This window comes from Pantoea sp. CCBC3-3-1, assembly GCF_007981265.1.
In the GTDB taxonomy this organism is placed as follows: domain Bacteria; phylum Pseudomonadota; class Gammaproteobacteria; order Enterobacterales; family Enterobacteriaceae; genus Erwinia.
Genome location: NZ_CP034363.1, coordinates 2,749,774 through 2,865,116, shown reverse-complemented (window position 1 = coordinate 2,865,116; position 115,343 = coordinate 2,749,774). Strand labels below are relative to the sequence as shown.

104 protein-coding genes, 2 tRNA genes and 3 pseudogenes (2 of these 109 only partly in view) are annotated in these 115,343 nt (G+C 52.6%); 74 read left to right on the top strand and 35 right to left on the bottom strand.

The annotated features are described in order from the left end of the window. From EHV07_RS25185 to EHV07_RS13380, 9 genes and pseudogenes are all read left to right on the top strand, one after another. On the top strand, nt 1-240 hold the 3' portion of the coding sequence (locus EHV07_RS25185; protein WP_371419640.1) for a helix-turn-helix domain-containing protein. 36 nt of this gene lie to the left of the window's left edge; only the last 240 of its 276 coding nucleotides appear in the window; the start codon falls outside the window, past its left edge; it ends in the stop codon at nt 238-240. Between the two features lie 55 nt (nt 241-295). Beyond that, nucleotides 296-676, top strand: a complete 381-nt coding sequence (locus EHV07_RS13415) for an HNH endonuclease (RefSeq protein ID WP_147198539.1) — start codon at nt 296-298, stop codon at nt 674-676. 174 nt (nt 677-850) lie between these two features. Continuing rightward, a complete protein-coding gene (locus EHV07_RS13410; RefSeq protein ID WP_147198538.1) occupies nt 851-1,324 on the top strand; it encodes a phage terminase small subunit P27 family in 474 nt (157 codons plus the stop codon). After that, nucleotides 1,324-3,054 (top strand): terminase large subunit, encoded by a 1,731-nt coding sequence (locus tag EHV07_RS13405; RefSeq protein WP_147198537.1) that lies wholly within the window; start codon nt 1,324-1,326, stop codon nt 3,052-3,054. The genes EHV07_RS13410 and EHV07_RS13405 overlap by 1 nt, the downstream gene beginning before the upstream one ends. After that, nucleotides 3,054-4,358 (top strand): phage portal protein, encoded by a 1,305-nt coding sequence (locus tag EHV07_RS13400; RefSeq protein ID WP_147198536.1) that lies wholly within the window; start codon nt 3,054-3,056, stop codon nt 4,356-4,358. Before EHV07_RS13405 ends, EHV07_RS13400 begins: the two co-directional genes overlap by 1 nt. A gap of 11 nt (nt 4,359-4,369) precedes the next feature. Continuing rightward, on the top strand, nt 4,370-5,218 hold the full coding sequence (locus tag EHV07_RS13395; protein WP_147198535.1) for a head maturation protease, ClpP-related: 849 nt from the start codon (nt 4,370-4,372) through the stop codon (nt 5,216-5,218). Nucleotides 5,219-5,227: 9 nt separating this feature from the next. Beyond that, nucleotides 5,228-5,821, top strand: a pseudogene (locus EHV07_RS13390) (phage major capsid protein); the annotation flags it as partial. Between the two features lie 32 nt (nt 5,822-5,853). Beyond that, nucleotides 5,854-6,633: a tail fiber domain-containing protein gene (locus tag EHV07_RS13385; protein WP_147198534.1), complete on the top strand. Its 780-nt coding sequence runs from the start codon at nt 5,854-5,856 to the stop codon at nt 6,631-6,633. A gap of 68 nt (nt 6,634-6,701) precedes the next feature. Continuing rightward, nucleotides 6,702-6,944, top strand: coding sequence for a DNA polymerase V (locus tag EHV07_RS13380; protein ID WP_147198533.1), 243 nt, complete (start codon nt 6,702-6,704; stop codon nt 6,942-6,944). A 2,706-nt stretch (nt 6,945-9,650) separates the two neighbouring features. Here the strand turns inward: EHV07_RS13380 and EHV07_RS13375 are convergent. Next, nucleotides 9,651-10,208 carry a LexA family transcriptional regulator gene (locus tag EHV07_RS13375; RefSeq protein WP_254446243.1) on the bottom strand — a complete coding sequence of 186 codons (558 nt, stop codon included), beginning with the start codon at nt 10,206-10,208 and terminating at the stop codon, nt 9,651-9,653. Between the two features lie 370 nt (nt 10,209-10,578). On the opposite strand from EHV07_RS13375, the gene EHV07_RS13370 reads away from it, so the two are divergent. The 6 genes and pseudogenes from EHV07_RS13370 (at nt 10,579) to EHV07_RS13345 (ending at nt 14,879) form a co-directional block, all read left to right on the top strand. Then, nucleotides 10,579-10,947 carry an antiterminator Q family protein gene (locus EHV07_RS13370; RefSeq protein ID WP_147198532.1) on the top strand — a complete coding sequence of 123 codons (369 nt, stop codon included), beginning with the start codon at nt 10,579-10,581 and terminating at the stop codon, nt 10,945-10,947. 237 nt (nt 10,948-11,184) lie between these two features. Beyond that, nucleotides 11,185-11,652 (top strand): glycoside hydrolase family protein, encoded by a 468-nt coding sequence (locus EHV07_RS13365; RefSeq protein ID WP_147198531.1) that lies wholly within the window; start codon nt 11,185-11,187, stop codon nt 11,650-11,652. Further along, nucleotides 11,649-11,960, top strand: a pseudogene (locus tag EHV07_RS13360) (hypothetical protein); the annotation flags it as partial. The gene EHV07_RS13365 and the pseudogene EHV07_RS13360, both read left to right, overlap by 4 nt. 191 nt (nt 11,961-12,151) lie before the next feature. Next, the gene (locus EHV07_RS13355; protein WP_147198530.1) at nt 12,152-12,448 is read left to right on the top strand and encodes a hypothetical protein; all 297 of its coding nucleotides are present in this window, start codon (nt 12,152-12,154) and stop codon (nt 12,446-12,448) included. A gap of 277 nt (nt 12,449-12,725) precedes the next feature. Next, nucleotides 12,726-14,477: a glycosyl hydrolase family 28-related protein gene (locus tag EHV07_RS13350; protein WP_147198529.1), complete on the top strand. Its 1,752-nt coding sequence runs from the start codon at nt 12,726-12,728 to the stop codon at nt 14,475-14,477. A gap of 135 nt (nt 14,478-14,612) precedes the next feature. Beyond that, the gene (locus EHV07_RS13345; RefSeq protein WP_147198528.1) at nt 14,613-14,879 is read left to right on the top strand and encodes a hypothetical protein; all 267 of its coding nucleotides are present in this window, start codon (nt 14,613-14,615) and stop codon (nt 14,877-14,879) included. A gap of 74 nt (nt 14,880-14,953) precedes the next feature. Here EHV07_RS13345 and EHV07_RS13340 read toward each other — a convergent pair whose 3' ends face one another. Both EHV07_RS13340 and EHV07_RS13335 read right to left on the bottom strand, forming a co-directional pair. Next, nucleotides 14,954-16,336 carry a GGDEF domain-containing protein gene (locus EHV07_RS13340; protein ID WP_147198527.1) on the bottom strand — a complete coding sequence of 461 codons (1,383 nt, stop codon included), beginning with the start codon at nt 16,334-16,336 and terminating at the stop codon, nt 14,954-14,956. A 461-nt stretch (nt 16,337-16,797) separates the two neighbouring features. Then, nucleotides 16,798-17,121, bottom strand: a complete 324-nt coding sequence (locus tag EHV07_RS13335) for a DUF6388 family protein (RefSeq protein ID WP_147198526.1) — start codon at nt 17,119-17,121, stop codon at nt 16,798-16,800. Nucleotides 17,122-17,268: 147 nt separating this feature from the next. On the opposite strand from EHV07_RS13335, the gene yedD reads away from it, so the two are divergent. Beyond that, the gene (yedD, locus tag EHV07_RS13330; RefSeq protein ID WP_147198525.1) at nt 17,269-17,742 is read left to right on the top strand and encodes a lipoprotein YedD; all 474 of its coding nucleotides are present in this window, start codon (nt 17,269-17,271) and stop codon (nt 17,740-17,742) included. Between the two features lie 114 nt (nt 17,743-17,856). Here the strand turns inward: yedD and EHV07_RS13325 are convergent, their stop codons facing one another. From EHV07_RS13325 to fliD, 7 genes are all read right to left on the bottom strand, one after another. Continuing rightward, nucleotides 17,857-18,291: a Shiga toxin A subunit gene (locus EHV07_RS13325; protein WP_147198524.1), complete on the bottom strand. Its 435-nt coding sequence runs from the start codon at nt 18,289-18,291 to the stop codon at nt 17,857-17,859. Between the two features lie 4 nt (nt 18,292-18,295). Beyond that, entirely contained in the window at nt 18,296-18,661 is a 366-nt protein-coding gene (locus EHV07_RS13320) for a tlde1 domain-containing protein (protein ID WP_147198523.1), read from the bottom strand. Continuing rightward, the gene (locus EHV07_RS13315; protein WP_147198522.1) at nt 18,661-19,152 is read right to left on the bottom strand and encodes a type VI secretion system tube protein TssD; all 492 of its coding nucleotides are present in this window, start codon (nt 19,150-19,152) and stop codon (nt 18,661-18,663) included. Before EHV07_RS13315 ends, EHV07_RS13320 begins: the two co-directional genes overlap by 1 nt. 280 nt (nt 19,153-19,432) lie before the next feature. Continuing rightward, complete coding sequence (amyA, locus tag EHV07_RS13310; protein WP_147198521.1) at nt 19,433-20,914, bottom strand: alpha-amylase; 1,482 nt, start codon at nt 20,912-20,914, stop codon at nt 19,433-19,435. A 148-nt stretch (nt 20,915-21,062) separates the two neighbouring features. Then, nucleotides 21,063-21,419 carry a flagella biosynthesis regulatory protein FliT gene (fliT, locus tag EHV07_RS13305; protein ID WP_147198520.1) on the bottom strand — a complete coding sequence of 119 codons (357 nt, stop codon included), beginning with the start codon at nt 21,417-21,419 and terminating at the stop codon, nt 21,063-21,065. Beyond that, nucleotides 21,419-21,826, bottom strand: coding sequence for a flagellar export chaperone FliS (gene fliS / locus EHV07_RS13300; RefSeq protein WP_147198519.1), 408 nt, complete (start codon nt 21,824-21,826; stop codon nt 21,419-21,421). The genes fliT and fliS overlap by 1 nt, the downstream gene beginning before the upstream one ends. Before the next feature lie 15 nt (nt 21,827-21,841). Then, complete coding sequence (gene fliD, locus EHV07_RS13295; protein WP_147198518.1) at nt 21,842-23,284, bottom strand: flagellar filament capping protein FliD; 1,443 nt, start codon at nt 23,282-23,284, stop codon at nt 21,842-21,844. A gap of 370 nt (nt 23,285-23,654) precedes the next feature. On the opposite strand from fliD, the gene EHV07_RS13290 reads away from it, so the two are divergent. The 11 genes from EHV07_RS13290 to EHV07_RS13240 all read left to right on the top strand — a co-directional run bounded on the left by EHV07_RS13290 (nt 23,655) and on the right by EHV07_RS13240 (nt 36,555). Further along, on the top strand, nt 23,655-24,464 hold the full coding sequence (locus tag EHV07_RS13290; RefSeq protein ID WP_147198517.1) for a flagellin: 810 nt from the start codon (nt 23,655-23,657) through the stop codon (nt 24,462-24,464). A gap of 83 nt (nt 24,465-24,547) precedes the next feature. Next, a complete protein-coding gene (locus EHV07_RS13285) occupies nt 24,548-28,192 on the top strand; it encodes a glycosyltransferase (protein WP_168199627.1) in 3,645 nt (1,214 codons plus the stop codon). Nucleotides 28,193-28,320: 128 nt separating this feature from the next. Then, nucleotides 28,321-29,139, top strand: coding sequence for a glycosyltransferase family 2 protein (locus tag EHV07_RS13280; RefSeq protein ID WP_147198515.1), 819 nt, complete (start codon nt 28,321-28,323; stop codon nt 29,137-29,139). Between the two features lie 167 nt (nt 29,140-29,306). Further along, nucleotides 29,307-30,275 carry an HNH endonuclease signature motif containing protein gene (locus EHV07_RS13275; protein ID WP_147198514.1) on the top strand — a complete coding sequence of 323 codons (969 nt, stop codon included), beginning with the start codon at nt 29,307-29,309 and terminating at the stop codon, nt 30,273-30,275. A 154-nt stretch (nt 30,276-30,429) separates the two neighbouring features. Then, nucleotides 30,430-31,152, top strand: coding sequence for an RNA polymerase sigma factor FliA (locus tag EHV07_RS13270; protein WP_147198513.1), 723 nt, complete (start codon nt 30,430-30,432; stop codon nt 31,150-31,152). A gap of 43 nt (nt 31,153-31,195) precedes the next feature. Further along, nucleotides 31,196-31,699, top strand: a complete 504-nt coding sequence (gene fliZ, locus EHV07_RS13265; protein WP_147198512.1) for a flagella biosynthesis regulatory protein FliZ — start codon at nt 31,196-31,198, stop codon at nt 31,697-31,699. Nucleotides 31,700-31,787: 88 nt separating this feature from the next. After that, a complete protein-coding gene (locus EHV07_RS13260) occupies nt 31,788-32,774 on the top strand; it encodes a D-cysteine desulfhydrase (RefSeq protein WP_147198511.1) in 987 nt (328 codons plus the stop codon). 66 nt (nt 32,775-32,840) lie between these two features. Next, entirely contained in the window at nt 32,841-33,644 is an 804-nt protein-coding gene (gene tcyJ, locus EHV07_RS13255) for a cystine ABC transporter substrate-binding protein (RefSeq protein WP_147198510.1), read from the top strand. Further along, nucleotides 33,644-34,312 carry a cystine ABC transporter permease gene (tcyL, locus tag EHV07_RS13250; RefSeq protein ID WP_147198509.1) on the top strand — a complete coding sequence of 223 codons (669 nt, stop codon included), beginning with the start codon at nt 33,644-33,646 and terminating at the stop codon, nt 34,310-34,312. The genes tcyJ and tcyL overlap by 1 nt, the downstream gene beginning before the upstream one ends. After that, complete coding sequence (gene tcyN, locus EHV07_RS13245) at nt 34,309-35,061, top strand: L-cystine ABC transporter ATP-binding protein TcyN (protein WP_147198508.1); 753 nt, start codon at nt 34,309-34,311, stop codon at nt 35,059-35,061. The genes tcyL and tcyN overlap by 4 nt, the downstream gene beginning before the upstream one ends. Before the next feature lie 426 nt (nt 35,062-35,487). Beyond that, nucleotides 35,488-36,555, top strand: coding sequence for an acyltransferase family protein (locus EHV07_RS13240; RefSeq protein ID WP_147198507.1), 1,068 nt, complete (start codon nt 35,488-35,490; stop codon nt 36,553-36,555). A 151-nt stretch (nt 36,556-36,706) separates the two neighbouring features. Here the strand turns inward: EHV07_RS13240 and putA are convergent, their stop codons facing one another. Beyond that, on the bottom strand, nt 36,707-40,657 hold the full coding sequence (gene putA, locus EHV07_RS13235) for a trifunctional transcriptional regulator/proline dehydrogenase/L-glutamate gamma-semialdehyde dehydrogenase (protein ID WP_147198506.1): 3,951 nt from the start codon (nt 40,655-40,657) through the stop codon (nt 36,707-36,709). Nucleotides 40,658-41,082: 425 nt separating this feature from the next. Here putA and putP point away from each other — a divergent pair, with 425 nt between their 5' ends. The 5 genes from putP (at nt 41,083) to phoH (ending at nt 47,554) form a co-directional block, all read left to right on the top strand. After that, nucleotides 41,083-42,567, top strand: a complete 1,485-nt coding sequence (putP, locus tag EHV07_RS13230; RefSeq protein WP_147198505.1) for a sodium/proline symporter PutP — start codon at nt 41,083-41,085, stop codon at nt 42,565-42,567. A gap of 352 nt (nt 42,568-42,919) precedes the next feature. After that, nucleotides 42,920-43,753, top strand: coding sequence for an iron uptake transporter permease EfeU (efeU, locus tag EHV07_RS13225; RefSeq protein WP_147198504.1), 834 nt, complete (start codon nt 42,920-42,922; stop codon nt 43,751-43,753). A 51-nt stretch (nt 43,754-43,804) separates the two neighbouring features. Then, nucleotides 43,805-44,923 carry an iron uptake system protein EfeO gene (efeO, locus tag EHV07_RS13220; protein WP_147198503.1) on the top strand — a complete coding sequence of 373 codons (1,119 nt, stop codon included), beginning with the start codon at nt 43,805-43,807 and terminating at the stop codon, nt 44,921-44,923. Between the two features lie 6 nt (nt 44,924-44,929). Further along, a complete protein-coding gene (gene efeB / locus EHV07_RS13215) occupies nt 44,930-46,210 on the top strand; it encodes an iron uptake transporter deferrochelatase/peroxidase subunit (protein WP_147198502.1) in 1,281 nt (426 codons plus the stop codon). A gap of 555 nt (nt 46,211-46,765) precedes the next feature. Then, complete coding sequence (gene phoH / locus EHV07_RS13210) at nt 46,766-47,554, top strand: phosphate starvation-inducible protein PhoH (RefSeq protein WP_147198501.1); 789 nt, start codon at nt 46,766-46,768, stop codon at nt 47,552-47,554. 169 nt (nt 47,555-47,723) lie between these two features. Here the strand turns inward: phoH and EHV07_RS13205 are convergent. Beyond that, nucleotides 47,724-47,811: transfer RNA gene (locus EHV07_RS13205), tRNA-Ser, on the bottom strand. A 248-nt stretch (nt 47,812-48,059) separates the two neighbouring features. Between EHV07_RS13205 and phoA the strand changes: the two genes are divergently transcribed. Next, nucleotides 48,060-49,460, top strand: a complete 1,401-nt coding sequence (gene phoA / locus EHV07_RS13200; protein WP_147198500.1) for an alkaline phosphatase — start codon at nt 48,060-48,062, stop codon at nt 49,458-49,460. 103 nt (nt 49,461-49,563) lie between these two features. Here the strand turns inward: phoA and EHV07_RS13195 are convergent. Next, nucleotides 49,564-49,651 (bottom strand) — tRNA-Ser (locus EHV07_RS13195). Nucleotides 49,652-49,943: 292 nt separating this feature from the next. Between EHV07_RS13195 and EHV07_RS13190 the strand changes: the two genes are divergently transcribed. The 5 genes and pseudogenes from EHV07_RS13190 to EHV07_RS13170 all read left to right on the top strand — a co-directional run bounded on the left by EHV07_RS13190 (nt 49,944) and on the right by EHV07_RS13170 (nt 54,777). After that, the gene (locus EHV07_RS13190; protein ID WP_147200620.1) at nt 49,944-51,341 is read left to right on the top strand and encodes a peptide MFS transporter; all 1,398 of its coding nucleotides are present in this window, start codon (nt 49,944-49,946) and stop codon (nt 51,339-51,341) included. Nucleotides 51,342-51,431: 90 nt separating this feature from the next. Continuing rightward, the gene (gene ghrA, locus EHV07_RS13185) at nt 51,432-52,370 is read left to right on the top strand and encodes a glyoxylate/hydroxypyruvate reductase GhrA (protein WP_147198499.1); all 939 of its coding nucleotides are present in this window, start codon (nt 51,432-51,434) and stop codon (nt 52,368-52,370) included. Nucleotides 52,371-52,430: 60 nt separating this feature from the next. After that, a pseudogene (locus EHV07_RS13180) lies at nt 52,431-52,580 on the top strand (phosphatase); the annotation flags it as partial. 133 nt (nt 52,581-52,713) lie between these two features. Next, the gene (locus EHV07_RS13175) at nt 52,714-54,060 is read left to right on the top strand and encodes a hypothetical protein (protein WP_147198498.1); all 1,347 of its coding nucleotides are present in this window, start codon (nt 52,714-52,716) and stop codon (nt 54,058-54,060) included. A 429-nt stretch (nt 54,061-54,489) separates the two neighbouring features. Then, nucleotides 54,490-54,777 (top strand): hypothetical protein, encoded by a 288-nt coding sequence (locus tag EHV07_RS13170; protein ID WP_254446242.1) that lies wholly within the window; start codon nt 54,490-54,492, stop codon nt 54,775-54,777. Between the two features lie 36 nt (nt 54,778-54,813). On the opposite strand, the gene EHV07_RS13165 is transcribed toward EHV07_RS13170, so the two are convergent. The 3 genes from EHV07_RS13165 to EHV07_RS13155 all read right to left on the bottom strand — a co-directional run bounded on the left by EHV07_RS13165 (nt 54,814) and on the right by EHV07_RS13155 (nt 56,236). Beyond that, entirely contained in the window at nt 54,814-55,284 is a 471-nt protein-coding gene (locus EHV07_RS13165; RefSeq protein ID WP_147198496.1) for a DUF943 family protein, read from the bottom strand. Between the two features lie 257 nt (nt 55,285-55,541). Continuing rightward, complete coding sequence (locus EHV07_RS13160) at nt 55,542-55,907, bottom strand: helix-turn-helix domain-containing protein (protein ID WP_147198495.1); 366 nt, start codon at nt 55,905-55,907, stop codon at nt 55,542-55,544. A 68-nt stretch (nt 55,908-55,975) separates the two neighbouring features. Then, nucleotides 55,976-56,236 (bottom strand): type II toxin-antitoxin system RelE/ParE family toxin, encoded by a 261-nt coding sequence (locus EHV07_RS13155; RefSeq protein ID WP_147200619.1) that lies wholly within the window; start codon nt 56,234-56,236, stop codon nt 55,976-55,978. Nucleotides 56,237-56,554: 318 nt separating this feature from the next. Here EHV07_RS13155 and EHV07_RS13150 point away from each other — a divergent pair, with 318 nt between their 5' ends. The 3 genes from EHV07_RS13150 to EHV07_RS13140 all read left to right on the top strand — a co-directional run bounded on the left by EHV07_RS13150 (nt 56,555) and on the right by EHV07_RS13140 (nt 57,741). After that, the gene (locus tag EHV07_RS13150) at nt 56,555-57,109 is read left to right on the top strand and encodes a molecular chaperone (protein ID WP_147198494.1); all 555 of its coding nucleotides are present in this window, start codon (nt 56,555-56,557) and stop codon (nt 57,107-57,109) included. 112 nt (nt 57,110-57,221) lie between these two features. Then, entirely contained in the window at nt 57,222-57,497 is a 276-nt protein-coding gene (locus EHV07_RS13145; protein WP_371419639.1) for a DUF4160 domain-containing protein, read from the top strand. Continuing rightward, a complete protein-coding gene (locus tag EHV07_RS13140) occupies nt 57,472-57,741 on the top strand; it encodes a DUF2442 domain-containing protein (RefSeq protein WP_147198492.1) in 270 nt (89 codons plus the stop codon). Before EHV07_RS13145 ends, EHV07_RS13140 begins: the two co-directional genes overlap by 26 nt. A 282-nt stretch (nt 57,742-58,023) precedes the next feature. Here EHV07_RS13140 and EHV07_RS13135 read toward each other — a convergent pair whose 3' ends face one another. Further along, nucleotides 58,024-58,911: a DMT family transporter gene (locus tag EHV07_RS13135; RefSeq protein ID WP_147198491.1), complete on the bottom strand. Its 888-nt coding sequence runs from the start codon at nt 58,909-58,911 to the stop codon at nt 58,024-58,026. Between the two features lie 210 nt (nt 58,912-59,121). On the opposite strand from EHV07_RS13135, the gene EHV07_RS13130 reads away from it, so the two are divergent. Continuing rightward, complete coding sequence (locus EHV07_RS13130; protein WP_147198490.1) at nt 59,122-59,862, top strand: glutamine amidotransferase; 741 nt, start codon at nt 59,122-59,124, stop codon at nt 59,860-59,862. Nucleotides 59,863-60,074: 212 nt separating this feature from the next. Then, a complete protein-coding gene (locus EHV07_RS13125) occupies nt 60,075-61,595 on the top strand; it encodes an aldehyde dehydrogenase family protein (RefSeq protein WP_147200618.1) in 1,521 nt (506 codons plus the stop codon). 184 nt (nt 61,596-61,779) lie between these two features. Here the strand turns inward: EHV07_RS13125 and EHV07_RS13120 are convergent, their stop codons facing one another. Then, nucleotides 61,780-63,957, bottom strand: coding sequence for an EAL domain-containing protein (locus EHV07_RS13120; RefSeq protein ID WP_147198489.1), 2,178 nt, complete (start codon nt 63,955-63,957; stop codon nt 61,780-61,782). Between the two features lie 119 nt (nt 63,958-64,076). After that, nucleotides 64,077-65,426: a sodium:proton antiporter gene (locus tag EHV07_RS13115; protein ID WP_147198488.1), complete on the bottom strand. Its 1,350-nt coding sequence runs from the start codon at nt 65,424-65,426 to the stop codon at nt 64,077-64,079. A 256-nt stretch (nt 65,427-65,682) separates the two neighbouring features. Between EHV07_RS13115 and hemB the strand changes: the two genes are divergently transcribed. Further along, a complete protein-coding gene (gene hemB, locus EHV07_RS13110; protein WP_147198487.1) occupies nt 65,683-66,660 on the top strand; it encodes a porphobilinogen synthase in 978 nt (325 codons plus the stop codon). A 38-nt stretch (nt 66,661-66,698) separates the two neighbouring features. On the opposite strand, the gene EHV07_RS13105 is transcribed toward hemB, so the two are convergent. After that, nucleotides 66,699-67,007: an EthD family reductase gene (locus EHV07_RS13105; protein WP_147198486.1), complete on the bottom strand. Its 309-nt coding sequence runs from the start codon at nt 67,005-67,007 to the stop codon at nt 66,699-66,701. A 252-nt stretch (nt 67,008-67,259) separates the two neighbouring features. On the opposite strand from EHV07_RS13105, the gene EHV07_RS24915 reads away from it, so the two are divergent. Then, nucleotides 67,260-67,631, top strand: coding sequence for a hypothetical protein (locus EHV07_RS24915; protein ID WP_168199626.1), 372 nt, complete (start codon nt 67,260-67,262; stop codon nt 67,629-67,631). Beyond that, nucleotides 67,573-67,803 (top strand): hypothetical protein, encoded by a 231-nt coding sequence (locus EHV07_RS24775; RefSeq protein ID WP_371419691.1) that lies wholly within the window; start codon nt 67,573-67,575, stop codon nt 67,801-67,803. Before EHV07_RS24915 ends, EHV07_RS24775 begins: the two co-directional genes overlap by 59 nt. 1 nt (nt 67,804) lies before the next feature. On the opposite strand, the gene umuC is transcribed toward EHV07_RS24775, so the two are convergent. Both umuC and umuD read right to left on the bottom strand, forming a co-directional pair. Next, nucleotides 67,805-69,067, bottom strand: coding sequence for a translesion error-prone DNA polymerase V subunit UmuC (gene umuC, locus EHV07_RS13090; protein WP_147198483.1), 1,263 nt, complete (start codon nt 69,065-69,067; stop codon nt 67,805-67,807). Continuing rightward, complete coding sequence (gene umuD, locus EHV07_RS13085; RefSeq protein WP_147198482.1) at nt 69,051-69,485, bottom strand: translesion error-prone DNA polymerase V autoproteolytic subunit; 435 nt, start codon at nt 69,483-69,485, stop codon at nt 69,051-69,053. The genes umuC and umuD overlap by 17 nt, the downstream gene beginning before the upstream one ends. Before the next feature lie 404 nt (nt 69,486-69,889). Between umuD and EHV07_RS13080 the strand changes: the two genes are divergently transcribed. Further along, complete coding sequence (locus EHV07_RS13080) at nt 69,890-70,582, top strand: DUF421 domain-containing protein (protein ID WP_147198481.1); 693 nt, start codon at nt 69,890-69,892, stop codon at nt 70,580-70,582. A gap of 33 nt (nt 70,583-70,615) precedes the next feature. Here EHV07_RS13080 and EHV07_RS13075 read toward each other — a convergent pair whose 3' ends face one another. Continuing rightward, on the bottom strand, nt 70,616-71,782 hold the full coding sequence (locus EHV07_RS13075) for a YbfB/YjiJ family MFS transporter (protein ID WP_147198480.1): 1,167 nt from the start codon (nt 71,780-71,782) through the stop codon (nt 70,616-70,618). Between the two features lie 222 nt (nt 71,783-72,004). Between EHV07_RS13075 and EHV07_RS13070 the strand changes: the two genes are divergently transcribed. Then, a complete protein-coding gene (locus tag EHV07_RS13070; RefSeq protein WP_147198479.1) occupies nt 72,005-72,775 on the top strand; it encodes a helix-turn-helix transcriptional regulator in 771 nt (256 codons plus the stop codon). 20 nt (nt 72,776-72,795) lie between these two features. On the opposite strand, the gene EHV07_RS13065 is transcribed toward EHV07_RS13070, so the two are convergent. Beyond that, nucleotides 72,796-72,993, bottom strand: coding sequence for a hypothetical protein (locus tag EHV07_RS13065; protein ID WP_147198478.1), 198 nt, complete (start codon nt 72,991-72,993; stop codon nt 72,796-72,798). 322 nt (nt 72,994-73,315) lie between these two features. On the opposite strand from EHV07_RS13065, the gene EHV07_RS13060 reads away from it, so the two are divergent. The 22 genes from EHV07_RS13060 to EHV07_RS12950 all read left to right on the top strand — a co-directional run bounded on the left by EHV07_RS13060 (nt 73,316) and on the right by EHV07_RS12950 (nt 97,633). Continuing rightward, nucleotides 73,316-74,212, top strand: coding sequence for a manganese catalase family protein (locus tag EHV07_RS13060; RefSeq protein ID WP_147198477.1), 897 nt, complete (start codon nt 73,316-73,318; stop codon nt 74,210-74,212). 294 nt (nt 74,213-74,506) lie between these two features. Then, a complete protein-coding gene (gene ycgZ / locus EHV07_RS13055; protein ID WP_147198476.1) occupies nt 74,507-74,758 on the top strand; it encodes a regulatory protein YcgZ in 252 nt (83 codons plus the stop codon). 148 nt (nt 74,759-74,906) lie between these two features. Beyond that, nucleotides 74,907-75,158, top strand: a complete 252-nt coding sequence (locus EHV07_RS13050) for a hypothetical protein (protein WP_147198475.1) — start codon at nt 74,907-74,909, stop codon at nt 75,156-75,158. A gap of 414 nt (nt 75,159-75,572) precedes the next feature. Beyond that, on the top strand, nt 75,573-76,004 hold the full coding sequence (locus EHV07_RS13045; protein ID WP_147198474.1) for a hypothetical protein: 432 nt from the start codon (nt 75,573-75,575) through the stop codon (nt 76,002-76,004). Nucleotides 76,005-76,330: 326 nt separating this feature from the next. Beyond that, the gene (locus tag EHV07_RS13035; RefSeq protein ID WP_147198472.1) at nt 76,331-77,515 is read left to right on the top strand and encodes an HD-GYP domain-containing protein; all 1,185 of its coding nucleotides are present in this window, start codon (nt 76,331-76,333) and stop codon (nt 77,513-77,515) included. A 483-nt stretch (nt 77,516-77,998) separates the two neighbouring features. Further along, entirely contained in the window at nt 77,999-78,808 is an 810-nt protein-coding gene (gene otsB / locus EHV07_RS13030; RefSeq protein ID WP_147198471.1) for a trehalose-phosphatase, read from the top strand. After that, nucleotides 78,783-80,213, top strand: a complete 1,431-nt coding sequence (gene otsA / locus EHV07_RS13025) for an alpha,alpha-trehalose-phosphate synthase (protein WP_147198470.1) — start codon at nt 78,783-78,785, stop codon at nt 80,211-80,213. The genes otsB and otsA overlap by 26 nt, the downstream gene beginning before the upstream one ends. Before the next feature lie 926 nt (nt 80,214-81,139). Further along, on the top strand, nt 81,140-81,493 hold the full coding sequence (flhD, locus tag EHV07_RS13020; protein WP_147198469.1) for a flagellar transcriptional regulator FlhD: 354 nt from the start codon (nt 81,140-81,142) through the stop codon (nt 81,491-81,493). Then, complete coding sequence (gene flhC / locus EHV07_RS13015) at nt 81,493-82,071, top strand: flagellar transcriptional regulator FlhC (protein WP_147198468.1); 579 nt, start codon at nt 81,493-81,495, stop codon at nt 82,069-82,071. Before flhD ends, flhC begins: the two co-directional genes overlap by 1 nt. A gap of 128 nt (nt 82,072-82,199) precedes the next feature. Beyond that, nucleotides 82,200-83,078, top strand: coding sequence for a flagellar motor stator protein MotA (motA, locus tag EHV07_RS13010; RefSeq protein WP_147198467.1), 879 nt, complete (start codon nt 82,200-82,202; stop codon nt 83,076-83,078). Beyond that, nucleotides 83,075-84,115, top strand: coding sequence for a flagellar motor protein MotB (gene motB, locus EHV07_RS13005; RefSeq protein ID WP_147198466.1), 1,041 nt, complete (start codon nt 83,075-83,077; stop codon nt 84,113-84,115). The genes motA and motB overlap by 4 nt, the downstream gene beginning before the upstream one ends. Before the next feature lie 10 nt (nt 84,116-84,125). Then, nucleotides 84,126-86,123 (top strand): chemotaxis protein CheA, encoded by a 1,998-nt coding sequence (gene cheA / locus EHV07_RS13000; protein ID WP_174822387.1) that lies wholly within the window; start codon nt 84,126-84,128, stop codon nt 86,121-86,123. Between the two features lie 24 nt (nt 86,124-86,147). Beyond that, nucleotides 86,148-86,639: a chemotaxis protein CheW gene (gene cheW / locus EHV07_RS12995; protein WP_147198464.1), complete on the top strand. Its 492-nt coding sequence runs from the start codon at nt 86,148-86,150 to the stop codon at nt 86,637-86,639. Between the two features lie 196 nt (nt 86,640-86,835). After that, nucleotides 86,836-88,497 carry a methyl-accepting chemotaxis protein gene (locus tag EHV07_RS12990; protein WP_147198463.1) on the top strand — a complete coding sequence of 554 codons (1,662 nt, stop codon included), beginning with the start codon at nt 86,836-86,838 and terminating at the stop codon, nt 88,495-88,497. Nucleotides 88,498-88,917: 420 nt separating this feature from the next. Continuing rightward, nucleotides 88,918-90,573, top strand: coding sequence for a methyl-accepting chemotaxis protein (locus EHV07_RS12985; RefSeq protein WP_147198462.1), 1,656 nt, complete (start codon nt 88,918-88,920; stop codon nt 90,571-90,573). Nucleotides 90,574-90,862: 289 nt separating this feature from the next. Further along, on the top strand, nt 90,863-91,735 hold the full coding sequence (cheR, locus tag EHV07_RS12980; protein WP_147198461.1) for a protein-glutamate O-methyltransferase CheR: 873 nt from the start codon (nt 90,863-90,865) through the stop codon (nt 91,733-91,735). After that, a complete protein-coding gene (locus EHV07_RS12975) occupies nt 91,735-92,784 on the top strand; it encodes a chemotaxis response regulator protein-glutamate methylesterase (RefSeq protein ID WP_147198460.1) in 1,050 nt (349 codons plus the stop codon). Before cheR ends, EHV07_RS12975 begins: the two co-directional genes overlap by 1 nt. A 41-nt stretch (nt 92,785-92,825) precedes the next feature. Beyond that, nucleotides 92,826-93,215 carry a chemotaxis response regulator CheY gene (gene cheY, locus EHV07_RS12970; RefSeq protein ID WP_147198459.1) on the top strand — a complete coding sequence of 130 codons (390 nt, stop codon included), beginning with the start codon at nt 92,826-92,828 and terminating at the stop codon, nt 93,213-93,215. A gap of 9 nt (nt 93,216-93,224) precedes the next feature. Then, entirely contained in the window at nt 93,225-93,869 is a 645-nt protein-coding gene (cheZ, locus tag EHV07_RS12965) for a protein phosphatase CheZ (protein WP_147198458.1), read from the top strand. A 148-nt stretch (nt 93,870-94,017) separates the two neighbouring features. Further along, entirely contained in the window at nt 94,018-95,163 is a 1,146-nt protein-coding gene (flhB, locus tag EHV07_RS12960; RefSeq protein WP_147198457.1) for a flagellar biosynthesis protein FlhB, read from the top strand. Next, nucleotides 95,163-97,244 carry a flagellar biosynthesis protein FlhA gene (gene flhA, locus EHV07_RS12955; RefSeq protein WP_147198456.1) on the top strand — a complete coding sequence of 694 codons (2,082 nt, stop codon included), beginning with the start codon at nt 95,163-95,165 and terminating at the stop codon, nt 97,242-97,244. Before flhB ends, flhA begins: the two co-directional genes overlap by 1 nt. Then, nucleotides 97,244-97,633: a flagellar protein FlhE gene (locus tag EHV07_RS12950; RefSeq protein WP_147198455.1), complete on the top strand. Its 390-nt coding sequence runs from the start codon at nt 97,244-97,246 to the stop codon at nt 97,631-97,633. The genes flhA and EHV07_RS12950 overlap by 1 nt, the downstream gene beginning before the upstream one ends. On the opposite strand, the gene treY is transcribed toward EHV07_RS12950, so the two are convergent. From treY to EHV07_RS25060, 4 genes are all read right to left on the bottom strand, one after another. Then, complete coding sequence (gene treY / locus EHV07_RS12945) at nt 97,630-100,116, bottom strand: malto-oligosyltrehalose synthase (protein WP_254446357.1); 2,487 nt, start codon at nt 100,114-100,116, stop codon at nt 97,630-97,632. The genes EHV07_RS12950 and treY overlap by 4 nt on opposite strands. Before the next feature lie 41 nt (nt 100,117-100,157). Next, nucleotides 100,158-101,936, bottom strand: a complete 1,779-nt coding sequence (treZ, locus tag EHV07_RS12940) for a malto-oligosyltrehalose trehalohydrolase (RefSeq protein WP_147198453.1) — start codon at nt 101,934-101,936, stop codon at nt 100,158-100,160. Between the two features lie 343 nt (nt 101,937-102,279). Further along, nucleotides 102,280-104,010 carry an arginine--tRNA ligase gene (gene argS, locus EHV07_RS12935; protein WP_147198452.1) on the bottom strand — a complete coding sequence of 577 codons (1,731 nt, stop codon included), beginning with the start codon at nt 104,008-104,010 and terminating at the stop codon, nt 102,280-102,282. A gap of 204 nt (nt 104,011-104,214) precedes the next feature. After that, the gene (locus EHV07_RS25060) at nt 104,215-104,340 is read right to left on the bottom strand and encodes a hypothetical protein (protein WP_256377168.1); all 126 of its coding nucleotides are present in this window, start codon (nt 104,338-104,340) and stop codon (nt 104,215-104,217) included. A gap of 309 nt (nt 104,341-104,649) precedes the next feature. Between EHV07_RS25060 and EHV07_RS12930 the strand changes: the two genes are divergently transcribed. After that, complete coding sequence (locus EHV07_RS12930) at nt 104,650-105,210, top strand: VOC family protein (RefSeq protein WP_147198451.1); 561 nt, start codon at nt 104,650-104,652, stop codon at nt 105,208-105,210. Here the strand turns inward: EHV07_RS12930 and EHV07_RS12925 are convergent. Then, entirely contained in the window at nt 105,205-106,365 is a 1,161-nt protein-coding gene (locus tag EHV07_RS12925) for a MalY/PatB family protein (RefSeq protein ID WP_147198450.1), read from the bottom strand. The genes EHV07_RS12930 and EHV07_RS12925 overlap by 6 nt on opposite strands. 102 nt (nt 106,366-106,467) lie before the next feature. Between EHV07_RS12925 and cutC the strand changes: the two genes are divergently transcribed. Both cutC and EHV07_RS12915 read left to right on the top strand, forming a co-directional pair. Beyond that, nucleotides 106,468-107,223: a copper homeostasis protein CutC gene (gene cutC, locus EHV07_RS12920; protein ID WP_147198449.1), complete on the top strand. Its 756-nt coding sequence runs from the start codon at nt 106,468-106,470 to the stop codon at nt 107,221-107,223. Between the two features lie 177 nt (nt 107,224-107,400). Next, entirely contained in the window at nt 107,401-108,258 is an 858-nt protein-coding gene (locus tag EHV07_RS12915; protein WP_254446241.1) for a hypothetical protein, read from the top strand. 62 nt (nt 108,259-108,320) lie between these two features. Here the strand turns inward: EHV07_RS12915 and EHV07_RS12910 are convergent, their stop codons facing one another. The 6 genes from EHV07_RS12910 to EHV07_RS12885 all read right to left on the bottom strand — a co-directional run bounded on the left by EHV07_RS12910 (nt 108,321) and on the right by EHV07_RS12885 (nt 113,577). After that, entirely contained in the window at nt 108,321-109,418 is a 1,098-nt protein-coding gene (locus tag EHV07_RS12910; protein ID WP_147198448.1) for a glycerol dehydrogenase, read from the bottom strand. A 391-nt stretch (nt 109,419-109,809) separates the two neighbouring features. Next, complete coding sequence (gene cmoB, locus EHV07_RS12905; RefSeq protein ID WP_147198447.1) at nt 109,810-110,778, bottom strand: tRNA 5-methoxyuridine(34)/uridine 5-oxyacetic acid(34) synthase CmoB; 969 nt, start codon at nt 110,776-110,778, stop codon at nt 109,810-109,812. Then, nucleotides 110,775-111,515 (bottom strand): carboxy-S-adenosyl-L-methionine synthase CmoA, encoded by a 741-nt coding sequence (gene cmoA, locus EHV07_RS12900; RefSeq protein WP_147198446.1) that lies wholly within the window; start codon nt 111,513-111,515, stop codon nt 110,775-110,777. The genes cmoB and cmoA overlap by 4 nt, the downstream gene beginning before the upstream one ends. Nucleotides 111,516-111,608: 93 nt before the next feature. Further along, entirely contained in the window at nt 111,609-112,004 is a 396-nt protein-coding gene (locus EHV07_RS12895; protein ID WP_147198445.1) for an MAPEG family protein, read from the bottom strand. Between the two features lie 90 nt (nt 112,005-112,094). After that, nucleotides 112,095-112,919, bottom strand: coding sequence for a DUF72 domain-containing protein (locus EHV07_RS12890; RefSeq protein WP_147198444.1), 825 nt, complete (start codon nt 112,917-112,919; stop codon nt 112,095-112,097). A 94-nt stretch (nt 112,920-113,013) separates the two neighbouring features. Then, on the bottom strand, nt 113,014-113,577 hold the full coding sequence (locus EHV07_RS12885) for a hydrolase (protein ID WP_147198443.1): 564 nt from the start codon (nt 113,575-113,577) through the stop codon (nt 113,014-113,016). 277 nt (nt 113,578-113,854) lie between these two features. On the opposite strand from EHV07_RS12885, the gene aspS reads away from it, so the two are divergent. After that, nucleotides 113,855-115,343, top strand: the 5' portion of a protein-coding gene (gene aspS, locus EHV07_RS12880; RefSeq protein WP_147198442.1) for an aspartate--tRNA ligase. It continues 308 nt past the right edge of the window; 1,489 of the gene's 1,797 nt are visible here — the first part of the coding sequence; its start codon is at nt 113,855-113,857; its stop codon lies off the right edge, out of view.

The following is a 115,343-nucleotide window of genomic DNA, read 5'->3' as shown; positions in this document are numbered from 1 at the left end:
CCCGAGGCCGAGATAAGAGCGAACACGTCTCTTTTCACCTGTTTTGGGAAAAAGGTTAAATATTACAGGGAAGTCAGGCATATCAGCCAGGAAACTCTGGGTGGAAATGCTCATCTGGACAGAAGCTACATAAGCAATATTGAATGCGGTAAATGTAATCCTTCACTTTTGACAATGAGCAAGATTGCAGGGGCACTAAACGTAACTATAAGTGAGCTGATCTGCATGTCTGTGAACTGAATTAAAAGCCTTTGTTACGTTGACCGCCTTCGGGCGGCTTTTTATTGGAGCCAGCATGCCATCAGCAATCCCCCGTTCATGTCGAAAACTTGGTTGTCCTAAGACAACAACGGATCGCGCCGGCTATTGTGATGATCATCGCAATGAAGGCTGGCAACAGCATCAGCGCGGGCAGAGCAGGCACCAGAGAGGATACGGTAGTAAGTGGGACATCATCCGTGCCCGCATCCTGAAGCGTGACCGGCACATCTGCCAGCAATGCATTAAGGGTGGAAAGCCTGTACCGGCATCTACAGTAGACCACATCAAACCCAAAGCTCACGGTGGCACTGACGATGACTGCAACCTGCAATCGTTGTGCTGGCCGTGTCACAAGGCTAAGACGGCGACAGAGAGAAGTCGTCAGGGCCCCCATCAGCAACCTAGTGAAATGTAAAGAAATGGCATCAAATGAGAGTCATTCTCATCAAGTCAACCGAGGGGGAGGGCGGGTCAGGAGTTCAGAGCCTGCGCCCCAAAGGACCGCCGCCTAAGTTTTTCTCGCATCGCCGCAGGTTAGAAACCTTTTTTATGGGTACCCCCAAGGTACCACTCTCAGTGGAGTTTCCCCATGCCCGGACCACCGAAAACCCCGTCACACCTGGTTTTGGTGAGGGGGAACCCATCTAAGCGACCGGTAAACCAGAATGAACCTAAGCCAGAGAAAGGGGTACCCAATACTCCGAAGCATCTCGACAAAATGGGCAAGTACTGGTTCCAGCAGATTGCTCAGGAGCTTGACGGTATCGGCGTGCTTACTCAGCTCGACGGAAAAGCGCTTGAGCTGCTGATAGAAGCCTATACCGAATATCGCCGCCATTGCGAAACGCTCGATACGGAAGGTTATACGTACCGGGTGGAGACACAAACCGGCGACGTAATGATAAAAGCGCATCCGGCAGCTGCGATGAAATCAGATGCCTGGAAGCGCATTCGCGCCATGCTGTCAGAGTTCGGTATGACCCCTGCCTCGCGCAGCAAAGTTAATGCTGGTGGTCCTGATAAGGTCGATCCGCTGGAAGAATTCCTGAAAGCGAGGGACTGATGGCAAAGGTTGCAGACGGCATCCGCTACGCAGAGCGCGTGATAAGCGGCGAAATCGTTGCGTGCAAATATGTGAAGCAGGCCTGCGCCCGGTTCCTGGACGATCTACAGGTCGGCGAACAGCGCAACGTTTTCTTCAGCGAAAGCCGCGCGCAGCACATCCTCAATTTTTATAAATTTGTGCCGCATGTCAAAGGCGATCTGGCCGGTAAGCCGATTGACCTGATGGACTGGCACATCTTTATCCTGATTAACATTTTTGGCTTCGTCGTGCCGCAGATAAACGAGCTGACGGGCGAGCAGGTGCTGAACAGTAAGGGCAAGCCGGTAATGGTGCGCCGTTTCCGCACGGCCTATAACGAGGTGGCGCGTAAAAATGCCAAATCAACGCTCTCCTCCGGCATCGGCCTGTATATGGCGGGTGCAGACGGGGAAGGCGGGGCCGAGGTATATTCCGCCGCCACCACGCGGGACCAGGCGCGCATCGTTTTTAACGATGCAGTGAACATGATTAAGCAGTCCCGCGCCGCGCTGGGCAGACTGTTCGATTACAACAAGCTGGCAATTTTTCAGGAGCGCACCGCCTCAAAGTTTGAGCCGCTCTCCAGTGATGCCAATAACCTCGATGGCCTGAATATCCACTGCGCGATCGTTGATGAGCTGCACGCGCACCGCACCCGCGACGTGTGGGACGTACTGGAAACCGCAACCGGCGCCCGCTCGCAGTCCCTGCTGTTTGCCATTACCACCGCAGGCTTTAACCGTGAGGGCATCTGTTACGAGCTGCGCGATTACGCGGTGAAGGTGCTGAGCGGCGTGGTGGATGACGACACCTTTTTCGGGATCATCTTTACCCTGGACGAGGGCGACGAGCCTTTCGACGAAAAAGTGTGGCAGAAGGCCAATCCGGGCCTGGGCATCTGTAAGCGCTGGGACGACCTGCGCCGCCTGGCGAAAAAGGCACAGGAGCAGGTTTCCGCCCGCAACAACTTTTTCACCAAGCATCTCAATATCTGGGTCAGCGCCGAGTCGGCGTGGATGGATATGGTGAAGTGGGAGGAATGCTCACCGCTGGCGCCGGTGCACGAGCTGAAAACGTACCCGATGTGGGTCGGCGTGGATCTGGCAAACAAGATTGATATCTGCGCGGCAGTGAAAGTCTGGCGGGCGCCAGCGGGGCACGTGCATGCAGACTTTATGTTCTGGCTCCCTGAGGGGCGTCTGGATCGCTGCTCCCGACAGATGGGCGAGCTGTACCAGAAATGGCGCGACAGCGGCCACCTGACGCTGACGGACGGTGACGTTGTGGATCACGCCGTTATCAAAGAAGACCTGCTGAAGTGGATCGCCGGTGAAAACCTGCGGGAAATCGGTTTTGACCCGTGGGGGGCAACTCAATTCAGCCTCTCACTGGCGGAAGAGGGCGTGCCGATGGTGGAGGTGGCGCAGACTGTGCGCAATCTGTCCGAAGCCATGAAGGAAACGGAGGCGCTGGCCTACGCCGGGCGCCTGCACCACAACAATCATCCGGTCATGACCTGGATGATGAGCAACGTTACCGCAAAGACCGACAAAAACGACAACGTGTTTCCCAATAAATCGACGCCAGAGGCAAAAATAGACGGCCCGGTCGCCATGTTTACCGGGCTCAGTCGTCTGATCCTCAACGGCGGAGAAGAGCCGCAGGACTTAAGCGGCTTCTTTGATAATCCGATAATGGTAGGTTTCTGATGAAAGAGAACAAACAGCCCGGCAAGGTGAAAAGCGCGCTGCTGAACTGGCTGGGCGTACCGATCGGACTGACTACCGGTACGTTCTGGCAGGAATGGATGGGCCTCAGCAGCAGCGGAAAGGTGGTATCGACTGACAAAGCGATGCACCTGTCCGCCGTCTGGGCCTGCGTCCGGCTGCTGAGCGAGTCCGTTTCCACGCTGCCGCTGAAGATTTACGAGCGCCAGCCGGACGGATCACGCAAGCCAGCCACGTCGCATCCGGCCTATCAGGTGCTGTGCCGCCGCCCGAATATCGAAATGACGCCGTCGCGTTTCATGCTGATGGTGGTTGCCAGCATCTGCCTGCGCGGCAATGCGTTTGTCGAAAAAAAGATGATCGGCAATCGTATGGTGTCGCTGGTGCCGCTGCTGCCACAAAACATGGTTGTAAAGCGGCTGGATAACGGCAATCTGGAATACACCTATACCGAGGTGCAGACGCAGCGCGTCATTCCGGTAAAGAACCTGATGCACATTCGCGGCTTTGGCCTGGATGGCGTCTGCGGCATGATGCCGATGATGGCCGGGCGTGACGTGATCGGCTCCGCAATGGCTGTTGAGGAGTCGGCGGCCAAGATATTTGAGAACGGGCTGCAAAGCTCCGGATTTCTGTCAGCAGAGCAGGCGCTGGATAAAGATCAGCGCGAGCGGTTACGCGGCTACATGCAGGCATTCACCGGATCCAAAAACGCCGGAAAGATTATGGTACTGGAAGGCGGGCTGAAATATCAGAACGTCACCATGAATCCCGAAGCCGCCCAGATGCTGGAATCGCGCGCATTCAGCATTGAGGAAATCTGCCGCTGGTTCCGCGTGCCGCCGTTTATGGTCGGTCATGCCGATAAGCAGAGTAGCTGGGCTTCAAGCGTTGAGGGCATGAACCTCCAGTTTCTGACTAACACGCTGCGCCCGCTGCTGGTGAATATTGAGCAGGAGATTTCGCGCTGCCTGCTGGACGGTGACGAAGACCTTTTCGCGGAATTCTCTGTTGAAGGCCTGCTGCGTGCCGACAGCGCCGGGCGCGCCGCGTACTACACTACCGCGCTGCAAAATGGCTGGATGTCGCGTAATGACGTGCGCCGCCTTGAGAACATGCCGCCGATTGAAGGTGGTGAGCTTTATACCGTCCAGTTGAACCTTACCCCGCTGGAAGACCTGAAAGCCAACGGCCAGGCCGCTCAGGCCGCGCAGCTGCGGAAGCTACATAACCATATTTTCCCCGACATACCTTTTGAGCAATCCCCGCTGAAACAGGCGGCCTAGGAGCTAATCCCATGACACTGAAAAGCCTTCCGGAAGCACCGGCGGGGCGGCCTTCTGCACTCTCAAAACGGGATTTGCCGTCCGCCGCAATGGAACGCTGGAACGGCGGCATCAGGGCCGCGAACGCTGACGACAACAGCATTTCTGTTTTCGACGTGATCGGCGCCGACTACTGGGGCGACGGCATAACGGCCAGCCGCATTGCCGGTGCGCTTCGCTCGATGAACGGCGCGGACGTCACCGTCAATATCAACTCGCCGGGCGGCGATATGTTTGAAGGCCTGGCGATTTATAACCTGCTGCGCGAGTACAAGGGCAAAGTCACCGTCAAGGTGATGGGGCTGGCAGCATCTGCGGCTTCCATCATCGCGATGGCCGGTGACGATGTACAAATCGGGCGCGGTGCCTTCCTGATGATCCACAACTGCTGGGTTTATGCGATGGGCAACCGTCACGACCTGGCGCAAGTCGCAGCGGATATGGAGCCTTTCGATAAGGCGATGGGCGATATCTATTCAGCGCGCACGGGCCTCAGCATAGAGGACGTGGCCGCAATGATGGACGGCGAAACCTATATCGGCGGCAGCGATGCGGTGGATAAAGGGTTTGCCGATCGCCTGCTTTCCGCTGATGAAATCGCGGACGACGACGACAGTCCGGCCGCCGCGCTGCGCAAGCTTGACGCGCTGTTAGCAAAGACCGACACGCCGCGATCCGAGCGTAGAAAACTGCTTAAAGCTTTATCCGGCAGCAAGCCAGGCGCTGCTGCCGTTCCTGAAGGTATGCCGGGCGCTACCGACGAAATCAATCCTGAAAATATTACACAACTTCAAAACGCGCTGGCCGCGTTCGGCAAATAAGGAATCACCATGTCAGATGTAAATGAGTTACTGAAAAAAGTCTCCGCGAAGCTGGTAGAAGTATCCGGTACCTTCAGTCAGAAGGCGGAAGACGCGCTGAAAGAAGCTAAAAACTCCGGCCAGCTCTCTGCCCAGACCAAGGACGCCGTGGACAAGATTGCCACCGAGTTCAACGCACTGAACGAGGCGAATAAAACGCTGAAGGCTTCCCTGGGCGAGCTTGAGCAGCACGTCGCCAACATGCCGCTGGCAAACGCGAAAAAGGTCGTCGAGTCCGTGGGCCATACCGTGATCAGTTCTGAAGCACTGAAGGCATTTGCCGCCAGTGTGGAGGGCGGCAAGCGCGTCAGCGTGCCGGTTAATGCCGCGCTACTGTCAACCGGCGTTGCCGACGGCGTGGTTGAGCCTCAGCGCCAGCCGGGTATCGACACCGCGCCAAAACAGCGCCTGTTTATCCGCGACCTGATTGCACCGGGCCGTACCAGCGCGCCGGCCATTTTCTGGGTACAGCAGACCGGCTTTACCAATAAGGCCGCCGTAGTGCCGGAAGGCACGACCAAGCCGTACAGCGATATCGAATTCGCCACGCAGATCACGCCGGTACGGTATCAAATGGCTTGCGCATTGGCACAAGCTTGCAAGTAGATGATGGAGTAAATATTGATGGTGTACAGACTGTCGCAGCGCAGACAGTAAGGGGCTACACGTACTATCCAGCATCTACTACCTACCTGGGCGGAAGCAACGGGGCCAGTCAAGGTTTGCATTTCAGATGGAATGAAGATTCGACTTTTTCAGGAGCAGGTTCCTTGATCGTCAACCCGGGGCTGGGAAATGGCGGCTTCAGGATGCGCTTTATTAACAAGGAGAATACTGCAAATACGGGAGTTGTCAGTTTTACACGAACAGGCGGAATACAAGCCTCTGACTATATTATGTCGCCAAATCAGCTGTGGTCCTTGAACGGCAGGGTTAAAATGTTTACGGCAGTAGCTACAGGATATCTTGAGCTAAATATAGACGGCGGTTCTTACGGGATTAATATTTTCGCATCTGACGAAAGATTAAAAAGTAATATCGAAGATGCAGATAAGCAGGTCGCATATGAAGCAGTGAAAAATGTAAGGCTGCGTTCTTTCAACCTTAAAACGTTTGCAGAAACGGAGGGGGATGGCGATAAATGGGAGTTTGGATTCATTGCACAAGAAGCACGTGAGCATTTAAAAGGCTCAGTGATCACAGACAAATTATCTTATCTTCAGGTCGACCCATTAGCGCTTTGTGGATATTTAATCGGCACTGTGCAAGTTTTACAGGATAAAGTAGAAGCCCTGGAGTCAAAAGTTGAAGCTACTGAAGTGAATATTTCTGAATTACTGAGGCGCATGAAAGCCATTGACGGGCTCGACGCCTGACCCTTCCGGCAGTTGCCACCGCGCCGCCACCTCAATCACTGTATATAAAGACAGTAAATGGAGAATGTATGGCACGCAGAGATGATATCGGTACAGCTTACCGCGAAAGCATTATTATCAGCCCGCTGGGAAGGCGGACGGTTACAACAGTGGACTTTGTCAGGACTCTGGCGAAGTACAATCACATCTGTACGCTTAAAGAAGCCAACATCTGGATTGAGCACTACCAGGAAAGCTTCAAAGACGTTTCTACGGAAGAAGGCGAGCGCCGGACGTTTCAGTTATTCAACCCCAATAACGGGGAGTTATGACGGGGTTCTCTTCACCAGCCACACATTACGTCGGGTCGCGCCTCGACTCGAATGGCTGTTCATCCATCACCCTTCCGCAACGTTCCACGTCAACCACGATGGCCTGAACTATATAGTTGACTCATCTCTAAAGCGTGGTTAAGGAGATGAATTTGATATGAGCCTTTCGGGCAGGTGGCGATCGGAAAAATTTTAGGTGATGCGATAATTAATCCTATCGGGGAAGCACTGGAAGATTCTTTGTTGGATGAGGTGATTGTCCGCGGAGTGGTCATAGTGACGGTGATATCAGTAGTGAATGACAGGCGACCGTTTTAACAATGGTTAGCGCATTTTAAAAAAGCCCGCACAAGGCGGGCTGTGTTTGCTGTCTGACAGTCTTTTTTTTGCCCGAGGGCTGGTTTCCCTGATGTTATATTATGTTATCGGCATCATTCGTTTAGCCTTGAGGGCCCGCCAAAAAAAGCCCGCAGGGGGCCGCGGGCCAAAAAGTAAGAGGTTATCACTCATTGGTTCTTCTTCGTACACTTTAAATTTATGCATAAATCTGTTTGAATTTTGTGCTATAGATCATTTTTCCCTGTACTTAAGAATAGTCTCAAGCTTTTGTAGTGAAGAAAAATATGTCCAGAGGGCGGGCGCTCATTACGCCAGATGATAAAGCAATAGAGGGCGGTATGATGGATGAGATTACCGTACTGGGTGTGGTGATAATGACGGTTATGTCAGTATGGGATGATAGGCGATCGTTTTAACATTAGCGCGTATGTCAAAAAAAGCCCGCAACAGGCGGGCGGATCTATGGCTGGTATAGAACTAAGTCTAACAAATTTATAAACAGAACATTCTCAGAACCACACTACGTATGTGTGTAGCCAGGAGAATATAGCCTATAACAGGCTCAGTAATTGTAAGGATTTAGCAAGTATTCAAGAAACAAGACAAAACGCCAATGATTTGGTTTAGATTGAAAAAAATCCGGCGTAGGGCCGGAAAATTTAGCAGATGAACAAAGAAATTCGTGGTGGATAATACGCCAGGCGACAGTAACTTAGCTAAAAAAATAAAGCAATTAAAATGCTTGAGTTAGAGAGGCCAACTTCGCTGTCGATCGGGATGCCGTACCTGTTGAGCCTGAATAGCATCAGAAGGCGGCCAGAAGACTTTGAGGACGATTTTAAGCTTATATGATGTGGATAGCATGGTTACATGCGCCCCAACCCACAGAGCATCTCACAAGCTTAATTTTGAAGTAGCACACCTGTAGCACAAAAAAATACCGCAAAGCAGCTTAAACCAACTTAACGGCTGGCTCCTGCCTTGCGGTATATCTCTGTTAAAACCTGAACCAGCCTGAATCAGCCTAACTATATGAAACCATAGTCCATTATGATGAATATGCAGGTGTAGTAAACGCAACGCGCTATCTGAGTGACCCATTTGGCTGGCGAGGCGTTTATCCAGCGCCAGCAGATGGGGGACCAACAGGTGGGATCGGTCCGATCTCTGCTTTTCATTACGCCATGACATTCCTCCCTCTTATAGGTTTTAGCAGGGAAGTGCATATCTGCATGCCAGTGCTTGCCAGTGGCAGGGGAGAAAAGTTTACAGCAGGTGAGGTAACTCATTGTTGAAATAGGCGAGAAAAACCAGACAAGCAGCTCTCAGAGTGTTAGGTTGGTCGCTCGAAACATTTTTTTGAAGGTAAAAACTATAAATATTAAATTCAAATGTCCGGCATGCCACGGATGTCAGTACCGCTTCTCAATCTATAACATCACGCCTAAAAACCCCCATGGAGCCAACTGCATTTTTTGCAGATCTTCTATGACGGTAAGCTACAAAGTCATCGCAGGCTGATATCCAGCCAGTTTTGGCCCGGGTTTGTTCCTGACAGCGATCGCCTCTACCCTACAAACAGACCGATCGCTTCCCCATTCTGACATCCTCTCCTGACTCCCCATTCCGCAGCCTCTCGCTGTGGGCATTCCTGCATCTCAAAACTGCCCAACCCTCGCAGATTCGTACGAAAGGCTGGGCTATCGTGACTTTCCGCTGGAAAAAACTTGATCGACCCTGGAAAAAAATAATACTGTATATGCATCCAGTATTAATTAAAGGAAATGGTGGTTATGGTTATTTATGCAGCGCTTTTAAAACTCCTGGACTGCACCCTGACAACACCCGGGCAACCCGGCGGGCCAGCTGCTTTTCTTGTTCAAGCAGAGCAAGGGCTTGCGCGCGGCGCGCTTTATAACGGCTCTTACAGGTACCGTTAGGCTGATGTTTTTTCCAGATGATAGTGGTCATAAAACCCCCGGGCAGGAGCAATTTAGTAGGATTTCCAGCCGCTTGAATTGCCGCAGACTGATACGTTAGCGTCAGAAATTTGTCCGACATTAAAAACAATAGCCATAGTTATTATTAATATCAATAGGTATTGGCGCTATAACTTTTGTTATTAACGTAATCTATTGTTTTAAAAGGATTAATTATTTTCTTAACGCTTTTTTTACGCTTTATTCTGGCGATGTTATTAAAAGCTTTACTAATCTATTCAGTTGAATCAATGCGCCAAAGCCTCTGCGCAGATTAACTGTTACAGAGGGCGGGTTTTCGCGAGGATAAGCTGATGATATCTGTGCTGCACAGAGTGTCTGGAGGGCGTTACAAGGAAACCATTCTGCCAGGGCAGGATGTCAGTACTTATCGCCTTAAATCACGAATCAAAAAGATTGCAACGCCAATCAGTTCTGACTCTTCCGACAACTCCACGGCGGGGAGTCGGGGGTCGTCGACGGTTAAAAAACCATTGGAGGGACCTTCAAGATAGCGGTAGACAGAGATGCGTGAATTTACCCTGGCCATCACCAAATCTCCAGATTCAGGTGGTACGTCAGTATCAATGATAATAATGCTGCCTGCGGTAGCCTCTGAACAGCCGCTATTCCTGTCCAGAATGTAGGCGCGCCAGGTTCTCTTCGCCTTTACACCATTGGGTGCAGAGACTATCTCTCCTGTTTTGCCTTCCGGCCCCCAAACAGGGATAGTAGTACCACTCTTTACTTTTTCCACAGCGCTGAGGGAGGATGCTCCACGCATCTCTCCTTCGCCGCTGGCCAGCCATTGCACGTTGACATCCAAAGCCCTGGCGATATCAACAAGTTTGCGAGACCCCTCAGCCTCGCCTTTAGTCAGACGCCAGATCGTAGGTTGTGATACGCCCGATGCTTTAGCTAAAGCACCCTGGGTGATTCCCATCATGGACATAGCCATGTTCAGTCGGTAGGCGAGTGTATTCGGTTTCATATACCAGAATTTATAGCGACGCGTATTTTTCGTCAAACACGCTTTGCTATTGCCATGTTTAATAACCTTTGCTATTAATTAAGGTGTGCTGATACTCAAGCGGATAAAAAATCATTCTCTCAGGCTATCAGCAACCCGCTCTTTATCAATCTGGCCGCCCAGTCTAATCGCTGGCAACCCTTTACCAGGAGAAAGCGTAACGGTGCTGACTTTTTCAGCACGTTGCGCGAAATCAGTACCGTTTTGAAATTAGCAGGTGTTAAAGAAAAGTGCCGTAAAGTTCTTGCATCCTGTGCTTCAATTACTGTGTAAGGGGGAACATACAATGCGCAACATTAAACGTTTACTGGAAATGTGGGGCGGCTGGGCGGCGACAGAACAGAGCGGTGTCAGTTATTCTCACATCGCGGCTGGCTTTCGGGGTTTAATCACTTCAGCGCCTTCCAATCGACCCATCTGTAGTGATAACGACGGCATGATCCTCGACAGCTGCATCAGCAGATTGAAGATTGATCATCCGGAAGAACATGCGTTACTGGTTGCCCATTATCATTATCGAATTTCACTCCGTTCGATTGCCCGCCGACGACATTGTGCTGACGGCACCATTCGAAAAGATCTGCAAACAGCGGAAGGATTTGTCGAAGGGGTGCTGAGCGCGCTGGATATTGAGCTTGAATGTGAAAATAATTAATTCTCCCAGCTAATCAGTAAATCTTTTTAAATTCAATAAGAAAAAAATCAGGCAATTGCTTATTTTAACTATCGATTGATAATTTTTCTAAAAAAAGTGGCTGCGTACGCAAATTCAGTTCTAGTGTGTTAGAAAGGAAATTTAGACCGCCAGGATTAAGGCGCTATTCATTTTCACCGGGGAACCTTTCAAATTTAAATTCCGCAGTTGCGGTTATTACGATGACAGGGGTGAGAAATGAGTAAGATAATTGATATATTAGCTTTTGAAGAAGGTTATAAAGAAAAACCATATATTGACACAGAAGGTTATCCAACAATAGGTTGCGGGATCTTAATAGGACCAAAAGATACGCCGTTGTCTCATTATCAATTCAGCCTGCCCAGAAGCGTAGGAAACGTCTGGATGCAGCAGTTACTGGATGAAAAAGTTAAACAAATTAATAACCGACCTGTGCTGGTGGCAGCATTGAAACAGTGCAATTCCGTCCGGACCGATGTGCTTTACAGCATGGCTTATCAACTTGGCGTTGACGGTCTGGCCGCTTTTAAAAATACGCTTTTAATGATCGCCAACGGTAATTTCGAAGGGGCAGCAGAAGGTATGCTGAGTAGTCTTTGGGCGAAGCAAACCCCGGCACGAGCTAAACGTCACGCTCAGGCGATGCGTAGCGGAACTTATGATGCATGGCAGGGGGTTATATGAGATTCATTATTTTTATTCTGTTTGTGCTCGCAGTGATATTTATCGTCTGGCGGATAAGCCGGGGCGGAAAAATTGAGATTGTTGCTCATGCCAGACTGCTGTTTAAAACCTGGTCTGTCTGGTTAGCTTCTGCGGGGTCGGCAGTAGGTGCGTGGGTGCAGTCATTTCCTGATTCGGCATCAAATGCCTGGGAAGGGCTTCCTGAAGATGTTAAGTCTTTTATTCCACAGCATTTTCTCGGATTAGGCGCGGCATTTATGGTGGCAATGGCAGTTATTGCGCAATTTATCCGGCAGAAAAAATTAGTGAAGGAGCTGCCAGCGGTAATCGCGGCGGCACCCATAGCGGCACCAAAAGCAGTAACCACGGCGGCACCCATAACGGCGCCAGCGGCGGCACCAAAGGCAGTCCCAACAGGGAGCTCCACTCCGCCGCCAGAAGGCTCCACTCCACCGCCTGCGGCGGAGCCGCCTCAGCCGCCAACCACGGGAGATAAATCATGAATACGCTTTTAAATTTATTTGGTGGCAGCTGGCATATCGTTGCCGGTATCGGCGTCGCGGTGGCAGCAGTGGCTGCCAGCTGGTTCGGCGGAAAAAAAACCGGCAAGGTGCAGGAAAGAGCACGCTCAGATGTCAAAGCCGCAAAACTTGAATCCGCACAGATTTCTGCCGTAGCCGAGAAGCAGGCAAAAAATATCGAGGAGGCGAAAAATGTTCAGACCACTAATAATGCTCTTACTGACGACGACGCTCGCAATAAGCTGCGCCAGTCGGGATTCAACAACGAACAATAGTCCGAAATTAATCGCCGATTCATCTTGTACGCTTTTTTTTCCAATCCGAACCTACGGTCAGGATTGGAAGTTAATGGACATCAGGACGGTAAAGGAAATCAATGTGCATAATGACATGTGGAATAAAGTCTGCGCATCCAATAAGGATAAAGTGAAATAACCACATCTATGGAAGGGGTGGTGTATAAAAATAAAGGATGATCCAAATAAGATAAATTCCCTTAATAATTTAATTAATGATGGCAATTTGCATGTGCTTATTGTCGCGGAGGTTATTATGATTGAAGTTAACTCTTTTGCTGAACTGAAAACGACTGCGCCAACGAAAACAGGCGATCTTGCCAAGCTGCGTCGTTATTATAATAACGATAACTATTATCGTGGAGGCGGTGATTTCGTAGGGTATGTTACCACTACGCCCCCTGCTGATAATGGCGGTACTATTGCCGTGGGTAGCGGCTTTTACTGGCGGCGTGTGGTCGACGATCCGGCGGAAGTTCATCTGTTCCACTTCGGCGCAAGAGGGGATGGCGTAACGGACGACACCACCGCGGTGAAGAACTGTCTGACCTGGGCGCAGAACTATAACACCAGTATGCGCGATATCGCCGTGCGTTTCCCAGCGGGTAACTTCCTGGTGAAACCGATTGATATTTCAGCAACTGAAATCCCGTTCTTCTACATTTATGGGGATCACAACCCCCATGGCGGCATTCCCCGCACCACGATTGTTTCCGATAAATCAACATCGCCGGTGTTCAAGGTTAAGGCTCGCCGAACCACCATTGAAGGGATTGCCTGGAACGGTCAGACCTCGGCAGATATCAACACCAACAAAGGGGCTATCACCGCGTCGATGTGTTCCAACGTGCAGCCGTTCTTTGAAAATACCATCGTTGCGGGACAATCCGTGCTGATTGACGGTTTCCGCGCTAACAACTGTGGTGGTACGGTAATCAAGCTGCTGGATACGCTGGATACTAAATTTAACCAGATTTATACCACGACGACCTACGGCAGGGTATTTGATGTGGGCTGGTCAGGTACAGCGAAAGGCGTTTGGGATCACTCCACTGCCGTTGAGTTAACCAATGCTAACTTCCAGTACAGCTACGGTGATGCCTGCTTGTATATGCCGCGTGTGACTCAGGGCGTGATCCACAACGTATGGATCGAGCATTCACGTTTCCCCGGTAACTTAAGTGAGGGGCAGTGGATTGTCGATGCGCTGAGCGTGGAAGACTGTCCTAACCCGCTGGATATGACCAACAGTCGCGTGCAGCTGCGCCAGATTAACCTGCAGTCCGGCAGTAACCTGAACCTGAATTATGATGACGCAAATAAATGGCTGTCCATTTATGAGTATGGCTGGCGTCGTGAGGAGAACTACGGTATCTCGCTGAACGGTTCGATTCGCCCAGGCTGGTACTCAGGCTATCGCGTAACGAACAACACCAGCAGTGATAAGTGGTTCAAGCTGGGTAAAATCAACTTCCCGAAAGATAACCTGCAGTGGATCTTTGAAATTGTTGGCAAGCGCAGCACGGAAGCGCTGAACGTTACGGCCGGGAACCCGACCACTTCGACCGGTTCCTGCATGACCTGGCTGAACGTCTCCCGCTGTTGGGATGGCATTTACGGCGATATCCAACACAAGGGGCTGCCATCCGTACTGGACGTTAAACTGAACCGCCTGGGTATCACCTATGCTGAAGTCTTTATTCAGGTGAAAGCCAACAGCGGTGATACCTCATTCAGCCTGAAGGCAACCGGTCCAAGTCGCTTTGATTCAGGTGAGTGCTGCTTCTTCCTGCCAAGCCTGACAGAAGTAACGGATACCAGTACGTTAGGAACCACGGCGGTGAACGCCCGCATGAGCCTGCATAACGGACTTGCAGGTGTAGGAGCTAACGAGAAAGGCGTGCTGACGGTGGCCACCACCACTGCAACAGCACCTTCGACCACGACGCCGGCAGGCTATGTCACGGTCAATATTAACGGTACAGACCGTAAAATTGCTTACTTTTAGCCAGTAATATGGCTTTAGCCGCCAGCAATGGCGGCTTTTTTTTGTATTTGTGGGGTTAAAAAAGTGTTAATGAACTTCTCGCTATGCGCAGGGTCACACTAATGAGTACTTTTTTAACTCTAAAAGGATCAAGGCATGAGCGATAACGAAGAACGCAAATCTCCGACCGAACATTTACGTGATGTGACATCGCAGTTAAAAGAAATGCGCCACTATGCACAATCCAATACAGAAACGCTTTCAACCCACTGGCTGGCGTTCGATCAGGGGGAATACAAACATCAGGCGTTTGCCGAACGCATCAACGATCTGCTGACCCAGCAGGGCGGGCTGCTTGATGAGCTGGATAAAACTATCCAGGATATTGAGATCGAAGCTAACCGCATTGATAACGAAGCCTGACGTCCATCTCCTGTCCCTTATCAGGGGCAGGATCCTCCTCCCCCCGTTTGGACCCACATCAGGCACAACCATCGTTACACCACAAACTCAGGACAAACGCGGTTTCTGCCGCTGCTCTTGGCAATATAAAGCTGCTCATCTGCAATTTTAATCGATTCGTCCAGGCTGGTGGCATCAATAATATTGAGCGTACTGATGCCGATGCTGACCGTTACGCTAAGATCCTGGTCGTTAAAAATGATGCTGTGCTGCTCAATACTTTGCCGCAGTCTGTCGGCCAACAGCCAGGCACGGGGCAAGGAAATCCCTTCGATTAACACCAAAAATTCCTCGCCACCCATCCGGCTGACAATCGCGGTTTGCAGAAGTGTCTGGCGGATACGCTCGGCCGTTTTTGCCAGCACATAATCACCTGCTGCATGACCCCAGGTATCGTTGATACTTTTAAACCGATCGATATCAATAACAAACGCAGCGCCATAAAAAGCGTTTTCCCGCCGCGCCGCCATAGCATCCAGTTGCGCTGCCAGTCCACTGCGCGTGAGCGCGCCGGTAAGAAAATCATAATCAGCACGTCGGGTGATACGCGCAATGAGCTTTTTATTGGCCGTGCTGCTAAGCGCCACAATCAGTGGGCTGATGGTCATTGCCGCCACGCCCAGCCGTGCCGATGCCAGACTGTCGATCATAAAAAAATCATCTTTGCCCTGAATGGTCTGAATGTTGCCGGCAACCAGAATAATTTCGGCAATTCCTGTTAACAGCGTCAGTACGCAACTGATAAACAGCGGATAACGGATGGCGCACCAGAGCAGGGCAGGCAGAGGGAAAATCAGGCTGCCGCCGCCCCCAACATAAATTCCGACGGCCAGTGAAACCACCAGCAATGCCAGCGGCATTAGCGAGCTTTCCTGTAGATCTTTACTTAGCTGGCGCAGCTCGTCGCTGCGGGGCACGGTAATCACCACCGGTAGCAGCAGGATGGAGGTGGACAACTGCTCGCAAAACCACGAGATCCAGCCTTTCATCAGATCGTCATGAAAGTAGTGCTGACTGGCCGTTGCGCCAAGAGCCGCGCAGACGGCTGCCCCCAGAAGCGAGGCGGGGAAAACGCGGTTTAGTGCCTGGAGCCGCCGCGGATAAGGACTAAAGTAGCGGGATAAAACGACGGCCATTCCCGTGATAATAAACGAAAGATTAGCCGCGTCCATGCCCAGCGAGGCGTTCAGCGGTGTGCCGAACATCACGTCGGCTATTACCATCGCAGCATAGATTGCCGGAAAAGTCAGGGGGGTGGAAAGCTGTGGAAAACGGACCAGCAAACCCAGCAGGAAAGCGTTACAAGGCCAGAACAGCGAGAGGGCGGCATTGGTACGGCAATATAAACCCAGCGTGGCTAAAAGTAAGGTGATGATAAAAAGAAAAAGGACCTGGTTTTTGTATTGGCTTAATGGCATTTCTGTTGCTCAAGTTTTATTCAGGGCAATGCTGGCAGGAAGCGACGCTGACAAGACAGAGGCTGGCTGCGGGCCGGAACAGGCTTAACGGTGTTTTAAGTGCAACTGTTTGAACCATAAAGAGGCGCACGGCCGTTCATCAAGCCGTAACAAATTTTTTTTTACGTGTTTAGCGCGCGTAAAGAATAACTTTGTGAATCGTTAAATTCAATCGTTCGGAAGGTTAATTAACCTTAACTAAGGCGCGTTAAACCGATCGAAAAATCGGAAAATTCACTCTTAAAATTTCCAGTTAACTCGGTGTTTATTGCGGCCAGTTTTGGTTAGGCCGGATTCTTGTTTAAAAAGGTCCTAAAAACTTCAGGGAAAGTTGTGGGGATCGCGGCAGGTGAGGGGAAAAAAATAACCGGAATGATTAGCGCCAGCCTTCGCCGACGCAGCTATGAGTTACCGACAGGGCATCAGAGTTCGTTTTTAATACAAAACGCTTCCCAGGTCATTCCCAGCGCAGCGGCATGTTCACGCAGGTAGGCTTCGATGGCCTGAGCAGCAACTTCTTTATCCGGTTCGGCCAGCTGGATAGCGAACAGCATGCCATCCAGCTTTTTCTCGCGGGTAAACGCCGCGTAAGCGCGATCGGTTTGCATCCGCTGCAGTTGCGGCAGGCTCAGGCCCATCTTTGCCGCATCTTCTTCACTTAGCGTTGCAATACCTGATTTGATGTCGGGGTGGGCTTCAAGGAACAGGGCGGTGGCAGCGGTGTAATACTCTTCGATAGTTTTCATAATCAGTCCAACAAAAAATAATGCGCGCTAGTGTATACGGACGCGAACGAATGAGCACCTCTTTGTCTGCACCTCAGAGGGTCAGGCTTGAATTATACTGGCAAAAGGTTATAACGTACCGCCTGGTCGAGGAGTCGGGAATTGAAAATGAAAAAGTGGATTTTAGCGGGTGCTGTTGCGCTGGCAGGCTGTGCGCAGATACCGAATTACCAGAGCGCGGTAAAAACAGCGCCGCCAGCAAACCTGGTGGGCAACTGGCAGACGATGGGGCCGCAAAAAGGTCTGGTGAGCAAAGACGCTATCGCCAGCCTGATTATCACCGCTCAGGGCGACACGCTTGACTGCCGTGAGTGGCAGCGCGTCATTGCCAAGCCGGGTAAAGTCACCCAGTTTTCCGGGGACTGGGTGAATGTCAATAATGAGGTTCGCGTGATGCCGCTAACCCTAGAAGGCAATGAGCTGCATTATGACAAGCTGGTTTTGCAGCGAGTCCATCAGCCCACCGCCGGGTGTCAGAATGCGCTGGCACATGAAAATGACAAAGTGGTACAGGCCAAAAAAGCCGCTACCGCTAAAAGTAAAACGCATCATAAAGCGATGATGAAAAGCGAAAAGTTCTGATGTAAAAAAGCCACGTGCGGTAAAGCGCGTGGCTTTTGTTGTTCGGGCTTGATATTAATCTTCCCGTACTCTCCGGCCTTTAAAGAGGTATTATCGTGCCCGTTATTTTAATATTTAAAATTCGCGCGATAGCGTCAAATATCCATTTAAACGGATTGAACACTCATCATTATTCTGAAGGCTGGAAACGATGAAAACATTGCGCTGGCCTTTTTTATTCGTAAAAGTGTACTTCGCCGTAATACTTTTTGCCCCGTTTGTGTAATAGCTTTCGAAGAAGTCCTCTTTCTTCAGCTTGAGCCCGGTCTGTTTATTATAGTCAGTATCCGCCATTTGTTCAGCGAATAGTTTCGAAACCGGAAAAATATCCAACACCTCAACAGTAGTTTTTTTTTCATGCAGTGTAGTACGGTCAATATGTAAATCGTGCACAATGGCATCAGCTAAATCAAGATACACAGACGCGCCAACCTTAGCGCAACCAGTATCAACATTCGCCCATGAAAGTGCAGGAATGGCGATAAGGCTAATCATACAGATTATTTTCATTGTGCTATTCCACCGTGAGTGAACGATTGCCACTGGCAGCTATTGCTTTTCGCCCGGGCAAACCGAGAATGATGCAACCATCTGAAGCCTCGCCCGGATGCTTTGAACTTTCGCCGTGGATCATGAAGCCGTCGCGTCCGCACATGTGGTTAGAGGTGGCAGGGGTAAGGCGCATAGTCCATGCACGTGTTTTGGGGTGGTAGAAAGGATCGCCGATTGTATATTGACCGCGTGGAATCGGGCCTTTACTCTTTACACACTCATTTGCACTGTCATCTTTATAACCTGGTCTTCCAGAATATTTTGCAGAAAACTGGTAAGTATTATTGAGATAAAAACTTTTAGAATTGACGTTATAAATCCATCCCATTATGCGCTTTTCCTTGAGTTTCCTGAATCCGAGTAAATGATATTACCATCGATATAATGCCAGGTGATTTTCTCATAACTGAGATATACCGCCTCGAGATGATTATGTCGCGCAAAGGTAGGGTATTTTGTATCCAGCATGAAAGGTTCAATTTCGTTTACGCGTACGTTTTCGAGTGTGGTGGTAAAATACTGTGCTTCCTGATCGTTATCATTAATTTTGTAGAATTTTAGTTCGGCTTTTTTGAAATATTTCCCTGTTGTCACAGCCTGATAAAGATAAGGTGAGACGTTATCTGTTTCTTTGATAAGAGCATAATCACTGTGAATACGCCGGGATATTATTTCCCCCGTTTTGTCGTCAGTGGGTAAACTAACGGAATGCATCAGTTCAACAATCTCAATGCTACCTTCACGCTCATTAATATCGACAGAGCCTTTTACCTGGTTTCCTGCGTCGTCGGTAAGCCATAAATATACAGGTATAGCCATTTCTGAAAGTCCTTTTAATCGATAAGGGAATTCGAGTTTACTGGCTTAAATTGTTCGAAAAGTTGTCTGAGATCAATGTACTAATTCATCTTGCAAGAACTCAGGGCTGAAGTCAGAGACGCAACGAAGGAGAAAGCACCAGCATAAAGTGGTGAAGGCCTGAGTCCGGTAGAGTCCCGAACTCAGGTACTACGACGTTCCAACAACCTGCCTGATTAACTGTCCGACTTCATGCCGTCAATTCACCAGGGCGCGTGGCTTTTGTTGTTCGGGCTTGATATTAATCTTCCAGCACCCAGACGCTGACGCTGCCTGCATTACAGTGGAAGGTCGCGTTACCTTCCTCATCGGTAGTAATACGATCTTCGCGATGCTCCAGATAGTCCCGCCAGGTTTTGCCCGCCAGGCTTTCTCCCAGCTGAAGCGTTTTCTCCCCTTCATCACCGTTAGACATAATCACCACACACCCCGGATCTTCCTCGGTTCCACTACGGGCGAATGCTATGCAGTTAGGATGGTCAAACCATTCAGTTTGCACACCGTGAGCATACAGCTGGCGCGCGCGGATCAGCTTTTCCAAATCCTCAATAACCGGCATTTCAATCTGATGCTGCTCGCCATCGCCACCAAAATCTTCATAGCTGGCGCCAAACAGATCGGGATAGAAAACGGTGGGAACACCCTGTTCACGCAGCAGGATCAGCGCGTAGGCCAGCGGTTTGAACCAGGGCTCAACCGGCGCTTCGAGGGACTGTAAGGGCTGTGTGTCGTGATTTGCGACGATAGTCACCGCGTGCCAGTGATCGTGCTCTACCAGCGTATTGTTAAAGATGGTGGTAAGGTCGTAACTGGCCCCCTCGCGGGAAGCATGGTGGAAGTTCATTTGCAGGGGGGCATCAAACAGCATGGTTTTGCCTTCCACCTGATGAATATAGTTCTGCAATTTATCAATTTCATATGACCAGTATTCGGCCACGATAAACATCGGCTGTTCCGCAACTTCCTGAATATGGTCAATCCACTGCTTATAGAACCACGCCGGGATATGTTTGACCGCATCAAGGCGAAAACCCGTGCAGGGGATTTCGTTCATCATCCAGCGCGCCCAATACTTCAGCTCTTCCGTAACGGAACGGTTACGGAAGTCGATATTCGCCCCCATCAGGTAATCAAAATTCCCCAGTTCATCATCGACCTGTTCATTCCAGCCGTCGCCGGTATAGTCGTTAACGATTTTAAACACGCCGTTTTCGTCGGGGTTTTCGATCTGATCGACACCGTTAAAACAGCGATAATCCCAGACAAACTTCGAGTACTTGCCCGCACGCGCCGGAAAGTTAAACCGCGTCCAGGCATCTGCTTCGAACGCTTCCTCATCAATCTCTTCACGGTTTTCCGGGTTTGCCCGGTTGACCAGAATCCTTTCTTTTTCGTCGGCGCCCATTTTGTGGTTCACCACGACATCCATTACTACCCCAATCTGATGCTCTCTCAACGCATGAACCGCCGCCAGCAGCTGCGCCTTATCGCCATATTTCGTCGCCCGCGATCCTTTTTGATCGAACTCCCCCAGGTCAAAAAGATCGTAAGTGTCATAGCCCGGTGAGGCGGCTCCTGAACTGCCTTTATACGCAGGGGGCAGCCAGGCATCAGTAATGCCTGTCTCGGCCAGCCACTGCGCCCGTTCGGCGACTTCAGGCCACAGCTTGCCGCCTTGCGGATAGTACCAGTGAAAAAACTGCAACAAAGTGGGATTACGCATGTCCTTGCTCCAATATTCGACAGTGAGGAATTTGAAGTATTGACCAGGCGGTAAGAAAAGCGCGTGTCAGAGCGTAATTATTTTATGCCGCTCTGACACGGAGAGGAGTGTATAAAAATTCATACTAAAGAGAACGTTATCGTTTGGTTCAGCTTTGTGGGAAAAGGATCACCCCAGACATGCCGCCGTAAGCTTTATTCACGCTTTTCTGCCGGATTGTCTGACCGATCAGCGACGAAAGTTCTTCCTGCCGCGCCAGCAGCAGGCTTTTAACTTCTGCTTCATTATCAAGGATATGACGGAGGACGGGACGCAGCTGATGCTGGGCATTAGCCGGAACCGGGTACTGACGCGTGCATTCCGCCAGCTTTTCTACCGTATTGACATAATTGACTTCCATACTAATCAATTCGTCCCAACTGCCCTCGGTGGCCAGGCGCAACATGGACTGACTGAGTTCCAGTAATTGTTGGTAAAGCGCGAGCAGTGGCGGTGCTATTTTCATTAAACGGCATCCTGAAGGGCAGTGGTAGCAATAACCTCTTTCCAGGCATCAGCGATGTTACGCAGCAGATCTTCCACTTCCTGAACGGCAGCGACATCATTTTGCAAATTAGCCTGAAGGAGGCGTCGTGTCATATATTCGTACAGTGAAATCAGGTTGTCGGCCAGCTCGTCGCCGCTTTCATCGGCAATGCCTGCTTTCAGACCGTTTTCAATGATATTAATGGCTTTTGAGAGCGCATTGCCTTTGCCCTCGATCTGACCATCCTGAATAAACAGGCGTGCGCGAACCAGGGCGCTAAGCGCCCCGTCGAACAACAAAGTTGTTAACTGATGCTGGCTGGCACCCAGGACGCTGCTTTCAAGCCCTACCTTGCGGTAGAGCTGTGCCCCTGAACTTTTATACATGGACTCTCTCTCCGGTTAGCTATCTGACGATGAGAACTGTGATGTCAGATAGGTTGACGTGTTCGTCAGCGAGTTCACGAGCGTACTCAGGTTCGTAAACTGCGTTTTGTAACGCGCCATGGTTGCGTCAATCTGGTCACTCATCGTGTCGTAACGTGTGCCCAGCTCTTTCAGGGTGGCGTTAATGCCATCCTGCGCATTTTTAATGATGCCTTCTTTGCCCGTTGAGGTGCTCAGCATGGCTGTTAAGGTGCTGTCGAACTGGGTGGCGAAGCCGGTAGTCGAGCCATCACCGATAAAGAACTGGCTGACGGCCTGCGGGTTATTGGTCAGCGCGGCAGTCAGTTTCGTGTCATCTACCGTCAACGCGCCGGTTGAGCCATCGCTTTGCGTGCTGGGATCGATAGTGATGCCCATCTGCGCCAGAATCGAATAAGAACCGCTCTGCACTGTGGTCAGCATTGAGTTCATTTTGCTTTCAACCGCACGCACTGTCGCATCACCTAACAGCGCACCGTTGCTGCTCGACTGCGAAGTTCCTGCCGTCACGGCGGTATATTTCGTTACCGAAGCGATGGTTGATTTCAGCGAGTTATAAGCGGTCACAAACGCATTGATGGTTTTTTTAGTGTCATCAATTGAACGGGAAACCGTCAGGGTTTCACCGCTGGAGTCGGTGCTTGCTGCTTTCAGATTCAGCGTCACGCCGGTCAGGGCATCGCTGATGGTATTGCTACTGCGCTCAATAGCCACGCCGTTAACGCTGAGTTTGGCGTTTTGCGAAGCGGTTTGTACGGACATATTCTGCGTGCCGGTCGCGCTGGCATCGTAGCCAATTGCGCTTTGCAGCGTGTCATCACCGGTAACGCTGATGGTCATATCGCTGTCGGTGCCGGTGGTTTTAGAGCTGAGCATCAGGCGATAGTCGCCGCTGCTGGCCTTAATAATGCTGGCGCTGATGTTACCGGCGCTTTTATTGATCGCATCGGCAATGCCGGTGAGCGAAGTCTGGCTGTCGGTCAGCGTCAGCGTCAGCGGGGTGGACGATCCCCCCTGAGCAATGGTCAGGGTACGGCTGTTACCCGATGTCGTCGCGCCTAACGCGATGCTGTTGCTGCTGATAGAGCCAGAAATCAACGTCTGAGCTTTAGCAATTTGCGTTACGTTAACGCTGTAATCACCGGTTGACGCTGTCGCATCCGTGGTGGCCGTAAACGCAGTATTGGTACTGGTGACGGAAGTCGCACTGAACGCGGTTGTTTTGGTCAGCGCAGCCGTAGCTGTTTCCAGAGCCGCCATTGAACTCTGTAGCTTGCTGTAGGAGCTGAGCTTAGAGTTATAGGTGGTCTCCTGATCGGTAATCGCCGTTAGTTTGGTTTTTTCGGCGGTTTCTAAATTGGTATACAGCGTGTCCAGGTCGAGGCTGGTACCGACTCCGAGCGAGCTTACACTGGCCATGGGAAATCCTTAAGTGAGAAATGTACCAATGAGATATCGGCCAAAGAAGATAAAAGTTTATGCCGTTGTAAAAATTTTAATAGCCAGAACAGAAGCGGGATTTGCCAGTAATTACCGGGATCGTTTTATCTCTTCTTCTACTATTCTTAGGTTGTCGGCAAAGGGCGGATTAACGTGATTTTTCTTTTGCGGAATAATAGGCAGGTTGTTTTAATTGGCTGGAAATAAATTAAATTTCAATAAGTTAAATTAACAATAACTTTTTTTCTAAAGTTCAGATTAAGCCAACCGATAACATCAGTAACGGTGACAGATGCCGTGAGCGTGAAGGCTCAGCCTACTAAACCAACTGATTTTGAAGGAAACTATTATGTCCGTAATCAACACTAACATTATGTCTCTGACGACTCAGAACAACCTGAATAAATCACAGGCTTCTCTGAGCACCGCGATCGAGCGTCTTTCTTCCGGCCTGCGTATTAACAGCGCAAAAGATGATGCCGCTGGCGAAGCCATCGCTAACCGCATGAACTCGCAGATCAAAGGTCTGACTCAGGCGGCACGTAACGCTAACGACGGTATCTCTCTGACTCAGACAGCTGAAGGCTCTCTGAACGAAATGAACACCAACTTACAGCGTATTCGTGAACTGACTGTTCAGGCGAAAAACGGCACCAACAGCGCTGACGATATCGACTCAATCCAGAAAGAAGTTGACGCACGTCTGGCTGAAATCAACCGTATCGGTAAAGCAAGTACCTTTAACGGCACGGCAATCTTTGATACCACCGGCAGCGTAAGCATCCAGGTTGGCGCTAACGACGCTACCGACGCTAACGTCATCAGCATCGACCTGTCAGGTGCTGGCTTCCAGACCACTGGCCTGGGCGCGACTTTCGACGTCACCGGCGGCGACCTGTCTGACCTCGACGCGCGTATCAAAAATGTGGATACCGCACGTTCTGGTCTGGGTGCGATTCAGAACCGTTTCGAATCTACCATCAACAACCTGAACACCTCTGTGACCAACCTGACCGCGTCACAGTCTCGTATTCAGGATGCTGACTATGCAACTGAAGTTTCTAACATGTCGAAGGCGCAGATCCTTCAGCAGGCGGGTACCTCCGTGCTGTCAAAAGCCAACCAGGTTCCACAGGGCGTTCTGTCTCTGCTGCAGTAAGTTCTTCGGCACGTTTATCTCGACCCGGCCAAGGCCGGGTTTTTTTTGGATCCAGCCCACACACGATGGCGCGGAGAATACAGATGAAACGTCTCTTAATTACGATTGATAAGCTTAACCGGTTAACTGATACAGAAACGACCCTGATCGATCTGGTCGAACACTTCCATCATTTGGGCTGGCAGGTTGATTTAGTCACCCGCCTGATCGAAGGGAGCTATCTCAGACGTTTTAACGTCCTGCAAAAAAGCGGCAACGCTCAGTGTTTTACGGAAGATGAGCATCCGCTCGCCGCTCACTATGATTTAATCTGGATTTGTCAGGGTTACATGAGTCTGAAAATGATCTCAGCCCTGGAGAAAGGCGAAATATCTGGCGTTTGCGTATTCCAGCACTATTACGCGTATGCTGACCAGGATCTGCCGTATGGCGCAGCCCTGGAAAATAAACTGGCTGCCCGCAGCCTTGCCGTTTCCGCGATTTCCTACGCGAAACTCGCGCTGAAAGGGATTGACCAGCGCAAACTGCAAATATTTCCTCTTTCCATCGGTGACCGTTTTCACCAGGTCACGCCCGTGGTCGGTGTGCCTGAATTATCCCGTATCCTGTTGATCTCTGCCGAACAGAGTGAAGACGTTAACACGCTGCGCACGCTGCTGGCCGAACAGGGCATTAAGCTCGATCACATCAGCTCCACCCGTCGTGAAATTGAACTGACGCCAGAATTTCTCGCCGCTTATCAGGTGGTGATGGGGCATTCACGCAGTGTGGTGCAGGCGATGGCTGCGGGTATTCCGGCTTATATAACCGATACCGTCTATGGCGCAGGCTACGTTAATGATGAAACGCTGGACACCGCGCTCGACAGCCATTTCCTCGCCGATTACGGCGGTACGCCGCACCAAAGTCCGGCAGAGTGGGCTAAAGAGATCGTCGAACCTTTTGTCGATGCCTGGCACTGGGCGCAGGGCTACCGGGAAGAGGCGCTACAGCAATGGTCACTTACCAGCCTGATTGATGCGCTGCTGGCGCGTCTGCCCGCGGCCGATAAGCTTTCCATCAGCGCCGGTGAAGCCACCAGCCTGACGCTTCATCGTCGGGTGATTGCCAATGATGCGGAACAGTCGAAAATCCTGGAGAGCTGGCTGAAAACCCGTCTGCCTTCTGAGGCACGCATCAGCGTGCTGCTTTCCTTTATTAACCAGATGCCGGAAACGGGCAATATCGGCCTGGTGATTTTGGATGCTAACAACGACAGCGCCGCAGTGGAAACGACACGCGCTTCGCTGGTGGCACAGTATCTGCAACCCGCACTGGTTGAGGTGGTTAGCGGCGGCGACAGTCAGAAAGTGGCGGCACTCTTTAACGACACCCGCGCCAGCTCGCTGCTGCTGGTGACCGCCGGCACAGAATTAATGCCTCAGGCGCTGCTGGTATTTGCCGAACATTGTCTGCGTCAGCCCGATGCGGCGCTTTGGTATTGCGACAGCGTTAATGGCGAAACCCTGCTGACCGCAGAATCGCTGTTTAGACCCGATCTGAATATTGACCTGTTGCGTAGCGAACCTTATCTGGGTGAGCAGCTGTTAATCAACGTGGCCGCTGCAAAAGAAGTGGGCGGGTTTGATGGCCGTTATCAGCGACTCGGCGGCATCGATCTCGCATGGAAATTTATCGAAACCCGTGGCGCGCAGGCGGTGGGTCATATTGCCGATACGCTGATGTATGTTACGCAACCTTTCGCCGACTGGCTGAGCGAAGCGGATATTATTGCCGAAAGCCGGGCTGTCACCGAAGCACATCTGGCGCGCTGCGGCCTTGCCGCCGCCGTTGAAGCGGGCTTGCAGCCTGGACTGCAACGCGTTCGCTTTGAACACGCTTCACAGCCGCAGGTCTCCATCATTATCCCAACGCGCGATCGCCTGCCGTTACTGCGTCGCTGTATCGAAACCCTGATGGAAAAAACGCATTGGGTGAATTACGAATTACTGGTGGTGGATAACGGTTCGCAGGATCCGGCGGCGAGAGATTATCTGGCGCAGCTGGACGCGCTGGGCATTGAGCAAATCCGTATTCTGCGCTGGCCAGAAGCGTTCAACTTCTCCGCAATCAACAATTTTGCTGCCCAACAGGCCCGTGGCGAGCTGCTCCTGTTTTTGAACAACGATATTGAAGTCATCGACAGCCAGTGGCTGAGCGCGATGGTTGAGCACGGTATGCGCCCGGAAGTGGGCATTGTTGGCGCACGCCTCGAATTTCATGACGGGCGTATTCAGCATGCGGGCATGGTAGCCGGCGTTGGGCTTGGCGTGTCGCCGGTCTATGAAGGCGTAAAAGGCGACAACACCGGTTATATGCTGCGCCTTGATGCGATTTGTAACGTTACCGCGGTCAGCGCTTCCTGCATGATGGTTCGCAAAGAGGTGTTCACTGAATTAGGTGGGTTTAGCGATAGCGAATTCCCGGTTTACCTGGGCGACGTTGATTTTGCGCTGAAAGCGCGTCAGGCCGGCTATCTTACCGTCTGGACGCCGTATGCACGTCTGTTGCACATGGGCGGCGCGACCCGCGTCCTCGGCGAAGCGCTGGGCGTTGCATCGCACGTTGGCCCTGAAGTGTTTGATACGCTGCGTGAAAAATGGCGTGGGCAGTTAAGCGTGGATATCAGCTACAACCGTCAGCTGACCAAGGTTGGTGGGAATTTCCAGTTAGGCACGCGCCAGGGCCGTTATCAGCAGCCGCTGCCGGGCCGTCCTTTGCCGGTAATGATGGCCTGTCATAAAAACCTGACGGGCTGCGGTAACTATCGGGTGATCAAGCCGTTTAAAGCGCTGGAAGGGCAGCTGGTTCTGGAAGGTGGATTGACGCACGGCCTGCCTGCCGTAATGGAAGTCGCCGAGATCCAGCCGGATACCTTGCTGCTGGAGCTGGTCACGGATATCTCCATTCCTGAGCGTGTGAAGCAGTTCCGTCAGGTTAGCAATACGAAAATCATCATGGAATATGATGACTATATTCCTAATCTGCCGCTGAAAAACGGTTTCCGTCATGCGATACCGAAAGATATCGTTCGCCAGCTGCGTCGCTCAGTCGAGCAGGCGGACTGGCTGGTGGTGTCTACTCAGCCGCTGGCCGAAGCTTATGCGTCTTTCCATCACGATATTCGCGTGGCACAAAACCGCCTCGACGATCAGTGGGTCGGTCTGAACAGCCTGCGTCGTCAGGGTAAAAAGCCGCGTGTTGGCTGGGCGGGCGGCAGCAGTCATGCGGGCGATCTGGAGATCCTCTTGCCCTTTATGAAAGAGCTGGAGAACGAGGTGGAGTGGGTCTTCATGGGCATGAAGCCGCAAAACGTGAAGTGCGAATTCCATCTGGGCGTACCGTTCGAGTTCTATCCTGAAAAACTGGCGACGCTTAACCTGGATCTGGCGCTGGTGCCGCTGGAAATGAACCTGTTCAACGAGTGCAAAAGTAACCTGCGCCTGCTGGAACTGGGTGCCTGCGGCGTGCCGGTGATCTGTACCGACATTGAACCTTACCGTTGTGATTTACCGGTTTCGCGCGTAACTAACCGATATAAAGACTGGATGAATGCGATTCGTGAGCATCTGGCGGATATGGATGCGCTGGCGGCGCGCGGTGATGCGCTGCGCGAAGGCGTGTTCCGTGACTGGATGTTGCGCGACGAAGGGCTGCTGGACTGGCAGAGCGCCTGGCTACCACGGTAAGCCGGTTGGCTACCACGGTAAGCCGGTTGGCTACCAGGCTATACCGCTTTTCTTTAGTTAGTGGGCGGAAGGGGTTGCAGCCTTCCGCTGATGAGTTGAAACAAAGATCGAGATAGACGAGGTGTGGGATGTTTGAGGGTAAAAAAATTGGCGTAGGCATTGTGACCTACAACCGTAAACCCGGTTTGCTTAAACTTTATCAGTCGCTGCCTCGCGACATTATAGATACGCTGATTGTGGTGAATGACGGCGACTATTATCCAGAGCTGGCAACGCTGGACTGTCATTTACATCATAATGAGGTTAATCAGGGGGTGGGGCGCAGTAAAAATATTGCGTTGCGCTATCTGCAAGAGCAGCAGGTCGACCATTTCTTTTTGATTGAAGATGATATTTACGTTAAAAACCCGGCGGTTTTCGAACGCTATATTACGCTATCGGCACGCACCGGCGTTCAGCATTTCAACTTCAGCCAGCATGGCGATAAAAATATCACTGCTGATGGCCAGCCGCGTCCTCGCTACGTAATGAATTACGGTGATTTTTACATGCCGCTTTATCCCGCTTGCGTCGGCGCGTTTTGCTATTATTCTAAAGCCTGTCTTGAGAAGGCCGGACTGATGGATGAAATCTACTACAATGCGGTAGAACATCTGGATCATACCTACGGCATTATCAAAGCCGGACTTCACCCGTCTTATCACTATTTCCCGGATATTGAAAATTCAGGCGATTATTTGGGTGATGAGGGCTGGAGCCCGCAACAGTCTACCATTTCCGGCAAACTCTCTTCTCGCGCCATTAGCCTGGTTGCTGCGACGTATTTTAAAGAGAAGCATGGGTGCTTACCGCCGGAGTTTCCGGTGGTTTCGCATGACGCGGTTAAAAGAGAGCTAAATACGCTGAAAAGGCGTTTTGCTGTTGCCGTGCCGCATAGCGTTTGTTAAGCCTGAGGCCAGTCAGTGTTACCCGTGCGGCTGGCCTGTTATTTCACGATCAAAACACTTTTAATCCCTTCACCGCTTTTATCCGTAACAACGCTGTAGTTTTGACCTGCCAGGCCGATAATCATTTTCTATAACAAATTGTTTCGATCCTGACTGCGGAGTGTTACATGCGCTTCAATTATGACCTGCTACCGGGAGAAGTGCTGTCGTTTGATGAAATCAGCGAGCGCTACAGCCAGAAGTATCCCGATGATAAATCCCTGACGACCCGAGGGTTACTCAGCCCGTCGACCTCCAGCAAAAACTGGACCATACGCGCCGTGTTTGCCAGTAAAGACAGTGAAATCCCGCTGGAAGATTTACTGTTCATTACCAATGATAATGAACGTAAGAATTACCTGCAGCGCTTTGAGCACTATTTACAGCGCCAGGAGAGCTTTCTCTATTTTCGCCGCCCGGCCCAGCCGGCGTTGTGGAATACCTGGAAAGTCATGGGGGAAAGTAAAGTTGTCGCGATGCTGGATCCCGCGTCGATCATGGCGCAAAGCCTGCTGCAACAGCGCGGCTACACGCTAACGCTGCTGCGTACCGAAGATGAAGACGAATACTGGCAGCTGTATGACAACCAGTCAAAACCCTGTTTTGAGTATTCCCGCCAGCTGCAATTTATTGTGGTTTTGACCTCGCCGCTGTTGCCGCCACCGGCAGGCGTTATCCCCGGTACTCAGGTCGGGCGTCGGGTCAAGGCGCGCTTATGGCAGCGGGCCAGCCAGCATGAGTTTGGGAAAGCCGTGCGCGAACGCTATGGCGCCTGCGTGATCACCGGTACCTTGCTAACCGACGAACACGCCTGGCCCTGGGTAGAAGCCTGCCACATTGATATGCGTGAAAATGAACAGGGTTTCTTACTGGATAACAGTGTTGATAACGGTTTATTTCTGCGCAGTGATTTACAACGCTTATTTATCAGTCGTCGTTTAAGCATCGATCCGCAAACGGGGCAGGTGCGTTTTCGTCATGTACTGAAAGAAGATGCATTACTGGGGCCGTTCTATCAGGCGCTGGAAGGGAAGGTTTGTGCGCTCTGGGCGCAGGTTCCGGAAAAAACCCGCCAGCGTCTGACCCTCAAGCCGTAAACAGCCGTCCTCTTACCCGTGTTCGCGGCTGAGAGGACGCTTTTCTTCAACAAAGATTAAATAACCCGCCTTTATTACCGCTATTCCGCCAATCAATATTCACTACAGAAACAGATAATCGTGCCGATAACTTAACTAACGCAGGATAGTCAGAGTGAACGATCTATATACCGCTGATGGCGTGATGGATAAAAATTCGCTGTGGCAGCGCTATGTGCCGCTGGTGCGTCACGAAGCGCTGCGCTTACAGGTCAGGTTGCCTGCCAGCGTCGAATTGGATGATCTCCTGCAAGCAGGGGGCATCGGGCTGTTAAATGCCGTAGAGCGTTACGACGCGCTACAGGGCACAGCCTTTACGACGTATGCAGTGCAGCGAATTCGCGGCGCGATGCTTGATGAGTTGCGCAGCCGCGACTGGGCTCCACGTAGCGTGCGACGTAATGCGCGCCAGGTGGCTGGTGCAATGCATCGGGTAGAGCAAACGCTGGGCAGAACCGCCAGCGAGCAGGAAGTTGCAGCACAGCTTGATGTGTCATTAGAAGAGTACCGGCAGATCCTGCTGGATACCAATAATAGTCAGCTGTTTTCTTACGATGAATATCGTGAGGAGCATGGTGACAGCGCAGAGCTGGTGACGGAAGGCCACGAAGAGGCTAACCCGCTACACCAGCTGCTGGAAGGGAATCTTCGCGAACGCGTCATGGAAGCGATCGAGGCATTGCCCGACCGCGAAAAAATGGTGCTGACGCTTTATTACCAGGAAGAACTGAATCTGAAAGAGATTGGCGCAGTGCTGGAAGTCGGGGAATCCCGGGTTAGCCAGCTGCACAGTCAGGCGATTAAACGCCTGCGCGCCCGGTTAACGGGAGCGCGCTGACGGAGTCAGTTTAGCACTCTCAACACCAACCGGGGACTCTCTGATGGGATCCAAAATTAAAATGAGGCCATTGAGCCGCTATTTGAAAGATTTTAAACACAGCCAGAGTAATTGTTCACATTGCGGGAAAGTACTGGACCGAATGGCGCTGGTCTTTCGCGGACAAATAATTAATAAAGAAGCTATTGCCCGGATGGACCAGCCGATCGACGATCAGGTTTGGTTAAAGCTTCAGCAAGAGCTGACTGCTTTATGCCGTTTTTGCAGCGATATTTTTTGCAATACCCATCCGACCTATTTTGACATCATGGCGTTTAAACAATATTTGTTTGAGCAAACTGAGATGAGCCACAGCACGATCCGCGAATATGTTGTTCGCCTGCGTCGACTTGACGATATGCTGTCGGCCCGTAATTTCCCGGCGGAAAAATTAAGCGGGAACAGCTGGCACGAATGTCTGGAGAATGATTTACCTGATGCGGGCAACAATAATTATCGCATCGCATTGCGCAAATACGATCAGTTTTTGGGCTGGCAGCGTAATTAAGCCGGTAATGATAATTGCAATTAACGTTACCTTTTGGCGATCTTCTGTAAAAATGTAAGGATGACTCACTGCTGCTGTGGAGGCTGCGTTGTCCTTACATCTTTTACACTCTTTTCCCCGGCTGGAACTGCTTGGTGCGCCTACGCCCCTTGAGCATCTGCCACGCTTGTCCGACTATCTGGGTCGCGACATCTTTATCAAACGTGACGATGTCACGCCTGTAGCGCTGGGCGGCAATAAGCTGCGTAAACTGGAATTCCTGGCGGCGGATGCGCTGCGTCAGGGTGCTGACGTGCTGTTGACCGCCGGCGCTATTCAGTCTAATCACGTTCGACAGACCGCTGCCGTGGCCGCAAAGCTCGGCCTGAAATGCGTTGCGCTGCTCGAAAATCCTGTTGGCACGTCTGCCGAAAATTACCTTTCCAATGGCAACCGCCTGCTGCTTGAACTGATGGCGACCGACGTGGTGATGGTTGATGCGCTCACCGATCCGGCCGCACAAATGCACGAGCAGGCCACCCGCCTCGAAGCACAGGGCTTCCGTCCTTATATTGTTCCCGTTGGCGGATCTAATGCTTTAGGCGCGCTGGGCTATGTTGAGTGTGCGCAAGAGATTGCTCATCAGAGCGAAGGCGTGGTTGATTTCGCTGCCGTCGTGGTGGCTTCTGGCAGTGCGGGAACCCATGCCGGGCTTGCCGTCGGACTGGAGCAGCTGCTGCCGGAAACCGAACTGGTCGGCGTCACCGTCTCGCGTAAAGCAGCAGAGCAACGCCCGAAGGTGGTGACCATCCAGCAGGAACTGGCGGCCTCACTTGAGCTAACGGCTTCAGCCGATATCACCCTTTGGGACGACTATTTTGCGCCAGGCTATGGCGTGCCGAATGAAGAAGGGCTGGAGGCGATTAAGCTGCTGGCCAGGCTTGAGGGGATTTTCCTCGACCCGGTCTATACTGGCAAAGCAATGGCTGGATTAATTGATGGCATTACGCAACAGCGTTTTAAACGCGAAGGGCCGATAGCCTTTATTCATACCGGCGGTTCGCCCGCGTTGTTCGCTTATCATCCTCTGGTCTGAGTATAATCAACCGATTACACACATACAGTCGTCTATTCCCGTAGTGGATAAACTTTTGGAGCCTTTATGAAATTTTCTCTGGTTCGTCGCCAGTTGGTGATGGGTATGGCGTCACTGGCGCTGGTTGCTGGTGTGACAACGAATGCCTTTGCGGCAGAAGAAAATCTGCTGACCAAAGTCAAAGAGCGCGGATCGCTGCTGGTGGGGCTGGAAGGCACCTATCCGCCATTCAGCTTTCAGGACGAAAACGGCAAGCTGACCGGTTTTGAGGTCGAGTTTGCGCAGGCGCTGGCGGCTCATCTGGGCGTTAAGGCCAGCCTGAAACCCACCAAATGGGACGGTATGCTGGCCTCGCTGGATTCTAAACGTATCGACGTGGCGATCAACCAGGTGACTATCTCTCCCGAACGTCAGAAAAAATATGACTTCTCCACGCCTTATACTATTTCCGGGATCCAGGCGCTGACCAAAAAAGCCAATGCGGCGAGCATCACCAAACCGGCCGATCTGAGCGGTAAGAAAGTCGGTGTCGGCCTGGGCTCTAACTACGAGCAGTGGCTGCGTGAAAACGTCAAAGGTGTGGATATCCGTACTTATGATGATGACCCAACAAAATATCAGGATCTGCGCGTAGGACGGATCGACGCGATTCTGGTCGATCGTCTGGCGGCGCTGGACCTGGTGAAGAAAACTAACGATACGCTGGCGGTTGCCGGCCCGGCGTTCTCGCGTCAGGAATCGGGTGTTGCGCTGCGTAAAGGCAACGCTCAGCTTCAGCAGGCCATCAACAAAGCGATTGGCGAGATGCAGCAGGATGGATCCCTATCTAAAATTTCCGAAAAATGGTTTGGCGCGGACGTAACTAAATAATGCAGGAAAGTTTACAACTGGTGCTGGATTCAGCACCTTTTCTTTTAAAAGGCGCGGTCTTCACTCTACAGCTGAGTATTGGCGGCATGTTCTTTGGCCTGCTGCTGGGCTTTCTGCTGGCGATGATGCGCCTGTCGCACTTCTGGCCGGTTGCCTGGCTGTCACGGATTTACGTCTCGATCTTTCGTGGTACGCCGCTGATTGCCCAGCTGTTTATGATCTATTACGGTCTGCCGCAGTTTGGCATTGAGCTGGATCCGATCCCGTCAGCGATGATTGGCCTGTCGTTGAATACCGCCGCTTACGCGTCTGAATCGCTGCGGGGCGCCATTGCGGCGATTGAACGTGGTCAGTGGGAGGCGGCAGCCAGCATAGGCATGACGCGCTGGCAGACGCTGCGTCGGGTCATTCTGCCGCAGGCCGCGCGCACCGCATTGCCACCGCTGGGCAACAGCTTTATCAGCCTGGTGAAGGACACCTCGCTGGCGGCGACCATTCAGGTACCCGAACTGTTCCGCCAGGCACAGCTGATTACTTCACGCACGCTGGAAGTTTTCACCATGTATCTGGCTGCGTCGCTGGTTTACTGGATTATGGCTACGCTACTGTCGATCCTGCAAAGCAAGCTGGAAAATCACGTTAACCGCCAGGATCGGGAGGCAAAATGAGCGCGATAGAAGTTAGCCAGCTGGTAAAGAAGTTCAACGGACAGACGGTGCTGCATGGTATCGATCTGGAGGTGAGTTCCGGTGAAGTGGTGGCCATCATTGGCCCAAGCGGATCGGGGAAAACCACCTTGCTGCGCAGTATCAACCTGCTGGAAACGCCGGACAGCGGCACTATTAAGGTCGGCAATATCCTGATTGATGCCGCAGCGGGCATGAACCGACAAAAAGAGCAGGTTCGTCAGCTGCGTCAGCAGGTGGGCTTTGTCTTCCAGAGCTTTAATCTGTTTCCGCACCGCTCGGTGCTGGAAAATATTATTGAAGGCCCGACCATCGTCAAAGGTGAGTCAAAAGCGGAAGCGACGGCGCGTGCTCGCCAGCTGCTGGAAAAGGTAGGGCTGCAAGGTAAAGAAGAGAGCTATCCACGTCGTCTTTCCGGCGGACAGCAGCAGCGTGTTGCCATTGCGCGGGCGCTGGCGATGCGGCCAGAGGTGATCCTGTTTGATGAGCCGACTTCGGCGCTGGACCCGGAGCTGGTGGGGGAAGTTCTCAACACTATTCGGGCGCTGGCGGAAGAGAATCGTACCATGGTGATTGTCACGCATGAGATGAGTTTTGCTCGCGACGTTGCCGATCGGGCGATTTTTATGGATCAGGGCAGGATTGTCGAGCAGGGTAGCGCCAAAGCGTTGTTTGCTAATCCGCAGCATCCGCGTACCCGTCAGTTTCTGGAGAAATTCCTTAACGCTTGATTTAACGCGTTATTTCTCGGGAAAAGGTTAATCCGCCACCGGGCGAATACGGGCTGTACTGGCAGTGGACGAAAATCGCGACTTCGTTTCATTGCCAGCTTTTAACGATCTCTCTCTCAAAAATCCTTAGCGGATTAATTTAAAAGTTTAGCTTAAGTCAGGGCATTCTTTTTCCTTAAGGATTATCTTAATTACGCTCTCTGCCCTCTGAGATAAATCTCAACGCATTCTGTGGCGGACGGTGCTATACCTACTCTTTTTTCATTTTCCGCTGTGCTTTTCAGATTTTCCTGTGCTGAAGTTATAAGGCCAATATTAATTATTCGTTAACAGGGTTTATCTTTTCAGGTTAAGGTTGTTCTATTCCTGCAGGAAGAACGCCCACCTTTTCATTATCAATATGTGAATATCATTCGGAGTAATATAATGAATACTACTCAAAACAAAGATATTGCCTGGGTAAACAGCCTGAAAGGTATATGCATATTACTGGTTGTTTTATATCATGTTGTTCTGCCCGGCTATGCTGAAATGATTGGCCATCTGGTTGCCGGGTTCCTGCCGGCTAAATTATGGCTGGCCTTTAATAACACGCTTTCTCCTTTACGAATGCCTGCGTTTTTCTTTGTTTCAGGTTTGCTCGCCACTAACGGTATTATTAACCGTCCCTGGAAGCAGGTCTTTACCAGCAGGGTGACTAATCTTTTCTACCTCTATTTTCTCTGGGGTATCATTCAGTGGTTGATGATCCGGGGCGTTTCTAATGAAGTGATGGGGGAGCAGCTCTCCAATAATACCAATGCGGCATGGGCCGAGACGCCCTTAAAATCCATTGAGCTGATGCTGCTGGCAATGAGTTCTTCCTGGTATTTATATGCGCTGGGGCTGTTCTTTGTTTTTGCCAAACTGTTTCGTGGGCAAAAATTGGCGATGATGACAATTGCCGTGGTGCTTAACTACGCTGCGATAACAAAAGTCATTCCAGGCTGGGGGCCAGAAAGCGTTGCACAGTATCTGATCTTCTTCCTGCTGGGCACCTTCTACAGCAGTACAATGCTGCGGTGGAGTGAATGGCATCGCAGCAACCTGATGCCCTGGGCTCTGTTGCTGGTGCTGTCGTTTATCCATATCAAGCTGGGGATGACCCGCAGCCTGTTTCTCTGCACGCTGGCTATTCTGTTGTCGGTCGCGGCCTGTCGGATTTTAAACCGTTATTTCACGCTGGGCTGGTTAAACTGGCTTGGCAGAAACACGCTGCAAATTTATGTTCTGCACCGCATCTTTATCGAATTCTTTGGCATGTCGGCCATTCTGTTTGCTGAACATCATCAGCTGTTTGCCAACAAAGCGTTTTCGCTGCTGTGGGCTGTCGGCTTCCCGATAGCGATGGTGGTGCTGTGCGCCAGCTGTTCGGTAGGGGTATGGTCGCTGCTTAACCGAGGCGTGGGACGAAATCTGTTTATCTACCCAAGCCTGCTGCGGGTTAAAGCCTGATTACTGCCGGGCCAAAGAGAGAAAAAAGCGCGTTATTAAGGTTGTTGTTTAGTCTGGTGTAGGTGAAGGGGACACGGGGCGTCCATAAAGACGCAAAAGGCGGCATCCATGCCAGCTCGACACGGGCCGTCCATGGCCCGTGACGCTTTATTTACCCAATGGTCATCAGGCTGGCGTTACCGCCTGCGGCTGCGGTGTTAACGCTGAGTGAACGCTCAATCAGTAAACGTTCCAGCAGCAGATTGGTTTCTCCACGGCCAAAACCCTGCACGGAAACAATGGCGCCTTCACGTTCGGCTATCGCTTCACAGACAAAACGCAGCTGATCGGCATCGCCATGGTAAATCACCGCATCAAACTCATTTTGCTGTTCCAGCGGTCTGGCCGCAAAATCAATACGGGTCTGTACCTCGGCAGGCAGCTGGCGCGCCAGGCTGTGATGAAGTTCATCATCCTGCCACAGCGCACGGCTGCCCACAGCGGTGACGGCCGCCAGCTGGATCAGTGCATCTTCTTCATTGTCTGCCAGACAAAGAACGCGCTCACGCGGCAGCAGGGCAAAGGTATTACGCTCACCTGTTGGTCCTGGCAGCAGACGTACGGTGCCGCCTTGTCCCAGCTCGGCATAGCGAGTGCAAAGCTCCGCCAGTGCCGGTTTCGCTTTTGCCCATTCAGTTAACGCCTGATGTGCAGTCAGTAGCCCAGGACGCAGCGCGGAATCAACCGGCAGCCTGCCATCCTGGCGATCCAGGGTAACGCGCAGCGCGCCATCCGGGCGGCTGGAGAGCAAACGGTAGAGATAAAGCGGGCCGCCTGCTTTCGGGCCCGTACCGGAAAGGCCTTCACCGCCAAACGGCTGGACGCCAACTACCGCGCCGACCATATTACGGTTAACGTACAGGTTGCCGACTTTCGCGCTGTTAGTGACCTGGGTAATGGTCTCATCAATACGGGTATGTACGCCCAGCGTCAGACCATAACCGGATGCGTTAATCTGATTGATAATCTGCGGCAGCGTGTTGCGGGTATAGCGCACCACATGCAGCACCGGACCAAAGATTTCTTTGTCCAGGTCCGCCACGCTATTCAGCTCAATCAGCGTTGGCGGCACAAAGGTTCCGCTTTGCCATTCACTGATATCCTGCGGATGACTGAATGCCGCCTGGTACACTTTCATGCCTTTGCTGCGCATCGACAGGATATGGCGTTCGATATTCTCTTTCGCTTCGGCGTCGATAACCGGGCCGATGTCGGTAGAAAGCCGTTCCGGGTTGCCCATGCGGCATTCCGCCATGGCACCGCGCAGCATTTGCAGCGTGTGGTCAGCCACGTCTTCCTGCACACACAGCAGGCGCAGTGCGGAGCAGCGCTGTCCGGCGCTGTCGAAAGCGGAAGCGACGATATCGATAACCACCTGCTCGGTCAGGGCGGAAGAGTCGACGATCATCGCATTCATCCCGCCCGTTTCGGCAATCAGCGGCGTTGGCCGGCCTTGCGGATCGAGGCGACCTGCCAGATTGCGTTGCAGCAGCGTAGCGACGGCCGTTGAGCCGGTAAACATCACGCCACGAACACGATCGTCACCGGTCAGTTGCGCACCCACGGTTTCACCCAGGCCAGGCAGCAGCTGGAGCGCGCCCGCCGGCACGCCGGCCTCATGCAGCAGCGCAACGGCTTCGGCGGCAATCAGCGGCGTTTGTTCCGCAGGTTTCGCCAGCACGCTATTGCCTGCCGCCAGCGCCGCAGCAATTTGTCCGGTAAAGATCGCCAGCGGGAAGTTCCACGGGCTGATACAGACCACCGGTCCCAGCGGACGGTGCGTTTCATTATCGAAGTCATCGCGTACCTGTCCGGCATAGTAATGCAGGAAGTCGACGGCCTCGCGCACTTCGGCAATGGCGTTATTAAAGGTTTTACCCGCTTCGCGCACCAGGATGCCGAGCAGACGCTGCATTTGACCTTCCATCAGCATCGCCGCGCGAGAGAGAATTTCTGCGCGAGCGGCCGGCGGCGTGGCGAACCAGATTGGACCGGCGCTAACCGCCGCGTCCAGCGCTTTTGACACGTCTGTTTCGCTGGCGTGACGAACGTAGCCGACGATATCGCCCGGTTCTGCCGGGTTAACAATCGGCAATTGCTCGCCCTGTTCGGCTTCACCGTCAATCATCGGCGCAGCCATGCCAGGCTCAATGGCGCTGTTCAGCAGGGCGCTGGAAAGCGACGCCAGGCGATGTTCATTAGCCATATCCAGCCCGGCGGAGTTCTGACGGTTCTCGCCATACAGATCGCGCGGCAGCGGGATTTTTGGATGCGGCAGGCCAACGGCACCTTCGGTACGGGCCAGTTTTTCTACTTCTTCTACCGGATCGGCAATCAGGTCCTCAATCTGCAAGGTGTTATCGGCAATACGGTTAACAAAGGAAGTATTGGCGCCGTTTTCCAGCAGGCGGCGAACGAGGTAAGCCAGCAGCGTTTCGTGAGTGCCCACCGGTGCATAAATACGGCATGGACGGTTAAGCTTGCCGTCGCCGACTTTTCCCACCACCTGTTCGTAGAGCGGCTCACCCATGCCGTGCAGGCACTGGAATTCATACTGGCCAGGGTAGTAGTTGTTGCCGGCCATCTGATAAATCACCGCCAGCGTATGGGCATTGTGCGTGGCGAACTGCGGATAGATCAGGTTCGGCACCGCCAGTAATTTACGGGCGCAGGCCAGATAGGAAATATCGGTATAAACCTTGCGGGTGTAAACCGGATAACCTTCCAGACCTTCCATCTGCGCACGTTTGATCTCGCTATCCCAATAGGCACCTTTCACCAGGCGGATCATCAGGCGGCGACGGCTGCGCTGGGCGATATCAATCAACGCATCGATCACCATCGGGCAGCGTTTCTGGTAGGCCTGAATCACAAAGCCGATGCCGTTCCAGCCTTCCAGCTCTGGTTCAAAACAAAGTTTTTCCAGCAGATCGAGCGACAGCTCCAGGCGATCGGCTTCCTCCGCATCGATATTAATACCGATATCGTAAGAGCGGGCCAGCAGCGTCAGCGATTTAAGAATAGGGTAGAGTTCGCTCATCACGCGCTCATACTGGGCACGGCTGTAGCGGGGATGCAGCGCAGAAAGCTTGATGGAGATCCCCGGGCCTTCGTAAATACCACGGCCGTTAGAAGCTTTACCGATGGCATGAATCGCCTGCTGGTAAGAGACCAGGTAAGCTTCGGCATCTTTTGCCGTCAGTGCCGCTTCACCCAGCATATCGTAAGAGTAGCGGAAGCCTTTGTCCTCCAGCTTGCGGGCATTGGCCAGCGCTTCGGAGATGGTTTCACCGGTGACAAACTGCTCGCCCATCAGACGCATTGCCATATCCACGCCTTTGCGGATGAGCGGCTCGCCGCTTTTACCAATAATGCGGTTAAGCGAGCGCGACAGGTTAGCTTCATTGTGCGTAGCCACCAGACGACCGGTAAACAGCAGACCCCAGGTTGCGGCATTGACAAACAGTGAAGGGCTGCGGCCAAGGTGGGAATGCCAGTTACCGTTACTGATCTTGTCGCGGATGAGCGCATCGCGGGTTGGTTTATCAGGGATACGCAGCAGCGCTTCCGCCAGGCACATCAGCGCCACACCTTCCTGCGAGGACAAAGAGAACTCCTGGAGCAGGCTTTGCACCATTCCGGCGCGACCTGATGCCCCTTTTTGGTGCCTCAGGGCCGTGGCAAGCTTGTGAGCGAGCTGCTGCGTTTGCTGAGCCAAAGGTGCTGGCAGGCGGGCCTGATCGAGCAGCATGGGCACCGCTTCCGTTTCCGGGCGACGCCATGCTGAGGTAATGGCGGCGCGGGTAACGGACTGCGGCAGAATGTGTTCAGCAAATTCCAGAAACGGCTGATGCTGTTCCTCCACAGGGAGCTCTTCCCCTTCCTGCGTACTCGCCTGCAAAGGAATTTCCGGCAGGGCATCGCCTCTTTCCAGCTGTTCCAGATAGTTGAAAATAGCCTGTTTAATCAGCCAGTGAGAGGTGCGATCGATTTGGCCCGCGGCGCGTTTAATGCGCTCGCGAGTGGCTTCGTCCAGCTTAACACCCATGGTGGTTGTACCCATGCCTGAAACTCCTTGCAGATGAATGACGTGTTTGGCAAGCAATATCACTTAAGTTGCAACTTTGTGCAACCATGTTAAATGTGACGCAGTTTGCAGAGTGAAAAGCCGCCTCTGATAAAAGCGGCATGTTTATTGCTGCAAGAATCCGGCCAGGTTGTAAATCGCGATAAAACCTGGCGTTAGTAGGGCTTTCAGCAGGTGTTACCGGGTAAGTGTGATCCAGTGCAACCTGTCAGATCGCCAGACGAGAAGAAAAGTGAATTATATGTAGCAATTGTGTTAAACCGTCAGTGAAAGTTGTACGTATCGGCGGTTTACGGCAGGATACCCCGCCCGGATTTGCAATAAGTGACCGCGCGCCGTTCCAGCGTGGTCAGGGTGCAACCCGGCGGCTGCACATTAACAATAATAAGTGGAGAACCTGAATGACAGTAAGTACACCAATGATGGTGACCTTTTGCGTCTATATCCTCGGCATGGTGCTGATCGGTTTTATGGCATACCGCTCGACCAAGAATTTTGACGACTATATCCTGGGAGGACGAAGTCTGGGTGCCCTGGTCACTGCGCTGTCAGCAGGGGCTTCTGATATGAGCGGCTGGCTGTTGATGGGCCTGCCTGGTGCCATTTTTCTTTCCGGTATTTCAGAAAGCTGGATCGCCATTGGCCTGACGCTGGGCGCTTACCTGAACTGGAAAATCGTCGCCGGACGCCTGCGCGTGCAAACCGAGCATCATGATAATGCGCTAACGCTGCCGGATTTTTTCTCCAGCCGTTTTGAAGACAACAGTAAAATCCTGCGGGTGATTTCCGCACTGGTCATTCTGGTTTTCTTCACCATTTATTGCGCTTCAGGGATTGTGGCCGGTGCGCGTCTGTTTGAAAGCACCTTCGGGATGAGTTACGAGACGGCACTGTGGGCAGGTGCAGCAGCCACCATCATCTATACCTTTGTCGGGGGATTCCTGGCGGTCAGCTGGACCGATACCGTGCAGGCCAGCCTGATGATTTTTGCGCTGATCCTGACGCCGGTGATTGTCATTTTTGCCGTGGGCGGCCTGAGCGATTCCCTTCAGGTTATTCAGGCCAAAAGCGTCGAAAATCTCGATATGCTGAAAAATATGAACTTTGTCGCGGTGATTTCACTGCTGGGCTGGGGTCTGGGCTATTTCGGCCAGCCGCATATTCTGGCGCGCTTTATGGCGGCGGATTCCCACCGGTCTATCCGCAGCGCACGCCGTATTGGTATGGCCTGGATGGTCTTGTGCCTGGCGGGAGCGGTTGCCGTGGGCTTCTTTGGCATCGCTTATTTCCAGAACCATCCTGAGCAGGCAGCAGGCGTAACCGAAAACGGCGAGCGAATCTTCATTGAGCTGGCGCGCATTCTGTTCAACCCATGGATTGCCGGTATTCTGCTTTCCGCGATCCTGGCGGCGGTTATGTCTACGCTGAGCTGCCAGCTGCTGGTGTGCTCCAGCGCGCTGACCGAAGATTTGTATAAAAACTTCCTGCGCAAAAATGCCACCCAGCGTGAGCTGGTATGGGTAGGGCGTCTGATGGTCTTACTGGTTGCGGTTATTGCTATCGCGCTGGCTTCTAACCCGGAAAACCGCGTGCTGGGTCTGGTGAGCTATGCCTGGGCAGGATTCGGTGCCGCTTTTGGGCCGGTCGTGATTTTCTCGCTGATGTGGAAACGCATGACCCGCAACGGCGCGCTGGCCGGTATCGTTATCGGTGCGGCAACCGTGCTGATCTGGAAGCATTACGCCTGGCTGGATCTGTACGAAATCATTCCTGGTTTCGTCTTTGCCAGCCTCGGCATTGTAGTGTTCAGCCTGCTGGGTAGTAAACCTTCCGCCGCGGCGATACAGCGTTTTGAAACTGCGGAAGCGGAATTCAATACGCATTAATCTGCTTGCTTTGCGATCGTAAACACGGCGCAGGGACGCGGGCCTTCCGTAAAGATGCAAAAAGCGGCATCTTTGCCAGCTCGACACGGGCCGTCCATGGCCTACTCCAGTGCCGTGTCCCTCGCGCTTTAAAATGGGTGTCTTTTTGCAGGCTCGCTCCGGCGGGCCTTTTTAATGGGTGAATCAGAGCGATTGCCCGTGCAGCTGTCACGCGAGGGCGCCCGGCGCGAGGCAAATCGCGAAAATACCTTTCCGGGCCACTTGTATTTTTTGTGGCGATAATGATAATCGGTATCGTTTGTATTTACACTTCTTTACCGGTGCTCAACGCCCGTCACGCTTGAAGGTATCTATGTTTGTCCCTTTTCTGATTATGTTACGTGAAGGGCTGGAAGCCGCGCTGATCGTCAGCCTGATTGCCAGCTATCTCCAGCGCACTCAGCGCAGCGAGTGGTTTGGTGCAATGTGGCTTGGCGTCTTTGTCGCCGCCACGCTCTGCCTGGGTCTCGGCTATTTTATTAACGCAACAACCGGCGAATTTCCGCAAAAAGAGCAGGAGCTGTTTGAAGGCATCGTTGCGACCATTGCCGTCTGTATTCTTACCTGGATGGTGTTCTGGATGCGCAAAGTATCGCGCAATATTAAAGTCCAGCTCGAAGGCGCGGTCGACAACGCATTGCAGAAAGGCAAAGGCAGCGGCTGGGCACTGATCGTGATGGTTTTTCTTGCCGTTGCGCGTGAAGGGCTGGAATCGGTGTTTTTCCTGCTGGCGGCATTTCAGCAGGATGTGGGCATTGCACCTCCCGTAGGCGCCATACTGGGTCTGGCAACGGCCATTGTGCTCGGCATGCTGATTTACTGGGGCGGCGTGCGGCTCAACATGGCGGTATTTTTCAAATGGACCGGCCTGTTTATCCTCTTCGTGGCGGCCGGGCTGGCGGCGGGCGCTATTCGGGCTTTCCATGAGGCCGGTTTGTGGAATGCGTTCCAGTCTGTCGCCTTCGATTTCAGCAACACGCTTTCGACCAGCACCCTGACAGGCACCTTACTTGAAGGCTTTTTCGGCTATCAGGAAGCCCCCAGCGTCAGTGAAGTGGCGGCCTGGCTGATTTACTTAATACCGGCGCTGCTGCTGTTCTTTATGCCTGCGCGCCCGCCCGCTTCCACATTACGCACCACGCGTTAAGCTTTTGTCCGTGCCTGATTGCAGGCACGTCAACTTTTACAGGGATTGACTATGATTCATCGTTTCCGTCATACCGCACTGCAAGCGGCGCTTCTCGCGTTATTATCCGGCTCTGCCGTCGCGGCCGATGTGCCGCAGGTTAAAATCAGCGTCAACGATAAGCAGTGCGATCCAATGACCGTCACCGTTAATGCGGGAAAGACGCAGTTCATTATTCAGAACCACAGCCAGAAAGGTCTGGAATGGGAAATTCTGAAGGGGGTAATGGTCGTGGAAGAGCGTGAGAATATCGCGCCTGGTTTTACGCAAAAACTGACTGCTAATCTGGAAGCGGGCGAATATGAGATGACCTGCGGCTTGCTGAGCAACGCGAAAGGCAAGCTGATTGTGAAAGGCAACAGCGCACCGGTTAACGGCAAGCCGGATATTTTGCAACTGACCGTGCCGATTACCGACTACAAAACCTGGGTTACCCAGCAGGTAACGGAGCTGGTGGCGGGCACCAAAGCCTTTACCGATGCGATAAAAGCGGGCGACACTGCCAAAGCAAAAGCGCTGTACGCACCTACGCGCCGCCATTATGAGCGCATTGAACCTATCGCTGAACTCTTCTCCGATCTTGATGGCAGCATTGATGCGCGTGAAGACGACTACGAGAAAAAAGCCGCCGATCCGAAATTCACCGGTTTCCACCGTCTGGAAAAGGCGTTGTTTGGCGATAACAGCACGCAGGGCATGCAGCCTTACGCCGACAAGCTCTATGCCGATACGCTGGATCTGCAAAAACGGATTAACGAGCTGGCTTTCCCACCGGGCAAAGTGGTAGGCGGCGCGGCCGATCTGATTGAAGAAGTCGCCTCCAGCAAGATCTCCGGTGAAGAAGATCGCTACAGCCGCACCGACCTGTGGGATTTCCAGGCGAACGTTGACGGCGCACAAAAAATTGTCGACCTGCTGCGTCCCATGCTGCAAAAAGCCGATGCCACCTTGCTAAGCAGAGTGGATGCGAACTTTAAAAAAGTTGACGTGATTTTAAGCAAATACCGCACCCATGAAGGCTACGAGTCTTACGACAAACTGACCGATGCCGACCGCAACGCGATGAAAGGGCCGATTACCACGCTGGCCGAAGATCTCGCTAAGCTGCGCGGTACGCTGGGACTGGACTGATTTTTTATGGCAAGGCATTTAGCAGACGACGCGCCTGAACCGTCGCGTCGTCGTTTATTGAAAGGCATGGGCATCCTTAGCGGTGCCCTTGCCGTTGGCGGCGGCTGTCCGGTTCAGGCGCAGGAAAAATCGTTCTCACCCGGTGCCTTATCACCGAATTCCCGGCAGGAAGCCCAGCCGTTTTACGGCGCGCATCAGGCGGGTATCGTGACGCCACAGCAGGCGGCGATGATGATCGTGGCTTTTGATGTGCTGGCAACGGATAAAACAGACCTGGAGCGGCTGTTCAGATTACTCACCGAACGCATTGCTTTTCTGACTCAGGGCGGTAAAGCACCGCTGGTGACTAATCCACAGCTGCCGCCAATGGATTCCGGCATTCTTGGCGATAATATCTGGCCCGATAACCTGACCATCACCGTATCGGCTGGCCATTCGCTGTTTGACGAACGCTACGGTTTGCAGGCGCTGAAACCGCAGAAATTGCAGGCGATGACGCGTTTTCCTAACGACGCGCTGGATAGCAAACTGTGTCACGGCGATTTACTGCTGCAAATCTGTGCCAATACCAATGACACGGTCATTCATGCGCTGCGCGATATCATCAAGCACTCGCCGGATTTACTCAGCGTGCGCTGGCGGCGTGAAGGTTTTATTTCCGATCATGCCGCGCGCAGTAAAGGGAAGGAAACGCCCATCAATCTGCTGGGCTTCAAAGACGGGACGGCCAACCCGGATTCGGCCAGTCAGACACTGATGGATAAAATTCTGTGGGTGACGGCGGATCAGGACGAACCCGCCTGGGCGGTGGGCGGCAGCTATCAGGCTGCGCGCATTATTCAGTTCCGCGTGGAATTTTGGGACAGAACGCCGCTGCGCGAACAGGAAAACATTTTCGGCCGGGTGAAGCACAGCGGCGCGCCATTAGGCATGCACAATGAACGTGATGTGCCTGACTATGCCAGCGATCCAGAAGGGGCCGTCATCCCCATGGATGCGCATATCCGGCTGGCAAATCCCCGCACGCCTGAAACGCAAGAGAACCTGATGTTGCGTCGTGGCTACAGCTACTCGCTGGGCGTTTCCAATGCGGGGCAGTTGGAAATGGGCCTGCTTTTTGTTTGTTATCAGCACGATTTAGAGAAGGGATTTTTGGCCGTGCAAAAAAGGCTTAATGGCGAAGCGCTTGAGGAATATATCAAGCCGGTCGGCGGCGGTTATTTCTTTGTGCTGCCCGGCGTCATTGACGATAAACATTTTCTTGGGCAGGCATTATTGCAGGCCTGATGATTATCTCTTTCAGCCTGTCGCGTGCGGCAGGTTGTTTTTTAATCATATTATTCATCCGCCAGGTTTTTCTTAAATCTAAAAATTCACACGGGCATTTCGCCCTTTAGCGGAATAATTAACTCATTGTTTTAAAACATATAATATATAAAATCACCAGGTGGCGGCCGCTATTTGGTTTTTTTTTGCTGCGTACGCGAAAATAGATGTTGCAATTTAGTTATAGATTATGCAAATGTTATTAACAGCAGTTGCCAAAGGTCGTTCAGTGTTCAACACGGAGATCGCCATGACAAAGTCCGCTAATGGATACCAGTGTCAAAATACATTTATCGCCGTTCTTCGTGAAGGTGCGACTGCCACCAAGCCTCTCTGTTACTTTACCCTTCAAACCGCCAGTATTCTCAATGCTATGCAATCCGGTGCCAGGCTCTGCCGCGCGCCATTCTCAACGGCCAGAAAAGGCTTACAAGGAAGCCACTGAAACCTCTAAAGCGTTCACGTAATCGCATTGCTGCAAAATGCGGGAAATGAAACCAACTGTAAGGTGTCACTATGGGAAGACAGAAAGCAGTGATCAAAGCTCGTCGGGAAGCGAAACGTGTGCTTCGTAGCGATTCACGCAGTCATCGTCAGCGTGAAGACGAATCGGTCACCTCGCTGGTGCATATGAGTGGGTTAGATGCAATTGGCATGGCTCGCGATACCCGTGACCATTCGCCCATTTCTGCCCGAAATGAAGCTCAGGCGCACTATCTAAAAGCCATAGAGTGCAAGCAACTGATTTTCGCCACCGGCGAAGCAGGTTGTGGTAAAACCTGGATTAGCGCTGCGAAAGCGGCAGAGGCCCTGATAAACAAGGATGTCGACAGGATAATTGTCACGCGTCCGGTGCTACAGGCGGATGAAGATCTGGGCTTCCTGCCCGGTAATATCTCAGAGAAATTCGCCCCGTATTTTCGCCCGGTCTATGACGTTCTGGTTAAACGTCTTGGCTCCTCCTTTATGCAGTACTGCCTGCGTCCCGAAATCGGCAAGGTAGAAATTGCCCCCTTTGCCTATATGCGCGGACGTACCTTTGAGAATGCCGTGGTGATACTTGATGAGGCGCAAAACGTCACCGCCGCCCAGATGAAAATGTTCCTGACTCGCCTTGGGGAAAACGTCACGGTGATTGTTAACGGTGATATCACCCAGTGTGATTTGCCGCCGCACGTGAAGTCGGGCCTCGCCGATGCGCTTGAGCGCTTTGAGGACGACGGAATGGTCAGCGTGGTGCGTTTTGGGAAAGATGACTGCGTGCGTTCTGTGCTTTGTCAACGCACGCTGGCGGCTTATAACTAGCTGCTTAAAATTTTATAGCAAGCCCGGACTGTGTTCCGGGCTTTTTTGATCGAATAATAACGACGTGAGAGGCATGTCTCAGGCCGTTAGTGCCGGTGGCTCACCCTCACTCCGGGAAACAGGCAGACAAAAAAGCCTGAGCTTTCGCTCAGGCTTTCTCGTTAAATTATGGCGGTGAGAGAGGGGTTCGAACCCTCGATACGTTGCCGTATACACACTTTCCAGGCGTGCTCCTTCAGCCACTCGGACACCTCACCACGTTTTTCTACTTCTCCGCCTCACTGGGCGACGGGGCGCTACTATAGGGAGTCGGCCCCGTCGGGTCAAGAAGATTTTTCTTTTTATTCTGGCCGCTTAAGCAGCATACAACATCCGCTTATTCTGCCAGCGGCACCGCGTCGCCTGTCATCTTAGCAACATCCGGCCGACACAAAATTGTCATGGTTGTGTCGCAGACTGAAGGCCTGAAATCTTTGGTCATATTTTCTTATGGAGCGTTAGTCTGATGAAATCCCGGAATCTTTTTGCATTAACTTTGCTTGCCAGCCTCGTCTCTTCCCCGACCTGGGCAGACACTGCCGCCCGCGCCGCGCAGGGTGATATCACTCAGCCCGGGGGCGCGCGTCGCCTCACGGAAGATCAAACGGCCGCATTGAAAGCGTCGTTAAACAGCAATCAGGCTAAAAACGTCATCTTGCTGATTGGCGACGGCATGGGCGATTCTGAAATTACCGCCGCACGTAACTATGCCGAAGGGGCGGGCGGTTTTTTCAAGGGCATCGACGCACTGCCGCTCACCGGTCAGTACACTCACTACGCGCTTGATAAGAAAACCCACAAACCTGACTATGTTACTGATTCCGCGGCCTCCGCCACGGCCTGGAGCACCGGCGTAAAATCGTATAATGGCGCAATCGGGGTAGACGTTAACGGCCACGATCATCCTACTATTATGGAAATCGCGAAAGCCGCAGGCAAAGCGACCGGCAACGTCTCAACGGCTGAACTTGAAGATGCAACGCCAGCCGCCCAGATTGCGCACGTGACATCACGAAAATGTTATGGCCCGGAAAAAACCACTGAAATCTGTGCCAGCAACGCGTTAGAGAAGGGCGGCAAAGGATCGATTGCCGAACAGCTGTTAAACGCCAGGGCTGATGTAACCTTTGGCGGCGGAGGAAAGACTTTTGGCGAAACGGCAAAAGCAGGCGAATGGCAGGGCAAAACCCTGGAGGAGCAGGCGAAGCTGCGCGGTTATCAGCTGGTTAACAATCTTGATGGGATGAATGCGCTGAAGGAAGCGACGCATGACAAACCAATATTAGGGCTGTTTGCTGAAGGCAATATGCCGGTACGCTGGAAAGGACCGAAAGCCACTTATCATGGCAATCTGGAGGATAAAGCGGTGAGCTGTGAAGTTAACAGCGAGCGTCCGGCATCGACTCCGACACTGGCGCAGATGACCGATAAAGCCATTGAACTGCTAAGCAAAAATCAGAACGGCTTCTTCCTGCAGGTGGAAGGCGCTTCCATTGATAAGCAGGACCACGTTGCTAATCCGTGTGGACAGATTGGCGAAACGGTTGATTTGGATGAAGCGGTGCAAAAAGCGCTGGAATTTGCCCGTAAAGACGGCAATACGCTGGTTATTGTTACTGCCGACCATGCGCACTCCAGCCAGATTATCGCTAATGACAGTAAAGCACCGGGACTGACGCAGAAGCTGATGACTAAAGAAGGTAGCCCAATGACCATCAGCTACGGTAACTCAGAAGAAGAGTCACAGGGACATACCGGTACACAACTGCGCATTGCCGCTTATGGCCCGCACGCCGCGAATGTCGTAGGTCTGACCGATCAAACCGATCTGTTCTATACCATGAAAGCCGCAATGGAGCTCAAATAGTGATAAAACCTGAGCTTTCAGCTGAAAAACGCGAAGAACATGAGTCAGCACGATGACAACAACAAAAAAGCCTGAGCTTTTGCTCAGGCTTTCTCGTTAAATATGGCGGTGAGAGGGGGATTCGAACCCCCGATACGTTGCCGTATACACACTTTCCAGGCGTGCTCCTTCAGCCACTCGGACACCTCACCGTATCGTTCCGCAACCTCGGTTGCGTGGCCGGTAATGTAGGGAAAAGTTGTTCGCCGGTCAACACTCTTTCAATACTTTTCTGTTCGTTCAGCCAGTTTTAAACCACTTTGCTGCTTTAATCGGCAAAAAAACCATTTCTGACGGCAAAACACTTTTACGGGAGAGTAATATGCGGCACAACGTGCATAATAATGCACTTCTGCCGACAGAAAAATCATGAGGTAAGTAGTGGATACCGTGACAAGAAAAACCCCGCCTGCCGCGCCAACCGGCACCGGCTCGCTGTTCTTTATGCAAATCTTCGCCACACTGGGTTTCGCCGTGCTCTATTCGACGCTGGTGCTGTACGCCACCAAGCGCCTGGGATTCAGTGAAGCACAGGCCAATACCATGATGGGCGTCTTCGGGGCGTTTAACTATGGCCTGCACCTGTTTGGTGGCTATCTTGGCGGGCGCTATCTCAGCAATCGCAATCTTTTTGTGCTGGGCATGATCCTGCAAATTATCGGCTGCTGGATCCTTTCCGGGCAAAGCGCGGAGGGGTTGTACTGGGGGCTGGCAATGTTTCTGACCGGGAGCGGCCTGAACGTCACCTGCATTAACATGATGCTGACCCAGCGCTTTACGCCGGATGATAATCGCCGCGAAAGCGCTTTTCTCTGGAATTATGCGGGCATGAACCTCGGTTTCTTTATTGGTTTTACCGGCGCAGGTTATTTCCAGATCGGCGAGCATTATCAGGCGCTGTTCCTGTTTGCCACGCTTGGCAACATAGTAGCCATCACGATTACGCTGCTGCGCTGGCGAATGTTAGCCGATATCAATACGCCTTTATTACACGTAAACCGCAGCCAGTTTCGCCAGAGAATGCTGGCCGGGCTGGCAATTTTAGTGATACTGGTGCCGATTATCAGGCTGCTGCTGACCCATGCTGATTTCACCGGCAGCTTTGTGCTGGTGGTCGGCGCGGCGATTTTCCTGCTACTTGCTTTTATCACGCTACGGCATCGCCCGCGTGACGAACAGCGTCGTATGACGGCCTATCTGATGCTGGCGGTGGGTGCGCTGGTGTTCTGGACGCTCTATCAGCTGGCGCCGATGGGCCTGATGCTGTTTACCGAATACAACATTATGCGCCATGTCTATGGCATTCAGATATCGCCGCAGTGGATACAGAATATCAACACCCTGGTAATTGTCTTCGGCGGGCCGCTGCTGGCTGTGGGTTTCCGCAATCTGCGGGAACGCGGCTGGCGGATTGATATTCCTCTACAGTTCGCTTCTTCACTTTTTTGCATCGGACTGGGCATGCTGGTACTGCCGCTGGGCATTATGTTTGCGGGTGCTGACGGCATGGTGGCGTTTAAGTGGATCGTTATCAGCTACATTTTGCAGAGTATCGCCGAACTGCTGATCTCTCCGGTGGGCTACGCGATGATTGGCAAACTGGCTCCGGCCCGCTATCAGGGCGTGATGATGGGCGGCTGGATGATGGTAACGGGCGTCGCCTCGGTGCTGTCTGGCTACGTTTCTGGAATGATGCCGGAAAACAGCGGCAGTTCTCCTGCCCTAACCAATCCTGGCTACAGTCATATTTTCAGTCTGCTTGGCTGGGGCAGTGCAGCGACGGGGCTGATTTTATTGATGCTGATGCCGCTGTTGCGCAAGCTGATAAGTACATCACGCTAATAATTGTGTGCGATATTATAAGCATACAACCAATTATTTCTTGCCAGCGGCGGCTTTTTCTCAGAGCCTGAGAAAAACAGGAGAGCAAACGTGGACATCATTTTCTATCATCCTTCATTTAAAGCGGAAAAGTGGATTAATGGATTACAGCAGCGGCTGAACGCTCGCGTTCGTGTCTGGCAGCCAGGTGATGAGGCGCATGCGGATTACGCGCTGGTCCGTCAGCCGCCGTTAGAAATGCTGCAAGGACGTAGCGAGCTGAAAGGCGTATTTGCTTTAGGGGCCGGCGTGGACGATATTCTCAGCCAGCTGCGTCAGCATCCGACCATGCTGGCTGAAAATGTGCCTTTGTTCCGGCTGGAAGATACCGGAATGGGCCGTCAGATGCAGGAATATGCCGTCTGGCACGTGCTGGGCTGGTTCCGTCGCTTCAATGAATATCAGCAGTTGAAGACCGAGGCCCGCTGGCAACACCTGACGAACAACTCGCGTGAGGCGTTTAGTATCGGTATTCTCGGCGCGGGTGTACTGGGCAGCAGCGTGGCCGAAAGCCTGCGCTTCTGGGGATTTCCGGTGCGTTGCTGGAGCCGTTCACCGAAAGATTTACCTGGCGTTACCAGTTTTCATGGCGCAGACCAGCTGAATGCGTTTCTTTCCGGTAGCAAAGTGCTGATCAATCTGTTGCCAAACACGCCTCAGACCGAGGGCATCCTTAACCGTCAGTTACTCAGCAAACTCCAGCCCGAAGCTTATCTGATCAACCTGGCGCGTGGCGCGCATCTGGTTGAGGAAGACCTGCTGGCGGCGATTGAGGCGGGCGAGGTCAAAGGAGCTGCGCTGGACGTTTTCGTTGAAGAGCCGCTAAAGAGAGATCATCCTTTCTGGGCGCATCCGGCGATTGCGATCACGCCGCACAATGCTGCCGTCACATTACCTGATGAAGCGATGGACTATCTTGCTCACGCGATTCAACAGCGTGAAGCGGGTGAGATGCCGGCTGGCCGCGTTGACCTCAGTCGGGGCTATTAACGTCACTGCGGCTATTCCTGCTTAACTCAGGAGAGAAATAGGTATCCCGCTGACCTTCATATGCACACGATTGCCAGCACGCACGCCTACAGCACGCTGCGAGACGACACGCAGCAGGCGCAGACTTATGGCATTAAGCTGCTGGCGATAACCGACCATGGCCCGGATATGGCGGACGCGCCGCATTACTGGCATTTTGCGAATATGCGCGCCGCCTGACGATTCTTGCGCTATTCAGATAAACACAATACTGTAGTTATGAGCTTTTAAGGGCAGGGCAATGGCGCTGGCATCAGCTGGCGTTTCTAATGAGCGAACCGTATAAAGTAATGCTGCCGAATGGATGGCAGCAAATGGAGGGAGTTTGAAACTTGTATGGAAAGAAAATCCACGAGGCCATAAAGAACGAGAACTTGAACCGGAAGAGAAGCAGGCGATTTTTAATGTCTGTGGAAGCGGGCGGAAAGAACGCTATGGCGAAAAAGCCTCAGTTGAAAAGATCCTTGACGAAATGCGGGAGCGTAAACTTTTTTTGCAATGCGACTGCAACGCTGACTCACCCGCACTAAACACTTCTGTAAAAGGCGCCTTTATCCGGCGTGTTCCTTCTTCGGGGGTTCATCTTTCAGGATGCCCGTTATTTCGCCTGAAAAAATCTGGCACTGAAACTCAGGCCGAACCCGAAGCCGTAGTATTACGCCCGGTAAGCTTCAGTAATTTTTTACCGGAAGCAGAAAAACCAGCGCGTATCAGTGGCGGCACCGGAAGTGAGGGTGAACGCAAACGCGCAACAGGCAAAAGAATTCCAGCCATTGGACGGACCCTGTTAACGCTACTTGATGCTGCCCGTATTAATGAGCTTTGTTTATATCCTGACGCGACTAACCTCTCCATGATGAATGCGGTTAACGCGCTAAAGAAAGTAACAGAGCAGCACTGCTTTTATAAGGAACGTAAACTTTCGGAGATTATCCACTTCACCCCCTGGATGAGCGATAAGGCGCGTGAGGAACTGATGACCAGCCTTGAAGAAAGTGACTGGGACAGCCGTAAAGCAGTCTGCTTTTATCTGATTGTTTTGGCTCAGGAGCTCGACAGGGAAACTGTCAGTTGCAAAGTAAAAGGGACGTTTTATCGGTTTTCGCCCTCTCAGAGAATGACTATCAACGCCGAGGGCACCGGTGCGGAAGGGTGTCGCCCTCCATACTGGGCCATCCTGGAATTCAGACGAAACCGGGAGGGGAAAGTTATCTGTTACAAAGGTTTTGCCTGTGCGGCTTTTGATATGGTGTGTCCTGTTCCTGTAGACAGTAACAGGGAAAGGGAAACACTGAAAAATATCATTAAGATGAGCAAATGGCTGAGCAACAATGAAAATATCACGCCGCCAGATCGTCTGAATCTCATTAAGCCGATTTTTGATATGGACATTGAAGATGAAGGAGAAAAGCTAACGGTTAGACCCGACTTTATGCTTTATGTAACGCCGCCTGGAGAAAGCGAAGCGGTAGCGCTGGTGATCGAAACCATGGGCTATGACTCTGAGGAGTACAAAGAGCGTAAAGCAGAGAAACATCAGGAAATGGCATTGCTGGGAACCGTTGTTACCGATCCGCCACACTGGCCATATCATGTTAAAAAAGAATTTTGCCGCTATATTTTTGGCAAAGTTTTACATGTAAAAGACTGAGCCATTCAGGCGAGATCCGTGCGGGGCAACGGTTATGCCCTGAGCAGAATTCGCATACCGCTGATTTTGAGACTGGATTGTGGTGTGACTGCTATCTGCTTCACAGATGATAACGGCGCTATTTCTAAAACATTATTCGACGGATATTGAAAAGGTTTTTCCTGAGGTAATCGTTTCAATTCGCCGTAGTTGTTTTAACCTTCACGGTGTCTGAAATAGCCTTATTTTTTATAATGGAGAGAGAGAAAGAGATGAAGGCGCTGAGTGGTGCAAACTGGGTGCATAAATTTCAGGTAAGCACGACAATCAGGTTTATATGCAGCCAGTGCTATGGTTGCAGCTTATGGCATGTCCCGTCTGCATGTAGAGTGATCAAATTTTATGGCGGCGATGGTGATAAGACACACTGGTCTACAGATGGGAGATAAAATGAAAATTAAGTTTACGCCATTGGCAATTTTACTATTTTCAGCAGGTTGCTCTGCCGTACAGGCTAATGCACTACCTGCTGATGTTGAAGCTTTCCAGAACAATGCTGAGGATTGTCAGCATTTCGCGGGTGAATGGGATAGCTCTTGGTCAAAATCTGAGCAGGAGCAAATCGAGGCTTCAGTTGATAAATATTGTGGTGCCGCTCGTAAACAACAGAAGCAGTTGCAAAAAAAGTACCCTGGAGATAAGCAGGTGCAAGAAATTACCGCAGAGTATAATCTATAGAAATTTAAGTATCCTGTCTGAGCGAAAACGATCGCTTCAAGGCACAGGTGAGAACATACTTTTATCAGTCTTATTTTGTTTATACATTTCACCATTAATGGAGATAAACAGGCTACTCTTCATTTCACCCATCACTGTAAAACTGGTCTCTTTCTTGATGCAGCGCTTTTCATTTTTTATCGAGTTATCACATATATAATCTCCTTCATTGTCGCCTGATAAAAAATTAGCGTGCGGAAGTTTTACGTAACCGTCACCAAAGTTCATTATTGGAAGAGTGAAGTAGTCGTTCTCAGGGATAAGGTGGTATTTGTTTTGTAGTAACGATTTGTTATTGTTCCACCATGTAATTTTATTTTCACTGTTATCAGGCGCGTTTTCAACAAAGACCAGGCCGTCAATGACGGCCACTATTTTTGTTTCTTTAGCTTGCTGGCTAATAAAAATTACCATTGTGATTAATATAACAGCAAAAGCTGTAAGCTGAATTTTTGTTTTATTAAGCATTGTTCTCGCCAGTGATGGACTATTAAATGGAAGCTGGAAGCTGGAAGCTGGAAGCTGGAAGCGGATAAAGTCATTTGGGCTTCTGACAATCCTGAAAGCACCGGCAGATGGTGTAATGCCCTGCTGATGCAGTGATTACGTTTAGCATCGATGATAACAAGCTCAACCTAAAAAAAGTCTATAGCGATGGTTTAGGTGAGAATAAAACCTATAGTATTAACTAAATCAAAGGCTACCTGCTACGGTAGCCTTTCAATTTAAAGCACTAATTGTTCCGGGCGGCAATTATAAAGCTTCGCAAGGCGTTCACGGGTTTTCTTCTGTGGTTTACTCTCAATGCGCTCAAGTTGAGAGACTGCACTTTGGGTCGTGCCCAATTTTTCAGCAATATATTGCTGGGACAGGTTGCGATAGATACGCCATGCGGCTTGTAAACTTACATCTTGTTCAACCATGATGTTTACTACAGCACCGGGTACTGTTTCGTTATCATGTTCATCTGCTTCAACAGGTATAACTTCCCACTCACCCTCAGTTTCTGAAAGAAGTTTTTCGTATTCTGCAACAGGCAGCACAACGAATTGCGGCTTCCCTGTTTCGTCATAAATGTATTGTTTTGACATAATTTATCCGGTTTGCTTGGATCTCGGCAAATGTCATGAAATATAGCGGCGGAATACTCCGCCTTGTATCAGTAAGTTCTGGAGGTTCTGCGCATCACTTGTTCAATCATGATAACCACTGGATTACCCTTTATTAGTTCAAACACTATTCGGTAGTCTCCAACACGTAGCCTGTACTGATTTTCACTAGTCTGGAGCTTTTTTATATCAAGAACGACCACAGGGAAAGCGACTAACCGCTGAGTTCTCTCCAGAATGGTTTTACGGTAGCGGCTGTCAACTTTGATCAGTTGCTTCAATGCATGCTTCGACCAAACCACTTCGACCATCATGCCCCCAAATGTTAAAGAACATATCCTCCCAGGATTAGGTAATCCTAATGGTAAAATCTAATAATGTAAATCTAATATTCTAATGTTTGCCACATACTCATTTAGTCCATACGGGCCTTTTTGCCCGAGCTTCCTCGCACAGAGCAGTTTTTTTTGCCCGACAGAGGCTCTCACCCTATCATTGCTAATGATTTAGCATTTATAACGGCAGGTCATTTATACTTCCAGCAATCCAAACCGCCCATGGGCAAAACGATTACTGAATTTGCCAATATGTGACCCTGTCACAATTAATCTCTGAATGGACTGACCGTTATGAATGAATTTTCAATCATCTGCCGTATCCTTGGCTCGCTCTACAATCGCCAGCCGCAGGATCCGCTGCTGGTGCCGCTGTTTACCCTGCTGCGTGAAGGCAAATTACAGCAGCACTGGCCGCTGGAGCAGGATGAACTGCTGACGCGTTTACAGCAAAACAGCGATCCGCTGGCGCTGGCCACCGATTACAATGCGCTGTTCGTCGGCAGCGACTGTAAGGTGCCGCCTTATGGTTCGCAGTGGGAAAATGGCCCGCAGGAGAGTGAAGTTCGTGCGTTTCTGCAAAGCCGTGGTATGCCGCTCGGCGATGCGCCTGCTGACCATTTTGGCGCGCTGCTGCTGGCTTCATCATGGTTGGAAGATCAGTCGGAAGCCGACGAGGCGCAGGCGCAAATCATGTTGTTTGATGACTATCTGCTGCCGTGGTGCGGCCAGTTCCTCGGAAAAGTCGAAGCACATGCCAGCACCGCGTTTTACCGCACGCTGGCGGCGCTGAGCCGCGAAGCGCTTCAGGCAATGCGCGATGAACTGGCCGAGGATGAAGAAGAGTAGTAACCGGCAGTCAGCCAGAGGTTTTTCGTTAAGACGTAAAGGTCTGCGAAAAGCCTCGCATATGTTGCTTTTATCTGACGATATTTGAACCGACCCGCATTATCCTCCCCGAATGGTCAGCAACTTATTCAGGGATGAAGAAACAATGCCAACGGTGTTGAGGATCGGCGCTTACCGGTTTTACTTTTACAGTCATGAACCTAATGAACCTGCACATATACATATTGATAAGGACAATTTTACAGCTAAATTATGGTTGCATGATGTCAGCATTGCTCACAATATAAGCTTTGCCAACTATGAGCTTCGCGAGCTTCAGCGGTTGGTTACCGAAAATCGGATTCGACTTCAGGAGGCCTGGAATGCTTATTTTAACAAGAGAGAATGATTCTCGTGTCATGAATGTTCATATGGATGAACAGCTTATGACTGTTGAACTGATGGATGGGCGCAGCTTATCTGTTCCCGTCGCCTGGTATCCCCGACTTGCTGCTGGCTCGCCCGGGCAGCGTAAGAACTGGCAACCTGCTGCTGCGGGTTATGGCATTTACTGGCCAGAACTTGATGAAGATTTAAGTACGGAAGGGCTTTTGCAGGGAGCTAAGGGCATCCTGCCTCAGTTACCTGTTTAATCCTTCCAGATAAAGCTGGTTTTTACGCCAGCTTTATTCTCTGCGTAATCTTATTCAGGGCGCTCTTATTTCGTCCAGCTTGCCGGTGACGAACCCAGCGGCTCAGCAGAGCGTGACCAGATTAGCGGTGTGCCAGAAAGCCACACTTAACGCATCGGCACGAAAACTATCGATCAGGACATCCGTCTGGCTCAGTAAAGCCTCAACGTGTTGACCTCGCCGGTAAACCTTACGGTGTGCAGCAGGCTAAAAGTAGCAATGGAACACGCCTTTTGCCTGGTGCTAACGCAGGCGTCGACGTTTGGGCAGGCGCGCATGCATGCGCAGATTACGCAGGTTGATAACCGCAAGCGCCGTACCGGCAACCACCAGCAGCGAGCCGATAATTTTAAAGCTGTTCATGCTATCGCCCAGCACCAGCACGCCCATGATGACTGATAATACGGGGGTCAGAAGCGAGTAGGGCATAATCAGATTGACGTTGTAACTGCGCAGCAGGCCATACCATAAAGAATAAGCGATGATGGAAGAGCAAATTGCGCTGTAGAAAATGCCAAACCAGCCGCGCCAGGAAGCATGCGCAAGACTGGTCAGCTGATCGGATTCCAGCAGCAGCGAAGCGGTCCCCACAATCGGGATGGCCAAAAACGACAGCCAGGCAGTCAGGGTTAGCGGCTTGATTGACGGCGATTTTTTGACGATCAAATTACTGATTGCCCAGCCTGCCGCGCTGCACAGCAGCAGGCACAGTACCCACCAGGCGGGAATGGTCGGGCTGCCCGATAAGACCACGACGCCTGAAAGCGAAATCGCAATGCCGAGCATCTGCACCAGCGACAGTTTTTCTTTAAGGAAAATCATCGCCAGCACCATGGCAAACGGTGTCCCCAGCTGCACGACAATGGCGCCTGTTCCGGCATCGGTATATTTCAGGCCGACAAACAGCAGTGAAAAATGCAGAAAACCGAAGGTAAAAGCCAGCGGGATCAGATAACGCAGCTGATCGCGGGTGATTCGAGTAAAAGGAATAAGGATCAGCGCGACCACCACAAAGCGCATCAACGTCAGAAACAGCGGCGGGAGATCGACCAGCCCCCATTTTACCGCAATGTTATTAAAGGCCCAGGTAGTGACCACCAGCAAAATCAGGAAAAAATGACGCAAAGCCACGGAGCAATCCTTAAAGTCAGCGTGAGCTTTTTATCATGGCATGAATTGCCCCTGTTTTACGCATCCGCTCACCATTTTTCTCCTGCTGATATGACTTTTTAGGGTGTCAGTTGCAGAAAAAGTTCTGTGACAGCCGGTACACCCCATGCGATGATAATTCACTGACGCCTGCCGTCAGTGAGCAGGATGCAACTTACATAAGGATGGTCAATGAACGCCTCTCTTCCGTTAGCGATTATTCAGCTGGAAACGCCGCCTGAAGGCGTGGTGGCAAGCGTGGGTGAACAGCAGCACTGGTTCGTTGCGGCGTTGGATTTGCAGCCGGATGAATATCGTGTCATCCGACCCGATCTGGGCGAAGCCCTGCCGGATCCCGCTTCGTTGTCTGCGGCTATTCTGACCGGCTCCTGGGCGATGGTGACCGATCATGCCGACTGGAGTGAGCGCACGGCCGCCTGGATCCGCAGCGCAATGGACCACCAGCTGCCGCTGCTTGGCGTCTGCTATGGTCATCAATTGATGTCTTATGCGCTGGGCGGGCTGGTGGATGACAATCCGCGCGGCGTGGAACGGGGACAGCAGAGGATCGCAACGCAACCCGGCTGCGAGAAAGATCCGTTACTGAGCTCGTTGCCTCCGCACTTTTCGGCGTGGCTCTCGCATCAGCAGTCAGTGCTGCAAGCCCCGGAGGGCGCTCAGGTGCTGGCAACCTCGGCAATGGATGAGTGCCAGATTATTCGCTACAGCCAGCAGGCCCTCTCATTCCAGTTCCACCCGGAATTTACCGGCACCATCATGACGGCCTGTTTGCAAAACAGTCAGCATGATGACGCCACCAGCAGTCTGTTAACGCATCAGTCTGAACCCGTCTGGCCGCTTCAGCTGCTTCAGGCTTTTTGGCAGCAACAGCGCCCAGAAAAACGTACAGCATCGGGTGCTCTGTCCGGCTAAACTCGCTCACCGCGCCGCAGCTTCCCCTCGCGCGGCGCGAATATTTATCCTCCGTCGTGCTTTACCTCACAACCTGTAAAATTCTTCCCTTCCTTGTGTCGCGATCACAGTTTCCACTTTGTACACCTGACATTCTCGCTGTTATCAATAATGTTAAGCGTTGGTTTGTTTATTGTTAACTTTTGGTGGGGCTACCTCACAGGAGAACGATGATGCGTTATGCATATCCGGGCAACAAAGCGTCGCTGATTACCCTGCAATCGCAGTATGGCAATTTTATTAACGGTGAATTCGTTGCGCCGCTCAATGGAGATTACTTTACTAACACCTCACCGATAAACGGCTCGGTCATCGGTAAGTTTCCGCGTTCTGGTAAGGAGGATGTGGAAAAAGCGCTGGATGCGGCGCACGCGGCGGCCTCTGCCTGGGGCAAAACGTCAGTCCAGGCACGTTCGCTGACGTTGTTAAAAATTGCTGACCGGCTGGAAGAAAATCTGGAATATCTGGCGGTCAATGAAACCTGGGATAACGGCAAACCGGTTCGCGAAACGCTGGCTGCCGATCTGCCGCTGGCGGTCGATCATTTCCGCTATTTTGCCGGCTGCCTGCGCGCGCAGGAAGGCTCTGCCGCCGAGATTGACGAGTTTACCGCTGCCTATCATTTCCATGAACCGCTTGGCGTTGTTGCACAAATCATTCCGTGGAATTTCCCATTGCTTATGGCCGCGTGGAAGCTCGCCCCGGCCCTGGGCGCAGGTAACTGCGTGGTGCTGAAACCGGCTGAGCAGACGCCGCTGTCGATTACGCTGTTTGTGGAATTAATCGCCGATCTTTTACCGCCGGGCGTGCTGAACGTGATCCATGGCTTCGGTCGCGAGGCGGGGGAAGCGCTGGCAGGCAATCCGCGTATTGCTAAAGTCGCCTTTACCGGCTCTACCGCAACCGGCGGTCATATCCTTGAACTGGCGGCTAAAAACTTGATCCCTTCCACCGTCGAACTGGGCGGGAAATCACCCAATATCTTCTTTGAGGATATTATGCAGGCGGAACCCTCCTTTATTGAGAAAGCGGCGGAAGGGGTGGTGTTGGGCTTTTTAAATCAGGGTGAAGTTTGTACCTGTCCTTCACGGGCGCTGGTGCAGGAATCTATTTATGCGCCCTTTATGGAAGCGGTTCTGAAAAGAGTAAAAACGATTAAACGTGGCGACCCGATGGATACCGAGACCATGGTGGGCGCGCAGGCTTCACAGCAGCAATTTGATAAAATCCTCTCTTATCTGGACATTGCGCAGCAGGAAGGGGCCGAGATCCTGACCGGCGGCGGCATCGAAAAGCTCGAAGGCGAGCTCTCCACCGGTTATTACATTCAGCCAACCCTGCTGAAAGGCAACAACAGCATGCGCGTTTTCCAGGAGGAAATTTTCGGGCCGGTGGTCGGCATCACCACCTTTAAGGATGAAGAAGAAGCGATTGCCATCGCCAACGATTCTATCTACGGTCTTGGCGCGGGCTTGTGGACACGCGATATCAACCGGGCGTATCGGGTAGGGCGGGCAATCAAAGCCGGGCGGGTCTGGACCAACTGTTATCATCTTTATCCGGCGCATGCCGCGTTTGGCGGCTACAAAAAATCCGGTATTGGGCGGGAGACGCATAAAATGATGCTCGACCACTATCAGCAAACAAAAAACCTGCTGGTCAGCTATAGCGTGCAGCCGCTGGGCTTTTTCTGACAGTAAACCGGTGCTGACCCGAGGTGTTGTCTTTACCGACAGACAACACTTTTATCAAAGCGTGAGGGGCAGGGGCCTGTAATAAAGCGTCACGGCCATGGACGGCCGTGTCGGGCTGGCATGGATGCCGCCTGCTAAGCCGCTAGTCAATGCCTGGCGGCTCAGGTGCAGTTTGTCGCTGTGTTCAACCCGCTTTTCTGTGGCTCAGCAAATCGGCGATACGCGCTTCCGGTACCGCCTGCGAGAAGAGGAATCCCTGAAGCTGATTGCATCCCGCTTCTGCCAGCGCCGCCATCTGACTGTCGGTCTCCACACCCTCGGCGGTTACGGTCAGCCCCATCGCCTGACCCAGCCTGACTACCGATTCAATAATCGCCACTGAATTTTCCGTCACGCCCAGCGACTGGGTAAATGAACGGTCGATTTTGATTTTATCGACCGAGAAATGGCTAAGGTAATTCAGGCTTGAGTAGCCGGTGCCGAAATCGTCCAGCGCGATCTTAAAGCCCGCCTGACGCAGCTTGCTCATGATTTCCTGCGCCCCTTTTTCATCTTCAATCAGCACGCCTTCGGTAATTTCCAGTTCAATACGGGTGGGCAGGGTTTTTTCCTGTTTCACAATCGCTTTAATGCGTTCAACAAAACCTGCCGCGCGGAACTGGAGCGGCGAAACGTTGACTGCGATGGAGAGATCGGGCCAGGCCAGCGATACCCGACACGCTTCGCGCAGCACCCATTCGCCAATTTGAATAATCAGCCCCATCTCTTCCGCCAGCGGAATAAACTCGTTGGGCGAGATCAGCCCGTGAACCGGATGATGCCAGCGCATCAATGCTTCCAGACCCACCACCTGCTGGCCGGAAATATCCATCAACGGCTGATAGTAAACCGCCAGCTCGCGTTTGTTTTGCAGCGCGATACGCAAATCGGCGGCAACCTGCTGCCGGGTTTTTACCGACTCATCCATTACCCCTTCAAACACGCGATATTGTCCGCGTCCGTGGCTTTTTGCCTCGTAGAGCGCGATATCCGCTTTACGCATCATCTCGGTGCGATCGGATGCATCGTCCGGTGCCGTCGCCACGCCAATACTGACGCCGATCCAGGTTTCACAGCCTAACAGCGTAAAGGGCCGTGCCAGAGATTCGATAATGCTTTCGCACAGCTGCTGAACTTCGCGAGGAGAGCGAATCCCTTGCACGATCACCACAAATTCGTCTCCGCCTAACCGGCCCACCGTATCCGTATCTTTAACCAATTCAGTAAGGCGATGCCCGACACTGATAATGAGATCGTCACCCGCATGGTGGCCGTAGGTATCGTTCACCAGTTTGAAACGATCCAGATCCAGCAACAGCAGGGCAACCTGTTCCTCATTATGCATCCGCCTGCCCAGTGCCTGGTTCAGACGGTCTTCAACCAGCGCCCGATTGGGTAATCCGGTCAGCACATCATGAAAAGCCAAATGTTGCGCCTGGGCTTCGCTGGCGCTCAGTTGCAGGAGCGATTGCGACAGCGTGAGTGAAGAGAGCCATAAACGGCGGATCATCACCCCGCAAATCAGGCTAATGATCAGCACCACCGCCAGCGCCACCGGCCCGATAACATGCAGCATTTCTGTACCCGGCGCGTAAGGCTGCCAGCTGATATAACCCAGCGAATTCCCTTCGCTGTTTTTCAGCAGATAGTTAGCACCCGCGCCGGCGGGGTGTCCGTCGGCATAGCGTAATCCACGTAGCAGGCTGCGTTCGGAAAGGGCGCTAAGATACTGGTCATCCAGATATTTAACGCTGATCAGGGTAAAACCGGCGCTCAGGCCATTTTCACCGGCAATGGTGCCAGCTGCCAGGGCAACCGGGCGATTGTCAATCAGCGCATAGTCAATGGTTTCGCGGTGGTGATCGGTACTGCTAAAGGGCACTTTGAGCTTGCCCATTAACGTAGTAACCGGCTGCTGAAGGTGGGAAAACCGCGCCAGCGGCACATTTTTACCGTTTTCCCAGCGGTAGATGGGCTGGTTCTTCGCATCAAGGATATATACCAACTGATGCCCGAACATGTCAGAAAGCCATGAGCCGACGTTTTGATTAAGCCAGATTGTATCCTGAGGCGCGCGCGTGAGTCGTCGACCCAGCGGCTGCCACAGCGCCAGGCTGCGATGCTGTTTGATCATCTCATTCAGGCTTTGCGTGAGCGTGGTCTGAATGATTTGCTGCTGTTCGGCTGCGGCATTTTCATTACTTTTTGCCGTGGCCCACCAGACGGTAAATGAAGCGGCAAGAAAAGTAACCAGTAATACCAGTATGAGAGGGATAAGCACTTCACGAATAAAATGACTGCGAAAACTCTCTGATATTTTCATGTTTTTTATCAACCCGCGCTGCCTGACAGCAATACCGTAGTCCTCTATTGAGGCTAGCATAAATCCGAAATATCGCTTTCAGGCGGGCAACGGTTGCGCGACCGGTTGATTTAGCACGCTTATTCTTTTTTACGCTCTCTGGCTGCCGCTTTTGCCTGTCGCCAGTTGAGCAGCGGCGTGACCGTCATACCGTGCAGCACCACGCTGGCAACGATCAGCGTAATAGCCATATTCGCCATATGCGTGGCTTCTTCTCCCGCCAGGCCGTGGGTATAGGCCCAGGCGATATAGTTGATACTGCCGATACCGCGAATACCCAACCAGCCAATAATTAGCTTTTGCTGCCAGGGCGCTTTAATACCGGTGGTACCGATAAATACCGCCGCAGGGCGGATCACCAGAAATAGCAGGCCCGCCATCAGTAGCCCGGCAAGATCCCAGTGTTGGGCCAGCGTAATGCCAAGCACAATGATAATACCTGCGGCGAACAGACGCTCTACGGTATCGCCGAATGACAGTGCGTCACCTACCACCAGTCCCACCGAACTGGCAGGATTGGTTTCGCCAGCCGAGTGGCGAATATGGGGATTTACCAACACCTCGGCGGGTGGCCGGTGTTCACTGTCGGAAAAGTCATCAGCAGGCTGGCGGCTGATAACCCGCATTTCTGCCCGGCGCAGGCCCACGCCCGCAGCAAAGGCCGCGAGGAAGCCGGAAGCGTCCAGCGCCTGAGCTGCGGCATAGCTCAAGGCAATCAGGGCCAGCGCCAGAAAATCATTAGGTGCGACATCCTGATGCGTATGGCGCAGGTGAGTCGCATACTGACCGACGAAACGGCCCAGCACAAAGCCAATGCCCATACCGCCTGCAATTGCCCACAGCACATCCACCAGCGCCCAGTGGCCGAACATATTCAGCGACAGTTCTTCATGGCCGGTCAGCAGCATCACTGCCAGCATCAGGAGCGGCAGCGCGCTGCCGTCGTTCATGCCCGCTTCGCTGGAGAGCGACACCCGCAAGTTGTCATTATCGCTGGCATCATTAACCGAGATCAGGCTGGCCAATACCGGATCGGTTGGCGCAACGATGGCGCTGAACGCTAAAGCCATTGGCCAGGAAAGGCCCGCCAGATAATGTGCTGCCAGCGTCATTCCACCAACGGTTAGCAGCATGCCAGGAAACGCTAACCGTAAGCCAATGCGCCAGCCCTGATGTGATAAAGGCAGGCGCAGCTTCAGGCCGGTAATAAACAGTGACGCCGCCATGGCAATTTCAGTCAGGTGAGCGGTCAGCTCGGCGTGAGCCGCAATATCAACCTGTAACAGATTCAGTACCCACGGGCCACACAGCACGCCAGCGGCCAGATAAAGCGCAAAAGCCGTCACCGGGCCACGTTTGATCCAGCCCGATGCCAGCGTCATTAACAGTAATAATCCGCCAGTTGCGGCGGTCCAGCCAAGAAAGCCCATTTCTACTCCTCTGGTGTTTAAGGCTTAATTATGGACGCTAAATAAGGTCACAGCAGGATATCTGCTTGAAAAGGCATATTTTTGGGAAAATGTGCAGGGCAGAGGCGTTGTGAAACCAGGCAATCTGTGCCGTTAGTGGCTAAGAATTATCGCAATCATTGTCAGAAAGCGTTCAGAGGTATACTGTTAACAGACTCATTTTTTCTCGCTGGCCGTTTTCTCTTCGCCAGCGGTTATCCGCTAAATCGAGGTTGTTTTGTCCATTTATTCACCTGCCCATCGCCCAAGACGTCTGCGTCAGACTCCATCCTTCCGCTCGCTGTTTCAGGAATCCTCACTCAGCATTAACGATCTGGCGCTGCCGATCTTTGTTGAGGAAGGTCTTGATGATTACAAACCTATCCAGGCGATGCCTGGCGTTATGCGTATCCCGGAAAAGCGGCTGGCGTATGAAATCGAGCGTATTGCCAAAGCGGGTATCCGCTCGGTAATGACCTTCGGTATTTCCCATCATACCGATGCGGATGGCAGCGATACCTGGCAGGAAAATGGACTGGTCTCCCGGATGTCACGCATCTGCAAAGAGACCGTGCCGGAAATGATCGTGATGTCCGATACCTGTTTCTGTGAATACACCACGCACGGACACTGTGGCGTGCTGCATGAACAGGGTGTGGATAACGATGCAACCCTCGTCAACCTTGGCCGTCAGGCCGTTGCCGCCGCGCGAGCAGGTGCTGACTTTATCGCGCCATCGGCCGCGATGGACGGGCAGGTAGGGGCAATCCGCCGTGCGCTGGATGAAGCGGGCTTTACCGATACCGCTATTATGTCTTACTCCACCAAGTTTGCTTCTTCCTTCTACGGCCCGTTCCGTGAAGCGGCGGGAACCTCGCTGAAAGGCGATCGCAAAACCTACCAGATGAACCCGATGAACCGTCGTGAAGCGATCCGTGAATCCCTGATCGATCAGGCCGAAGGGGCAGATGCGCTGATGGTCAAACCGGCTGGCGCTTACCTGGACATTATCCGCGACGTGCGCGAGCGCAGCGAACTGCCTCTGGCCGCCTATCAGGTGAGCGGTGAATACGCGATGCTGAAATTTGCTGCGCAGGCGGGCGCAATCAACGAACAGGATGTGGTGCTGGAAAGCCTTGGCGCCATTAAGCGCGCGGGTGCCGATCTGATCTTTACCTACTATGCTCTTGAGCTGGCTGAAAAGAACCTGCTATAAATGCGTTGAGGCGGGACTTGCCCGCCTCTTTTTACCGCCTACACCACGACATCAGCAATCCATTTCACCGACTGAATATTCGTGAAGTTCGCTACATCCCCCACGATCTCCTCAATATGACCTGCCATTCCTTTCTGTAAATCACTCACTGAATGACAAAACAGATGACAGGCTGCAATCCAGGGTGCAGGGTCACCTTCCGGCGTGACAATATTTTTCTCAATGGAATAAGAAACCAGCGCGTCTCCCATCCGCTCTTTTATCAATGGCAGATGAACGTCACGGTAGTAATCATGGTCAAAGTGGCCATTTTCTGTATTGGGGTACATCACGCTATATTTAATCAAAATATGCCCTCTTTAGTTTTTGTTTATTCATTTCTTACGCTTGCAAACAACATTATAATAGCAATGATATTGTTTTTATTAACACTTTGAGTGGTGATTTTAACACGAAAAGTAAGGGTACTAATTTATTTAAGGTAATATTTTTCACGGCAGCATCTAATTCTTCCCGCTTCTGATTCAATAATTGCAATCCTGTTATTATCCGCGTGGTGATATATTGCTTTCGGCAATGAGGTTAATACCGGAGGAAGCGTGTTTTTATTATCCTGGCTTCGTACAGGCGGCATTGTCGTTCTGTTATGTTGCCTTATAAGCGGTGGGTTATGGCTACGCCATCAACTTAATATGCAGCAGCAGCTACAACAACATAATCAATCGCTGAAAGAACAAAACGGCGCTTATGCTAAGCGTATCAATGAACTGGCGACGCAGCTGGACCGGCTGTCTGGCGTCCTGATAGCGCAAAATTTACAACAACAGCAACTGGAGAAAGAGAGCGATGTTATTCGCAAGCAGCTACGCACGCTATTACAGCACGACGCCTGTGCTGCTGAGTCTGTGCCTGATGATGTTATCCGCTTGCAGCGAGAAGCCCTCAGTGCCGCTCCGCGCCTGCCCCAATGATTTTATTCCGGCAGCGCTGCTGACTCCCTGTCCGGTGCCACGGTTTGACGTACAGCGCTGGGGAGATTATCCAGATTATGTGGCTCGTCTTCATCTGGCACTGGATAAATGTAACAGCGATAAGGCCGCCATCGCCGCGCTATTATCAACGAAGGCTCCCTTAGCGCCCTAGGCTATTTGACGATCGGCAAGTCCGCATAACGCGTGGTATATGCGGGGGATAACATTTCTCGCTTCATCACCCAGGACTTTTGAATACCCTGGCCTGCAAACCAGACTTTGCCTTTTCCCGACTGATTCAGCTGGTCAATGACCTTCATTAAGGCTTCGCTGTTTGGCTGCACGCGGGATTCGTCGAACAGGTCCAGCTGCGCCACGCCATCGCTGTAAAAGTCACTCAGCATCACGCCAGCTTTCATATAGCGTTCGCCTTCGAGCCAGATGCGATCCAGTGCGTCGATCGCCACGCGGATAATGTCGCGCGTGTCATTTGAGGGTAACAGCAGTTTGCCGGAGGCCTGATTGTTATAGCCAGAGGCGTTATCGTCATGCGGGCTGGTGCGGATAAAGACGCTGATAAAGCGGCAATACTGATGTTCGCCGCGCAGCTTTTCGGCTGCCCGTTCGGCGTAAGTGCAGACCGCCTGATGCATATCTGCATAAGCCGTGATGCGGTGCCCGAAAGAGCGGCTACAGACAATTTGTTGTTTAGTCGGCGCAAACTCTTCCAGCGCCAGGCAGGGTTCGCCGCGCAGCTCCCGCGCGGTTCTTTCCAGCACCACATTGAAATGTTTGCGGACAACCCAGCTGGAACATTCGGCCAGATGCAGGGCTTTTTCTATGCCCATTTGGTTAAGCTTTTTACTGATGCGCCGGCCCACACCCCAGACCTCCTCAACGGGAACCAGCGCCATTAACTTACGCTGCCGTTCAACGTTGGACAGATCGACAACGCCCCCGGTTGCCGACCATTTTTTCGCGGCATAGTTAGCCAGCTTGGCCAGCGTTTTGGTGGGTGCGATACCCACGCCAACGGTCAGTCCGGTCTGTTTCAGGATCTGCTGGCGGATTTCCCGCCCGAAAGCCTCAAGGGAAACGCAGTTGCTCACGCCGGATAAGTTAATAAAAGCTTCATCGATCGAATACATTTCCATTGCGGGCGCCATCTCTGTCAAAATCGACATCACCCGATAACTCATATCGGCGTAAAGCGTATAATTGGAGCTGAAGACCTGCACCTGACGCTGTTTCAACGCCTCTTTTATTTTGAAATAGGGCTCACCCATGTTTATTCCCAGCCGCTTCGCCTCTGCGGAGCGTGAAATAATGCAGCCGTCATTATTTGAAACGACCACGATGGGTTTGCCCTTTAAATCCGGCCTGAAAACAGTCTCGCAGGAGGTATAGAAACTGTTGACATCAACCAGCGCGAACATTTTTAGTGGCTTTTAAGATGAAAGTCACAACGCCGAAAATCTCCAGTTCCTCTTCGCTGTGAAAAATAATCGGCGAATAGTGGCGATTATGCGGCACCAGCTGGAGAAGAGGGCGGGTGCGCAGTTCTTTGACGGTAAATTCACCCGCCACGGCGGCGACAACAATATCGCCATGATCCGCAGACAGTGAACGATCGACGATTAATAAATCGCCATCGCCAATGCCTGCCTCAATCATTGAATCACCGCTCACCTTTAAAAAATAGGTTGCGCTGGGATGACGGATCACCATTTTATTAAGATCCAGCCTCTCTTCAACGTAGTCCTGTGCAGGGCTTGGAAAGCCGCAGGAGACGCGCTCAATAAAAAGCGGCAGAGGAATTTCTTCCATAAATTCAGCAGGACGGATCGGCTGCATAAGAAAATATCCAAATTAACTGTGTATATATACAGTATCGTTGAATGCGCACATCAATCAAGACATTGAGGTGAAAATTCCACGAAGCGCTTGAAGTCACTGGAAATTTAGTTATTTTTGTGCGGTGAGAGGTTCTTTTTTTAAGCGGTCTAAAAACAGGGAAATAATCTGACTTAACGCCAACGGTATTAGCAAAACGCAGAACACCGCACGCCTGAACTATCAATTTATCTCAACAGACGCGAAGCGTGAATGCGTATTAAGCGTGCAATGAACGGCTGAAAATAGCGTCAGAAAGGCACTATTTATTCTGGCGCACGTTTTTTGCCGTATAAACTGTCGTACAATGATAAAAATTGCTGATAAATTTTAGCGCTTCATTTTCCCGGGATAATCCTGCAATTATGTCTTCCTTTGACTGGCATCGCTTTCTGCTTAATGACCTCGAACTGACTTTTTTGATAGAAGTCGCGGCGCGCGTTTTTTTCGCTTACCTGATCGTTTTTATCTTCCTGAAAGTCTCCGGCAGGCGGGGTATCCGCCAGCTGTCACTTTTTGAACTGGTCATTGTGCTGACGCTGGGATCGGCATCGGGTGATGTCACCTTCTATGATGATGTACCTGTTCTGCCCGTTACCATGGTGTTTGTTGTCTTGCTGGTGCTGTATCGGCTGACCACGTTTCTGACCGCACGCAGCGCCCGCTTTTCAAAACTCATTGAAGGCCAGGTGATTACGCTGATTCAGAACGGCTTGTACAAACTCGACAGTCTCGACGGGCTGAACATTTCTGAAGATGAGTTTTTTATGGAGCTGCGTCAGGAAGGCGTGGAGCACCTTGGACAAATTCGCCTGGCGCTGATTGAGCTGGATGGCGACATCAGCATCTACTATTACGATCGCGATGCTGTCCGCCCGGGCCTGTCGGTGCTCCCGCCGGAGCACCGACAGGATTTTGTCATAGTGCCGGAGGAAGCATTATACGCCTGTAACCACTGCGGGCTGACTCAGCGATTAAACGCGCAACAGCGGCTGGTCTGCCCAAGGTGCCAGCGTGAACGGTGGTCAAAAGCGCTGGCAACACAGCGTTCACGCTGAAGGGCACCATCCATGTTCTGGCCGTCGACGCTCTTACCGTCCTTGTGCCGCGGCCCGGACTTTCTGCCGGTTAAGGGTCATGACCGCGCTTCCCCCTGCAACAAGGCCCATAGCCGCAATGATAATGGCCGGTTGCAGCGAACCAAAAAACCAGACGCTGGCGGAGGAGATCAGCGGGCCGATCAGCTGTCCGGTTGCGTAGCCCGACGTTAACAGCCCCACGGTACGGGAAACGGAAATTGACGAAATCTCACGGGCAAACTTCATGGTGAGCTGCATGATGGACAGGAAACCGAGCCCGGTAAGCAGAGTTGAAAAGAGCAGCCCCCATGCCCCCGGAAAAGCGACCGCTGCCGCCACGCCCGCGCCCTGCAAAATCATCGCAAAAGCGAGGCTTGCCTGAGTATTAAACCGGCCTGAAAACAGAATCACCAGCAGGACGCCCGCCACGGCAGAGAGACCGAACAGCGGCCAGAAAAATGCCGCCAGGTTGGGATTAGGTAATACCGCATGGGCCATCTGCGACAGGAACGTGGCAGGCAAAATGTAGCCAAAACCCGCCAGCGTATAGATAAGCACCAGCTTTTTCAGCTCGCCACCGATCGGTTCATTTTTTCCTGCACCGGGGCGGACAGCGGTAAACTCCGCCGGTAAATAACGGCAGATAGCCAGGCTAACCACCAGCGCCACCGCGCCATAAACAGTCCAGCTATGGGCTGAATCCAGATGATGGGCAGACATCACCCAGGCCAGCACGCCGGTCAGTGCAATACCCACGCCCGGGCCGGTAAATACCGCCGCTGAAAGCCGGGGAGAATGCGCGGCAAGATTATGCTGAGTCCATGACGTCACGATAATCAACGCCCATGCGCCACCTACGCCAGAGATAAAACGATACAGGCACTGCAAAGCAAACTGCGACGTCATCCCGGAAAGCAGCGTGACCAGTACCGTAGCGGCAATCCCCGCTTTAAGGTAGAGCGCATGGTTTTTTTGCAGGCGGCTGACGTGAACAGCACCAAGCAGATAGCCGACATAATTCATTGCTGCCAGAATGCCCGCCGTCGACAGCGACAGATAGCCATCATGCATCATCAGCGGAATTTGCGGGGTCAGCGAAAAACGGCCAATCCCCATAACGGCCACCAGCGTCAGCAGACCGGTAAGCATAGTGATAATACTCTTTTTTAACGGCGACATTTTTTGCCCTGTAATGAAAATTATTCTGTTGCTAAAATTTTGGTTAAGGAAAAACAACTCGCTAAAGCAGGCGAATAAAATATCAGTCGCCAGATAATTAATGTTATTTCAGCCTTAATCTTTTATTGAACTCATTTATCAATACCGCCATTCTACTGCTAAAGTTTTAACGCAAAAATAGGGTGGATTATCCTATGACTACAGGTCACACCCAGGAACAGAATGATGAAAAACGAAGATGTCAAAAGCTTCCTGCTCAAACACCGCTCGAAGCTAAACCCTGAGGATTACGGTTTTAGCGCGCTCAACCGGCGCGTCAAAGGACTGCGGCGCGAAGAGGTCGCTCAGCTGGCTGCGGTCAGCGTAAGCTGGTACACGTGGCTTGAGCAGGGGAGATCGATTCGTATTTCGCCCGCGGCGTTAAAACGCATTGGCAGGGTGCTTCAGCTGTCGAACGTTGAGCAGGAATACCTGACCGCTATTGTTTTTGGCGGTGACGTAAGTGAAAACAAACCGGCAGAATTGCAGCCGGAAATCAAAAGGATGGTGGACGCGCTTAATCCTTATCCTGCTTTTGTCCGCCACGAAAATATGGATTTGCTTTACTGGAATAAAGCCACGGAAGATAACATCTTTAACTGGTCATTAGTGCCGGTGGCCGACAGGAATTCCCTTAAGCTGATGTTTATTAGCGAGGAATATAAGCAAAGGATCCATGACTGGGAAAAAGCGGCCAAACATACTCTGGCGTCATTTCGGGCTTATTATGCCTCCAGCAGCAGGCCGGAAAAGTTTGAATCTGTTATTGAGGATCTGATGGCCAGAAGTGAGGAGTTCACTAAAATGTGGAATTATCATGAAGTCGGGAAAATGGGAACGGGTAAAAAAGCGATCGTTGATAAAAACGGCGAGATTAGTCCCTACACCTACAGCTCGCTACAAATCGAAAACGCGCCAGACACGTATCTGATTTGCTATATGAATGAGCAATAAATAATGGTGCGCGGTCACCGCTATTTTTCCACAGCGGATGCTCGCAACCGGGGGCAGTAGCAGACCGCCCGCTGCCAGATCGTCCTGCAAGGCTTTTCGGTGCGGTTGCCGACAATCGGCGAGGTGATGCCCGTTCTTGTCAGCAGCCAGGCGAGACAACGCTGCGCCGTAGCGATATTTCCTTTCTGTTGTAAACCATTAAATTCATCCAGTTCCATCTTTAACAGGATTATTTAAGGAAACTGTCAGAAGAAAATAGCGATAAGTCAGCGCTCACAGCGCAATTGACTAATGTAATAAATTATTTTTTGCGTTATTTCCGTTAAAAGCCCTGACCAGGAGGATTCTTAATTCATCCATTATGCGTTTCTTTTTGTCGTGATATTAAGAAAGACAACTAAGCTTAACGGGATTGACATTCTATCCTGCTAAATATCCGGCTGTTAAAGTAAAAATAGTAAGCGTAATTATTATTTTATTTTAACGGCATGACGATTCTGTCAGCCCATTGTTCGTTTTTTTTATACACTGGAGTGAGCTATGTTCAGACACGTAAAACAACTGCAATATACCGTTCGCGTCGCGGCCCCAAATCCGGGATTAGCTAATCTGCTTCTGGAACAGTTTGGTGGGCCTCAAGGAGAACTTGCCGCCGCCTGTCGCTATTTTACGCAGGGACTGGCCGATGAAGATGCCGGCCGCAAAGATATGCTGATGGACATCGCGACTGAGGAGTTGAGCCACCTCGAAATCATCGGCACGATGGTAGGGATGCTCAATAAAGGCGCAAAAGGCGATCTGGCCGAAGGTACTGAGGAAGAGGGTGAGCTGTACCGCTCTATCACCGGTAAAGGGAATGACAGCCATCTGACTTCGCTGCTGTATGGTGGCGGTCCGGCACTGACTAACTCTGGTGGCGTGCCGTGGACGGCGGCCTATATTGATACTATTGGCGAAGTGACTGCCGATTTACGTTCAAACATCGCCGCTGAAGCCCGCGCCAAAATTTTGTATGAGCGCCTGATTAATATGACTGATGATCCGGGTGTTAAGGATGCGCTGGGCTTTTTGATGACGCGTGAAGTCGCGCACCAGATGTCGTTTGAGAAAGCGCTGTATTCTATCCGTAATAACTTCCCGCCGGGCAAACTGCCGCCAATCGAGAAGTACGCCAACGTCTATTACAACATGTCAGAAGGCGGGGAAGTACGCGGCAGCTGGAATTCTGACGAGAACTTTACCTATGTCGCCGATCCGCAACCTGCGGTAGATGGCGGAGACGGTCTGGCAAGCATCGGCCTGCCGGAAGAGCAGAAAGCGAATCTGGATAGCCTGGCTTTAAGAACCGCTTCCGACCCGAGTCTGAACCCGGTCACCGGAACCGATTTAGGCTCAGTGCCACCGATTGAAATTGAAAAGAACAAGCCGAAAAGCTGACCTCTGCTGATGGCGGCCCGTGGCCGCCTTTTAGACCGATGCTGTTATTAAGAAAAGTTGTACAGCTATCGGCTACCTGTACAAAACCCGCCTTTTATCCACCCCTTCGCTAATAATCAGCGTCTTACCGTTAATTTTGTGAGCAAACGCGTCACAAAGTTGCCAGAAAAAGCATTTTTTGCACAAAAAAAACTGCGCAAATTTTTATGATACTGTACACAGTTATGAAAGCTGTACAGGAAAGGTGTTTTCATCCCCTTCGGGCAACGTCCCCCATGCTTAAAAGGATCACTTATGCGTCAGAACAGTTTCAATCCAAAAACAGAGAGCGATGTTTCCCTCTATTTTAGCGTATCTGATCGGGCTGTCCCTTCACATCAGGAAACAATGGGTGAAGTGGTGATGGAGATTTTGAAATCGGGTATGACGGTAAACCGACAGTCGATCTGCGCCAGATTACTGAGCCGAATGTCAAACGATAAACATTCCCATCTTGAACAACACCATCATGAACTGATTGCTATGCTGTTTGGACGTGAGTCATAAGTGACGAAAGCTGGTTCTGTACCGAATATTGACTGTCCATAGCATGTGTCAACCGCTTTCCTTTTCAGGAGCCGGTAATCAGCAGCACAGGAAGCGCGAGTGAAAGACTGATTGACACACTATGTACCACCGAGCCAGAGAAGCCTTCATGGACAATCACGACACCGATAAGTTAAGAGACATTATGCTGGGAGAAGCGACGCTTGCGCTTCTGGAACAACAGCGTCCGCTTAACAATACGGCGCTACTTCGTCAGCTCAGAGTCCTTGCCGCCAGAGAACCCGATGACGCCCGCCGCAAAGCCTGCCTGGCCGCTATCAGAGAAGTGCGAAATACCCAGGTTTCCGCCCATGATGGATTTACGCGTCGCCCGGCCGACGACGACAGCGTTTTTCACTGATCCAAATCCTGTTTTCATTGCCCTGCCTTCGCAGGCTGTCTGAATTCCCCCCTTTCGCAAGCCTGCCGCTGAAGCGGTGATTTATTTCACGAACACGTTCCGGTTTATCCGCCACTTTATAAATATAAGCCTGATGGTGATATTACATCCGTTAGATTACCACCGTTTTTAGAACGTTTGTAATGACGCATTGTTACTTAATTAAATAATGTGAAATTGTAAGTGCGTTAGTCATCCGCAGATAATATTTTGGAAGATGTCTCGGGTTTCTCAAAAAAAATATTTATTTTACCATCAGCTTGTGTTTTTCTTTAAGCGAGCGGTTTTTCTGCACGCGTCAGGAATGTTAACCGCAAGCGCGTATAGGTAATAAGCTTGTAGGGATTCTATTCTATATATATTAAAGGAGAAGGTATGTTACGGAAGATTTTCTGGATAGTGTTGGCAGGCGCGCTTTGCTGGAGCAACGTGGCGCCAGCCGCAGAGAGGCCCGAAGTGGCGGAGAACGTTCAGGCCTGGTCTGGTGAGCAGGGCATGCAGGTCTGGACGCTGCGTTACGGGCCGCCGCAGGATCATAAAGCCCTGGTGCAAATTACCCAGATTGATCATCCCTGGAACCGCAAAATCCAGCTGGCGAACGTTGAGAAAAAAGGCAAGCGTCGGGATTACTCAATAGAAGTAGAGGGTAAAAAATATGTCGTGTTAATCGTTAACAGCTACAGCGGTGGCGAGGTATATCTTCCCGGCGAGAAAGAAAGCTACGCGGTGTACTACAGTGAAAATCTGTCACGTGAAGGTAATGCGCAGTATTTCCTGACGGATTATTTGCAGCAGGAAAAACCCTGATAATTATAAAGCCACTTAATGGATAGGTGGCTTATTATTCTCTCGTGCGAGAAAACGCCTTCCGTCTTAATTTCAGCGCGTAGCATAAAGGGCAGCGTGTTAATCGCGAACCCGCCCGCCATCGACCGCATAGTGGCTTCCTGTCACACCTGTCACAAAAGAGGCCTTATCTGACAGCAGAAGCAACGCTACCGCAGCCGCTGCCCGCGTTGAGGCAGGGAAAAATGTAAAAAATTGATAAAACCCGCCGCCAACTATGAAGGTTTCAGATGAGACGCCGATACCTGTGCTGAATGGAGGACGGTGCATGAAGCTGGAGAGGTGGAATGATCATAAAAATTCAAACACACGAGTTACGTATCGGGATGTATGTCCATAAGCTGGAAGTTTTCTGGCTGAAGCATCCGCTCGTGCATAACGCTATGCTGCTGACCACGCAACAGCAAATCGATACCGTTACAGAAAGCAGTATTCAAGAAGTCTGGATCGACCTGGAAAAAGGACGCGGGCCTGATATCGCGCCGGCAGAAGCACAAGCGCACCCCCAGCAGTCGGTGGCAAAGGGGCTGACCGGCATGCATGAAGAGATCATGCAGGCGCAGGCTATTTGCCTGAATGCCAAAGGGCAGGTCATGAGTATGTTCAGTGATGCGCGATTGGGCAAAACCATCGATACCGACAGCACGCTGCCGCTGGTGGATGAAATCGGCGGATCTCTCAGCCGGCATCCAGCGGCTTTACTTAGCGTCGTGCGCCTGAAAACGCATGATGATTATACCTATCTGCACTCAGTGGCGGTTTGCGCACTGATGGTTTCCCTGGCCCGGCAGCTTAACCTTGATGATGCGCAAACGCGCCTGGCGGGAACTGCCGGTTTGCTGCATGACGTGGGCAAAGCGGGTATCTCCATCGATATTCTCAATAAGCCGGGTAAGCTGACCGCTGAAGAATTTGACATAATGAAGCAGCACCCGGTATTCGGTGAAGCGCTGCTGCGCAAAAGCGGCGGTAGCGATGCGGTACTGGATGTAGCCCTGCACCACCATGAAAAAATCAACGGCAGCGGCTATCCGCATGGATTAAAGGGAAAGGCGATTTCCCAACTGGCCCGCATGGCCGCAATTTGCGACGTTTATGATGCTGTAACCTCAAACCGGCCGTATAAAGCTGGCTGGAACCCGGCCAGCGCGATGAGCCAGATGGCCAGTTGGGAAGGGCATTTCGATCAAAAAATTTTCTACGCTTTTGTAAAAGCGGTGGGGATATATCCGGTAGGATCGGTTGTTCGGCTGGCTTCTGGACGCATAGCGGTCGTGGTTGAACCAGGTCAGGACTCTCTGCTGTTACCAAAAGTATGCGTATTTTATTCGCTTTCGGCCAGCCGCATGCTGCGTCCTGAAACGGTCGATCTGGCCGATCGTTATTGTTGGGACAGCATTGTCGGCCCGGAAGAGAATAACGTCTGGGCAAAAATGAATCTGGACTTGCTCTGGTTAAAGCCTGTTGCCTGAAGGCGTGCCGTGGTCGGGAGGCTGATTCCCGGCTGCGATTCACATTCTCCTGCCGCTTTTTACCTCACCGTTTTATCTGTTAAACATCTTAGTCACATTTCACCTTTCTCCTATGTCTTTTTCTGGAAGAATTTGTCACCCTCTCAGCGTCAGAAAAGAGGCAATCCGGCTATTACGTCTGGCAGGCCCGCTATCAGCGTCTATACTGAATGCTGATGTTGTTACGCATGTGGCAACGAGGTGAGGCGTACTGCACGAACAGTGCGGACTAAATGGAGAAGGAAGCAGACCCGACTCAAGAGCGAAATTTGAACCGTATCGTCCTTCTCATCTCCCTCTGGCGACTTAATGTCGCGCCGCATTGTGCCCTTTTCCTCAAGCGTTGTGGATAGTTCAGATACGCGATCTGAACCACGTTAGCTCAGTGGGCTAAACAGCCTGTTGCCCGTATCGTCGTGACACACATAATCAGGAGGAATAGTTGTGAACACCCGGAATGATTCTGCCCCCCCGTTACAGCATGGCGGACGCTACGCATTTTTCTTTGACGTTGATGGAACGCTGGCGGCGATCCAGTCACGTCCCGATGAAGTTTTCATCCCCAAACAGGTTATCGCCAATCTGCAACGCCTGGCTCAGCTGAGCGAAGGCGCAGTTGCCCTGGTTTCCGGTCGCCCGATGAGCGAACTGGATGCGCTGGCCGCTCCCTTACACTTTCCTCTTGCTGGCGTCCACGGCGCAGAACGTCGTGACGCCAACAACCAAATTGAACGCCTCTCTTTGCCCACGGACGTGGCCGATTCGCTCTCTGCTCTGTTAAAAGAAGCCGTAGCAAAAATGCCGGATACGCAGCTGGAAACCAAAGGGATGGCTTTCGCGCTGCACTATCGCCGTGCTGAACACTATCAGCAGGCGATCATGGATCTGGCGCAGGAGATGACTGCCCGTTTTCCCATGCTTCAACTACAGCCGGGAAAATGCGTGGTGGAGTTGAAACCAAAAGGGGTTAACAAAGGAGCCGCAATCCAGGACTTTATGCAACAGGCTCCTTTTGCCGGGCGCACCCCGGTCTTTATCGGTGACGATTTGACCGACGAAGCAGGGTTTAAGACGGTCAATGCTATGGACGGTATCTCAATTAAAGTCGGTGAGGGCGCAACCGAGGCAATTTGTCGTTTGCCGGATGTGGAAGGCGTGTATCACTGGCTTGAACAATCATTATTACAACTAGATCAAGACGAAAAAACGTCATTAAGGAGTCAAGGTTATGAGTCGCTTAGTAGTCGTATCTAATCGCATCGCTGTACCCGATGGGTCAAAGACCAGCGCTGGCGGTCTGACCGTGGGCATCATGGATGCGCTAAAAACTACCGGCGGAATGTGGTTTGGCTGGAACGGTGAAATTAACGAAATTGGTGAAGATGATGAGGAAATGGAGCTGTTTGAAAAAGACAGCGTAACCTATGCCTCTTTTGGTCTGAACCAAAATGATTACGATCTGTACTATCTGCAATTCTCCAATGCGGTGATCTGGCCAGCCTTCCATTACCGTCTCGATCTGGTCAATTTCCAGCGCGAAGCCTGGGATGGCTACTGTAACGTTAATACCATGCTGGCCAAACGCCTGCTACCGCTGCTGAAGCCTGATGATGTTCTGTGGATCCACGATTATCATCTGCTGCCTTTTGCCGCCGCGCTGCGCAAGCTGGGCGTCAATAACCGCATCGGTTTCTTCCTGCATATTCCTTTCCCAACGCCTGAAATTTTCAATGCGCTGCCGCCGCACAATGAACTGCTGGAAATGATGTGTGATTACGATCTGCTGGGCTTCCAGACGGAAAGCGATCGTATGGCTTTCCTGGAATGCCTGTCGCTGCTGACTCAGGTACAGAGCAACGGGAAAAAACATCTGGCGTTTGGCAATCATTTTGCCACCGAGGTTTATCCCATCGGCATTGAGCCGGACAGCATTAAAGAGATGGCCGAAGGGCCGCTGCCGCCAAAAATGGCGGCGATGAAGAAAGATCTCGGCGATGCCCAAAACATCATCTCCTGTGAGCGTCTCGATTACTCCAAAGGCCTGCCGGAACGTTTCCTGGCATACGAAGCGCTGCTGGAGAACTATCCGGAGCATCACGGCAAAATCCGTTATTCGCAGATTGCACCGACCTCCCGTGGCGACGTGCAGGCTTATCAGGATATTCGCCACCAGCTGGAAACAGAAGCGGGGCGCATCAACGGCAAATATGGCACGCTGGGCTGGACGCCGCTCTACTACCTCAACCAACACTTTGACCGTCGCCTGCTGATGAAAATTTTCCGCCTGACCGACATTGGGCTGGTCACACCGCTGCGCGATGGGATGAACCTGGTTGCTAAAGAATATGTCGCCGCTCAGGACCCTAAAGATCCTGGCGTACTGGTATTGTCACGCTTTGCGGGTGCCGCTAACGAGCTGACTTCCGCGCTGATTGTGAACCCTTACGATCGTGATGAAGTGGCCGCAGCATTAAATCAGGCGCTGACGATGCCATTAAATGAGCGTATCTCGCGTTACAACGACATGATGGCCGTGCTGCGTAAGAATGACATCACCAACTGGCGCAAGACCTATCTCAAGGATTTACAGGCATTATCGGCCCGAAGTGAAGATCGGGCACAGAACAGTAAAGTGGCGGCATTCCCCCGTCTGGCATAACTCATGCCAATAAAATCAAGGGCGATCGACGATCGCCCTTTTTTTTGTCTTCATTGAGTAAAAAGGAGACAGATGGTGCCAATAAAAGGACCAATAAATAGAAAAAAACCGAAAATTTTGGCTTTTTTCTAAAGAAAACTGAACCGGTGCCGATACTTACCGATGAAAGGTAAAAATCCCCTTATACATTCACACCTCTAATGTTACTCCTCGTTACATGTGTTGGCACCCCCTGAACACAGACCTGGTGCGGCTTACACTAGCTAAACACTTCCTGATAAAAACCTGCATTGCGTCACATTCTGATAATCCTTCTTAAGGATGATAGTCACTCTTAGTGATTACGATTTACACACGTGCAACATAGCTAAATCGATATTTTATGCCGTGAATTTCTATTTTGGGAATATGTACGTCTGGATAATAGCTAAAACACACTCCATAGCGATTCAATCGCCGTAAAAGGGAATGTTTTATGAGGTAAATGATCGCGTGAGGTTAAAATTTAACAAAAAAAGCGGAAAATGATTAGTTAGTGAACTAATCAACAATGTTTCTGAAGAATATTTTAGTTAAATTACCCCTAAAAGTGTGACGTAGATCACACTTTATCTAAAATTTCACCTGGCCCACGTTGTATCCAGAAAACAGAGCATATAAAGTTGCCTTGTTTTCGGAATAGTCCTAAAACAGAGCAGTAAAAACCAAGGGAAAGCGTCAGGGAAGCGCACGAAAACGACGGAGCAGTAACCGGCAAAATGAGTTAATGACTACTTTCTGCAGGCCGCCTTTAGGACCGCCTGGAGCTTCGCAAACGTTTGGCTTCTGCCACTTAATTTTTTGCCACAATAAGATTTACCAGCAGCAACAAAGGTAGCGGCGCAATCCGCCAACGTTTAAGTCGTGTCAGTCAGGACGGAAAAAAAATGGGTACATCAGAATTACTAAAACATATTTACGATATCAACTTGTCTTATTTATTACTTGCTCAACGCCTTATTAACCAGGAAAAAGCTTCTGCCATGTTTCGTCTGGGTATTGATGAATCAATGGCTGACGCCCTATCTGCGCTGACGCTGCCTGATATGGTTAAGCTGGCCGAGACAAATCAGCTGGTGTGCCAGTTTCGTTTCACCGACAGTGCGACAATTAGCCGCTTAACTCAGGAATCGCGTGTGGATGATTTACAGCAAATCCATGCCGGTATTCTGTTATCCAGCCGCTTATTACGTAACGTGTCTGCGAAAAACGACGAGCAACCGAAAAAGAGGGCGAGTTAATGACAGAAAAAAGTATTGTTCAGGAAGCTCGCGATATTCAGCTGGCGATTGAATTAATTACGCTGGGCGCTCGTCTGCAAATGTTAGAAAGCGAAACGCAGCTGAGTCGCGGTCGCTTAATTAAGCTGTATAAAGAACTGCGCGGCAGTCCGCCGCCAAAAGGCATGCTGCCTTTTTCCACCGACTGGTTTATGACGTGGGAACAGAACATTCACTCTTCAATGTTCTGCAATGCCTGGCAGTTTTTACTCAAAAGCGGGCAGAGTAAGGGCGTGGAAGCGGTAATTAAAGCTTATCGTCTTTACCTGGAGCAGTGCCCGCAACAGGACGAAGGCCCGCTGTTGGCACTGACCCGTGCCTGGACCTTAGTCCGGTTTGTTGAGAGCGGCATGCTCGAATTATCCGACTGCAAATGCTGTGGCGGAAGCTTTATTAACCACGCTCACCAGCCGGTTGGTAGCTTTACCTGTAGCCTTTGCCAGCCGCCTTCACGAGCGGTAAAAAGACGTAAACTTATTGAAGATAGTGCCGATAACATTTCACAACTGCTGGATGAACAGGTAAAACTTGCCGTTTAAATGTTCACCACGTGGAATGAATCCAGCAGCGGTTTTTAACCGCTGCTTTTTTTTTGCCCACGACCGGTGAAATAACCCGATCGCTGGTTCATCTTCAACCCACACGTCGCCAGACGTAAGGATTTATTGTGTTAGTTATTTTGGGGTATATCCTGGTTCTCGGGTCGGTGTTGGGTGGCTACGCAATGGTAGGCGGCCACCTTGGCGCTCTCTATCAACCTTCTGAACTGATCATTATCGGTGGGGCGGGCATTGGTGCGTTTCTGGTGGGGAATAATGGCAAAGCCATTAAAGCCACGATGAAAGCACTGCCGTTATTAATGCGCGGTTCAAAATACAATAAAGCAGTTTATATGGATCTGATGGCGCTGCTTTATCGCCTGATGGCCAAATCACGTCAGCAGGGCATGCTTTCTCTGGAAAGCGATATTGAAAGTCCGCAGGAAAGTGAAATTTTTGCTAATTACCCGCGCATTGTTGCCGATAAAAGATTAGTGGACTTCATTACCGATTATTTACGCCTGATGGTCAGCGGCAACATGAACGCATTTGAAATTGAAGCGTTGATGGATGAAGAGATCGAAACCTACGAACACGAATGCGAAGTGCCGGCAGCGGCGCTGGGTGCAGTAGGGGACTCTCTGCCCGCTTTCGGTATTGTGGCAGCGGTAATGGGCGTGGTTCACACCCTGGCTTCGGCAGATCGTCCACCGGCGGAACTGGGCGAACTGATCGCGCATGCCATGGTGGGAACTTTCCTGGGGATTTTGCTGGCTTACGGCTTTATCTCTCCGCTGTCCAGCGTACTGCGTCAAAAATGTGCTGAAAGCACCAAGATGATGCAGTGCATTAAAGTGACGTTGCTTTCCAGTCTGAACGGGTATGCACCACAGATCGCCGTCGAGTTTGGCCGTAAAACGCTGTACTCCACCGAGCGACCGTCGTTCAGCGAGCTGGAAGAGCATGTTCGTAACGCGAAATCACCAGCGAAAGGTCAGGACGCATGAAGCACGAAAATCACCCCATTATTGTTGTTAAGAAGAAAAAGCATAACGGTCACGGGGGCGCTCATGGCTCCTGGAAGATTGCCTATGCCGACTTTATGACCGCAATGATGGCTTTTTTTATGGTGATGTGGCTGATTGCGATCGCCAAGCCTCAGGATTTGTCGGGGATTGCCGATTACTTTAAAACGCCGTTGAGAGTTGCCCTGACCGGCGGCTCTCGCAGCAGTGAAAGCGTTAGCGTTATTCCTGGTGGCGGAGAAGATCCGACGCAGAAAAAAGGGGAAGTTCAGAAGGTGGTTGATATGGACGCGCAGAAACGCAAGCTGGATGAAATCCGCCTGAACCGTCTGCGTGAAAAGCTCGATCAGCTGATTGAAGCCGATCCGCGACTGAAAGCGCTGCGTCCGCACCTGATTATTAACATGGTGCAGGAAGGGTTGCGTATTCAGATTATCGACAGCCAGAACCGGCCGATGTTTAAAACCGGTAGCGCAGAAGTCGAACCTTACATGCGCGACATTTTGCGGGCAATTGCGCCGATCCTGAACGATATTCCGAACAGGATCAGCCTTTCTGGCCATACCGATGATATTCAGTATGCCAATGGCCTGCGCGGCTACAGCAACTGGGAGCTCTCCGCCGATCGTGCTAACGCCTCGCGTCGCGAGCTGATCATGGGCGGCCTGGCGAGTGACAAGATGCTGCGCGTAGTCGGGATGGCAGACACCATGAAATTGAAAAACCGCGGTGGCGATGATGCCGTTAACCGTCGAATCAGCCTGCTGGTGTTGAACCATGACACCGAAGCGCAGATTGAAAAAGAGAACTCAGAAAGCGACGCGGTACAAGTCAGCGACAGCGATATGAATAATTTGCAGCAAATCGTGGCACCGGCCGTACCGACCGCTGGCACAAAAACACCAGACCCTCAACCCTCACAGGCTGAGCAGCCTGGCAGTCAGGCGACACCGAAGGCAGCAGCCCCGGCGTCACCGGCTCCAGCGGCTCAGACCGATCGCGACTCACAGCAGAGGTGATACCGTGAGCATGGATATCAGCGATTTTTATCAAACGTTCTTCGATGAAGCCGATGAATTATTGGCCGACATGGAACAACACCTGTTGGGGTTAGACCCGCAGGAACCGGATTCGGAACAGCTTAATGCTATCTTCCGTGCGGCCCACTCAATTAAAGGCGGAGCGGGGACTTTTGGTTTTACTGTCCTGCAGGAAACCACGCACATTCTGGAAAACATTCTCGACGGTGCGCGCCGCGGCGAAATGCAGCTGAGCACCGATATCATCAACCTGTTTTTGGAAACCAAAGATATTATGCAGGAACAGCTGGATGCCTATAAAACCGCCACGGAACCCGATGCCGCGACGTTTGAATACATCTGCCAGGCGCTGCGCCAGCTGGCTCTGGAAGCCAAAGGTGAAGTTGCAGCCCCCGTCGCGACAGCCTCTGCACCGGCTGTAGAAGCCGCGCCGGTCGCCGCCGCGGGAGGCTTACGCCTTGCGCTGGTCGACCTGAAGCCTTCTGAAATTCCGCTGATGGTGGAAGAGCTGGGCAATCTGGGTACGGTTTCTGACGTGGTTAAAGGCGAGACGTCTGTCGAACTGACGCTGGACTCGTCGGTGAGCCAGGACGATATCGTTGCGGTGTTGTGCTTTGTGATTGAAGAGTCGCAAATCAAGTTCCTGGATCAGGCTTCTGCACCGGCAGCACCAGCACCGGCAGCACCGGTTGCCGTGGTAGCTGAAGCGGTTGTTGCCGCACCAGAGCCACAGCCTGCTGCGGTTAGCGAAGCGCCAGCAAAACGCGAAGCAGCGAAAAAGCCGGCCGCGAAAGCCAGCGAATCAACCAGTATCCGTGTTGCGGTAGAAAAGGTCGATCAGCTGATCAACCTGGTAGGTGAGCTGGTCATTACCCAGTCGATGCTGGCCCAGCGTTCTAACGAACTGGACCCGGTCGCCCATGGCGATTTGTTAAACAGCATGGGACAGCTGGAACGTAACGCCCGCGATTTGCAGGAATCGGTGATGTCCATTCGTATGATGCCAATGGAATATGTCTTCAGCCGCTTCCCACGTCTGGTGCGCGATCTGGCCAGCAAGCTGGGCAAAGAAGTGGAGCTGACCCTGCAAGGCAGCTCGACCGAACTGGATAAGAGCCTGATTGAACGCATTATCGATCCGTTAACGCACCTGGTGCGTAACAGTCTGGACCACGGTATTGAGTCACCGGAAAAACGTGTTGCTGCGGGTAAACACGGCGTCGGTAATCTGACCCTTTCCGCTGAACACCAGGGCGGCAACATCTGTATCGAAGTGATTGATGATGGTGCCGGTCTGAACCGCGAACGTATCCTGGCAAAAGCGCTCTCTTCGGGCCTGCCGGTGAGCGAATCGATGAGCGATGAAGAAGTCGGCATGCTGATCTTCGCACCGGGCTTCTCTACGGCGGAGCAGGTGACGGACGTTTCCGGGCGTGGCGTGGGCATGGACGTGGTGAAACGTAACATCCAGGAAATGGGTGGACACGTTGAGATTGCCTCTAAGCAGGGCAAAGGCACCACGATCCGTATTCTGCTGCCGCTGACGCTGGCAATTCTTGACGGCATGTCAGTGCGGGTCGCTAACGAAGTCTTTATTCTGCCGCTGAATGCCGTAATGGAATCACTGCAACCGCTGTCAGCCGATCTGCATCCGCTGGCCGGTGGTGAGCGCGTGCTGGAAGTTCGCGGTGAATATCTGCCGATGGTTGAGCTGTGGAACGTGTTTGACGTTCAGGGTGCGAAAACCGAGGCGACGCAGGGCATCGTGGTGATCCTGCAAAGCGCTGGAAAACGTTATGCACTGCTGGTGGATCAGCTGATTGGTCAGCACCAGGTAGTGGTAAAAAATCTTGAAAGTAACTATCGCAAAGTCCCGGGCATATCGGCGGCGACCATCCTCGGGGATGGCAGCGTCGCGCTGATCGTCGATGTCTCGGCTCTGCCGTCTCTCAACCGTGAAAAGCGTGTGGCGGGAGCCGCAGCCTGACTTTAACCGATTAAGGGTAAAACTATGACTGGAATGGCAACAAAACTCGCTGGCGAAACTGTCGGTCAGGAGTTCCTGGTGTTTACACTGGGACATGAAGAATACGGCATTGATATTTTAAAAGTGCAGGAGATCCGCGGTTACGATCAGGTGACGCGTATCGCGAACACGCCGGCATTCATTAAAGGCGTCACCAACCTGCGCGGCGTTATTGTACCTATCATCGACCTGCGTATTAAGTTCGCGCAGCCTGATGTGGACTATAACGACAACACGGTGGTTATCGTGCTGAATCTTGAGCACCGCGTGGTAGGTATTGTGGTGGATGGTGTGTCTGACGTGCTGTCGCTGACCACCGATCAAATCCGACCTTCGCCGGAGTTCGCGGTCACGATGTCAACAGAATACCTGACGGGCCTGGGGGCACTGGGTGAGCGTATGCTGATTCTGGTTGATATTGAGAAGCTGCTGAACAGCGACGAAATGGCCCTGATGGACACGCTGCGCAGCGCATAATCTGAGCTTTATTGCGTAGAAAGACCGATCTGCGGATCGGTCTTTTTTTATGCTCGCTATCTGTAAAAAAGCAGCAAAATTAATTTAGATACTAAAGTATCACTTTAGTAAATCTCTCTTCTGACTGCATAAAGTTCCATCGATCTGCGCCGATAGATCGAGTGTTGAATCACTTTTACTACACCAAGGGTATCCCATGTTTAAACGCATTAAGGTCGTCACCAGCCTGCTGTTGGTCCTGCTGGTTTTTGGCTCGCTTCAGCTGCTGGCGGGGGGATTATTTATCCACGCGCTGACCAGCGATAAAACTAACTTTTCAATCGCTCAGAATTCCAGCGAAAACGTCTCTGCGTTTACTGATGCATGGGTTTCCCTGAACCAGTCTCGCATTGCCATTAACCGCGGAATGCTGCGTTTGCAGAGTGATACGGCAAACAGCATTAACAGCAGCTCGTTGACCGCCATCAGCGATCAGGCCAAAAGCCTGCTGGCCAGCGCGGATAAATCTTACGCACGCTACCAGGGCATTCCAGACACCAAAGGCGTCGACCCGGTTCTGGTCGACAATCTGGAAAAAAATTACGAGATCTATTCCAAAACGCTGGGACAGATGATCGTATTAATGGAAAACAAACAGCTGCCGGAGATGTTTAAGCTCAACATCGAAGAGAAGCAAAATACTATGCAGGACGTTTATACGTCATGGCGTACTGCCCAAAACGTACTGACCGTACAGGGCGTGGCGGATAACGAAAGCGCCTATACCAAAATGCTGTGGGTAATTGGCAGCGTGATGGTGCTGGTTGTCGGGCTGATTGCGCTGTGCTGGTTCGGTCTGCGTTCTGTGCTGATCAAACCGTTGCAGGACAATATCGAACATATCAGCCATATCGCTAACGGCGACCTGACGCACACGATTGCTGTTGAAGGCCGTAACGAGATGACCCAGCTGGCTGCCAGCCTGCTTGAGATGCAGCAGTCGCTGGTGCGTACCGTAAGCGACGTGCGCGACGGTTCTGACGCTATCTATACCGGCGCCAGCGAAATCGCTGCGGGTAACAACGATCTTTCTGCCCGTACTGAACAGCAGGCTGCTTCTCTGGAAGAAACCGCGGCCAGTATGGAACAGCTGACGGCAACCGTGAAGCAGAACGCCGAAAACGCCCGTCAGGCTTCCCAGCTGGCGCTGAGCGCGTCGGAAACCGCGCAGAAGGGCGGGAAAGTGGTGGATGGCGTGGTGAAAACCATGAGTGACATCGCCGGAAGTTCGAAGAAAATCGCGGATATTACCAGCGTGATCGACGGCATTGCTTTCCAGACCAACATTCTGGCACTGAACGCCGCAGTAGAAGCTGCCCGTGCCGGTGAGCAGGGTCGAGGCTTTGCGGTAGTGGCAGGCGAAGTGCGTAATCTGGCACAGCGTAGCGCTCAGGCAGCGAAAGAGATCAAAGGGCTGATCGAAGATTCCGTGGCGCGTGTGGACAGTGGTTCCGTACTGGTGGGCACGGCGGGTGAAACGATGAACGATATCGTTAACGCCGTAACCCGCGTCACCGACATCATGGGCGAAATCGCTTCTGCTTCTGATGAGCAGAGTCGGGGTATCGATCAGGTGGGCACCGCTGTCACCGAGATGGACCGTGTAACACAGCAGAACGCCTCGCTGGTGGAGGAATCCGCTACCGCAGCGGCCGCGCTGGAAGATCAGGCCAGCCGTCTGACTCAGGCTGTTGCCGTGTTCCGTGTTCGTAAAGACCAGGGCGCTCGCGCTGCTGCGCCGGTTGCACGCACCGTTAAACCTGCTGCGCGTAAAGCCGCAGCGCCAGTGGCCGATGAAGGCAACTGGGAAACGTTTTAATTCTTGCTGTTGAGAAAAAGAGTGCTGGCGAGAGGGACATGAACCCTCTGTAAAGACGCAAAAAGCGGCGTCCTTGCCAGCGCGTCACGGGCTATCCCAGGCCCGTGACGCTTTATTACCGTTTCCTGGGCCTCCTGTTTTTACCGTAGCGTCGTTATTCAGTAAAAATTTACCGAATGCTTTACCTGTGATCGCCAGCAGCCTGCCGTTTTTTATTTAAAACGGCTTTTCCTGTTAACCCGTCTCTTTTCGGTTTCTACCCGCTTTTCCCGTTTAAAAAACGCATTCTTATTGCCTTTTAATTATTCCGGCCAGGGTTTGAACGACTTTTTACCGTGACGAAACATTTAAAAAATTCCACATAAAGTTCCCCAAAAACCAGCCGATAACTAAATCAAATAGCCCCTTACTGAGGTAGTTATGTTCAAGAGTATGAAAGTAGTAACCGGCCTGGTTAGTGTGCTGGTGTTATTTGCTGTATTGCAGTTAGGAACGGGCGGTTTGTTTTTTAAAACCGTTCAGAGCGATAAGCAGAATTTTGAATTCAGCCAGCAGATGAGCTTGTTGCAACAGTCAATGGGCAATTCCTGGGTATCCATGGTGCAGGCGCGTAACACGCTGAACCGTGCAGGATTGCGTTATGTGATGGACACCAACCATTCCGGTGCGGGTTCTTCATTAAACGATCTGATGGCTCAGGCACAGACTGACCTGGCGACGGCAGATAAGTCGCTGGAACTCTTTAATGCCAATCTTAGCGAAGATGGCAAGAAGGCAGAGGATGTTCAGGCGCTGCTGGCCAGCTACAAGCAGTTTCATGACGCGCTGGCCGATCTGATTGTCATGATGCAGACCGGACGCTTCAACGACTTTGTGGCTCAGCCGACTCAGAGCTATCAGGAGCAGTTCCAGCAGGCTTATAACCACTGGCTGGCGGTCATCAACGGCCTGACAGAGCAGGGCATTAAGGCGAATGATGCAGCGTATCATCAGAGCATCTGGCTGTTGCTGGGCGTGTTACTGGTTTCTGCTGTGGTTATCGCCCTGGCCTGGAGCGGCATTCGTACCCTGCTGCTTCAGCCGCTGAAAACCAACATCGATCATATTCGCCATATCGCCAGCGGCGACCTGACGCAGACGATTGAGGTAGAAGGCCGTAGCGAAATGACCCAGCTGGCAGACAGCCTGCGTGAAATGCAGCAGTCGCTGGTGCGTACGGTAAGCGACGTGCGCGACGGTTCTGACGCTATCTATACCGGTGCCAGCGAAATCTCTGCCGGCAATAACGATCTCTCTTCCCGTACCGAGGAGCAGGCTGCCTCTCTGGAAGAAACCGCGGCCAGTATGGAACAGCTGACGGCGACCGTGAAGCAGAATGCCGAAAACGCCCGTCAGGCTTCCCAGCTGGCGCTGAGCGCGTCGGAAACCGCGCAGAAGGGCGGGAAAGTGGTGGATGGCGTGGTGAAAACCATGAGCGACATCGCCGGGAGCTCGAAGAAAATCGCGGATATTACCAGCGTAATCGACGGTATTGCTTTCCAGACCAACATTCTGGCACTGAACGCCGCAGTAGAAGCAGCCCGTGCCGGTGAGCAGGGTCGTGGCTTTGCGGTAGTGGCAGGCGAAGTGCGTAATCTGGCACAGCGTAGTGCTCAGGCAGCGAAAGAAATTAAAGGGCTGATCGAAGATTCCGTAGCGCGTGTCGACACCGGTTCGCAGCTGGTCGAGAGCGCGGGTGAAACGATGGCGGATATCGTCAGTGCGGTCACGCGTGTGACTGACATTATGGGCGAAATCGCTTCAGCATCGGGCGAGCAAAGCCGGGGTATCGATCAGGTCGGCATCGCCGTCACTGAAATGGACCGCGTCACGCAGCAGAACGCCTCGCTGGTAGAGGAATCTGCCGCCGCTGCCGCAGCCCTGGAGGAGCAGGCGAGCCGTCTGAATCAGGCCGTAGCCGTGTTCCGTATCCGTAAAGACAGCGTCGCGCAGGCGATCGTCAGTAAAGCACCGGCAGCCGCATCACGCAAAGTCGTTGCGGCAGCACCGTCAAACGATAACTGGGAAACGTTTTAACGATGTTCACGACAACGCAAAATAAGTCTCAGGAAGCGTGAATTTCTGCCGATAAAGTAGTTAAGCAATTTGAATGAGTTCAGGCAGTCGCCGGAACCCTCAGCAAAGAGTTTACTAACAGATCGCCGCGCTGGTAGAGGAAGCGGCAGCAGCCCCAGACGCTGACACACTGAAGTAAAAGCCCTCAGCACTGTATGTGTCGGGGGCTCTGACCAGGTCACTGCGCAGGCTCACAGGGAAAATAATATTGTTTTAACCCCTTTATCAGTACTTTGCAGGGTGGATCTGGATGAAAAAGTCAACGTTGTTAGCACCGCCGGAGAACGCCACGATGCTGTCGCAGATGGTACAGCGCCTGCCGTTATCCGACACACATTTTAAGCGCATCAGCCAGCTGATTTATCAGCGCGCGGGCATCGTGCTCGGCGATCACAAGCGTGAAATGGTTTACAACCGCCTGGTACGCCGTCTGCGGACATTAGGAATCGATGACTTTGGTCGTTACCTTGCGCTGCTGGAAGCGGACGCAAATAGCGGAGAGTGGCAGGCGTTTATTAACTCCCTGACCACTAACCTGACGGCGTTTTTCCGTGAAGGACACCACTTCCCGATTCTGGCCGATCATGCCAAACGTCGTGGTGGCAGCTTCAACGTCTGGTGCGCCGCTGCCTCTACCGGTGAGGAGCCTTACTCAATCGCCATGACGCTGGCAGAAACGCTGGGTAACGGCCCGGGTAAATTTCAGATCCACGCTACCGATATCGACACTCAGGTGCTGGAAAAAGCGTTGTCGGGCGTCTATCGCCAGGAAGAGTTGCGCACGCTGTCGTCTCAGCAGCTTCAGCGCTTCTTCTTTCGCGGCACCGGCCCCCATTCAGGCATGGTGCGGGCAAGGCCTGAACTGGCGAATGCCATCACCTTTGCTCAGCTGAACCTGCTGGGTAACGAGTGGGCGCTGCCGGGACCCTTTGATGCGATCTTCTGCCGCAACGTGATGATCTACTTTGATAAAGAAACGCAGGAAAAAATTCTACGGCGTTTTGTACCGATGCTGAAACCGGGCGGCATTTTGTTTGCCGGTCACTCCGAGAACTTCAGCCAGATCAGTAAAGAGTTTTACCTGCGCGGCCAGACGGTCTACGGGCTGACTAAGGAAAGATAATGGGCAAAATCAGAGTGTTATGTGTTGATGATTCGTCGCTGATGCGTCAGCTGATGACCGAAATCATTAACAGTCATTCGGACATGGAGATGGTGGCAACGGCCCCCGATCCGCTGGTCGCCAGAGATTTGATTAAAGAATTCAATCCCGACGTACTGACGCTGGATGTCGAAATGCCGCGAATGGACGGGCTGGATTTTCTGGAAAAACTGATGCGTCTGCGTCCGATGCCGGTGGTGATGGTGTCATCACTTACCGGCAAAGGGTCGGAGATCACGCTTCGGGCACTGGAGCTGGGCGCGGTGGACTTTGTGACCAAGCCGTCGTTGGGTATCCGGGAAGGCATGCTGGCCTACAGCCAGATGATTGGCGACAAAGTACGTGCGGCTTCACGAGCGAAGCTGCATACGCGCAGGCCATCGCCTTCACCGGTGATGCTTAAGGCAGGCCCGCTGCTCAGTAGTGAAAAGCTGATTGCCATCGGTGCGTCTACCGGCGGCACCGAAGCGATCAGGCACGTGCTGCAACCGCTGCCGGCAACCAGTCCGGCGCTGTTAATCACGCAGCATATGCCGCCAGGTTTTACCCGCTCTTTCGCCGAGCGCCTGAACAAGCTGTGTCAGATTACGGTGAAGGAAGCGGAAGATGGCGAGCGTGTTCTGCCGGGTCATGCCTATATCGCGCCAGGGGCGATGCATATGGAGCTGACGCGCAGCGGCGCAAACTATCAGGTGAAATTACACGACGGCCCACCGGTGAATCGTCATAAACCCTCGGTGGACGTGCTCTTTAAGTCAGTCGCGCAGTATGCCGGTCGTAACGCCGTAGGCGTCATTCTGACCGGTATGGGCAACGACGGTGCGGCAGGTTTGCTGGCAATGAACAAAGCCGGTGCCTGGACCATCGCCCAGAACGAAGCGAGCTGCGTAGTATTTGGTATGCCCCGTGAAGCAATTGCGCTCGGGGGAGCCAGTGAGGTGGTGGATCTCCACCAAATCAGCCAGCACATGCTGGCAAAAATTAGCGCCGGACAGGCATTACGTATCTAACGCAGCGCCCGTCCCGCGGGGCTACACAAACAGGAGTATTTATGGCTGATAAAAATATGCGGTTTCTGGTGGTCGACGACTTCAACACGATGCGTCGTATCGTCCGTAACCTGCTGAAAGAACTCGGCTTCAATAACGTTGAAGAAGCAGAGGACGGTGTTGATGCACTGGCCAAACTGCGTACCGGTGGTTTTGACTTCGTGGTTTCCGACTGGAACATGCCGAACATGGACGGTCTGCAACTGCTGCAAACTATTCGCGCCGACAGCACGCTGGGTAAACTCCCGGTGCTGATGGTGACGGCAGAAGCGAAGAAAGAGAACATTATTGCGGCTGCTCAGGCGGGTGCCAGTGGCTATGTCGTTAAACCTTTTACCGCAGCGACCCTTGAAGAAAAATTAGGCAAGATCTTCGAAAAGCTGGGTATGTAAGGAGCCGAGATGAGCGAACTTTCGAAACCAAGTACAGATGCAGCTTCAGCAAACGAAATAATCTCCCGAATTGGTTCGCTGACGCGGATGCTGCGCGACAGCCTGCGTGAGCTGGGACTGGATCAGGCCATTGCTGAAGCGGCGGAAGCCATTCCCGACGCCCGCGATCGCCTGGATTACGTTGTGCAAATGACCGCGCAGGCGGCCGAGCGCGCCCTGAACTGTGTAGAAGCTGCGCAGCCACGTCAGGCCGAAATGGAGAATGGAGCTAAAGCACTGAAAGGCCGCTGGGATGAGTGGTTTGAGAATCCTATCGAACTGGCAGATGCCCGCTCACTGGTTTCGGATACCCGTGGATATCTGGAATCCGTCCCTGAGCATACGGGTTTTACCAACGCCCAACTGATGGAAATCATGATGGCGCAGGACTTCCAGGATCTGACTGGTCAGGTCATCAAACGCATGATGGATGTGATCCAGGAAATTGAGCGTCAGCTGTTGATGGTGCTGCTGGAAAACATGCCGGAACAGCCTGTACGGCCGAAGAAAGATGCCGACAGCCTGAAGAACGGTCCGCAGATTAATGGTGAAGCGCCTGGCGTGGTCGCCAATCAGGACCAGGTCGACGACCTGCTGGACAGCCTCGGGTTTTAAGTTCGACATGCCCTCCGGGGCCGGTTTTTACCGGCCCTTTTTTACTATCCCTCAAATAACCCCCTTTTTACGCGTTTACTCGTGGCTTCATCCCTGCGCGAATTTGGCATTCTGACACCTGAAATTTCATCCTGAAGGTGAGTTTGCCGTGTCTGGAGATAGCGAAGAGGAAAAGACCGAATCCGCAACCGCCCACCGAATAGAAAAAGCACGAGAAGAAGGTCAGGTTCCGCGCTCGCGCGAACTGACATCCGTGCTGATGCTGGTGGCAGGCTTCGGTATTTTGTGGATGGGTGGCGAATCAATGGCCCGTAAAATCGGCCGTTTGCTGGCTCAGGGTCTTAACTTCGATCACTCAGTGGTCAGCGATACCAGCCAGATGCTGCGGCTGATCAGTTCATTGTTTCTTCAGGCTGTTTACTCGCTACTGCCGATTATGGCCGGGCTGGTGGTGGTTGCTATCGCAGCCCCGATGCTGTTAGGCGGCGTGCTGATTAGCGGGAAAGCGATCAAGGTCGATTTCGGCAAGATGAACCCGATTAAAGGGCTGGCGAAGCTGGTTTCCGCACAGACCGCCACCGAGCTGGTGAAATCGATCCTGAAAGCCATTCTGGTTGGCTGTGTGACCTGGATTTTTATCAAGCACAACTGGCCAGAAATGCTGCGGTTAGTCAGCGAATCGCCTTATACCGCGCTGGCCAGCTCGCTGAACATGATTGCCATGTGCTGCATGCTGGTGATTCTGGGCCTGTCGCCGATGGTGGGTTTTGACGTGTTCTGGCAGCTCTACAGCTACTTCAAAGGATTACGCATGACTCGTCAGGATATCCGTGACGAGCACAAACAGCAGGAAGGCGACCCGCACGTTAAAGGGCGTATCCGTCAGCAAATGCGCGCCGCCGCTCGCCGCCGCATGATGGCCGATGTGCCAAAAGCTGACGTGATTGTAACTAACCCGACACACTTCTCCGTGGCGCTGAAGTACGACGAACGCAAAATGAGCGCGCCAAAAGTGGTGGCGAAAGGGGCAGGTGAAGTGGCCCTGCGTATCCGTGAATTAGGTAAAGAGCACCGCGTTCCGATTCTGGAAGCACCGCCGCTGGCGCGTGCGCTTTATCGACATAGTGAAATTGGTCAGCATATTCCTGGTACGTTATATGCGGCTGTAGCAGAAGTGTTGGCCTGGGTCTGGCAGCTCCGTCGCTGGAAGCTTGAGGGTGGCCTGGCTCCGAAAAAACCAAACAATTTACCGGTGCCGGAAGCGCTGGACTTTGTTCCTGATGAGAAAGACTGATGGCGAACCTGGCCGCTTTATTACGGTTACCGAATATGAAAGATACCCAATGGCAGGTAATGGCCGGGCCGGTATTGATCCTGATGATCCTGTCGATGATGGTGCTGCCGCTGCCGCCTTTCATCCTCGATCTGTTATTCACCTTTAATATTGCGCTGTCGATCATGGTGCTGCTGGTGGCGATGTTCACCCAGAAAACCCTTGAATTCGCCGCTTTCCCCACCATTCTGCTGTTCTCCACCTTACTGCGCCTGGCGCTGAACGTGGCCTCTACCCGTATTATCCTGATGGAAGGGCATACGGGTGCCGCCGCTGCCGGCCAGGTGGTTGAAGCTTTCGGCCACTTCCTTGTTGGCGGCAACTTCGCCATCGGTATCGTGGTGTTTATCATCCTCGTTATCATCAACTTTATGGTTATCACCAAGGGTGCTGGCCGTATTGCTGAAGTGGGCGCGCGCTTTGTGCTGGACGGCATGCCCGGCAAACAGATGGCGATCGACGCCGACCTGAACGCCGGTCTGATTGGCGAGGACGAAGCGAAGAAACGCCGTGCCGAAGTGACCCAGGAAGCGGATTTCTACGGGTCAATGGACGGTGCAAGTAAGTTCGTTCGTGGGGATGCCGTCGCCGGTATCATGATCATGGTCATCAACGTCATTGGCGGCCTGCTGGTGGGTGTTGTGCAGCATGGAATGGACGTGGGCCACGCGGCGGAAACCTATACGCTGTTGACCATCGGTGACGGTCTGGTTGCGCAGATCCCGGCGCTGGTTATCTCGACCGCGGCAGGTGTTATCGTAACCCGCGTGGCCACCGATCAGGACGTTGGCGAACAGATGGTCACTCAGCTGTTCAAAAACCCTCGCGTGATGATGCTGAGTGCGGGCGTTCTGGGCCTGCTGGGGCTGGTTCCCGGCATGCCTAACCTGGTGTTCCTGCTGTTCACCGCTGCGTTGCTGGGCCTCGCCTGGTATCTGCGCGGTAAAGAGAGCAAGCCAAAAGCCGCGCCGCAGAGCAGCATGGTTAAACCCACCGAAACCCCGGCTAACGTTGAAGCTTCCTGGACCGACGTTCAGCTGGAAGACTCGCTGGGCATGGAAGTGGGCTACCGTCTGATCCCGATGGTGGATAATACTCAGGATGGCGAACTGCTGGGCCGTATCCGCAGCATCCGTAAAAAATTCGCCCAGGAGATGGGGTTCCTGCCGCCGGTGGTGCATATCCGGGACAATATGGATCTGCCGCCAGCGCGCTACCGGATCCTGATGAAAGGGGTGGAGATTGGCAGTGGTGATGCTTATCCGGGCCGCTGGATGGCGATTAACCCAGGCACCGCCGCAGGAACCCTGCCGGGTGAAGTCACGGTGGATCCCGCCTTTGGTCTGTCCGCCATTTGGATTGACAGCGCGCTGAAAGAGCAGGCGCAGATTCAGGGCTTTACGGTCGTGGAAGCCAGTACCGTGGTGGCGACCCATATGAATCACCTGATTGGTCAGTACGCCAGCGAGCTGTTTGGCCGTCAGGAAGCGCAGCAGCTGCTGGACCGCGTGACGCAGGAGATGCCGAAGCTGACAGAAGACTTGATTCCGGGCGTGATCACGCTGACTACGCTGCACAAAGTGCTGCAAAATCTGCTGGCAGAAAAAGTCTCTATCCGCGATATGCGCACCATTATTGAAACGCTGGCCGAACATGCCACCGTGCAGACCGATCCGCATGAGCTGACGTCAGTTGTGCGTGTGGCGCTGGGCCGGGCGATTACTCAGCAATGGTATCCGGGCAATGGTGAAGTGCAGGTTATCGGGCTGGATACCACGCTTGAACGTCTGCTGCTTCAGGCATTACAGGGCGGTGGCGGACTGGAGCCGGGCCTGGCCGATCGTCTGCTGGCTCAGGCACAGAATGCCCTTGCTCAGCAGGAAGCGCTGGGTGCGCCACCGGTGCTGCTGGTTAACCATCCTCTGCGTGCGCTGCTGGCCCGCTTCCTGCGTCGCAATCTGCCGCAGCTGATGGTGATTTCCAACCTGGAGCTGACCGATAACCGTCAGATCCGCATGACCTCTACCATTGGTGGGCATTAATGAAAAAAATGCTGCTGCTGTTGCTCTGTCTGCCTGGCTTTGCCATGGCAGGCGGCGCATGGCACGCGTCGGCAACGGGCCCGGGTCTGGTGAATCGTGGCATGCAGGCCTTTTCTCCGGCGCTTAACCCACCTGAGCCGGTTAAAGGCGTGATGACTGAGATCGCCTGGCGCTATGCGCTGACCGGCCCGGCACCGTCCGGGCTGGTGGTGTATCTCTGTGCGGAAAGCCGCTGCGTGCCGCTGGAAGGCGCCAGCGGTTCGACCCGTGGACTGACTAATATCCAGGCGGGAGAGAGCCTGCATTTTATTTACGGCATACAGGGCAAAGGGCGCCTGAATCAGGCGCTCCGTGTGTTAAGTAACGAAGTGATGGTCAATTACCGCTAGGGCGACTCGCTCAGCAAAACGAGTGCGTGGCCCGTGCCAGAAGCCAAATCTAACGTGTCGCCGACCCTCCGCCTTTCTCCGCTAAGAAGGTCGCGATACTCCCGGTTAGCCAGCGCGCCACTCAGCGCGATTGCCGTCTCTGCCCAGCGTTTCGGGTTGGAGAGGGGCACTTCCTCCGTACTAAAGACTAAGCGAGGCGTGACCACGATCAGCACCGTGTCGTTTAGCGTGCGGGCGAAAGCCAGCACCCGTTCAGCCTGCTCACCGCTTGCGTCGAGCGGAAGATAGTCGCCGTGACGAAACAGCGTGGGCTGCTGCTGACGCGCGTGTAAAATCTGCGCAATAACCTGCTGCTTCAGTTGACCGCTAAACCACGCTTCTTCATGACTGAAATCAGGTTTTGCCTGTGCGGCAAGCTGCTGCTCAAGCGCGGAATAATTTGGTTCACGGCGGTTATCCGGATCGACCAGGCTGTAATTCAATCCTTCGCTACCCTGGTAAATGTCGGGTATGCCCGGCGCAGTCAGCTTAACAATGGTTTGGGTAAGCGTGTTGACAAGACCGGCGCGGATAAACGGCTGGAGTGACTGGTGAAAATCCTGCAAAAAGGCCTGATTGTCCGGCGAGAGCAGGTGGCTGGCATAACCGAGCACCGCTTCTTCATAAGGATCGTTGCTGTCGCCCCAGTTGGTGCGTGATTTGGCTTCCCGCAGCGCTTTTTCCACAAAGGGTAAAAACCGTTCTTCCAGCGCTTTCAGCGCAGCTTTATCCTGCGGCTGAAGACGCGGTGGCCAGAGGCCCGCCAGCGCCTGATAGAGCATCCACTCCACGCTGGGTTTGGGCGCCACACCATCCTCAAGCGCTTTGACCGCCGAATGGTTCATCTCCCGCCAGCGGCTAACATACTCCGCCCAAAGATCCGGCGCTTCGGTCAGCGTGTAAAGCCTCGCTCTGGCATCTTCGCCGCGCTTGGTATCATGCGTGGAGGTGGCGGAGAGGGCATCCGGCTGCCGTTCAAGGCGCGTTTGCATTTCTGCATGGAAGAGTGCGGTTGAGAAGGTCCGCGGTACCGGCTCGGCACCGACTTCGTTCAGCGCCAGCGCCATGTTCTGCCGGAAAAATAGCGTATCCTCCACCGATTTCGCCATCAGCGGGCCGGTAAGCTGCTGGAATTTGGTGCGGAACGTCGTCGCCTTGTCTGCAACAGCGGCAGAAATTTCACCGGCGAGAAGGCGCAGCAGGAAATCCAGCGCGTCGGCATCAGGCGCATTTACGCCCGCTCTGACCTTGTCAGCAATCTTTTGCAGCAGCGCACTGTCCGCGGGTGGCAAACCGGCTGCGGTGCCGTAAGTGCGATAGACCGGGAAGGCCACCAGCAGTTCACGCAGGGCTTTACCCAGCGTCTCTTCTTCTAACGTCACGCCTTCGGTTTCCGCGATCGCCGCCGCCAGCCGCAGCAGGAGGGTAAATTCGCCTTCAAAATTCTTGCCGACCATCAGCAGCTTAGCCGCGCGCAGTTCGGCAGAAATATTCACCGGCTTGCCAAGCTCATCACTGTAGGCGTCGCGCAGCGCGGCAAGCTGTTGCCCGTCAACCAGCGCGTTAGACAGCGAGGCGATAAACTCGTAGCCGGTCGTACCGGATATGGGCCAGTCAGCGGGAAGTTGTTCGCCTTCACCGAGGATTTTTTCCACCGTGATATAACAGGCTTCACCTGCCTGCTGGCGAAGCCGCTCAAGATACGCTTTGGGATCGGCCAGGCCGTCGACATGATCGATCCGCAGACCGTTAACCGCGCCGGCGTGAACCAGCTCAAGGATCAAGCGATGGGTATCATCAAAAACGGTCGGATCTTCAACGCGCACGCCGACCAGCCCGGTGATTTCAAAAAATCGGCGGAAGGAGAGATCGTGCGGCGCATCCCGCCAGGACATCAGCCGCCAGGGTTGACGGTCATGCAGTTCAGCGATTTTCGCTTTATCCGTTATTTGCAGCACGCCGTCCGGGTCGTCCTGCCAGCTTTCAGGTGCCAGCGGATAGAAAGCGTCGTAACAGGCTAAAGCCGGTCTGCCGGTTTTGGGATCGGGTTTTATCGCGATTTCGCCATTTTCCAGCGCCTTCTCAAAGGTATCGCCGAGGAACGGCAAGGTCAGACGACGCGACCAGTCAATGTCGAAATGGTGTGCGTAACGGCTCTTCTCGCCGTGTTCGATGACGTCATACCACCAGGCATTTTCCAGCGACGAGGCCATATGGTTCGGCACAATATCCAGAATCAGACCAATGCCAGCCTCTTTCAATGCGTTAGCCAGGCGATCAAATCCTTCACGGCCACCGATCGCCGGATCGATCTCGTTAGCATCGGTGACGTCATAGCCATGAGTGGAGCCGGACAACGCGGTAAAAATCGGCGAGGCGTAAAAATGGCTGATGCCGAGCCGCTGTAAATAAGGGATCAGGCCGACGGCGCGATCAAAGGTCATGCCGTTACGGAACTGGATACGGTAAGTCGATGTTGGTACTTTCACTTTTTCTCTCCCGCATCAAGACGGACAATAATGGCATTTTGTGGCAGCCCGTTTTCCACTTCCGGCCAGGCAAAAATCGTTTCGCCAGGCAGGTCAGGCAGCGGCTGCGGCGTTGCGCCAATATTCAGCGCCAGCGACAGCGTACCCTGCGGGAACGTCCAGCTAACGGCAACAAAACCTTCCGCCGTTTTCAGTACGCTGCCCGAGTTACCGCCAGCGGTCGCCAGCAGCGGCACGATATGCTGCTGACGCAGCGTTAACAGCTTACGGGTAAAGGCCAGCCACGCTTTGCCGTCCTCCGTTTCCAGCGCCTGCCAGTTCAGTTTTGAGGCGTCAAAGGTACTTTTTGCGTTGGGATCGGGCACGTCTTCGCCATCATGACCTTCAAACTCTTCCGCCCGTCCTTTACGCACCGCTTTGGCAAGATCGCCATGAAAATCAGTGAAAAACAGGAAAGGATGGGTCTCGCCATACTCCTCGCCCATAAACAGCAGCGGGATATGCGGTGAACAGAGCAGCAGGGCAAGCAGAACTTTCGTGCGTTCGGCACCGGCCAGCGTAATCAGCCTTTCACCCTGCGCGCGATTGCCGACCTGATCGTGATTCTGAATGAAATCCACAAAAGCCACTGGCGGCTGGTCGGTGCTTTTTACGCCGCGTTTTTTGCCTGACTGGGGCGAAACCTCGCCCTGATAGGCAAAGCCTTCCGTCAGAATGCGAGCGATAAGCTTTTCCGGCGCGTTGGCAAAATCGCGATAATAGGCCTGGGTTTCGCCGGTAGCAAAGACGTGCACGGCATTGTGGAAATCGTCATTCCATTCGCCGGTAAACAGCGGCACGGCACCGTCTGCTTCGCGCGGATGCAGAAAAATAACGTTACGGCTGTCTTCGGTGGTCAGATGAATGGGGCGGTCGGTAATCTCTGCACGAATGCGTTCTGCAATCTCAATCAGCGCGTGCTTATCAGAAATATCTTCGATCTGATCGATGGCATCAAAACGCAGACCGTCAAGATGATATTCCTTTAGCCAGTAGAGCGGGGCTTCGACAATATAGCGGCGGGCGGCATCCACATCATAAGCGATGCCCGCCCCCCACGGCGTCATCCGTTCCTTGTGGAAAAAATCGGGCGACAGCCGCGGCAAATAATTGCCTTCCGGGCCAAAATGGTTGAGGACGATATCCAGCACGACAGAGAGGCCATGGGAATGCGCGGCATCAACAAAAGCTTTGAAATCGTCCGGCGAGCCATAGGCGGAGTGCGGGGCGTAAAGCAGCACGCCATCGTAACCCCAGCCACGATTACCGCCGAACTGGGAGACCGGCAGGATCTCAAGCATCGTGATGCCAAGCTCGGCCAGCGCGGGCAGCTTCTCTATGGCAGCCTGAAAAGTGCCTTCTGGCGTAAAAGTGCCGATGTGCATTTCATAGACTACGGTTTGTTCCCAGGGGCGACCCTGCCAGGCGCTGGTTTGCCAGCGATAAGCCGTAGGATCGATGACCAGAGAAGGGCCGTTGACGTCGGCCTTTTGCGCCCGTGAAGCCGGATCGGGTAACACCAGGCCATCGGCAAGAACAAAATTATATTCCGAACCGGGGACCACGCCGGGTACCTCGAGTTCAAACCAGCCCTCTTCATTGCGACGCATCTCGTGCGCTTTGCCGGAAAGTTGCAGTGTCACTTTTTGCTGGCCGGTTGCCCAGACACGAAAGCGAACGGTATCGGCGGCCACATAATCGGCCCCCCAACTTTTAAGAAACGCTCTGGACTCCATTCGATTGCCTCGCTAAACGTTTAAATAACAGGCGATATACGAACTCAATCATAGACTATGGTTTACAAGTTGATGCGAAGGGAGGCGGTGTGGTTGGGGAGTTAAAGGATTTACCCATCAAAAAGGGGACGAAAATCGTCCCCTCAGACGGCTGACAAACTCAAAGCACGGGGAACACTGGCCTGGAACAAAGCGTCCTGGGCCATGGACGGCCCGGGCCGAGCCGGCACGGATGCCGCTTTTTGCGTCTTTGTGGAAGGCCAGTGTTCCTCGTGCCTGCACTATGTCAATAAGCTCAGGGGACGAAAATCGTCCCCTGAGCGTTAACAGAATGCGCTGTGCGTTACATACGTTCTACGGTTTCGATACCCAGCGTTTCCAGACCCTGCTTCAGCGTTTTTGCCGTCAGCAGCGCCAGCGTCAGGCGGCTCTGCTTCGTGGCTTCGTCTTCCGCAGACAGAATTGGGCAGTGCTCGTAGAATCCGGAGAACAAACCGGCCAGATCGTATAAATAAGCACACATCACGTGCGGCGTACCGTCACGCGCAACCTGAGTGATGGTCTCTTCGAACTGCAACAGGCGTACGGCCAGCGCTGCCTCACGATCTTCGGTAATGGCAGTTTTACCCTGAACTTCAGCTTCGTTGATACCCGCTTTACGGAACACCGACAGCACGCGGGTGTAGGCATACTGCATATAAGGCGCGGTATTACCTTCAAACGCCAGCATGTTGTCCCAGTCGAACACGTAATCCGTGGTGCGACTCTTGGAGAGATCGGCGTATTTCACTGCGCCAATCCCAACGGTGTTTGCCAGCTGCTTAAGTTCTTCAGCAGGCATATCGGGGTTTTTCTCGCTCACCAGACGCGTGGCGCGTTCGACCGCTTCATCAAGCAGATCGGATAATTTGATCGTGCCGCCCGCACGGGTTTTGAACGGCTTGCCGTCTTTGCCCAGCATCATGCCGAATGCGTGATGCTCCAGCGGTACAGATTCAGGCACGTAACCGGCTTTGCGTACGATAGTCCACGCCTGTTGCAGATGCTGGTGCTGGCGGGAATCGATGTAATAGAGCACGCGATCCGCATGCAGGGTCTCAAAGCGATATTTGGCGCAGGCGATGTCGGTGGTGGTATAGAGATAGCCACCATCCTTTTTCTGGATGATCACCCCCATCGGCTCGCCGTCTTTGTTCTTGTATTCGTCCAGGAAGACCACGGTCGCGCCTTCGCTCTCGACCGCCAGGCCTTTCGCTTTCAGATCGGCCACAATGCCGGGCAGCATATCGTTGTACAGGCTTTCGCCCATCACATCTTTACGGCTCAGCGTCACGTTCATGCGGTCATAAATTTTCTGGTTCTGCGACATCGTAATGTCGACCAGCTTTTTCCACATCTTACGGCAGTATTCATCACCGCCCTGAAGCTTCACTACGTAGCCGCGCGCGCGTTCAGCGAAGGCCGGATCTTCATCATAAGTGCGCTTGGCTTCACGATAGAACACTTCCAGGTCGGCCAGCGCGATCTCTTCATGATGCTCATTCTGCTGTTTTTCCAGAAAAGCAATCAGCATACCGAACTGCGTGCCCCAGTCACCCACGTGGTTAGCGCGGATGACATTATGACCAAGGAATTCCAGCGTACGGACGGCAGCATCGCCAATAATGGTCGAACGCACATGCCCTACGTGCATCTCTTTCGCGACGTTTGGCGCAGAATAATCAATCACAACGGTTTGCGGCGTTACTGGCGTAATGCCAAGGCGCGGCGCATTAACGACGTTATCCACCTGCGCTGAAAGCCATTTGGCATCCAGAAACAGATTAATAAAGCCCGGGCCGGCAATTTCGACTTTGCTGGCAATACCTTGCAGATCGAGATGGTTCAGGACTTCTTCAGCCAGTTGTCGCGGGGCTTTACCCAGTTTCTTTGCTACCGCCATGATGCCGTTAGCCTGGTAATCACCAAACTGTGCTTTGGCTGACTGCCGTACCTGCGATTCGCAACCGGCCGGAGCCCCTGCTGCGATCATCGCCTGACTGACTTTATCTGAAAGAAGAGCCTGAATATTCACCGAGTTACCTTATATGCTGAAATGCCTGCGGGGATAATCGCAGGCGGTCATTCCGTCAGCGCCCGCCAGCAGAGCGATCTGCTGTACACTGGCACTGCTCAAAAAAGAAGGGGAAAAGTATACTGCATTTCAGAGTGGATTATCCAGGTGCCTGATGGACTGAAGGGCACAGGGGCGCAGGAAACGGTCGTTTCCTGCGAATATTCAGGAGCGACGACGACCAGGGCGGTAAGGACTGGTAATAGTCGTTTTACCGCGTACCTTCCAGTGGCGCACCAGAGCAAAGCCCATCATTACGATGAGCACTGCGACGAGCATCAACATAAGCATTTTGCTATTCCTTGTGTAAGTAGCGGGACAAATCTATAAGGAACAAGAATACCCTACAAGTCAGGGCCAGCGATTTAAGAATAGTCGCATTGTATAAATTTAACTAAACAAAAACAGAAAGTTAAAAACTCTTTTTCAGAAAAATCGCTGAAACAAAGCCAATCTAAACTCAATAAAAGGCAGTTTTTTCCAATTTTTTATAAGTTTTACTGGTGGATATTTAAATATTCAACAGAATAGCTGGCCCGAACAAGCGGAGTATAAAATTCACAATGATTAAGATAATTACAGTAAGCGCGAGGTTAAAAGATGTTTGAAGGTCATTTCGCGGAAGAATTAGCCGATTTAGCTAATGATTCATCACGTTTTTTACGATCTCTTTACGATCTGGCGGACCGGTTAGGGCTACAGCTGGATGCGCTGAAAGCTGACCATATCGCCGTGCGTTGTCATCAGTCCGCCACCGCAGAACGCTGGAAAAAAGGCTTTTTACAGCATGGTGTGCTGTTTTCTGAAAAAGCGATTCACGGGCGCCCAATTGCGCTATTTGAGTTAACAACGCCGCTAAAAGTAGGGCCATGGGAAATCAGTGTGGTTGAGCTGCCCTGGCCGGGTGAAAAGGTCTACCGGCATGAAGGTTGGGAGCACGTTGAGATTGTTTTAAGCGGCGATCCGCATACGTTGAGCGCCAGGGCGCTGGCGCTGTTTGCCGATGAAGGGTTGAGTAAGCCAGGTCTGTCGATCAAAAACAGCGCGCCAAAAGGCGAGGGCGAGCGCCTGCCGAACCCGACGCTGGCCGTCTCAAACGGTACCGTCACCATCAAGTTCCATCCCTGGAGCCTGAAAGAGATTGTGGAAAGCGAGTTATAAAACGACCCGGAGAGGCAGGGTACGCACTGCCTTTTCCATCCTTTTTATAGCTTCATCAATCAGGTCGCGCGGGCAGCCAAAATTGAAGCGGACGAAGCCGTCATCTCCAAAATCCCGTCCCGGCGAAAAGCCCAGCCCGTGTCGTTCAAAAAACAGCGCCGGGCTGGCGACGTTGAGCTTGCTGGCATCAATCCACGCAAGATAGCTGGCTTCCGGCGCGACAACGGAAAGCCCCTCGATAGCATTGATGCGTTTTACCAAAAGATCGCGCGACTTCTGTAAATAGGCCAGCTGTTCGTCAAGCCAGGCCTGACCGTCACGCCAGGCCGCATTGGCGGCCACCAGCGACAGAATATCCACTGGCGGAACGATGCCCTGACGTATTGCCTTAAATCGCTCGCGTAAGGTTTTATCCGGGATGATCGCCACGGAAGCACCAAGCCCGGCAATATTAAAGGTCTTGGACGGCGAGACCAGCGTCACCGAACGCCGTGCGGCATCCTCATTCAGGCTGGCGAAAGGAATATGTTTCACGCCCGGTTCAAGCAGCAGATCGCAGTGGATCTCATCAGAACAGACGATCAGATCGTGGCGCTGAGCGAAGCTGAGCTGTTCTTCCAACTCTTCCCGGCGGTACACTGTGCCCCCGGGATTTTGTGGGTTACAGAGCATCAGCAGCTTTTCATTACCGTCCATTTGCGCTTCAAGCTCGTCCAGCCGGATCACCCAGCGTCGATCTTCAAGCTGGAGCGGGGCATTAATTTGTCTGCGGTTTGCCAGCTTTGCCGCAGAGCGAAAAGGCGGATAAATGGGCGTAGGGGCAATGGTGCCCTGATGCGCGTCGGTAAAAGCGCGAACGGCGATATTCAGCCCGCTCACGACGCCGGGTAAAAAAACCAGCCATTCAGCTTTAATTTGCCACTGATAACGCTCGGCCATGCGCATCATTATCGCGTCGGCCAACTCTACCGGCGAGCTGCCGTAACCAAAAATTCCATGCTCAACACGCTGTTTCAGAGCATCAATAACGCAATCCGGCGAACGAAAATCCGTGTCCGCTATCCACAGTGGCAGGATATCCCGCGCACCATATTTCTGCCATTTAAGACTATCGCTGTGACGGCGATCTATCCGCTGGTCAAAATTACATGTCATGTTAGCGATTCCCGTTAAAATTATTCTTAGCGTGTCATACCAGACTAATACAGCGGAATTCATTCACACAACCCGCCAGCAGTCATTAAACAGGAGGATGGAATGCTAAAACTGGAAGTATGCTGCTTTGGAGTCGATTGTGCCCTTACCGCTGAAAAAGCCGGTGCCGATCGGATTGAACTTTGTTCAGCGCCGTCAGAAGGAGGATTAACGCCTTCCGCAGGGAGCTTAAAACAGGCCCGCAACAGTATTACTATTCCCGTACATCCTATCGTGCGCCCACGCGGAGGTGATTTTTGCTACACCGACGGCGAGTTTAATGAGATAAAGTCGGATATCGCCTTTATCCGTGAGCTGGGCTTTCCTGGCGTGGTGGTCGGCATGCTGGACGTGGACGGCCATATTAATATGGCCCGGATGCAGCAGGTCATGGCCCTCTGTGAAGGCATGGCGGTGACTTTTCATCGCGCCTTTGATCTGTGCCACAGTCCATTGATGGCGCTGCAACAGCTCACCGATTTAGGGGTCGCCCGTATTTTAACTTCCGGACAGCAGCAAAGCGCCGAAAGTGGATTACCTTTATTAAAGGAACTAACTCGCAACACGCGTGGTCCAATCATCATGGCGGGTGCTGGTGTTCGCCTCAGCAATTTGCAGAAGTTTGTTGAGGCCGGTTTGAGCGAGGTTCACAGCTCGGCCAGCCAGCGTGTCGCTTCACCAATGCGCTATCGTAAAGCCGGGGTATCGATGAGTTCCGTAGCGGAAACAGATGAATTTAGCCGTCCTTGCGTAGATAGTGATATGGTGGAGGCAATGAAAGCTTCCCTGGCGCTCAGTTCTCCCGTCAGAGTCGCCTGAATCCGATTTTGCCGCGCAGCACGCCAGTTCAGCGACGTGATGTTTGCAAGTACCAGGCCCCATCGTTTTGATGGGGCTTTTTTTCTTGATAAATTCGGGTGCAGAACAAGCCTTTCCGCCATCTCCCGTGGTTTGCTTTACACTTATTTTGTTCTTTCAATGTTGATGAGACTCCTGATGAACATCCTCAATCTGGCTGTTGGATCTGTTGCTTTGTTCACCGCGTTTTTTTCCGGCATAGCCTCGTCTGCAACAGCCTGCCCACCCAATGCCCAACTGATCAACGACAGCAACAGCATTTTGCTGCTCGGTGGTACAGCCAAAGGGCCGATAAAGCAGGTGGTTATGGGCGAGTTTGGTAAAGACGTTAATCAGCAGAAACGGATCCTGGGTGAGTTTGACCGCTGCGGCTCACTGCTGCGCGCGGACGTCAGTTTTGATAAGGCCGAAGGTAATATGCTGCTGAAGATGGTGCAGAGCATTGTCCGTGTTACCAGCGGGTGGGAAGCGGTGTATGACATGTCGGTTTTTGTCATGCAAAGCGGGCAGCCGGTGGAGGTCAATCGCAAGCAGGGGAAAATCAATTTCCTGACCGGCAAACAGGGCACCATCACCAGTTCCACCGACGCGTTTTTGTTGCAGGGAAAGAAAGGCTTTACGGAAACAACCAACAGTTACGACCCGCGATCGAGGTTGATTAAGAGCGTGGCCCGCGGATCGGATCGGCAAACGAACGGTGAATATCGTTATCAGTGGAACGAGAAAGATCAGCTGATCGCCAGCACATCCGCCAGCAGTAAGATGAGCTGGCTGTACGATAAGCAGAACCGCGAGCAGCGCCTTTCGACCCAAACGCATAACGAGAACAGCGAACTGACGGCCGTTGATGAGTGCCAGCTTTGGGACGATCATGATAACTGCACGCTCAGTTACTCACGCGAAAAGGAAGTTTTCGCGCAAGGTGAAATCCTGCGTAATATCAGTGCCGCCTATAAGTTTGAATATTGGGATAACAGCAAGGAAGAGGGGCAATAGCACGGCAGGAAAGCGGGTGCGCAGGAGGCACCCGGCGTTGGTTGACAAATCGTACCGCAGGTTTACTTGATGGTCTGACTGAAAGCATCCACGGCCAGAATCGCGCTGGCAACGTCTTCCGCGCTGAGATGAGGATTAAGGTTTTTCAGCGTATCGCCTTCGCTGTTTGCCAGTTCGCCGATTTTGACCAAATTTTCCCAGCTTTCATTGTCCAGATGCAGCTCTTTCAGCGTGGTTGGCATCTTAATGGCGCGATAAAAACGAATATAGCGCGCGATTTCTTCGTCCGGACGCTGCTCCAGCACCATCTGCGTTAGCGTTCCGTAAGCCACTTTTTCGCCATGGGTCAGATGATGGATTTCGCCGTCAATGGCGGTAAAACCATTATGGATAGCATGCGCGCCAGCCAGCCCGGCATTTTCAAATCCGAGACCGGAAAGCAGCGTGTTCGCTTCCACTACCGCTTCCACCGCTGGCGTCACCAGCTTCTGCGCGACCGCCTGGTACGCACTGAATCCGTAGGTGAGTAAGGTTTTTTCGCAGGCTTCGGCAATCGCCATACCGGCAATGGTCGGATCGCCATCCACCATCGATTTGCTGTGTGAGCGTTTCACTGCCTGGGCTTCAACAAAGGTTGCCAGACCATCGGCAATGCCGGAAGCAAACAGCCGGACTGGCGCGCGGGCGCAGACCTGCGTATCTACCAGTACCAGATCCGGGTTCTTGCTGTAAAAACGATAGCTTTCAAAGACGCCGCTGTCGGAGTAGATCACCGAAAGCGCGCTGCAAGGCGCATCAGTTGAGGCTATGGTAGGCACGATAACCACCGGCTGTTTCAGCTCATCGGCAACGGCTTTGACCGTGTCCAGCGTCTTGCCGCCGCCAAGACCTACCACCAAACGGGCACCCTGATTTTTCGCCAGTCCTGCCAGACGGGTGATTTCGTTGCTGGAGGCTTCGCCCTTAAACTGCTGATAATGAAATTCGATTTTATGCTGTTGCAGCGAGGCCTGAACCTCTTTGCCAATCAGCCCCCAGACGATTTCATCCGCAACCACAAAGGCGCTATTGCCTAACTCCGCCACATACTCGCCAAGCTGTGCCAGAACGCCAGCACCCTGAACATATTTACGCGGTGAAGAGAAAACAAATTTACTCATGTGGGACTCCTTTCAGGTAAATGAAAAAGATGTCGTACGGATTATAGCCTGGCCTGTTTTCGGGCGGTGGGCTTGATTAAACGCGGGATTAAAGGAAAAAGCCTGATTTGTCTCTATCGCTGAAGGGGCAGTGTTTTAGAACAAGTCGCTATTGATCAAGTATCTGCTGTGAACAGCGTAGTTATTGGCAACCTGTTCTGCCAACAACGCAAGGGTCTGCGGGCGGCAGCCAGGGAAGATAAACCGGATATCGGGCGCAGGGACGCGCCGGTTAAGCCGCCGGGCGGCGGCCCGGTGTTCTGCCCCTCACTGGCGACAGACGCCGGATCCGCCGTTGGCCTTGCGTCTTTTTACCGACCGCAGCTGGCGGGTCAGCATTTAACCCAAAACCTTATGGCTTCCGTGCCACCAGTACCGCGCGCAGCGGTGCCGGATAACCTTCTATCGTTTTATTCGAATCCAGCGGGTCGAGAAACTCCGCCAGCGACTCGCTGGTCATCCAGTCGGTACGGCGCTGCTCTTCTGTACTGGTCACGGAATAGTCGGCGATGCGCACATCGACAAAACCACATTTCTCCAGCCAGTTCTTCAACGCGCCCGTAGAGGGAATAAAGTAGACGTTGCGCATCTGAGCATAGCGTTCGCCCGGCACCAGCACTTCCTGGTCGCCACCGGCAATCACCAGCGTTTCCAGCACCAGCTCGCCGCCGCTTACCAGCTGATTCTTCAGCTGCAACAGATGATCCAGCGGCGAACGACGGTGATAGAGCACGCCCATCGAAAACACCGTATCAAACGCTTTCAGCTCCGGCAGCTGCTCAATGCCCAGCGGCAGCACATGCGCACGCTGATCGTTGCCCAACAGCTTGCGCACCGCTTCAAACTGGCAAATGAACAGCTGCATCGGATCGATGCCCACTACGAGGTTTGCACCTGCGCCAACCATCCGCCACATGTGATAACCACTGCCGCAGCCCACGTCCAGAATGGTTCGGCCCGCCAGCGGAGAAATATGCGGCAGCACGCGATCCCACTTCCAGTCCGAACGCCATTCGGTGTTGATGTTCACGCCGTACAGGGAATAGGGGCCTTTGCGCCACGGCATCAGATTGCGCAGCAGCTTTTCAATGCCGCCGCGCTGACGCTCGGTCAACTGACTGCTGTCGGCGGTAACGCTGTGCAGCAAATCTAAGGTTTCTGGCGTCAAATCCGGCAGGTATTCAACCGAGCGATCCCAGTTTTTAAAATGACCGTGCAGCTGCTCACGCTGCCAGGTTGCGATCTGTGCCGGAAGCGTCTCCAGCCAGTGGGAAAGCGGACTCTTTGCGATTAACTGGTAAAAATTGCCGAACTCCATCAGTCAGTTCCTGCCTTCAGTGCGATGAGCGAGCCAAAATTAAAGCACTGGAACCACAGCTCAGCGTGTTCAAATCCAGCAGTGCGTAAACGGGCTTTGTGCGTTTCCACGCTGTCGGTCAGCATCACATTTTCCAGCATGCTGCGCTTCTGACTGATCTCCAGTTCGCTGTAGCCGTTAGCCCGTTTAAAATCGTGGTGCATATTGAAGAGCAGTTCGCCAACGTCGGCATCGGCAAAGCTGAATTTTTCGGAAAGCACCAGCGCGCCGCCCGGGCGCAAACCCTGCCAGACCTTATTGAGCAAATTCTGACGCTCGTCAGGCTCTAAAAATTGCAGGGTAAAGTTCAGCACCACCATCGAGGCATTCTCAATGGCGATATCACGAATATCCGCCTCGATTACCTCAACCGGCGTATCGGCGCGGAAGGCGTCAATATGACGGCGGCAGCGTTCAACCATCGCCGGGGAATTATCCACGGAGATAATTTTGCAGCCTTCAGCCCTGATATTGCGGCGCACCGACAGCGTGGCGGCGCCCAGCGAACAGCCTAAATCGTAAACCTGACTGTTGGGCTGAACAAAACGCTCGGCCAGCATGCCGATCATAGAAATAATATTCGAATAGCCAGGCACCGAGCGCTGGATCATATCGGGAAAAACTTCAGCCACGCGCTCGTCAAACGTCCAGTCGCCCAGTTTGGCAATCGGCGCGGAGAACAGCGTATCGCGGTTAGACATAATGGTAAGTCCGGGAGAAAAACGGAAAGGCGGTATTTTGGCAGAAAGCGGCGCAGGCTGCACCCTTTCTGCCACTCTGCGACAAAAACTGGCTTAGTTCAGCGTCAGAACCAGATCCCAGGGCAGGAAAATCAGGTTAAAGATAATCATTCCCAGTAGCGACAACAGCGTAATGACCATGCCGTTCTTGCGCCACAACAGGGTGCTGGTGCGCATGCCGTAACTGTGCAGACAGCGGCCAAGAAAGAAAAACAGCCCGACCAGATGCACCATCCAGATATCGGCACCGTTCATCTCCATCATCACCAGCAGAAAAACGGCAATGGGAATATATTCTACGGCGTTGCCATGAATGCGAATGGCGACCTTCAACTCATAGAAGCCGCCGTCACCATGAGCGACGCGATACTGACGACGCAGCCGTATCACATCAAAGGAAAATTTAATTAAAACCAGTGCTCCGAGCACGACATACAAGGCGCTGACCATCCGGACTCCATAACGCGCTGAAAATTTCAGGCGCCATCATAGCTATTGTTGTTACGCTGTCATAGTGAACAAATCCGGACCCGCACAAAATCAGAACAAGCTGGTCTGCTGCGGCCAGTCCGGCGCTGCGCCAAGCTCGGGGATCGCCTGCCGGAGCGAAGGCCACAAAGCCTGCACCAGCCGGGGCGCAAAAGCGATATCTGGCGTGTGAATAAACAACCACGGCTGGCCTTGTTCGCGCCACAGCGGTAATTTTTGCTGCCAGGCCTGAAACCACTTCAGATTCGCCGTTTCATTATCGCTGCCGATAAAGCGGATCATCGGCTGGTCAGCGGTCATGACGGCATGAACGGGAAGGTGCGGTTTTTTACGCTGTGCTTCAATAATTGCCGGATTATTGGCAATGGCTGAATGGACGCCGCGCGTATCGAGAATCACCCGATTAACGCCGCGCTCATGCAGGCCGCGGTTCAACGCCTGCTCAGCCTCGCCCTTGGCGAAAAACTCGGGATGCCGTACTTCAACGCCATAGCTGAATGTTTTCGGTAACCCATCAAGAAATGACCAGAGCGCGGGTAAATCCGCCGGACCAAACGTCGCAGGCAGCTGTAGCCAGTACTGACCAATACGGGAAGAGAGCGGAGCCAGCAGGGCAAAGAATTCGGCGGTCAAATCGCCGCTGTTGCGCAGCGCCGCCTTGTGGCTGATGGTGGCGGGAAATTTGAAGCAGAAGCGGAAATCATCATGCGTCATATCGCGCCAGCGCTGCACAATCTCAGGACGCGGCAGGGCGTAGAGCGTGGTATTGCCTTCGACGCAGTTAAAATAGCGCGCGTAGTCGGCCAGGGTTTCCATGCCCAGTTTCTTCCAGTGCGGATGTTGCCACTGCGGCAGGCCAAGATAAAAAGGCTTCATATTATTGCGCTCCCCGTTAATACCGCTGGGCTGAAATGTAGCGGCATGGCAGCGGGAGCGCAACCTGACGGTTAAAGCCTGGGCGTCCGCCTCATTACAACGCAGCAATAATCTCGTCAGAGGTACGCACACGGCCCAGGCGCGGGAAGATATGCTTAAAGCTGCCGTTGTGCTCTTCGGTGCTGCCTGCGGCACAGATATCTTCCGCCACGATCAGGTTAAAGCCCAGCTCCCAGGCGTTGCGAGCGGTCGATTCCACACCGATATTGGTGGAAATCCCGCCCAGCACGATGGTATCAATACCGCGACGACGCAGCTGCAACTCCAGATCGGTGCCGTAAAAAGCGCCCCACTGATGTTTAATCACTTCGATGTCGCTCTCCTGCTTGTTCAGCGCGACAGGGTAGTCCCACCAGTTTTCCGGCAGCGCACCGCTGTGGCTGTTATCGACCGGCTGTTTAGGGGCATCACCAAAATCTTTTGCCCAGCCTACGCGCACCAGCACAACCGGTGCATTAGCGGCGCGGAATTTTTCAGCCAGCTTAGCCGAACGGGTTACCACATCCGCCGCCTGATAGGGGCCGCCAGCAAAAGGAAGAATGCCTTCCTGTAAATCAATCAGTACCAGCGCGGTGGTGGCAGCGTTAATCTCTAACATAGTTTCTCCGGTCAACAGGGAAATCAGTAAGAATACAGGCTAGCCGCTGTGGATAGCGATAACAACAATGTTCGGAAAGCGTGAAATTTGTTAGCTTTTGTGAGATGCGGGAAGATTATGGTGATTTTGCCCGCGCTTGAGGCGCAGATGCGGATGCACCCCTTATCGCGCCGGGGTTTTTCCATTATAATGGCCGCCATTTTTCGCGGCGGCATCATCGCCTGACGGGCTGTGTAATGATGCCGCCCGTGCGCCGCAAAGTTAAAAGGATATCGTTATGCGTACTGAGTATTGCGGACAGATCAACCTGTCTCACGTAGGCCAACAAGTGACACTGTGCGGTTGGGTTAATCGCCGCCGCGATCTGGGTAGCCTGATCTTCATTGATATGCGTGACCGTGAAGGTATCGTACAGGTGTTTTTCGATCCGGATCGTCAGGACGCATTCAAACTGGCTTCTGAGCTGCGTAACGAATTTTGCATTCAGCTCACCGGTACCGTGCGTGCGCGCGACGAAAAGAACAAAAACAGCGATATGGCAACGGGTGAAGTTGAAGTCTTCGCGACCGATCTGACCATTATTAACCGCGCAGAGGCGCTGCCGCTGGACTCAAATCACGTTAACAGCGAAGAAGCACGCCTGAAATACCGTTATCTGGACCTGCGTCGCCCGGAAATGGCGCAGCGCCTGAAAACGCGTGCCAAAATCACCAGCTTCGTGCGCCGCTTTATGGATGATAATGGCTTTTTAGACATTGAAACGCCAATGCTGACCAAAGCCACGCCGGAAGGCGCACGCGACTATCTGGTGCCGAGCCGCGTGCATAAAGGCAAATTCTATGCGCTGCCGCAGTCGCCACAGCTGTTCAAGCAGCTGCTGATGATGTCCGGTTTCGATCGCTACTATCAGATTGTTAAATGTTTCCGCGACGAAGACCTGCGTGCTGACCGTCAGCCTGAATTTACCCAGATCGACGTCGAAACTTCATTTATGACCGCGCCTCAGGTGCGTGAAATCATGGAGCGGATGGCGCGCGAGCTGTGGCTGGACGTGAAGGGCGTTGATCTGGGCGATTTCCCAACCATGACCTTTGCCGAAGCGATGCGCCGTTATGGCTCGGACAAGCCGGACTTGCGTAACCCAATGGAGCTGGTGGACGTTGCGGATCTGCTGAAAGAGGTTGAATTTAAAGTCTTCTCCGGCCCGGCTAACGATGCTAAAGGTCGCGTAGCCGCGCTGCGTGTACCGGGCGGCGCCCAGCTCAGCCGTAAACAGATTGATGAATACGGCAAGTTCGTGGAAATCTACGGCGCGAAAGGTCTGGCATGGATGAAAGTCAACGAGCGCGCGAAAGGCCTGGAAGGCATCAGCAGCCCGGTGGCGAAGTTTATGACGGCGGAAATCATCGAAGAGATCCTGACCCGTACCAACGCTGCGGATGGCGATGCGATCTTCTTCGGTGCGGATAACGCGAAAGTGGTGGCCGATGCGCTGGGCGCGCTGCGCCTGAAGCTGGGTCGCGATCTGAACATTACCAATAACGACGCCTGGGCGCCGCTGTGGGTAGTGGACTTCCCGATGTTTGAAGACGACGGTGAAGGCGGCCTGACGGCGATGCACCACCCGTTCACCGCGCCGCGCGATATGACGCCAGATGAACTGAAAGCCGCGCCGGAAACGGCGATTGCCAATGCTTACGATATGGTGATTAACGGTTACGAAGTAGGGGGCGGCTCAGTACGTATCCACAACGGCCAGATGCAGC

What these genes read in the sequence shown, in the direction of transcription:
- ycgZ (WP_147198476.1), top strand. Translation starts at nt 74,507, where the DNA reads ATGCGTCAGAACAGTTTCAATCCAAAAACAGAGAGCGATGTTTCCCTC.
- EHV07_RS13400 (WP_147198536.1), top strand. Translation starts at nt 3,054, where the DNA reads ATGAAAGAGAACAAACAGCCCGGCAAGGTGAAAAGCGCGCTGCTGAAC.
- EHV07_RS13275 (WP_147198514.1), top strand. Translation starts at nt 29,307, where the DNA reads ATGCGCTTCAATTATGACCTGCTACCGGGAGAAGTGCTGTCGTTTGAT.
- EHV07_RS13380 (WP_147198533.1), top strand. Translation starts at nt 6,702, where the DNA reads ATGGCACGCAGAGATGATATCGGTACAGCTTACCGCGAAAGCATTATT.
- cheA (WP_174822387.1), top strand. Translation starts at nt 84,126, where the DNA reads ATGGATATCAGCGATTTTTATCAAACGTTCTTCGATGAAGCCGATGAA.
- tcyL (WP_147198509.1), top strand. Translation starts at nt 33,644, where the DNA reads ATGCAGGAAAGTTTACAACTGGTGCTGGATTCAGCACCTTTTCTTTTA.
- EHV07_RS12930 (WP_147198451.1), top strand. Translation starts at nt 104,650, where the DNA reads ATGTTTGAAGGTCATTTCGCGGAAGAATTAGCCGATTTAGCTAATGAT.
- EHV07_RS13320 (WP_147198523.1), bottom strand. Translation starts at nt 18,661, where the DNA reads ATGGGATGGATTTATAACGTCAATTCTAAAAGTTTTTATCTCAATAAT.
- cmoA (WP_147198446.1), bottom strand. Translation starts at nt 111,515, where the DNA reads ATGTCTAACCGCGATACGCTGTTCTCCGCGCCGATTGCCAAACTGGGC.
- flhA (WP_147198456.1), top strand. Translation starts at nt 95,163, where the DNA reads ATGGCGAACCTGGCCGCTTTATTACGGTTACCGAATATGAAAGATACC.
- EHV07_RS13175 (WP_147198498.1), top strand. Translation starts at nt 52,714, where the DNA reads ATGGCAGCAAATGGAGGGAGTTTGAAACTTGTATGGAAAGAAAATCCA.
- EHV07_RS13240 (WP_147198507.1), top strand. Translation starts at nt 35,488, where the DNA reads ATGAATACTACTCAAAACAAAGATATTGCCTGGGTAAACAGCCTGAAA.
- EHV07_RS13345 (WP_147198528.1), top strand. Translation starts at nt 14,613, where the DNA reads ATGAGCGATAACGAAGAACGCAAATCTCCGACCGAACATTTACGTGAT.
- cheY (WP_147198459.1), top strand. Translation starts at nt 92,826, where the DNA reads ATGGCTGATAAAAATATGCGGTTTCTGGTGGTCGACGACTTCAACACG.
- EHV07_RS13370 (WP_147198532.1), top strand. Translation starts at nt 10,579, where the DNA reads ATGCGCAACATTAAACGTTTACTGGAAATGTGGGGCGGCTGGGCGGCG.
- EHV07_RS13350 (WP_147198529.1), top strand. Translation starts at nt 12,726, where the DNA reads ATGATTGAAGTTAACTCTTTTGCTGAACTGAAAACGACTGCGCCAACG.
- EHV07_RS13045 (WP_147198474.1), top strand. Translation starts at nt 75,573, where the DNA reads ATGTTACGGAAGATTTTCTGGATAGTGTTGGCAGGCGCGCTTTGCTGG.
- treZ (WP_147198453.1), bottom strand. Translation starts at nt 101,936, where the DNA reads ATGGAGTCCAGAGCGTTTCTTAAAAGTTGGGGGGCCGATTATGTGGCC.
- amyA (WP_147198521.1), bottom strand. Translation starts at nt 20,914, where the DNA reads ATGCGTAATCCCACTTTGTTGCAGTTTTTTCACTGGTACTATCCGCAA.
- EHV07_RS12915 (WP_254446241.1), top strand. Translation starts at nt 107,401, where the DNA reads ATGAACATCCTCAATCTGGCTGTTGGATCTGTTGCTTTGTTCACCGCG.
- EHV07_RS12950 (WP_147198455.1), top strand. Translation starts at nt 97,244, where the DNA reads ATGAAAAAAATGCTGCTGCTGTTGCTCTGTCTGCCTGGCTTTGCCATG.
- EHV07_RS13335 (WP_147198526.1), bottom strand. Translation starts at nt 17,121, where the DNA reads ATGAAAACTATCGAAGAGTATTACACCGCTGCCACCGCCCTGTTCCTT.
- cutC (WP_147198449.1), top strand. Translation starts at nt 106,468, where the DNA reads ATGCTAAAACTGGAAGTATGCTGCTTTGGAGTCGATTGTGCCCTTACC.
- EHV07_RS13365 (WP_147198531.1), top strand. Translation starts at nt 11,185, where the DNA reads ATGAGTAAGATAATTGATATATTAGCTTTTGAAGAAGGTTATAAAGAA.
- EHV07_RS13060 (WP_147198477.1), top strand. Translation starts at nt 73,316, where the DNA reads ATGTTCAGACACGTAAAACAACTGCAATATACCGTTCGCGTCGCGGCC.
- EHV07_RS25060 (WP_256377168.1), bottom strand. Translation starts at nt 104,340, where the DNA reads ATGCTTATGTTGATGCTCGTCGCAGTGCTCATCGTAATGATGGGCTTT.
- EHV07_RS13130 (WP_147198490.1), top strand. Translation starts at nt 59,122, where the DNA reads ATGAACGCCTCTCTTCCGTTAGCGATTATTCAGCTGGAAACGCCGCCT.
- efeU (WP_147198504.1), top strand. Translation starts at nt 42,920, where the DNA reads ATGTTTGTCCCTTTTCTGATTATGTTACGTGAAGGGCTGGAAGCCGCG.
- flhD (WP_147198469.1), top strand. Translation starts at nt 81,140, where the DNA reads ATGGGTACATCAGAATTACTAAAACATATTTACGATATCAACTTGTCT.
- flhC (WP_147198468.1), top strand. Translation starts at nt 81,493, where the DNA reads ATGACAGAAAAAAGTATTGTTCAGGAAGCTCGCGATATTCAGCTGGCG.
- EHV07_RS13035 (WP_147198472.1), top strand. Translation starts at nt 76,331, where the DNA reads ATGATCATAAAAATTCAAACACACGAGTTACGTATCGGGATGTATGTC.
- EHV07_RS13165 (WP_147198496.1), bottom strand. Translation starts at nt 55,284, where the DNA reads ATGCTTAATAAAACAAAAATTCAGCTTACAGCTTTTGCTGTTATATTA.
- EHV07_RS24775 (WP_371419691.1), top strand. Translation starts at nt 67,573, where the DNA reads ATGATGTTATCCGCTTGCAGCGAGAAGCCCTCAGTGCCGCTCCGCGCC.
- cheR (WP_147198461.1), top strand. Translation starts at nt 90,863, where the DNA reads ATGAAAAAGTCAACGTTGTTAGCACCGCCGGAGAACGCCACGATGCTG.
- EHV07_RS12910 (WP_147198448.1), bottom strand. Translation starts at nt 109,418, where the DNA reads ATGAGTAAATTTGTTTTCTCTTCACCGCGTAAATATGTTCAGGGTGCT.
- EHV07_RS13155 (WP_147200619.1), bottom strand. Translation starts at nt 56,236, where the DNA reads ATGGTCGAAGTGGTTTGGTCGAAGCATGCATTGAAGCAACTGATCAAA.
- cheW (WP_147198464.1), top strand. Translation starts at nt 86,148, where the DNA reads ATGACTGGAATGGCAACAAAACTCGCTGGCGAAACTGTCGGTCAGGAG.
- EHV07_RS12925 (WP_147198450.1), bottom strand. Translation starts at nt 106,365, where the DNA reads ATGACATGTAATTTTGACCAGCGGATAGATCGCCGTCACAGCGATAGT.
- EHV07_RS13075 (WP_147198480.1), bottom strand. Translation starts at nt 71,782, where the DNA reads ATGTCGCCGTTAAAAAAGAGTATTATCACTATGCTTACCGGTCTGCTG.
- EHV07_RS12885 (WP_147198443.1), bottom strand. Translation starts at nt 113,577, where the DNA reads ATGTTAGAGATTAACGCTGCCACCACCGCGCTGGTACTGATTGATTTA.
- tcyN (WP_147198508.1), top strand. Translation starts at nt 34,309, where the DNA reads ATGAGCGCGATAGAAGTTAGCCAGCTGGTAAAGAAGTTCAACGGACAG.
- EHV07_RS13145 (WP_371419639.1), top strand. Translation starts at nt 57,222, where the DNA reads ATGGTCAGCAACTTATTCAGGGATGAAGAAACAATGCCAACGGTGTTG.
- EHV07_RS13115 (WP_147198488.1), bottom strand. Translation starts at nt 65,426, where the DNA reads ATGGGCTTTCTTGGCTGGACCGCCGCAACTGGCGGATTATTACTGTTA.
- EHV07_RS13160 (WP_147198495.1), bottom strand. Translation starts at nt 55,907, where the DNA reads ATGTCAAAACAATACATTTATGACGAAACAGGGAAGCCGCAATTCGTT.
- EHV07_RS13150 (WP_147198494.1), top strand. Translation starts at nt 56,555, where the DNA reads ATGAATGAATTTTCAATCATCTGCCGTATCCTTGGCTCGCTCTACAAT.
- yedD (WP_147198525.1), top strand. Translation starts at nt 17,269, where the DNA reads ATGAAAAAGTGGATTTTAGCGGGTGCTGTTGCGCTGGCAGGCTGTGCG.
- motB (WP_147198466.1), top strand. Translation starts at nt 83,075, where the DNA reads ATGAAGCACGAAAATCACCCCATTATTGTTGTTAAGAAGAAAAAGCAT.
- EHV07_RS12895 (WP_147198445.1), bottom strand. Translation starts at nt 112,004, where the DNA reads ATGGTCAGCGCCTTGTATGTCGTGCTCGGAGCACTGGTTTTAATTAAA.
- EHV07_RS12990 (WP_147198463.1), top strand. Translation starts at nt 86,836, where the DNA reads ATGTTTAAACGCATTAAGGTCGTCACCAGCCTGCTGTTGGTCCTGCTG.
- EHV07_RS13050 (WP_147198475.1), top strand. Translation starts at nt 74,907, where the DNA reads ATGGACAATCACGACACCGATAAGTTAAGAGACATTATGCTGGGAGAA.
- EHV07_RS13065 (WP_147198478.1), bottom strand. Translation starts at nt 72,993, where the DNA reads ATGGAACTGGATGAATTTAATGGTTTACAACAGAAAGGAAATATCGCT.
- EHV07_RS13070 (WP_147198479.1), top strand. Translation starts at nt 72,005, where the DNA reads ATGATGAAAAACGAAGATGTCAAAAGCTTCCTGCTCAAACACCGCTCG.
- phoH (WP_147198501.1), top strand. Translation starts at nt 46,766, where the DNA reads ATGGGAAGACAGAAAGCAGTGATCAAAGCTCGTCGGGAAGCGAAACGT.
- putP (WP_147198505.1), top strand. Translation starts at nt 41,083, where the DNA reads ATGACAGTAAGTACACCAATGATGGTGACCTTTTGCGTCTATATCCTC.
- EHV07_RS13405 (WP_147198537.1), top strand. Translation starts at nt 1,324, where the DNA reads ATGGCAAAGGTTGCAGACGGCATCCGCTACGCAGAGCGCGTGATAAGC.
- phoA (WP_147198500.1), top strand. Translation starts at nt 48,060, where the DNA reads ATGAAATCCCGGAATCTTTTTGCATTAACTTTGCTTGCCAGCCTCGTC.
- EHV07_RS13395 (WP_147198535.1), top strand. Translation starts at nt 4,370, where the DNA reads ATGACACTGAAAAGCCTTCCGGAAGCACCGGCGGGGCGGCCTTCTGCA.
- EHV07_RS13315 (WP_147198522.1), bottom strand. Translation starts at nt 19,152, where the DNA reads ATGGCTATACCTGTATATTTATGGCTTACCGACGACGCAGGAAACCAG.
- tcyJ (WP_147198510.1), top strand. Translation starts at nt 32,841, where the DNA reads ATGAAATTTTCTCTGGTTCGTCGCCAGTTGGTGATGGGTATGGCGTCA.
- EHV07_RS13080 (WP_147198481.1), top strand. Translation starts at nt 69,890, where the DNA reads ATGTCTTCCTTTGACTGGCATCGCTTTCTGCTTAATGACCTCGAACTG.
- EHV07_RS13125 (WP_147200618.1), top strand. Translation starts at nt 60,075, where the DNA reads ATGCGTTATGCATATCCGGGCAACAAAGCGTCGCTGATTACCCTGCAA.
- fliZ (WP_147198512.1), top strand. Translation starts at nt 31,196, where the DNA reads ATGGGATCCAAAATTAAAATGAGGCCATTGAGCCGCTATTTGAAAGAT.
- EHV07_RS13285 (WP_168199627.1), top strand. Translation starts at nt 24,548, where the DNA reads ATGAAACGTCTCTTAATTACGATTGATAAGCTTAACCGGTTAACTGAT.
- umuC (WP_147198483.1), bottom strand. Translation starts at nt 69,067, where the DNA reads ATGTTCGCGCTGGTTGATGTCAACAGTTTCTATACCTCCTGCGAGACT.
- cheZ (WP_147198458.1), top strand. Translation starts at nt 93,225, where the DNA reads ATGAGCGAACTTTCGAAACCAAGTACAGATGCAGCTTCAGCAAACGAA.
- EHV07_RS12890 (WP_147198444.1), bottom strand. Translation starts at nt 112,919, where the DNA reads ATGAAGCCTTTTTATCTTGGCCTGCCGCAGTGGCAACATCCGCACTGG.
- putA (WP_147198506.1), bottom strand. Translation starts at nt 40,657, where the DNA reads ATGGGTACAACCACCATGGGTGTTAAGCTGGACGAAGCCACTCGCGAG.
- fliS (WP_147198519.1), bottom strand. Translation starts at nt 21,826, where the DNA reads ATGTATAAAAGTTCAGGGGCACAGCTCTACCGCAAGGTAGGGCTTGAA.
- efeO (WP_147198503.1), top strand. Translation starts at nt 43,805, where the DNA reads ATGATTCATCGTTTCCGTCATACCGCACTGCAAGCGGCGCTTCTCGCG.
- fliD (WP_147198518.1), bottom strand. Translation starts at nt 23,284, where the DNA reads ATGGCCAGTGTAAGCTCGCTCGGAGTCGGTACCAGCCTCGACCTGGAC.
- umuD (WP_147198482.1), bottom strand. Translation starts at nt 69,485, where the DNA reads ATGCAGCCGATCCGTCCTGCTGAATTTATGGAAGAAATTCCTCTGCCG.
- EHV07_RS13190 (WP_147200620.1), top strand. Translation starts at nt 49,944, where the DNA reads ATGCAAATCTTCGCCACACTGGGTTTCGCCGTGCTCTATTCGACGCTG.
- EHV07_RS13170 (WP_254446242.1), top strand. Translation starts at nt 54,490, where the DNA reads ATGAAAATTAAGTTTACGCCATTGGCAATTTTACTATTTTCAGCAGGT.
- EHV07_RS13355 (WP_147198530.1), top strand. Translation starts at nt 12,152, where the DNA reads ATGAATACGCTTTTAAATTTATTTGGTGGCAGCTGGCATATCGTTGCC.
- EHV07_RS13410 (WP_147198538.1), top strand. Translation starts at nt 851, where the DNA reads ATGCCCGGACCACCGAAAACCCCGTCACACCTGGTTTTGGTGAGGGGG.
- fliT (WP_147198520.1), bottom strand. Translation starts at nt 21,419, where the DNA reads ATGAAAATAGCACCGCCACTGCTCGCGCTTTACCAACAATTACTGGAA.
- treY (WP_254446357.1), bottom strand. Translation starts at nt 100,116, where the DNA reads ATGACCTTTGATCGCGCCGTCGGCCTGATCCCTTATTTACAGCGGCTC.
- EHV07_RS13340 (WP_147198527.1), bottom strand. Translation starts at nt 16,336, where the DNA reads ATGCCATTAAGCCAATACAAAAACCAGGTCCTTTTTCTTTTTATCATC.
- EHV07_RS13280 (WP_147198515.1), top strand. Translation starts at nt 28,321, where the DNA reads ATGTTTGAGGGTAAAAAAATTGGCGTAGGCATTGTGACCTACAACCGT.
- EHV07_RS13120 (WP_147198489.1), bottom strand. Translation starts at nt 63,957, where the DNA reads ATGAAAATATCAGAGAGTTTTCGCAGTCATTTTATTCGTGAAGTGCTT.
- EHV07_RS13325 (WP_147198524.1), bottom strand. Translation starts at nt 18,291, where the DNA reads ATGAAAATAATCTGTATGATTAGCCTTATCGCCATTCCTGCACTTTCA.
- otsA (WP_147198470.1), top strand. Translation starts at nt 78,783, where the DNA reads ATGAGTCGCTTAGTAGTCGTATCTAATCGCATCGCTGTACCCGATGGG.
- efeB (WP_147198502.1), top strand. Translation starts at nt 44,930, where the DNA reads ATGGCAAGGCATTTAGCAGACGACGCGCCTGAACCGTCGCGTCGTCGT.
- EHV07_RS13415 (WP_147198539.1), top strand. Translation starts at nt 296, where the DNA reads ATGCCATCAGCAATCCCCCGTTCATGTCGAAAACTTGGTTGTCCTAAG.
- EHV07_RS13375 (WP_254446243.1), bottom strand. Translation starts at nt 10,208, where the DNA reads ATGATGGGAATCACCCAGGGTGCTTTAGCTAAAGCATCGGGCGTATCA.
- EHV07_RS13290 (WP_147198517.1), top strand. Translation starts at nt 23,655, where the DNA reads ATGTCCGTAATCAACACTAACATTATGTCTCTGACGACTCAGAACAAC.
- EHV07_RS12985 (WP_147198462.1), top strand. Translation starts at nt 88,918, where the DNA reads ATGTTCAAGAGTATGAAAGTAGTAACCGGCCTGGTTAGTGTGCTGGTG.
- EHV07_RS12975 (WP_147198460.1), top strand. Translation starts at nt 91,735, where the DNA reads ATGGGCAAAATCAGAGTGTTATGTGTTGATGATTCGTCGCTGATGCGT.
- EHV07_RS13140 (WP_147198492.1), top strand. Translation starts at nt 57,472, where the DNA reads ATGCTTATTTTAACAAGAGAGAATGATTCTCGTGTCATGAATGTTCAT.